The following is a 112,441-nucleotide window of genomic DNA, read 5'->3' as shown; positions in this document are numbered from 1 at the left end:
CAGACGCAACGCCGCATCGAACGGCTCGACGAAGTCGCCGAGCCGCGCAAGGAGTGGGATCTGCGGTTCGACATCGCGTCCGCGGGCCGATCCGGGACCGTCGTCGTCACCGCGACCGACGCCGTCGTCCATCGCGGGCGGTTCACGCTCGGTCCGGTCACGCTCCAGGTCGACTACGGCGACCGCGTGCTCGTCACCGGCCCGAACGGGGCAGGCAAGACGACCCTGCTGAATCTGCTGCTCGGCCGCGTCGCACCCGACTCGGGTTCGGTGTCGCTCGGGTCGGCGGTGGTGGTCGGCGAGATCGACCAGGCGCGACAGCATTTCGGCGACGATCGCACACTCGCCGAGGCGTTCGGCGCCGAGGTGTCCGACTGGCCCGACGCCGATGTGCGCACACTGCTCGCGAAGTTCGGGCTTCGCGGCGATCTCGCGCTCACCCCGTGCGCCGCGCTGTCGCCGGGTGAACGCACCCGAGCCGCGCTCGCGCTGCTGCAGGCACGCGGAGTCAACCTGCTGGTCCTCGACGAGCCGACGAACCATCTGGATCTCCCCGCGATCGAGCAGCTCGAGCAGGCCCTCGACCGTTTCGACGGAACGGTGCTACTGGTGACGCACGACCGCCGCATGCTCGACTCGACCCGCAGCACGGTGCGCTGGGCGGTCGACGACGGGCAGGTCGACGTCACGGCCGGCACGTGACCCCGTCACCCGGCGACCGCGCGGCCCGGTGACCGGCGCCACAATGGCTCTACAGTGGAGGCATGGCGAGGCGCGCGCCGGTCGAGCGCAAGTGGGCACTGCCCCCAGGGACCGATTCGTCGCTGCTCGCCGCCGCCACGGCGCACGCGCATCGCTCGTTCATCACGTCCACCGACGCGTCGCCCGACGTCCGGGGCATCGTCCGCGAGTCATGGGTGCGCAGCCGCCTCGGGGGCGTCGACCCCGATTCCACTGCGACCGCCGGGCTGCCGTCCGACGAGTTGGCGCGCTACCGCCGCACCCATCCCCTCGCGTCGGCGCTTCCGGTGGTCCGCACGCTGCTGGTCGACGACGTCGCGGACACCGGGATGCTCGTCGCGCTGTCGGACGCTCAGGGCCGGCTGCTGTGGGTCGACGGCGACCACCGCGCGCTCGACGATGCCGCCACGATGAACTTCGCCGAGGGCAGCGACTGGAGTGAGGCAGCCGTCGGCACGAACGCGCCCGGCACGTCACTCGCGCTCGACCGCGGCGTGCAGATCTTCGGTGCCGAGCACTTCAGCCGTTCGGTGCACGACTGGTCGTGCACCGCGGTGCCCGTGCACGATCCCGCCGACGGGCGACTGCTCGGCGCACTCGACATCACCGGTGGGTCGCGCGTCGCCGCACCGGAGTTCCTGTCGCTCGTGCGCGCCACGGTCGCCGCGGTCGAAGCGCACCTGCGCGTCGAACTGGTCACCGGCGCGCGGACGCAGCCGAACGCTCCGACACTGGCACTCGAGGTGCTCGGTGCGCGTCGCCCCGCGCTGGTGCGCGGCGGCGAGCGGATCACGTTGTCGCAGCGGCACGCCGAGATCGTCCTGCTGCTCACAAGGCACCCGTCCGGGCTGTCCGCCGACCAACTCGCCTACCTGCTCGACGACGCCGATCTCGACCCGGTGACGGTGCGCGCCGAGGTGTCACGACTGCGCCGACTGCTCGGTGCGGACCTGCTCGCGTCCCGGCCGTACCGGCTCACCGCGCCGGTACGTGTCGACGTCGACGACGTCTCGTCGTGCCTCGACCGCGGCGACGTGACCGGCGCACTCGCCGCGTACGCAGGCGCAGTGCTGCCCGCGTCGGACGCGCCCGGTGTCCGGGACATCCGCGCCGATGTCACCGACGACCTGCGCGTCGCAGTGCTGCGCTCGCGTGACGCCGCCGCGCTCGGGCACTGGACCGCGACCGTGGAGGGTGCCGACGACCTCGACGCGTGGCACGCATACGTGGCGGCGCTGGCACCGGGGTCACCGCGGCGGGTGCGCGCGCAGGCGCGGCTCGCGCGGCTCGACGAGCGGCTGAGCCGGTAGCCGACAGGGCAACGTTTGCTGCAGTAGCACCGCAGGGCAACGTTGTTGCAACGTTCGCCGTCGTAGGGTGCGACATCGACAGTAGTGTTCTGCATCACACTGGTCCACAATGTGGTTTATCCGTGAACCACCCGCACAGGTGAAGAACGAAGGAGTTCTCCGATGACCGTGTACGCGCGTCCCGGCACCACCGACGCCAAGATGTCCTTCCAGTCCCGATACGACAACTGGATCGGCGGCGAGTGGGTCCCGCCCGTCAAGGGCCAGTACTTCGAGAATCCGAGCCCGGTCACCGGCCAGACGTTCTGCGAGGTCGCGCGCTCGACCGCCGAGGACGTCGACAAGGCCCTCGACGCCGCGCACGCCGTCGCACCCGCGTGGGGCAAGACGAGCCCCGCCGAGCGCGCCGTCGTCCTCAACAAGATCGCCGACCGCATCGAGGAGAACCTCGAGTCCATCGCGCTCGCGGAGTCGTGGGACAACGGCAAGGCGATCCGCGAGCCGCTCAACGCCGACATTCCGCTGGCCGTCGACCACTTCCGGTACTTCGCCGGCGCGATCCGCGCGCAGGAGGGCTCGCTGTCGGAGATCGACGAGCACACCGTCGCGTACCACTTCCACGAACCGCTCGGCGTCGTCGGCCAGATCATCCCGTGGAACTTCCCGATCCTGATGGCGGTGTGGAAGCTCGCACCCGCACTCGCGGCGGGCAATGCCGTCGTGCTCAAGCCTGCCGAGCAGACGCCCGCGTCGATCATGTACCTGATCTCGATCATCGGTGATCTGCTGCCCGCGGGCGTCGTCAACATCGTCAACGGATTCGGCACCGAGGCGGGCAAGCCGCTCGCGTCGAGCGACCGCATCGCGAAGATCGCGTTCACGGGCGAGACGACGACGGGCCGGCTCATCATGCAGTACGCGTCGCAGAACCTGATCCCGGTGACGCTCGAGCTCGGCGGCAAGAGCCCCAACATCTTCTTCTCCGACGTCATGAGCGCCACCGACGACTTCCAGGACAAGGCGCTCGAAGGCTTCACGATGTTCGCGCTCAACCAGGGCGAGGTGTGCACGTGCCCGTCGCGCTCGCTCATTCAGCAGGACATCTACGACGAGTTCCTCGCGCTCGCCGCGATCCGCACCAAGGCGGTGCGGCAGGGCGACCCGCTGGACACCGACACGATGATCGGCGCGCAGGCCTCCAACGACCAGCTCGAGAAGATCCTGTCGTACCTCGAGATCGGCAAGGCGGAGGGCGCGCACGTTCTCACGGGTGGCGAACGTGCCGAACTCGGCGGCGACCTGAACGGCGGCTACTACGTGCAGCCGACGATCTTCACCGGCAACAACAAGATGCGGATCTTCCAGGAGGAGATCTTCGGCCCGGTCGTGTCGGTCACGTCGTTCAGCGACTACGACGACGCGATCTCGATCGCGAACGACACCCTCTACGGCCTGGGCGCAGGCGTGTGGTCGCGCGACGGCAGCACCGCCTACCGCGCGGGGCGCGACATCAAGGCCGGCCGCGTGTGGACGAACACCTACCACCAGTACCCGGCGCATGCGGCATTCGGCGGCTACAAGCAGTCGGGCATCGGACGCGAGAACCATCGGATGATGCTCGACCACTACCAGCAGACGAAGAACCTGCTCGTGTCCTACGCACCCAAGGCGCAGGGCTTCTTCTGAGCGCCGTGACGAAGAGTTCGGGAGACACACGATGACCGACGCGCCCACGCGCGTGATCGCGACCGCCGAGGCGATGGACCTGCTCCGTCGCCTCGGCGGCGTGCACGGCGCGCTCATGATGCACCAGTCCGGCGGCTGCTGCGACGGGTCGTCGCCGATGTGTTATCCCGCAGGCGAATTCCTCGTCGGCGACCGGGACGTCCTCCTCGGGGTCCTCGATCTCAGACTGGGTGTGGGTGAGCTTCCCACCGACGCCCCGGAGGGCGCCGACGGTGTGCCCGTGTGGATTTCGGGGTCACAGTTCGAGACGTGGAAGCACACCCAGCTGGTACTCGACGCCGTGCCCGGCCGCGGCGGTGGGTTCAGCCTGGAAACCCCGGAAGGCAAGCGCTTCCTGACCCGCGGACGCGTGTTCGACGCCGACGAACTCGCCGACCTCGAGTCCTCTCCCCCGCTACGCGGCACCGACTGGGAGGACGGCGCGCGACCGCCGGTCACCACCACCGCGCACGTGGTCGCCGAGGCAGCCGACGCGTGTCCGGTGCCCGGCACGTTGCGGTGACGCGACCGACTCACGTCGTCCAGATTCCCGACGTGCCGCGGCGGTGACTGTCGACGAGGTGGGTGTCGACCATTCCGATCGCTTCCATGAGCGCGAACATCGTGGTGGGGCCGACGAAGGCGAATCCTTTGCGACGCAGCGCTTTCGACAGCGCGACCGACTCGTCCGAGGTCGTGGGGACCTCGGCAAGCGTGCGGGGGGCCGGCGTCCGGTCGGGCTTGAACGACCACACGAAGTCGACCAGTCCACCGTCGTCGCGTAACGCGACGGTGGCGCGGGCGTTGGTGATCGCGGCACGAATCTTGCGTTCGTTGCGCACGATGCCCGCGTCGGCCATGAGACGCTCGACGTCGTCATCGGTGAACTCCGCGACCCGGTCGGGATCGAAATCGGCGAATGCCACCCGGAATGCGGGCCGCTTGCGCAGGATCGTGGCCCAGGACAGGCCGGCCTGGAACCCTTCGAGCACGATCCGCTCGTACAGGCCGGGTTCGTCGACGACGGGCATCCCCCACTCGGTGTCGTAGTACTCGCGCAGCAGGGGGTCGCTCGACGCCCACACGGGGCGCGCCAGCCCGTCGTCCCCCACGATCGCGTCGGACATCTGCCACCTCTTTCCGCTCGGGTCGCGCCCGATCCTGCCGTACCCCGCCGACACGGACCGCTACCGGCAACAGGTTCCACCGACCGGACCATCGCGTCGACCGGCGGCGTCTGGTGTCGTAGCGTGACGAATGAGAACATGTTCTAGATTTGTGGCGAGGCGCGGCGAAAGGGATCGGGTATGGAGTTCAATCTTGCGGACGTGTTCGAGACCGTCGCGCGGGCCGTACCCGACCGTGTGGCCCTCACCTACGAGGGCACCCATCACACCTACGCGGAACTCGACGGCGAGTCGAACCGCACCGCCCAACTGTTCGCCCGCGCGGGCGTCGCGCCGGGCGAACACGTCGCGCTGTTCCTCGAGAACTGTCCCGAACACGTCGCGTCGATCCTCGGCCTGATCAAGATCCGCGCGGTGCCGATCAACGTCAACTACCGTTACACCGCCGCGGAACTCGAGTACGTCTTCACCAACTCCGACTCGGTGGCGATCGTGGTGGAACGGGCGGAGCACCAGTGTGCGCTCGCCGAGATCCTCGACCGCCTCCCGCTGGTGCGCACGGTGTTCGTCGTCGGCGACACCGACCCGGCCCTGCGGGAGAGGGCCGCGGCGCGGTCGGTGGCACTGGTCGAGTTCGCGGACGCGCAGAGCCTGCCCGAGGACGCCGAGTTCGCGCCGCGGTCCGGCGACGACCGCTACATCCTCTACACCGGCGGCACCACCGGCTATCCGAAGGGCGTCGTGTGGCGGCACGACGACTTCTTCCGCAAGCCGCTCTCGGGCGGCAATCCCTACGGCGCCGAGAAGAGGCGCGATCTTTCCGAGGTCTCGGCAGCCGCTGCCGCATTCCCCGACCGGGCGTATCTGATTGCGGCGCCGCTCATGCACGGCGCCGCGCTGTATTCGCTGTTCACATTCTTCACGCTCGGTGCGCGGGTCGTGCTGATGCGCGGCTTCGATCCGCGCAAGATCGTCGACGCGATCGAGACCGAGCGGCTGGGCGTCATCCTGATCGTGGGCGACGGCATGGGGCTACCGCTCGTCGACGAAATGGAAAGACGCAAGAGCGAGATCGACTTCTCGTCGCTCGTGTCGATCACGTCGGGCGGCGCGGTGTGGTCGGTGGGCGTGCGCGACCGGATGCTCGCCGTCAAACCGGACCTGGTGCTGCGCGACAACTTCGGCGCGTCCGAATCGGGCAACGACGGCTCCTTCACGGTCGACGCCGCGGGCAATCTGCGGATGCCGCCTGCGCCGGGTCTCGTGCTGGTCGACGAATCGCTCACCGAGATCCCACCGGGTTCCGACCGCATCGGCTACATCGCACGCGTCGACGGCGTGCCACTCGGCTACTACAACGATCCCGAGAAATCGGCACGCACCTTCCCCACCCGCGCGGACGGCGTGCGACTGTCCGTCCTCGGCGACATGGGCACCGTCGACGCCGACGGTGCCATCGTGTTCCTCGGCCGCGGCTCGCAGTGCATCAACACCGGCGGCGAGAAGGTGTTCGTCGAGGAGGTCGAGGCCGCGTTGCACGCACACCCGGCGATCGCCGATGCGCTCGTCGTGGGGGTCGCCGACGAGCGGATGGGACAACGCGTCGCCGCCGTCGTCGCGCTGTACCCGGATGCGGAGCCGCTCACCCTGGACGACATCCAGAACCATTGCCGTGCAACGATCGCCGGCTACAAGGTGCCGCGGACCGTGGCGATCGTCGACGAGGTGCGGCGCACTCCCGCAGGCAAGGCCGACTACCGGTGGGCTGGCGAGGTGGCCGCCGTTCAGGCCGTCGGGGCTCGATGAGCCGGAGGCGTCACGCCGCGTGTTCGAGGTCGAGCAACGCGGCTTTCGCGTCGAGCCCACCGAGGTAGCCGCCCAGCGAACCGTCGGTGCGCAGCACGCGGTGGCACGGCACCACGACCGGCAGCGGATTGGTCGCGCACGCCGAACCGACCGCGCGCACCGCGTTCGGGCTGCCGGCCCGGACGGCCAGATCCGTGTAGGTGGCGGTGGTGCCGTAGGCGATGCCGGGCAGCAACTGCTGGACGCGCAACCGGAACCGGCTCGACAGCGCGAAGTCCAGCGGGACGTCGAAAGTGGTTCTGGTTCCGGCGAAGTACTCGTCGAGCTCGCGCGCGGCTGCGGCGAGCCGTGCCGGCGCCCGCAGGATGCGTGGACCGAGCTTTCCGGCGAGTTCGGTGAGAACCCGGTCGTGCCCTTCGACGTCGAAGGCGACGCGGACGAGCCCACGTTCGCTCGCGACGAGCAGCAACGGTCCGATGGGCGAGTCGATCCTGTCGTAGGCGAGGTCGAGCAGGCCCGCCGCGTCCGCGTCGGACTCGAGCCTGGCGTGCAGCGCCGCGAGCGTGGCGGAGTCGGGTGCGGTGGCGGCGAGCAGGTCACGACCGGTTCCGGTGTCGTTCATGGCGTCACTTCCTGATTCTTGCGGTTCTTGTCCTGTGCTCCGGCCAGGACGCCGTAGTGAACGCGAAGCGCGGCGAGCCCGTCGGCGGCCGCGCGTCGGGCCGCGGCCGCGTTACCCCCGATGGTGTCGGCGATGTCCTGGTACGGCAGCCCGCCGAAGTAGCGGTACGCGACGGCGAGACGTTGCCGCTCGGGCAGACGCGCGACCGCGTCCCACACGTCGCCGTCGGTTGTGGCCGACTCGCGGGCTTCGGGTTCCGTGGCGGTGCGCTCGACGTCGACCGGAACGGGACGTCGCGCTCCCGCCCGCGCAGCATCGACGGCCTTGTGTTTGGCGATCGTGACGAGCCACGCCTGCACGTTCGCGTCGTCGGGTAGATCCGGGTACGCGCGCAGCGCGGCCAGGAAGGTCTCCGACCACGCATCCTCGGCGTCGGCCTGCGAGCCGAGCACCGCCCGCGTCATGCGCAGAACGGTCGCCGAGTGCTCGGCGACGACGTGCTCGAACGGCGGTTTCATGTTCATCACACGGTAGACGTCTGGGGGCGCCGTCTTGTGAGATCCCGTGCGCGAAACAAGCGTGCGGAGACTCGTGAAGTGCTCACAAGGGGCTATGCGGACTCGTTGAGAGAGCGGATCACGCCGAGCAGACGCTGTGTCCCGTCCGGCCCGAACCGAACGCGCGCTGCCGCTCCCCTGCTTGTTCTGCCGCTGACACGATCGGATCAGCGGCACGCACAAGTCGGGAGCGGCAGCGTGAGACCGCTGGCTCTGTGCGCGAAACGAGCGTGCGGAGACTCGTGAAGTACTCACAGCAGTCGGCGGACCGAGCCGCTCACGCAGGCGCGGATTCCTCCGCGGGCGTCGGATGCGAGTCGCGACGGACCCTGCGCCGAGACCACTGCGCTGGGATGACGAGGAGCCTGGGCACGACGAGGTACATCGACGTCGGGACGACCACCACCGTGAGCAGCAGTGCGCGCAGCCAGATCGGCCAGCCACCGATCGGGCCGATCCGGCTCATCGCCGTCATACCGAGCGTGACGAGCGGGAAGATCGACAGCCACGAGAACACGACCCTGGTGTGCTGCGACGGCACATGAACGTGCCGGGGCGTCGCGCTGTCGCCGTTGGTCATCCACACTCCTTCGAATTCCAACCGTTCGGTTGCGAATCGCAGCGTAGGCGACGCTCACGTCGATCTGCAACTGGATGGTTGGAGATCGACGGTAGGCTGCGTGCGTGGCCTGGGACACCGAACGAACGAAGAAGCTGCTGCTCGACGCCGGGGCCGACGAGTTCAGTGCATTCGGGCTCGCCGGCGCACGCGTCGACCGCATCGCTGGGAAGGCCGGCGTCAACAAGGAGCGCATCTACCAGTACTTCGGCAAGAAGGAAGCCTTCTTCAGCGCGGTTCTCGAACACGAACTCGTCGCCACCCTGGCCGCGGTGGAACTGTCGGGCCACGGACCGGCCGCCGTCGCCGAGTACGCAGGCAGGCGCTTCGACTACCAGTGCGCCCACCCGGCGTTCGCCCGGTTGATGTTCTGGGAGGGCCTCGAACTGTCTTCGCCGGTGGCGGAACGGACGCGACGGATCCACGCACGCTCGATGGTGGAGGCAGCGCGCGCCGCGGTACCCGGGCTCTCCGAGGAGGACGCCGAAGAACTGCTGATCACCGTGATCGTGCTCGTCGACGGCTGGATCGCGATGCAGACCGTCGACCGGCTCTTCGCCACGGACCGGGCCGAACGTGAGTCGACACGAAGGGCATTCGTGGTTCGGACGGTGGAGGCCGCCACCCGGGCCGCCCTCGCGTGATCCGGCCATCGAGCGAGCTGCCGCGCCGTGCGTGAAACAAGCGTGCGGAGACTCGCGAAGTGCTCACGGGGGCGCATAGGCTTCGCCGTGACCGACCAGGGGGCGATGTGACAGTGGGCGAGACGACGGGAGGGCGACGCCGCGACCCGCGCGCCGTGCGGCCGATCTGGCGGGCCGCGCAGGTTTTCCGCCTCGCGACCGTGGTCTACGCGATCGGCTATCAGATCGTGTCGGTGGACTCCTACACGCGGCCGACGCTCAGCTGGGTCCTCGTCGCATCGATGACGGTGTGGTCGGGTGCCGCCGCGATCGCATTGTCCCGCGACACCGCGCGCGAACGAGCGTGGCCGGTCGCCACCGACTTCGTCGTCGTCGTCGCGATGATGGCCGCGACCAGGCTCGTCGCCGACGAGGCCTTCTACACGAGTCATCAAACTCTGCCGACGACGCTGTGGGCGACCAATGCGGTCGTGTCGGCCGCGATCCTGCGTGGCCCGCTGAGCGGCGTCGTCGCCGGATTGCTGATCTCGGTGGTCGGCGCGGCAGTACGCGGAAGATCGGATCTGGACCTCGGCAGCGACGCCACCGCGCCGATCCTGGTGTCGGTGGGCCTCGCGATCGGCCTCGCCGCGAACACCGCGCGCCGCTCGCACCGCCAACTCGAACGGGCCACCCGACTCGCCGCGGCGACCGCCGAACGCGAACGCCTCGGCCGTGAGGTGCATGACGGCGTGCTGCAGGTGCTGGCGTACGTGCGCCGCCGCGGCAACGAGATAGGGGGCCCCACGGCAGAACTCGCGAGACTCGCCGGCGAGCAGGAGGTGGCGCTGCGCGAGTTGATCTCCGAGCAGTCGGTGCCCGTCGACGACGAAGAAGACGCCGACCTGCGCACCATTCTGCGCGCGGAGACGGGAACGCGAGTGTCGCTGTCGGCGCCGGGCGTACCGGTGTCGATGCCACGCGACCGGGCGGGCGAGATCGCGGCGGTCGTCCGCACGGCACTCGCGAACACCGCGCTGCACGCCGGCCACGGCGCGAAAGCGTTCGTTCTGCTCGAGGATCTCGACGACACCGTCGTCGTGTCGATACGCGACGACGGCATCGGGATCGAACCGGGGCGGCTCGAGGAGGCCGAGGCCCAGGGACGGCTCGGCGTCTCCCGGTCGATCCGCGGACGCGTCGAAGCGCTCGGAGGCACCGCGACGCTGGACACCGCGCCGGGCGAAGGCGTCGAATGGGAAATCCGGGTCGGCAAGCACGAACAGGGAAAGGGATCGGCGTGACCGACGACGAGCAGTCGCTGACCGTCATGGTGGTCGACGACCACCCGATGTGGCGTGACGGGGTGGCGCGCGACCTGGAAGAAGCAGGGTTCACTGTCGTCGCGACTGCCGACGGTGTCGCCGCCGCGCAACGCAGGGCAGCCGCGACGCGCCCCGCGGTCGTCCTGATGGACATGCAGCTTCCCGACGGCAACGGTGCCGAGGCGACCGCCGCGGTGATCGCCGTGTCGCCCGCATCGACCGTGCTGGTCCTGTCGGCGTCGGAGGAACGCGAGGACGTACTCGAGGCGGTCAAAGCCGGGGCGACCGGGTATCTCGTGAAGAGCGCGTCCGTCGCCGAACTGCTCGACGCGGTGCGGGCGACCGCGGCCGGACAGGCCGTGTTCACGCCTGGGCTCGCCGGTCTGGTGCTCGGCGAGTACCGGCGGATCGCGGGCAGCGGCGCCGAACCTGCGAACGCGCCCCGCCTCACCGACCGCGAGACGGAGGTGCTGCGACTCGTGGCGAAAGGGTTGAGTGCCAAGCAGATCGCGACGCGTCTGTCGCTGAGCCACCGCACGGTCGAGAACCACGTCCAGGCGACGCTACGGAAGCTGCAGTTGGCCAACCGCGTCGAACTCACGCGGTATGCGATCGAGCAGGGGCTCGACTAGCCGCTGTGCGCGTTTTCGGCGTGCGGAGACTCGTGAAGTACTCACGAGGGACGAGGAAAACCCCCGAGCCGATTGCGTAGGACTACTCATGCCCGGCCATGCCGCGACGTCGAAGCTGAAGGCATGAACAATGACGGTGTTGGTCAAGTGGATCCGCAGGTCGTGGCTCGGCTGTCCGGCGAGTTCGTCGCGCTCGACCGGCACATGCGCGCCGTCGCCGACGATCTGGCGTGGCTTCGCACGCAGCTCGAGGCCACGGTGCCCCAGGCTCCGGCCGCGCCGAGTTCTCCTGCTCAACCGGTGTTCACGGCGCCGGCACCCCCGTATCCACAGCCACCCGCGTATCCCGCGCGACCGGCTCCGTACCCCGCCGGGTCACCGGCGCCGCGTCGTACACCGTGGTGGCAGCGCGACGGCGCGATCAGCCGGGCGCTCGCCGCAGCGGGCGCGGCGGTCACCCTGATCGGCGTCGTCATGCTGCTCGTCCTCGCTGCCCAGGCCGGCTTCTTCGGACCGGTGGCCCGGGTTGCGTCCGGTGCGGTCGTCGCGGCGGCTCTGGTCGGTGTCGGGCTTCGGGTGCATCGGCGTGACGGCGGCACCGTCGGCGGTGTCGCTCTCGTCGGTACGGGTCTGGCGGGCGCATTTCTCGACGTCGTCGCCGCGACGTCGTACTACCACTGGCTCCCGTCTGCACTCGGTCTCGTTCTCGCCGCAGCGGTGGCTGCCGCCGGCATGACCATCGCCGTGCGTTGGGACTCGCAGCCGATGGCGGCGCTCACCGTCGCCGCCGTCGCCGTGCTGTCGCCGGTGCTGACCGGCGGCCTCACCGCCACGCTGGCAGGGTTCCTACTGCTGCTCCAGGTCGCGGCATTCGCTCCGCAGCTGCGCAGGGAATGGCCGTACCTGCACGTGGCACGCACGCTGCCGGTCGTGCTCGCACTGTCGGCGATCCTCGGTAATGCCGCAGGTCACGACGTCGCCGTCCGCGACGCCGCGCTCGTCCTCGGCCTGGCCGTCGCGGTGGCCGTGGTGGGTGTCGGATCGGCAGTGTTCCTCGCACGCAGAGAGTCGGATCCGACCGTCGACACGGTGATGCTCGCGTTGTCGACGCTGCCGTTGCTGCTGTCCGGATTCGCTCTGCCGCGCTGGACCGACGTCACTGTGCAGTGTGCGCTGGCGGTCGGCGTCCTCGTCGTGGCTCGCGTCGTGCGTGATCATCCCGGGCACACCCGCGCGATGCTGTCGGCCGTCGCCGCGCTCGCAACCCTGCGAGCATGCGTGAGCGCGACACCGGGCGACCTGCTCGCGGTCGTCCTGCTCGCCGTGGCCGTCGCGCTCGTCGCCGCAGCAGGCCGGGCGCACTCGCGCATCGCGTACGCGTCCGGCGCAGGGTTCGGCCTGGTCGGCGCGCTACTGTTCGTCGACTCCGCCCCGCCGCGCGATCTCCTCTCGGCGCACACCGTGGCGGCCCCGGTCGCGGTGGTCGTGGCGGGCGTCGCGCTCGCAGGCCTCGCGGTGCTGCTGGTTCGGCGCGCCGCCACGCTGGGTGTGCTCGACGAGCGCACTGTCGACAGCGCGTGGATCGCAGGCGGACTCGTGGCCCTGTATGCGGTGACATCCTCGATCGTGACGGCAGGAGTCGCCCTTTTCGGCACGGGCGTCGGATTCACCGCGGGCCACTGCGTCGCGACGCTCGTGTGGGTGGTGCTCGCCACCGTGCTGTTGTGGTGGGCGGCGACGCATCCACGGGCGACGAGGCTCGCGCTCGGTGCCGGATTGAGCCTCGCCGCGGTCGCGCTGGTCAAACTGTTCCTGTTCGACCTCGCGACGCTGGACGGCATGTTCCGCGTCCTCGCGTTCCTCGGTGCGGGGCTGCTGTTGCTCGCGGCAGGGACGCGCTACGCCCGCCTGCTGGGGCGCTGATCGAACGGCGAGTCCCTGTGCGCGAAACCGGCGTACAGGGACTCGTCAAGTGCTCACAAGCTATTCGCCCTCGCCCATCGGGGGCAGGGCCTTCACGAACGGCGGGTCGTAGTCGACCTTGCCGACCTTCGCCGCGCCGCCCGGCGAACCGAGGTCGTCGAAGAAGTCGGCATTCGCCTTGGTGTACTCGACCCACTGGTCGGGCACGTCGTCCTCGTAGAAGATGGCTTCGACGGGGCACACGGGCTCGCACGCACCGCAGTCGACGCACTCGTCGGGATGGATGTAGAGCATCCGGCCACCCTCGTAGATGCAGTCGACCGGGCACTCTTCGATGCACGCCTTGTCCAGGACATCGACACACGGTTCTGCGATGGTGTACGTCACGGCTGTTCCGACCTTTCCTGCCAGGACTGCGACACTGCTACGCGGCCAAGTCTGCCACCATCCCGATCACCGATACGAGGAAGCCAACCCTCACTTGTGCTCGTCCAGCAGTCGCCGCAGGCGTAACGCGTTGATCGCGCCCAGGTGTTCGCGTACCAGGCGCCACTCGGTGTCCGGGTCGTTCGCGAGGCGTGCGGACATCGCATCGACGACCTGCTCGGCGGACAACCCGTCCGCGCGGATCAGGCATACGTGCCCGAACCGCTTCTCGTAGGCATCGTTGAGCTCGACGAGACGACGCGCCGTGTCGACCTGCGCATGCGCCGCGGCGGATTGCTCACGCTCCGACGACGACCCCGCGGCCGGGCGGCCGCCGATGCGCGGATGCGCCTCGACCGCCACACGGACTTCGCCGTCCGGTTGCGCTGCGAGGACGTCGGCGGCGGCGGCGAACAATGCCTGCTCGGACGCGAACGGCCGCCGCGCGACGAGAGCATCCGCCCACTCGGGCGAGCCGGACAACTCCACGAGGGCAGCGCGTAGCCCGGGGTCGGTGTTGAACGCGTCCAGACCGGAACGAGTGCTCATACGCGCCGATTGTGCCCTGTGCGCGTTCACGCGGTGAGCTCGTCGGCGTCGCCCGCGTCGGGCACGTACGGGCGCCGCCCGTGGTGCGCGTGTGCGCGACGCACGAGTGCACGATCGCCGGTCGCGAGCGCCTCGAGCAGGGCGTCGTGGCGTGCGAACGCGGCGTCCAGGTCGCCGACCGCTTCGGCTTCGCCGTGGATGTCGCCTGCCATGCTCACCTGCATCTGTCGCAGTAGCCGTTCGTAGGCGATCGTGAGCCTGCGGTGTCCGGTGCTCTGCACGAGCGCGAGATGGAAGCTGCGGTTGGCGTGCGCGAAGGCACTCGCGTCTGCCCGCTCGGCGGCGGCACGCATGCCCTCGCGTGCCGCGATCAGCGGTGCCAGCCGCGCGGAATCGAAGTCCGTGACGAGCAATTCGCACGCATAGGCTTCGAGCACGTGCCGGAACGAGAAGATCTCGTCGAGATCGTCCTCGGTGAGTTCGACGACACGATAGCCGCGCCGCGGAGTTTGCTCGACCAGTCCGTGACTCGCGAGTACGCGCAGCGCTTCCCGCAGCGGCGGACGACTGATGCCGAGCTCGTCGGCGAGCCGCGGTTCCGTGATGCGTTGCCCGGGGGCCAAAGTCCCGGCGACGATCATCTGTTCGATACTGGACACGGCGAGGCTCACCAGGCTCTCTTGCACGATCATGACGTCACCGTAACCGCCTTTGCGCGTGGTTAACCGGCCAGAAATACGAATTCACGTCTTTGTAGTTTGTCGTCTGTAGACAGTTCTCGACAGATTTCACCTCATGCCCCGCACGCCTCCCGGAGGACCCATGACCAGCGCCGAGAACGGGGTCGCCGCCCTGACCGCCCGCGTCCACCGCGACCTGGAACTGAGTGCCCCGCCGCCCCGTTGGTGGGTGCCGCACACCGAGGGCACCGACTACGAGGTCCTCGTCGTCGGCGGCGGGCACGCCGGCCTGGCGGCGGCTTTCGCCCTGACGCGCCAACGTATTCCGAGAGTCCTCGTAGTCGATCGCAATCCGCGCGGCACGGCGGGGCCGTGGCGCTCGTACGCGCGGATGCACACCTTGCGCAGCCCGAAGTGGATGCCCGGCATCGAACTCGACGTGCCGTCGCTGTCGGTGCGGGCGTGGTTCGAGGCCAGGTACGGCGCCGACGCGTGGGAGTCGATCACCTATGTCCCCCGCCTCGACTGGGCCGACTATCTCGACTGGTACCGCGAGGTGCTCGAACTGCCGGTGCGCTGCGACACCGACGTCGTCGCCGTGCACGAGCCCACCGAACCGGACGGCCCGTTCCGGATCGTCCTCGAGCACGGGGGCGAGCACGACACCGTCACCGCACGACGCGTCGTGTTCGCCCCCGGCCTCGACGGCGCGGGCGGCCCGTCGGTACCGCCGGCCGTCGCGTCGCTACCTCGTTCGCTGTGGGCGCACAGTGCGGACGACATCGATTTCGCTGCGCTCGAAGGAAAATCGGTCGGCGTCCTCGGTGCGGGCGCGAGCGGCTGGGACAACGCCGCGTGTGCTCTCGAGGCCGGCGCCGATCACGTGACGCTCTTTGCGCGACGCGACGAGATACCGACGCACAACCCGCTGCGCTGGATGGAGTTCGTCGGCTTCCAGCACCACTACGCCGACTGGAGCGACCACCAGAAGTTCGAGTTCTCCTGCTACAGCGGCGGTCTGCCGCAGCCGCCGACGCAGTACGGCGTGTGGCGGTGCCGCGACTTCGACAACTTCACGCTCGCACTGGGCTCCTCGCTCGAGTCGATCGCGGTGACCGGCGACGACAAGCCCCGGCTGACGGTCACCACGCCCGACGGTGAGCACGAGGTCGACTTCCTCGTCGCCGCCACGGGGTATGTCACCGACCTCCGGCTGCGCCCCGAACTCGCCGCATTCATCGACCACATCGCACTGTGGGAGGACCGGTACGCGCCGTCACGCGGCACCTCCATCGGACCGTGCCCGTATCTGGGCGGCGGATTCGAGTTCACCGCGAAAGACCCCGACGCGGCGCCGTGGATCTCCCGGCTGTTCCACCTCTCGGTGGGTGCACGCGCAAGCATGGGCGTTGCGGGCCACCAGCTCTCGGGCATCGGCGCCGGCCTCGCCCGGCTCGCATCGACGATCGCGCGGGACGCATTCCTCGAACACACCGACGAATTCGTCGCGCAGTTCCGCACTGTCGAATCGGTCGAAGTGCATGACCTGGGCCGCCACGACGGAGCCGGACCTCGGCCGTCGTCCGCACGGTACGCCGAGGCGGACGAACAGCAGACGCTCGTTCGCGCCCTCCGTTCCGAAGGAGCGCCGCAATGAGCACCTCCCCCACCGCCACGAACTCGGTCGATCACATGCTGCCGTGGCCGCGTATGGCCGCATTCGGTCTGCAGCACGTGCTCATCATGTATGCGGGCTGCGTGGCGGTACCACTCGCATTCGGCGCCGCCCTCGGCCTCGACCGGCAGACGATCGGCATGCTCGTCAACGCCGACCTCCTCGTCGCCGGCATCGTCACGGTCATCCAGAGCATCGGCGTCGGACGAATTCTCGGTGTGCGCCTGCCCGTGATCGCGGGTGCGACGTTCGTGCAGATGACGCCGCTGATCCTGATCGGTCAGGAGTACGGCATGCAGGCCGTGTACGGCTCGATGATCGCGGGCGGCGTGATCGGCCTCGTCATGGCGTGGCCGTTCGCCAAGGTGGTCAAGTACTTTCCGCCATTGGTCACCGGGTCGGTGCTCGTCGTCATCGGGATCTCGCTGATCGGCGTCGCAGGCGGATCGATCGTCGGACAGGACCCCGACGGGCCGAACTACGGAGACTTGACGAACCTCGCACTCGCGGGCCTCGTCATGGTCGTCGCGATCGGATTCCTGTGCGTCGCCCGAGGGTTCTGGGCGCAGGCCGCGATTCTCGTCGCACTCGTCGTCGGCTTCGTGGTCGCGATTCCGTTCGGGCTCCTCGACTTCGGAGCGGTCGGCGACGAGCAGTGGTTCGGGATCGTCACGCCGTTCCACTTCGGGGCCCCACAGTTCCCGATCGCGGGCGTCGTCTCGTGCGGCATCGTGATGATGGTGATCTTCGCGGAATCGCTGTCGAGCATGATGGCGCTCGCGGAGATCACCGGCAAGAAGGTCACGCGCGGCGACATCGCGCGCGGCCTTGCCGCGGACGGTCTCTCCGGTGTGCTCGGTGGCATCATGAACGGCTTCGCCGACACGGTGTTCAACCAGAACGTCGGGGCGGTGCGCACGACGCGCGTACACAGCCGCTATGTCACGGCACTGGCGGGCATCGTCCTCGTGGCGCTGAGCCTCGTGCCGAAGATGGGCGCGGCGGTGGCCGCACTGCCCGCGCCGATCATCGGCGGCGTCTCACTCGTGCTGTTCGCGACGATCGCCGTCGTCGGCGTGCAGGCTCTGCGCCGCGCGCACCTGCACGACGGCGTCAACGCGACGATCGTGGCAGTCGCCGTGGGCCTCGGCCTGCTGCCGAAGTTCATGCCAGGAATGTTCCACAACATGCCCGACTGGTCGCTCACGATCGTGTCCGACGGGGTGGTGCTCACCGCGGTCAGCGCCTTCGTGCTCAATCTGGTGTTCAACCACACCCGCTTCGCGACGCGCGCCGACCGGGCACCCGAGGTGCGTGCGGCGTACGAGGCGAACGCCGACAACCCGTACGAGGGCGTCGAGGCGAATCGAACCGCCGACGAAGAGGGAGCCGCGGCCGTCGCCGGGCGCTGACAGAGCCGGCGTCGTACGCCTCCCGCATTGAGCCGGCATGGTCGTCGGTAACCCCAGTCCAGCGGTTCGCAGCACGGTGCCCTGCGCCGCGGATTACGATCATGTGCGTTCTCCCTTCGGCAGTGTCGCCCGCGTGGAGCACGTTTCGCCGGAGGACCGACACGCCGGAGCACACCGCGGTGACTGAAGGTCCCGAAGGAGCAGCGCCATGGCAACAGGTAGCGGTCCTACTCGCGACGATCTGCCTGCGCCGGGCGCGAGGATCACCCCGAACGCCTCGGCCGATTTTCGGCGCGAGCTGGACAAGCGGCACTACGACGCCGTCGACGATTCGTGGGCGGGATCGGTACCGGCACAGTACGGGGTGGCGCCACGGATACGGATCGGCCGCAGCAAGTGGTTCAATCTTCTCTGGCTGCTCCCGATCGGATTCGTGTTACTGATCATCTCCGTCGCGGTGGCCAAGGGTCTGCGTGATGTTCCGGCGGTGACCCAATTCATGGAGGACCATCCGGGCACCATTACTCCGCAAGGTGCCGAGGACCACGCCGGATTCCCGGCCTGGCTGGGCTGGCAGCACTTCTTCAACATGCTGCTGATGATTCCGATCATCCGCTCCGGGGTCACGATCATCGCCGACCATCCCCGCTTCTACTGGACCCGGCACTCCACCCCCGGCAAGGACTGGTTCCGGGTGCAGAAGCCGGTGCCCAGTGACCCACTCTGGACGGCCAAACAGGATTCGATCACCCTGCCCGACGGCATCGGTCTGCCCGGCCGTCGCCATTCGATCGGCCTGGCGAGATGGTGGCATCTCGGGATCAACACGCTGTGGCTACTCAACGGAATCATCTTCTACATCCTGGTTTTCGCCACCGGCCACTGGCAGCGCCTGGTCCCCACCAGCTGGGACGTCTTTCCCAGCGCCGTCTCGGTACTGATCCAGTACCTTTCCCTGGATTGGCCGACCGACAACGCCTGGGTCGCCTACAACAGCCTGCAGATGCTGGCCTACTTCGTCACCGTCTTCATTGCAGCCCCGCTGTCCTTCCTCACCGGGCTTGGCATGTCTCCTGCTCTGTCGACCAAATTCAGGTGGATCAGCCGCATATTCGGTATTCAGTTCGCGCGTTCTCTGCATTTCCTGGTGCTGCTCTGGTTCCTCCTGTTCATCGTGATGCACGTGACGCTGGTCGTGACAACCGACGCACTCCACAACTTCGACATGATGTACACGAACACCGACGACGCCGACAGCTGGAACGGCTTCTGGATCTTTGCCGCGTCCGTGGTCGTGATGGTCCTCCTCTGGGTCGCCGCCACCCCCTTCACTTATCGGCATCCGCGCGTCGTCCAACGCGTCGGCTACGCCCTTGTCGGCCCCGTGCAGCGACTGTTCGAGCATCTCGATTCCCGACCCGGGGAGTACACCGAAAAAGACATCTCGCCCTACATGTGGCACAACGGCAAGTATCCGGAGACACCCGAGTACAAGGCCCTGTACGAGAGCAACTTCGCCGACTACCGGCTCCAGGTCTCCGGTCTGGTCGAGAACCCCGTGGAACTGGACCTCGAGCAGCTGCGCCGGCTGCCGTACCACGAGCAGATCACCCAGCACTTCTGCATCCAGGGCTGGTCCGGTGTCGCCAAATGGGGCGGTGTGTCCATGCAGACCATCGTCGATCTGGTCAGACCGACCTCTGCGGCGAAGTGGGTGATCTTCTACTCGTTCGCCGAAGGGCCGGACGGCGGCATCTACTACGACGCACAGCCCATCGAGCAGATGAGCTACCACCTGACCATGCTGGCGTACGACATGAACGACGAGACGCTGCCCTACGGACACGGCGCACCGTTGCGCCTGCGCAACGAAATTCAGCTCGGCTTCAAACTCGTCAAGTGGATCAAGGGCATCGAATTCGTCGACGACTTCAAGGACGTCGGCGGCGGCGAAGGCGGCTACAACAACGACCACGAGTTCTTCGGCTACCGGCAGTCCATCTAGAAAACCCTCCCCGAGTACCAGAAGCACCGTGGCGGGCGGTGCGTGGCAGCCATCGACCTACCGCCTGTCGATAAACCTTGACAGATCGTTGTGTTTTTACAACACTTTGTTGCATGAGTCCGGTCCGACGGGGGGTGTCACTCCCCATCTTCAACCGCATCGGCGTATTGCGCGCCGAGCGCGGGATGAGCCGGGCACAACTCGCCGAACGCGTCGAGATCAACCCGCAGACCGTGGGGGCACTCGAACGGGGCGACCATTACCCGAGCCTCGACCTCGCGTTCCGCATCTGCGCCGTCTTCGACCTCCCGGTCGAGGCCGTGTTCTCCCGCACCGAGTTCCCGCCGCTGTCGGCCGAGCTCTATCGCGACCGCACTCGCGAAGGAGGATCTCGCGATGAGTGACGACAACCTGATCACCCGCTACCAGCAGTTCCGCACCCGCCGGTTCCTGAAGAACCACGAACGCACCCGAAACATGCTGCCGTCGTGGCGGACCCGCGGGCGGCGCAGACTGCTCACCGGGGTGGTCGCTGTGTCCATCGCCCTGTTCGCGCTGTGCGGCGTACTCGTGGTCGCGGCCGACCGCATGTGGGCGTTGCCGCTGCTGCCGATCACCGCGGTGTTCTTCGCCGCGTGGACCGCACTGCAGATCGTGTCGAGCCGCCAAGGCGACGCGCCGCGCGACGCGCTCGACGAGTGGGAGATCGCGCGCCGCAACAGCGCCCGCTCGGTCGGCCTCACCGTCACCCAGGTCGTCGGCATGATTCCCACGGCAATCCTGATCTACGCATCGTCGACGGCCGACGTCGACCGCGACCTCGCATATGCGTGCGGGGTGTGGTTCGTGGCGGCGCTACTCGCGGGCGGATGCCTGCCCGCGATGCTGCTCGCGTGGAGCGAGCCCGACAGCGAACCGGAGGACTGACAGCCGACACCCCATCCGATCCCAGTTCGACCACCCGCTTTTCGAGCGCAAGGAATCTGCCCATGACACAGACTCTCACGATCGACCGAATATCCAAACGCTACGGCGACGTCGTCGCGCTCGACGACATGAGTTTCGACGTCCGCCCCGGCGAAGTGTTCGGCTTCGTCGGCTCGAACGGCGCGGGCAAGACCACGACGATGCGGATCGTGCTCGGCGTGCTCGCCGCCGACTCCGGCGAGGTGCGGCTCGGCGACCGTGCCGTCGATCTCGACGTGCGCCGCACGATCGGTTACATGCCCGAGGAGCGCGGCCTGTATCCGAAGATGAAAGTAGGCAAACAGCTTTCGTACCTCGCCCAGTTACACGGCCTGTCCGCGTCGGATGCCCGTACCGCGGTGGCACGGTGGACCGAACGGCTCGGCATCGCCGAACGCCTCGGCGACACCGTCGACTCGCTGTCGCTCGGCAACCAGCAACGCGTGCAGCTCGCGGCGGCACTCGTCCACGACCCTGCGGTGCTCGTACTCGACGAGCCGTTCTCCGGCCTCGATCCCGTCGCCGTCGACGTCATGAGCGACGTGCTGCTCGAGAAGGCCCGCACCGGGGTTCCGGTCATCTTCTCGAGCCACCAGCTCGAACTCGTGCAGCGACTGTGCGACCGCGTCGGGATCATCGCGAAGGGCCGCATGCGCGCGCTCGGCACCGTCGACGACCTGCGTTCGGGCGGCGACGCACGTCTCCGGGTCGTCGCACCCGACGCACAACCCGGCTGGGCGCAGCACCTGCACGGAGTCACGACACTCGCGCACGACGGCGACGTCACCGAACTCGCCCTCGGCGCGGGCGCGGACGACCAGGACGTGCTGCACGCCGCGCTGAAGACCGGCCCTGTCCACGAGTTTTCGGTGGCACGTCCGTCGCTCGCCGAGCTGTTCCGAGAGGTGGTGTCCGGATGAGCGCGCCGCTGAGCAACACTCGCGCGATCGGCCTCGTCGCACGCCGCGAATTCCAGACCCAGGTAGCCAAGAAGAGCTTCGTGATCAGCAATGTGCTGGTGCTGCTGGCGATAGTCGGCGGCATCGTCGCGACGTCGATCTTCTCCGGCGGCGACGACAACGAGGCGCAGCGCGTAGGAGTCGTCGGCGCCCCCGCACTCACCCAGGTACTCGCGGCGACCGGCGACGCGCTCGGGGTACCCGTCGAGGTGTCGGCACCTGCCGACGGCGCGGCCGCGCGAGGAGCCGTCGAATCGGGTGATGTCGATGCCGCGGTCCTCGTGGCCCCCGACGGCGACGTCACCGTCATGTCGCAGGATTCCCTCGGCTCCGATCTGTCGATGGTGGTCGACGCGGCCGTCCGACAGCAGGCCCAAAATCAGGCGCTGGCAGCGGAAGGCGTCGATCCGGCCACCGTGGCCGCCGCGATCGACTCGGTCTCGATCCGGTCCGACGTTCTCGATCCACCCGATCCCGAACAGGGGCAGCGCGTCGCATTGTCGATCGCCGTCGTGGTCGTGTTGTACATGCAGATCCTCGGATTCGGCATGTACGTCGCGATGGGTGTCGTCGAGGAGAAGTCGAGCCGCGTCGTCGAACTCCTGCTGTCGACGGTGCGTCCGCTGCAGTTGTTGTGGGGCAAGGTGATCGGCATCGGCCTTGTCGGCCTGATGCAGCTGGTGATGTACGGCATCGCGGGCGTCGGTGCTGCCCTCGCGACGGGCGTGCTCACCATCACCGGCACCGCGGTGAGCGTCTTCGCGTCCACGATCGGCTGGTTCGTGCTCGGCTTCGCGTTCTTCGCGGTGCTCTACGCCGCGGCAGGGTCGATGGTGTCGCGGCAGGAGGACGTCAACTCGACGGCGATGCCGCTCATGATCGTGATCCTCGCGATGTTCTTCAGCGCGTTCACCGCCGTGGACAACCCGGACGGCACCCTCAGCAACGTGCTCAGCTGGATTCCACCGTTCTCCGCGATCATGATGCCGCTGCGTATCGCGGCGGGCGTCGCGAGCCCCGCGCAGATCGTGGGCACCATCGTCCTGATGCTCGCGGTCACGATCGCGCTCAGTTGGGTGGCCGCGCGCATCTACCAACGCTCGATCCTGCGGATCGGCAAGGTCGTGTCGTGGCGCGAGGCTCTGGGCGCCGGTTCGCGGGCGTGACCGGTGCGTCGACCTTCGCGACGCGCCGGGGAAGGACAGCTAGGGTGACTCTCATGAGCGCACGCCGGAAGTGGGACGCATGAGCCCGCGCGGCTCGGCGAGCCGTCCGTCGGCCCGCGACGTGCTCGACCTGGTGCTCGACCAGGACTCGTTCACGTCGTGGGACGAGGCGCCGCTCGATCCGCGACCGAACGAGCAGTATCGGGACGATCTGCGTCGCGCGCGCGAGCGTTCGGGGGTGGACGAGTCGGTACTGACCGGAACGGGCACGGTGCGCGGACGGCGAGTCGCCGTCATCGCGTGCGAGTTCACCTTCCTCGCCGGGTCGATCGGCGTGGCCGCCGCCGAGCGCATCACCCGGGCCGTCGAACAGGCCACCGCGCAACGGCTTCCACTGCTCGCGTCCCCCGTGTCCGGGGGCACCCGCATGCAGGAGGGCACCCTCGCGTTCGTACAGATGGTGGAGATCTCGGCTGCGATCGCCGCCCACAAAGCGGAGCGGCTGCCCTATCTCGTGTATCTGCGCGGCCCCACCACGGGTGGCGTGTTCGCGTCGTGGGGCTCACTCGGGCACGTCACCGTAGCCGAACCCGGTGCGCTCGTGGGCTTTCTGGGCCCCCGAGTGTACGAGTCGCTCTACCACGAGAAGTTTCCCGAGGGTGTGCAAACGGCGGAGAACCTGTACCACCACGGCGTGATCGACGGCGTGGTCGCGCCCTCGCGCCTCCGGCTGCTGGTCGACCGCACACTGCGGGTACTCGTCGACCCGCCTCGGCAGCGGCCGGGCTCGGCAACGGCAGACGCGACGGTCACCCGCGACCTCCCCGACGCCCCCGCGTGGCAGTCGGTGCTGTTGTCGCGGCGGTCCGATCGGCCCGGCATCCGCCAGCTGCTCCGGCACGCCGCCACCGAGCAGGTGCCGCTCAGCGGGACCGGGCAGGTGGGCGCGCCGCGCACGGTGCTGTTGTCGCTCGCGCGCTTCGGCGGCATGCCGTGTGTACTCCTCGGCCAGGATCGCAGCGGGCAGTCTCCCGTGAACACGATGGGTCCCGGCGCTCTACGCGACGCGCGACGCGGCATGCGCCTCGCCGAAGACCTCAGCCTGCCCCTCGTGCTGGTGATCGACACGCTCGGCGCTTCGCTGTCCCGCGAGGCCGAGGAAGAGGGCCTGGCACCCGAGATCGCACGGTGCATCTCGGATCTGGTCACCCTCGACACCCCGACGGTGTCGATCCTGCTCGGTCAGGGAACGGGCGGCGGTGCGCTGGCCTTTCTGCCGGCCGACCGCGTGCTGTGCGCCCAGAACGGCTGGCTCGCACCGCTTCCCCCGGAGGGAGCGAGCGCGATCGTGCACCGGGACACCGCACACGCACCGCAGATGGCCGCCGCCCAGGGCATCCGGGCAGCGGACCTGCTGCGCGACGGAATCGTCGACGCCGTCGTGCCCGAACACCCCGACGCGGCAGACGAACCCGTCGATTTCAGCAAGCGTGTGGGCGGCGCGATCGCCTGGAGCCTGCGCGATCTCGCCGCCGTCACCCACCACGACCGCATCGCGGCACGCACCCGCCGCTACCGCACCCTCGGGGTCCGGTAGCGGCGTGGCACGGTACGACGCATACCTGTTCGACGTGCAGGGCACGCTTCTCGACTTCCACACACCGGTGACGGCGGCCTTGTCGGCACACCTGCCGGAGGCACCGACGGACCTGCCTGCGCGCATCGCGCGGCGGTGGCGCACCGAATACTTCACGCGGGTCGCGGCACTCGACCAGTCGGTGAACCGATGGACCCGCGTACAGGACGTCTACGCCGACGCCCTGCCTGCCGTCGCCGCAGAGTTCGGCGTCGAGATCGACGACACCCGGGCACGGGAACTCGCCGATGCTTGGCGGAGACTGCTCCCGTGGCCGGACACTGTGGAGGGCATCCGTACGCTCCGGCAGTCGGCACTCGTCGCGCCCCTGTCCAACACCGACATGGCGACCGTGATCGGCATGTCCAAACGGCTCGGGATCGACTGGGACGCGGTCCTGACCGCGGAGGCGTTCGGCGCATTCAAACCCGAGGCACGGGTGTACGAGCGCGCGCTGCGCTTCCTCGGCATCGACGACCCGTCCAGAGCAGTGATGGTGGCCTCGCACCCGTACGACCTGCGTGCCGCACGCGAGCACGGCATGCGCACCGTGTTCGTGTACCGGCCGCTCGAACACGGCGACGCGCGGTACGCCGAGGACGCGACGGAATTCGACCACCGCGTCGACGACGTCCGCGACATCCCGTGACGTGCCGACCGGCTACGCCGCCGCCCTGTTCCTGATGCGGAACAGTTCCCGACCGACCGCCGACAACACGCACTCGACGACGTCACCCGTGGTGCCGTGGTGCGCCGCCCACCCGCGCACGAGGTCGAGATAGGTGGCGTACTGCTCCGCCGTCCAGGCGCGCTCGACATTCCATTCGACCACCCCGGCGTGCGCGAGCGTCTGAACGACATTGCGGTCGAGGACGAGCGCGCCGCCTCCGGAAGCGGACGCGAAGTAGAGCATCTTGGTGAAGAACGGTGCGCCGAGATAGGGCACGTGCGCGGCTCCGCCCCGGCTGAGGGCCTCGTACGCCGCGACCGGACCGTCGGCCTCCAGCACGTCGAGAGCGACGCCCAACTTGCCCACGACGCCGTCCTGCACGAGCGGACGCATACGACGCGGGACGTCGCGCGCCGACGTGCCCGTACCCCACACTGCCGCCGCGACGTACAGCTGGACCGCGCCGAACTCGCTCGGCTCGCGCGTGACCCGGGCGCCGACGTCGAAGACGGTCGCGCGGTCGACGACGTGCCATCGGCCGTCGCGCGCCGCGTCGGTGAGCTCGGCCGGCCACATCCGCGGATCCGGCAATGCCGCGATCCACCGAGCACGGTCGAAACGGGCCGACTGCGCCAGCACGTCGTGCCGGTCGGGCAGGTCGACACCGAGCGATGCGAAGCGTGCGATGTCTGCGTCGACGACTTCCGTGTTCATGATCTCCCCCTCGTCCGGCGGTCCCCCTGACCGCCTCGGCGCGGACGCTAACGCGCGCCACCGACACGACCGCATCTCACGCGGCGCCGAGCTTCTCGAGCTGCGGAGTGATGCGTTCGAGCGAGTAGGCGATCGACGAGCTCGACGGCGTGTTGAACCCGACCACCGTCGGATAGTCGACGACGGCGAGGCCGCCCTGTTCGACGGACGGCAGCTGCGCGAAACCCGGTAACGCCAGGAGGTCGGCTTCGGTTCCGCCGTTCGGCAGCATCACGAGAAGGTCGGCGTCGAGTGCGTCGACGCGCTCGGGGCTGAGGGTCAGCCGTCCGCCGGTCGCGCCTGCTTCGGCGACGAGCGGCGCAGGCAGCGAGAGGCCGAGGCTCTCGAACACGGCAGACGCGCCGTCGTCGGGATCGGCGACCACGACGATCTGCTGCGCGTCGACGAGGAACTGCGCGAGCACCGCGGTCCTGCCGTGGAGACCGGGCAGCCGCGACGCCAGGGAGGACACGGCGTCGTTCGACTCCTGCACGATCTGCGCCGCACGGTCTTCGACGCCGAAAACCCTTCCGAGCACGGTCAACTGGTCCTGCCACGAATCGACTTGGGCGTCGCCCAGCGGGCCGATCGTCGGGGCGAGCGCGGCGAGTCGGTCGAACATCGACTGGTCCGCGATCTGCCATGCACCGAGAATCAGATCCGGCTCGAGCGCCGCGATCTGTTCGGCAGGCAGCGCGGCGCCCGCGCTGCGCATCGCGGCCCGGTCCAGCTCGACGGCGTCCGTACTCATTCCCTGCTCCCACGGATAGAGCCCGCGGTCGTCTCCGCTGTCGCCTGCCGAAAGATACGCGACGGGTTGGATTCCCAGCTCCAGCAGTGCGTCCACCCATTGACTGCTGGCGGCGACGACGCGTTGGGGAGTGCCCTCGATCGTCGTGGTGCCGAACTTGTGCGAGACGGTCGTCGCGCGGCCGACATCGGCGTCGGAGGCGCCGTCGCCGCCCGAGCCGCACCCGGCGACCAACAACACCACGATTCCGAGCACGACGACCAGAGCCGCACGTCCACCGCGCATGACATCCTCCCGGACTGAGTTAGGGGAGGCTCACCTTTGCACATTGTCGACGTGACCGGTAGAGCGTCGTCCGCTCGCCGAGCCGACCACGCCTTTCGCCGCGCGAATCTGCACGTCGCGCCCTCGCGTCACCCGAATGACCTATTGTGCCCTGAGCCACACCCGCAGGAAGAGGTCCGGTCATGAACGTCCCCGCCCCGTCGTACGCCGAGGTCTATGCGCGCAGCATCGACGACCCCGAGCAGTTCTGGCTCGACGCCGCGCGCGGCGTCGACTGGGACACCGCGCCCACCCGCGCACTCGACGCATCCGGTGCGCCGGCCTACCGGTGGTTCCCCGACGGCACGCTCAACACGTCGGTCAACGCGCTCGACCGGCATGTGCGCGCGGGCAACGGCGAGCGCACCGCGCTGATCTACGACTCGGCGATGACCGGCACCCAGCGCTCGTACACCTACCGGGAACTGCTCGACGAGGTCGCGCGCTTCGCGGGCGCGCTGCGTGAACTCGGTGTCGTGGCGGGCGATCGCGTCGTGGTCTACATGCCGATGATCCCCGAAGCGGTGATCGCGATGCTCGCGTGCGCGCGCATCGGTGCGGTGCACTCGGTGGTGTTCGGCGGTTTCGCCGCCAAGGAACTCGCCGCCCGCATCGACGACGCGGCGCCCGTCGCACTCGTCACGGCGAGCGGCGGGCTCGAACCGGGCCGCACCGTCGAGTACGTGCCGCTGGTCGAGCGCGCGCTCGCGATGGCGAAACGCCCGCCGCACACGGTCGTCGTCAAGCACCGCCGGGAGATCACGGCGTCGACGCCGCGGGATTCGATCGCCGCGTGGCTCGACTGGGATCAGCTGGTCACGGAAGCCGCACCGGCCGAACCTGTTTCGGTGGCGGCAACCGATCCGCTGTACATCCTGTACACGTCGGGCACCACCGGCAAGCCCAAGGGCGTGGTGCGCGACAACGGCGGCCATGCCGTCGCGGTCACGTGGTCGATGGCCAACATCTACGACATCTCGCCGGGCGACGTCTGGTGGACGGCGTCCGACGTCGGCTGGGTGGTCGGCCACTCGTACATCGTCTACGGCCCGCTGTTCGCAGGCGCCACGACGGTGTTGTACGAGGGCAAACCGGTCGGAACCCCCGACGCGGGTGCGTTCTGGCGGGTCATCGCCCAGTACGGCGTCAAGGCGCTTTTCACCGCACCCACCGCCATCCGCGCCATCCGCCGCGCCGATCCGGCCGCCGACGAGCTGCGCTCGCACGACATCTCGAGCCTTCAGACCCTGTTCAGCGCGGGCGAACGACTCGACCCGGACACCTACGCGTGGGCCTCCTCGGTACTGGACCGGCCGGTCGTCGACCACTGGTGGCAGACCGAGACCGGCTGGGCGATCTGCGCCAATCTCCGTGGGCTCGAACCGATGCCGCTCAAGTCCGGATCACCGTCCGTTCCCGTGCCGGGTTATCGTGTCGAGATCCTCGATGCCGCAGGCGCTCCCCTACCGGCGAACACCGAGGGCAATATCGTGCTGCGGCTGCCGTTGCCTCCCGGAACGCTCGTCGGACTGTGGAACGACCCGGACCGTTTCGTGCGCTCGTACCTGTCGACCTTCGACGGCTACTACCTGTCCGGCGACTCCGGTTACGTCGACGACGACGGCTACGTGTTCGTCCTCGGCCGCAGCGACGACGTCATCAACGTTGCCGGACACCGACTTTCGACAGGCAGCATGGAGGCCGTCGTCGCGTCGCATCCCGCGGTGGCCGAGTGCGCCGTCGTCGGTGTGCGCGACGAACTCAAGGGGCAGCGGCCGACGGGGTACGTCGTGCTCGAGCGCGGCGCCGACATCGACGACGACAGGCTGCGCGACGAACTCGTCGCGATGGTCCGCGATCAGATCGGTGCGGTCGCGACATTCCGCGACGTCACGGTCGTGCAGGCCCTGCCGAAGACACGCTCGGGCAAGATCCTGCGCAAGACGATGCGACAGATCGCCGACCACGAGGAATACACCGTACCGTCGACGATCGAGGACGCGAGCGTGCTCGACGTACTCGCCCGCGAGTTGCAGAAGTAGACCCGAACCGCGCGAACGCTCCCGGCACCGGTCGTACAGTCGACCGTATGGGACGCATCGTGTACAGCACCGCGGCCACGCTCAACGGCTTCCTCGCCGACGAGCGCGACTCGCTGGACTGGCTGTTCGCCGTGCCGGGCGGCGACGGGCCCGACCCTGCCGAGGTGCTCGCGCAGATGTCGGTGCTCGTCTCGGGCTCGACCACCTACGAGTGGGTGCTGGCCCACGAGCATTTCGTCGACGAACCAGCCCGCTGGCACGCGGCGTACGGGGCGCGGCCGATGTTCGTGTTCACCACGCGCGAGTTGCCCGTACCGGACGGCGCGGACGTGCGATTCGTGCGCGGCACCGCGTACCGCGCGCTCACCGCGATCCGGGACGCGGCGGGCGACGGCGACATCTGGATCGTCGGCGGCGGCGACCTGGCCGGCCAGTTCCTCGACATCGGCGCGCTCGACGAGATCGAGGTGATGGTCGCGCCCGCTGCGGTGCACGGTGGAGCACCTCTGCTGCCGCGGCGCGTGCCGCCGAGCCGGCTGGATCTGACCTCCGCACGCAAAGTAGGACAGTTCGCCGTGCTCAGGTACCGGGTGCGGAACTGATCTCGCGCTCGGTGACCTCGTACTCGGTGTCCGCGGCCTCGCGATCTGCATCGGTGTCGAACGCCGCGTCCACGAGGGCCGGGACGTCCGGTAGATCCAGCGGCGGGAGATCGAACAGGACGCGGTACACGATCGGCGCGATGACACGATCGATCACGCGGTCGACCGTCGGACCGCCCAGCGCGACGGGGGCGCGGTCGACGATCGCCTCGATCTGGCTCCGGCAGAATCCCGCGCACACGTTCCGGTGCGATCCACCGGGAGACTCGTTGTTGCTCACGACGATCGAGCGAAGCGCGTCGCGACCGGCCGGACTCGCCGTCTCCTCGAGGTACTCGCTCGCCCACTGCACGAGGTCGCCTCGCACACAGCCGGTGCGGGCAGGCGACGCGTCGGGGCGCAGTCGTTCGAGGAACACGTCGGCGAACACCTCGTTGAGGTCGCCCCAGCGGCGATAGATGGTCGACGGGGTGACTCCGGCGTCGGCGGCGATCATGGGCACCGTGATCTCGGCACGTGCGCGTTCGCGCAGCAACCGGCGCGTCGACTCGTGCACGGCCTGCTGAATACGGGCGCTCCGTCCACCCGGACGGGGACCAGGCACTGGACTCATGCCCAGAGTTTACCTGGAAGAACCTCGCTAAATGCAAAATGTTTGCGTTAACCGCGCCGCCGCGCGTAGCGTTCGCTAACGCAAAGATTTTGCAGTAAGTAATAGCGGCGCCCGCACGCGTCGCCGGCGGGAGGTACTCGATGTCGACGGCAACACCCACGATCTCCGAACCGCCCACCCGACGCCTCGCGCGTGGCCCGGCGTTCGCGTTCGTCGCGGTCGTCGTCGCGAGCCTGCTCGGCGCGTCGGCCGCGCCGACGCCGATCTACGAGGTGTACGAACGCGACTGGGGATTCTCGTCGCTCCAGTCCACCACGGTGTTCGGCATCTACGCGCTGAGCCTGCTCGCCGCACTGCTCACGGTCGGCTCGCTGTCCGACCACGTCGGCAGGCGCCCGGTGCTGTTCGTCGCGCTCGCGGTCGAGGCCGCGTCGATGGTGGTGTTCGCGGCCGCGGACGGCGTGGGGCTGCTACTCGTCGCCCGCGTCGTCCAGGGTTTCGCGACCGGTGCCGCGATCAGCGCGCTCGGATCACTGCTCATCGACCTCGAACGCCGACCCGGTCGCGGAGCAGTCGTCAACAGCATGGCGCCCGGAGCGGGTCTCGCCCTCGGAGCACTCGCGTCGAGCCTCGTCAGCGAACACCTCCCGCGCCCGACGACGACGGTCTACCTGTTGCTCCTCGTGCTGTTCGTCGCGGAAACCGCCGTGGTCGCGGCCCTTCCCGAGACCGTCACGCGGCGTCCGGGCGCGCTGGCCACGCTGCGCCCCTCGCTTGCCGTACCCGCGTCGTCGCGCACCCCGATGCTGCTCACGGCGCCGTGCCTCGTCGCGGTCTGGGCGCTGGGCGGGTTCTACCTCTCGCTGGGGCCCACCCTCGCGCACAACGCCCTCGACGTGCATTCCTCGCTCGTCGGCGCGATCATGGTCGCGCTCCTCACGGGCACCGGCGCCGTCACCGTGTTCGTGCTGCGCAACTCCCCCGCGCAGACAGTCCTCGCGGTCGGCTCGGGCGCACTCGTCGCAGGCGTCGCCGTCACGCTCGTCGGTGCCGAGGAATCGTCCGCTCTGCTCGTGCTCGCCGGCACCGTGGTGGCCGGCGCCGGCTTCGGCGCGGGCTTCCAGGGCACGATCCGCACGGTGATGCCCACGGCCGGACCGAGTGAACGCGCGGGCCTGCTCGCGAGCGTGTACGTCGTCGCCTACCTCGCGAACAGCGTCCCGGCGTTCGGCGCGGGTTATCTCGTGACCCGCATCGGAGTGACCGACACCACCCGCCTTTACGGCGGGCTCGTCATCGTGCTGGCCGCGGTCGCGCTGGCAGCGAGCGTGCTACGGCGACCCGTGGCCGCCGCCGCTCAGACCGACTGACGGTTCGCGGTGAACAGGTTGACGAACGGTTCGTCGACGTCGTCGCGTTCGAATGCGGTGAGCGCGGCACGCGTGAGATCGCGCTGCACGGCCCACTGCTTGCCCGGCTTCGTCTTGGCGGTGACGCGGATGGTGACCGACTGGGCCGTCACCGAGTTGACGCCGAGCAGTTCGGGGGCCTCGAGGACGTCGGGCGCGACCTTGTCGTTCTCGGCGGCGTCGAGGACCGCACGCAGCGCGACCTCGCACGCGTGGTGGACATTGGCCGAATGTGCGATCGGCAGGTCGACGACGGCGACCGCGTAGCCCTGACTCATGTTGCCCACCCGCAGGATCTCGCCGTTGCGGCAGTACCAGAGGGTGCCGTTGATGTCGCGAATGGTGGTGACCCGCAGGCCCACGGTCTCGACGGTGCCCACCGCCTCGCCGAGGTCGACGACGTCACCCACCCCGTACTGGTCCTCGAGCAGCATGAAGATGCCCGACAGGAAGTCCCGCACGAGGTTCTGCGCACCGAAACCGAGAGCGACACCGATGATGCCCGCCGACGCGATGAACGGTGCGACGTTGACGCCGAGCACGCTCAGGATCTGCAGCACGACCCACACGAGGATCACGATCGACACGGTCGACTTGAGCACCGACCCGATCGTGCGGGCGCGCTGCGCACGCCGCTCGCTCATCGCCGCGTCCTTCGCGCCGCGCGGCATCCGCTCGGTGAGCGGGCGCAGCATCGTCGGCTTCTGCGACGGGTCGCGGGGGCGCGTGGCGCGGTCGATCAGCTTGTGCAGTGCGAACCGCAGCACCACCGCGAGAGCGACGTAGATCGCGATCTGGATGGGCCTCTGCACCAGCCAGTCGCGCCAAGTGTCGGTCAACTCGAAAGCTATCAACTCGGAAGTCATCGGGGAAAGTCTACGTACGTTGCACGCACAGGACCGGTGACGACGGGCTCACTCGGGCAGAATCGAAGCGTGAACGACTCCGCGAGTGTCCTCGTCGTCGACGACGATCCCGATGTCCGCACGTCGCTCGAACGCGGCCTGCGGCTGTCCGGTTTTTCCGTCGTCACCGCAGGTGACGGGCGTGAAGCGTTGCGCGTCGTCGAGGAAATGCAGCCCGATGTCATGGTGCTCGACATGAACATGCCGGTGCTCGACGGCACCGGCGTGGTCACCGAACTGCGTGCGAAAGACAACAACATCCCGGTATGTGTGCTCTCCGCCAGAAATTCGGTCGACGACCGGATCGCGGGCCTCGAGGCCGGTGCCGACGACTATCTCGTCAAACCGTTCGTTCTCGCCGAGCTCGTTGCACGCGTGCGTGCGATGCTGCGCCGCCGCGCCGCCGAACCGGCGCGGGAGGGGGCGGGCGAACCGATCCGTATCGGCAACCTCGAGATCGACCTCGCCGGCCACCGCGTGTGGCAGTCCGGCACCGAGATCGCCCTCACCAAACGCGAGTTCGAACTGCTCGACGTGCTCGCCCGCAATGTCGGGATCGTGCTCAGCCGCGAACGGCTGCTCGAGCTCGTGTGGGGCTACGATTTCGCCGCAGACACGAACGTCGTCGACGTCTTCGTCGGCTACCTGCGCCGCAAGTTCGAGAACGACGGGTCGCCACGACTCGTACACACCGTGCGTGGTGTCGGATTCGTGTTGCGGGAGCCCGAGTGAGTGCTGCACCCGAGCAGCATCGACGTCACTCGTTCTCGCTGCGGACGCGCGTCGCAGCCGCGACGGGCCTGGGTGCGCTCATCATCGTCGCGGCACTCGGCGGGCTCGTGGCCGCCGCGATCGCGCGCAACAACCTGGCCCAGCTCGACCGGCGGCTCGAGGCCGCATCGACGATCGTCGTGCCCAATGCCGCGGTCGCAGGCCCCTTCCTCGGCGCACTCGGCGACGCAGGCGCGTTCGCGATCACGATCCGCGACCAAACCGGCGACGTGGAGTCGAGCACGCCGACCCAGCTGCCACCACTCGCCCTCGGTGCCCACACCGCGTACGTCGAGGACACCAAGTACCGCACGTTCACCGCGGCCTCGCCCACCACCCGCTACCGCATCTCGATCGCCGTCCCCTACGCCGAGGCCCAGGACATCACCACCGACCAGCAGAAACAGGTCGCCCTCGTGGGTGCCCTCGCGGTCGCCGCATCGCTCGGGCTCGGCTGGCTCTTCGGCGGACGGGCGGTGCGTCCCCTCGTCGTCCTGACGCGGCGCATCGCGAACCGCGAGCCACAGCTGCTGCCGTCGGCGTCGGGTGTACGCGAGGCGGACGAGCTCGCGGCCGCGGCCGAGTCGATGCTGCGCGACGTCGCGGACGCGCAGGAACGCACCAATGCGGCACTCGCCACGGCGCGGGATTTCGCTGCGGTGTCGGCGCACGAGCTGCGCACCCCCCTCACCGCGATGCGCACCGACCTCGAAGTGCTCACCAACCACCGGCTCGGCGACGACGACCGCGCCGAGATCCTCGCCGACCTCGCTCGCGCGCAGGGCCGCGTCGAGACCACGCTCGCCGACCTCGAACGGCTCGCGCGCGGCGAACTGTCCAGCGACAAGGATTTCGTCGACCTCGATCTACGTGACGTCGTCGACGTCGCGGCCGCCGACGCGCGCCGTCACCACCCCGATCTCACGATCACCGTCGACGCCGACAGCACCCGGCTGCGGGGGTTGCCCGCGGGCCTGCGGCTCGTGGTCGACAACGCCGTGACCAATGCCGCGCGGCACGGGCGCGCATCGCACGTCGCGATCGGGCTGCATCGCGTCGACGGCACGGTGCGCATCGTGGTCGACGACGACGGCTCGGGCGTGCCGGAGCGCGAACGCGAGCACGTGTTCGACCGGTTCGCGCGTGGCACCCACGCCGCGAAGACCGGCTCGGGCCTCGGCCTCGCCCTGGTCGCACAGCAGGCCGCGCTGCACGGAGGACGCGCCTGGTTCGACGAGAGCCCGCTCGGCGGTGCCCGTCTCGTCGTCGAGCTCCGCAGCTGAGAACCCCGCAACCGACTGGCCCCGGATACAGCTCTGGCCGCAATGTCACCTCGTGTGCGTCGAATGCACAGGGTGCGACATTGCGGCCAGGGCCGGGATCATCGCGGCCGGGGCGGCCGGGTGACCGGTGGGATCAGGGCTTCGCGTCGAGCAGGTCGATCACGAACACCAGCGTCTTGCCGGACAACTGGTGCCCCGCGCCTGCGGGACCGTACGCAAGTTCCGGCGGGATGGTGAGCTGGCGACGACCGCCGACTCGCATACCGGGGATGCCGTCCTGCCAGCCCTTGATGAGGCCGCGCAGCGGGAACTGGATGGACTCGCCGCGGCTCCACGACGAGTCGAACTCCTCGCCCGTCTCGTAGTCGACACCGACATAATGCACCTCGACGGTGCCACCGGGTACTGCCTCTGCGCCGTCCCCGACCACCAGATCCTTGACGACCAGATCGGTGGGGGGCGGACCCTCCTGGAACTCGATGACCGGCTTGCTCATGTTTCTCCTCAGCTTGCTGACCGGATGCGACTCGGCGACATGATGCGGGCGTTTCCGCGAGGGTACCCACTCGAGGCGGCCTGGCGCCGCAGCTCGGCGTCAGCGCTGTCCGGCATCCTTGTAGTCGCGCTCGGTGTACCCGGTGTAGATCTGCCGGGGACGGCCGATCTTGGTGGACGGATCCTCGTGCATCTCGCGCCAGTGCGCGATCCAGCCGGGCAGCCGGCCCATCGCGAACAGGACGGTGAACATGCGCGTCGGGAAGCCCATCGCGCGGTAGATCAGGCCCGTGTAGAAGTCCACATTCGGGTAGAGCTTGCGCTCGATGAAGTAGTCGTCGTTCAGCGCGACCTCTTCGAGACCCTTGGCGATGTCGAGCAGCTCGTCGTTGACGCCGAGCTTCTCGAGGATCTGGTCGGCGGTCTTCTTGACGATCGCCGCCCGCGGATCGTAGTTCTTGTAGACGCGGTGTCCGAAGCCCATGAGCTTGACACCGGCCTCCTTGTTCTTCACGCGCTTCATGAAGTCCGCGGTGTCTCCACCGGAGGCCTTGATCTCGTCCAGCATCTCGAGCACGGCCTGGTTGGCGCCGCCGTGCAGCGGGCCCCACAGTGCGTTGATGCCGCCCGAGATGGACGTGAAGAGGTTGGCGTCCGACGAACCGACCAGGCGCACCGTCGACGTCGAGCAGTTCTGCTCGTGGTCGGCGTGCAGGATCAGCAGCATGTCGAGAGCCTTGGCGATCTCCGGGTCGACCTCGTACGGCTCGGCCGGGAATCCGAAGGTCATCCGGAGGAAGTTCTCGACCAGCGACAGCGAGTTGTCGGGGTAGAGGAACGGCTGGCCCACCGACTTCTTGTACGCGTACGCCGCGATCGTGGGGAGCTTGGCGAGCAACCGGATCGTGGACAACTCGACCTGCTCGGGGTCCGACGGATCGAGCGAGTCCTGGTAGTAGGCCGACAACGCGTTGACGGCGCTCGACAGGACCGGCATCGGGTGCGCGTTACGCGGGAACCCGTCGAAGAAGCGCTTGAGGTCCTCATGCAGCATCGTGTGCCGACGAATCTTGTCGGTGAAGGCGTCGAGCTGAGTGGCGGTGGGCAACTCGCCGTAGATCAGCAGATAGCTGACCTCGATGAACGTCGACCGCTCGGCCAGCTGCTCGATCGGGTAACCGCGATAACGCAGGATTCCGTTCGCGCCGTCGATGTAGGTGATCGCCGATTTGGTGGAGGCGGTGTTGACGAAGCCCGGGTCCAGGGTGGTGTACCCGGTGCTCGCCAGGAGGTTGCCCAGCTCGATACCGTCGTTGCCCTCGGTTGCCCGGGCAATCGACATCGAGTGCTCACCACCGGGGTAGGTGAGCGTGGGCTTTGTGTCATTGTCGGGCACGAAGCATCCCTCTCAAAGCTCGAACCGATGAGTTACTGCGTTTCTTCGATCCCCTAGAAACTAGTCCCACCGCACCGGACGTGCCTACGGTGGGGTGTCTCAACGGACCACGCGGTAGCGCACGAAGGCAGGGAAGACGAGCGCCGCGATCGCCACGCCCACGACCACGAGAACTCCGCCGCCCGCCGCGGCCGCCGCCGTGCCGACCGAGGCGGCTGCCGCGCCGTGCGCGACGTCGCCCAGTCGCGGACCGCCGGCCACGACGACGGTGAACACGCCCTGCAGCCGGCCCCGCATGTCGTCGGTCGCGACCTGCTGCAACATGGTGCTGCGGAAGGCCGCCGACACCATGTCGACGGCACCGCCGAATGCCATGAACGCCACCGCGATCCACAAGAATGCGGCGCTGCGCCCCGGCTCGGCCAGGCCGACCGTGACACCGAATCCGATCATCGCCACTCCCCACAGCGCGATGCACACGACGACCGCGAGTCCCTGCCGTCGCACGCGAGGGAGCCAGCCCGAGAACACCCCGCCGAGGACGGCGCCCACGGACATCGACGCGAACAGCAGGCCGAGGGCGAAACCACCCGATACGGGGTCGCCGAACGACTCGTGCGCGATCTGCGGGAACAGCGCGCGGGCCATGCCGAAGACCATCGCGATGATGTCGACGACGAAGGACGCGAGCAGGATCTTCTGCGTCGACAGGTACGCGAAACCGTCGAACACCTGACGCAGCCCCGCCCGCCTCGCGTCGCCGGACGGCGGGATCGCGGGCAGTGTGAGTGCGGCCCACAACGTCACGAGCAGGGCGACCGCGTCGATCAGGTAGAGCGTCGACAATCCGATCATCGGGATCAGGACGCCCGCGAGGAGTGGTCCCGCGATCGCGCCGAACTGCGCGACGGTCATGTTGAGCGAGTTCGCCGCGGGCAACTGTTCAGCCGGGATCAGCCGCGGGATGATCGCGGCGCGCGTCGGCTGGTTGACTGCGAAACACGCCTGCTGCACCGCGAGGAGCACCAGGATCACCCACACGTTGTCGAGGCCCGCGGCCGCCTGCAACCAGAACAGGACCGCGGTGATCGACAGCCCGCTCGTGGTGATCGCGAGCAGCTTGCGACGGTCCATGACGTCGGCGAGCGCTCCGCCCCACAGCCCGAATGCGATGAGCGGCACGAGCGCGAACACGCCCGCCAGACCGACGTACGCCGAGCTGCGGGTGATCTCGTAGATCTGCTGCGGCACCGCGACGATGCTGAGCTGGCCACCGATGACGGTGACGATTCCTGCCGTCCACAGCCGCCGGTAGTCGCGATTGCGCAGCGGTGTCGTGTCGGCGAGCAGGCCCCTCACGGTTGCAGTCGCCGGGCCACCCAGCGACCGTCCACCAGCTCGGTGCGCACCCGGTTGTGCAGGCGGTCGGCGCGGCCCTGCCAGAACTCGACCGAGAACGGCCGGATCAGGATGCCGCCCCAGTGCGGCGGCACCGGGATCTCGCCCGTGCCGAAACGCGTCGCCGTGTCGGTGAGCTGTGCGTCGAGCGCGACGCGCGAGTCGATCGGCTGCGATTGATGCGACGCCCAGGCGCCGAGCTGTGACCCGCGTGGCCTGCTACGCCAGTACTCGGAGGTGACGTCGGCAGCGACGCGTTCCGCCCGTCCGCGCACCGTGACCTGGTGGGCCTGCTCGATCCACGCGAATGTCGCCGACGCGTACGGATTGTGCTCGAGCTGGCGCCCCTTGTCCGACTCGTAGTTGGTGAACAGCAGCACGCCGTCCTCGCTGAGGCCTTTGCACAACACGGTGCGGCTCGCCGGCCTGCCCTCGTCGTCGACCGTGGCCAGCACCATCGCATTGGGCTCGGCCAGACCGGCCTCGACGGCAGCGCCCATCCAGATCCGGACGAGGGGAAGCCACCCGTCGGCGACGTGCACGACGTCGAGATCGGGCTCTTCCGCGCGGCCCGCGCCCTGTTCCGAGTACGCGACGCGCATCGCCGCGAGCTCGGGACTTTCCCTGCCGGGAGGAACGTGGTCTGACGGCACGTCCCGAACGCTACTCTGAGGTAGGCGGGCAACGGTGGCCCGGTGGCAGCGTCTAGAGTCGCAGGTGACCGAACCTGTCGCCGGACCCGTCGGCTCGTCGCGGAACGCACCCGGTCAGTGGGCGTCGCGGGCCGGTGGGCTCTGCGCGACGGCATCGGCACACCACGCGTGCGTGCACATCCCGCACCACACGACGCGGGTGCGACAAGAGTGGAACACCGAACAGTGCGGAAGACACGACCGCACGGTCCAGACGCCGAGGACAGTGCCACTCCGACCGAGGGCACTCGATAGAGGAGCACGATCAATGACTGCGAGCACGTCGGTGCCGGAGGACTTCGTCAGCGGACTCGAAGGCGTCGTCGCCTTCACGAGCGACATCGCCGAACCCGACAAGGACGGCGGCGCCCTGCGCTACCGCGGTGTCGACATCGAAGATCTCGTCGGCCGCAAGGTCACCTTCGGCAACGTATGGGCACTGCTCGTCGACGGCCGCTTCGGCCCCGGCCTGCCGCCCGCCGAACCGTTCCCGCTGCCCGTGCACACCGGCGACGTCCGCGTCGACGTCCAGGCAGGTCTCGCGATGCTCGCCCCCATCTGGGGCTACGAGCCGCTGCTCGACATCGACGACGAGACCGCCCGCGAGAACCTCGCGCGCGCCTCGGTCATGGCGCTGTCGTATGTCGCACAGTCGGCGCGCGGCATCTACGTGCCTGCCGTGCCGCAGAAGCGGATCGACGAGGCCGCGACCGTCACCGAACGGTTCATGGTGCGCTGGAAGGGCGAGCCCGATCCCCGCCACGTCGAGGCGATCGACGCGTACTGGGTGTCGGCGGCCGAGCACGGCATGAACGCGTCGACGTTCACCGCGCGTGTCATCGCATCGACAGGCGCGGATGTCGCCGCGTCGCTGTCCGGCGCCATCGGCGCGATGTCCGGGCCCCTGCACGGCGGTGCCCCGGCCCGCGTCCTGCCGATGATCGAGGAGACCGAACGCACGGGCGACGCGCGTGGCGTCGTCAAGTCGATCCTCGACCGCAAAGAGAAGCTCATGGGCTTCGGCCACCGCGTCTACCGTGCCGAGGACCCGCGGGCCCGCGTGCTGCGCGCGACGGCCAAGCGTCTCGACGCGCCTCGCTTCGAGGCCGCGGCAGCGCTCGAGCAGGCCGCGCTCGCCGAGCTGCGTGAGCGTCGCCCGGACCGCGCGATCGAGACCAATGTCGAGTTCTGGGCGGCCGTGATGCTCGACTTCGCCGAGGTTCCCGCGCACATGATGCCCGCGATGTTCACGTGCGGTCGCACCGCAGGCTGGTGCGCGCACATCCTCGAACAGAAGCGGCTGGGCAAGCTCGTCCGGCCCGCCGCCGTGTACACCGGCCCCGCGCCGCGCAGCCCCGAGTCCGTCGAGGGCTGGGACCAGATCTCCCACAGCTGACCGCCAGTCAGCAGTGGGGCCGCAAGCCGATCCGATCGAGTCGAGAAGGACACCGAAGAGCCCGATGAGCAACCCGACCATCCCCGCAGATCTCAAGCCCGCCGACGGCCGGTTCGGTTGCGGTCCCTCGAAGGTCCGTCCCGAACAGCTGCAGTCGCTGGTCGAGGTCGGTGCCTCGGTGTTCGGCACCAGCCACCGCCAGAAGCCGGTCAAGGACGTCGTCGCCCGCGTGCGGTCGGGCCTGCGCGAGCTGTTCTCGCTGCCCGACGGCTACGAGGTCGTGCTCGGCAACGGCGGCACCACAGCATTCTGGGACGCGGCGGCATTCGGCCTGATCCGTGAGCGCTCGCAGCACTTCACGTACGGCGAGTTCTCGTCGAAGTTCGCCTCGGTCGCGAAGAACAACCCGTTCATCGGCGACCCGGTCGTCGTGTCGGCCGAACCGGGCGGCGCGCCCGAGATCGTCGCCGACGGCTCGGTCGACCTGATCGGCTGGGCGCACAACGAGACGTCGACGGGAGTCGCGGTTCCCGTGACGCGTCCGGCCGGCTCCGGCGACGCGCTCGTCGCGATCGACGCGACGTCGGGCGCGGGTGGCCTGCCCGTGAACGTCGCCGACTCCGATGTCTACTACTTCGCGCCGCAGAAGTCGTTCGCGGCCGACGGCGGTCTGTGGATCGCGTTGATGAGCCCGAAGGCGCTCGAGCGTGTCTCCGAGATCAAGGACTCGGGCCGCTGGACGCCCGACTTCCTGTCGCTGCCGATCGCGATCGACAACAGCGTCAAGGACCAGACCTACAACACGCCCGCGATCGCGACGCTGCTGCTGCTCGTCGACCAGATCGAGTGGATGAACGCCAACGGCGGCCTCGACTGGGCCGTCGCGCGTACCGCCGATTCGTCGGCACGTCTGTACGAGTGGGCCGAGAAGACGTCGTACACGACGCCTTTCGTCGCGGACCCGAAGCACCGCTCGCAGGTGGTCGGCACCATCGACTTCGACGACTCCGTCGACGCCGCGGCCGTTGCGAAGATCCTGCGGGCCAACGGCATCGTCGACACCGAGCCGTACCGCAAGCTGGGCCGCAACCAGTTGCGCATCGGCATGTTCCCGGCCATCGATCCCGACGACGTCACCCAGCTCACCAAGAGCATCGACTGGGTCGTCGGCCAACTCTGACACTCGTCTTCTCCACGCGACGGCGGGCCGCTCCCTTCCGGAGCGGCCCGCCGTCGCGTCTGCGGCCGTATCGTCGGGTATGTCCGGCCGCAACGCGAGGAGGCCCCCGATGTCCGACAACCACGGCGAGAACGGCACGCCAGATCAGAACGGCAGCGGCACCGACGGGAACGAGGCACACGGCTTCGAGGAGAGGCTGGAGGGACTCGCCGCCGAGATCCGCGAAGAGCTCACGATCCTCGAAGGCGGCGACGCTCCCGACCCCCTCGCGTCCGAAGACGGTGAGTCCGAGGCGGACGGCGACTGACCCGCAGTCCCTACCGGCGACCGCTTCGTCCGATTAGTCTGCCCTCATGAGGAAATGGGTGCCGTGGCTGATCAGCGCGATCGTGCTCGTAGCCGCGATCGCCGTCGCCGCGCCGTGGCTGTATGCGAAATTCGTGGCCGAGGACGACGCGCCCGCCGCGAGCGTGTCCACCGAGGGTGCGCGTCCGGCATCCGGTGCCGTCGACGGGGACTGGGTGGTCGCCGCAGGCTCCGATCCCAACACCACTGCGGCCGGGTACACGGTGCACGAGATCCTCAACGGCGAGTCCGTCACCGTCGTGGGCAGCACACACGACGTGTCCGGTACCGCGACGATCGAGAACGGCGCACTCACCGCCGCCGAGGTCACGGTGCAGGTGGCCACCATCGCCACCGACTCCGGCCGCCGCGATTCTCAGTTCCGTGGCAACGTCATGCAGACGGACACCTTCCCCACCGCGACCTTCACCCTCGACGGACCCGTCGACCTGTCCGGCGTGCCGGACGATGGTACGGTCGGCACGGTCACCGCGCCGGGCACGCTCGCGCTCAAGGACCGCACACAGCACGTCGACGCGCAGATCACGGTGTTGCGCTCGGGCGACGAGCTGATCGCGTCGGGCTCGGTTCCCACTGTGTGGACCGACTACGGTGTGCAGCCGCCGTCGCTCGGCTTCGTCACGGTCGACGGCAACGGCAGTATCGACTTCCTCGTCACCTTCGCGCGCGGCTGAGACTGCCCGCGCGTGTCCTCCCCCACCTCGGGTCACGGGTCCATTACAGTCGGCACGGACAGTCGCGAGCCGGCGCGATGAGGGAGGTCAGAGTGCGAGAGCTTCGAGTGATCGGTCTCGAGCCCGATGGGTCGCACGTCGTGTGCGCCGACGCAAGTACCGGCGAAAAATTCCGGCTACCCGCCGACGACAAGCTTCGCGCGGCCTCCCGCGGAGACATGGCCCGACTCGGACAGATCGAGATCGAAATGGACAGTCAACTCAGGCCGCGTGAGATCCAAGCCCGCATCCGCTGCGGCGCCTCCGTCGAGGAGGTCGCCGAGGAAGCAGGCATCCCCCTGTCGAAGGTCGAACGATTCGCGTACCCGGTACTGCTCGAACGTTCGCGCGCCGCCGAACTCGCCCAGGGCGGCCACCCGGTGCTCGACGACGGCCCCTCGGTGCAGACTCTCGTCGACATCGTCGGCCAGGCGTTCCGTGCACGTGGGCACGTGATCGAGGACGCCGAGTGGGATGCCTGGCGCGACAACGACAATCACTGGGTCGCCCAGCTGCAGTGGCAGGCAGGCCGGAGCACCAACTCGGCGCACTGGCGCTACCAGCCCGACGCACACGGCGGCACCATCGTCGCACTCGACGACACCGCGTTCGATCTGATCGACCCGGACTTCGGCCGCCCCCTGCGCGGTCTCGCGGCGGTGTCGAGCGATTCCGATCAGCTCGAGCTCACCTCGAGCGACGAGCGCGGCGACGAGGCCGACGCGGACGAGCCGATCGTCGCCGAGACGGTTCCGCACACGCCGAGCGACGAGCCGATCGTCACGGGCACGGTCGTCGCCGAGACGGACGGTCCGCAGATCATCGACCACGATGCGCAGCAGCCGCACGAGCCGGCCGCGGCCGAAGCCCCTCGCACCGCGCCGCGACAACCCACCAAGGACAAGCGCGGCAAGCCCGCGCTGCCGTCGTGGGACGATGTGCTCCTGGGCGTGCGCAGCAGCGGACGCTGACCCGGCCCGCGGCGGCCGGACGCACGAGCGGCGGGATCCGAGATGGCGAGGGCGGTGTCGACAGTGTGGTTCGTCCACACGGCCGATCGCGCGGGCGCCCTCGCGGCCGCACCCGAACCCGACGACGGCGTCGCGCGCGGCCTCGCGGCTGCCCTGCTCGGCACGCTCGACCTGCACGACTCCGGCACCGCCTCGCTGCCCGCGACGGCGGCGGGGCGAGCGGGATCGCTCTTCGTCGGGGCCTATCCGGGTCTCACCGTCGTCGCGGCGCCCGAGCTGACGGTGCCGAGTCCGGCGGCATTGCCGAGTCGGTGGCTCGACTGGGCGCCCGAGACCCTGCTGGTGTGTTCGCGGCCGGACGACGCGTGGGGTGGCTTCGCGCAGTGGCGTGGCGGGCGGCTGATCCGCTCGTTCGCGGCGTCGCCCACCTCGATCGAGGAGGATCAGGGCATCCCGCAACTGTGGGAGCGGCCGTTCTGGGCGGGTGAGCATCCGCAGCGATACCCGCTCGAGTTCCTGCCGCACCCGTCGGCGTTGCCGTTCCATCCGCAGCAGTTCGCCGAAGCCGCGAACCTCGCCTGGCTCGGCTTCCGCTACACCGGCAACCGCAGCGCCGACGCCGTCGACCCCGCATGGCTGAGCCTGCGCGGATTCCGACCTGCCGAGCAGCCCGCGCTGCCGCCTGCCCGGGTACCCATGCCGCCCCCTGCCCCCGTTCAGCCGGATCCCGCTGAGAAGTCGGGGCCCCCCGATCAGTCGGGTGATCCGAAAGACGTCGAACGACAACCGGTTTCGCACGACGATCCCGAGCCGTCCGGCTCCGGCAAACCACGACTGCTTTCACGCGTACGCGGCTATTTCGGCCTGCCTGCGTGAGCCGGAGGACCGACGGCGCTGCGACGTCAGCCCATTCCCGCGAGCGCGGCGATCCAGCCGGCGACCAGACCGACCGCGCCGCCCAGTGCGACCCATCGCCACACGAGCGTGCGCCGGATCTGCCACAGCATCGGTGCCGCGCCCGCTGCCACGGCGGCGTTGAGCAGGATCGACATCACGACGTTGACGCGCGCGAGGCCGGCGGCGAAGGCGACCGCCGCGGCGGCGACGAAGAACGCGGTGAGCAGCGTGACGAGCAGGCCCGTGAACCACGGGGTTTCGCCTGTGCGTACCGGAGCGCTCACTCGGCCGTCCGCACGCGCTCGTAGAACGCCATCGCCGCGGCGGTCGCGACGTTGAGCGAATCCGTGCCGGGAGCCATCGGAATGCGAGCGCGCACGTCGGTCGCACGCATCGCATGCTCCGTGAGGCCGGGCCCTTCCGCGCCGAGGAGGACCGCGACCTTGTCGCCGGTCATCGCGGCCGCGAGCGGCACGGCCGACGGATCGGGGGTGAGCGAGATCAGCTGGAAGCCGCGCTCACGCAGCGCGTCGAGGCCACGCGGCCAGTCGGGGACGTCGGCGAACGGGACGCGCAGCACATGGCCCATCGACACCCGCACCGAACGCCGATAGAGCGGGTCGGCGGCGCCCTTCCCGAACAACACCGCGTCGACGCCGAGCCCCGCCGCATTGCGGAACATCGCGCCGAGGTTCTCGTGGTCGTTGACGCCTTCGAGCACGGCGACCGTGCGTGCCCCGTCGAGCGCGTCGTCGAGGGTCAGCGCTGCGGGCCTGCGCGCGGCCACGAGCACGCCGCGGTTGAGATGGAAGCCGACGGCCTGAGCCATGACGTCGGCGCTGGTCCGGTAGAACGGCACGTCGACATCGTCGAGATCGCTGCCGAGTTCGGTGAGCCGCCGGTCGACGCCGAGCATCGCCATGGGCGCGAACCTCGACGCGAGCATCCGCTGCACGACGAACACCCCCTCCGCGATCACGAGCCCCTTGCCTTCGGGCAGGTCGGGACGGCGATCGGACGAGTTGAGATCGCGGAAGTCGTCGAGGCGGGGATCGGCCGGATCGGCGATGTCGATGACGTGAACCACGCGTACATGGTGCCGTACCCCGCGAACACCGCCTCACCTGCCCGGCGACAAAGACGTAATCCCCTGCCCTGACGGCAGAGTGCCTGCTCACCGGTAAGCGTCACGTGCCGGAGCGGCGCGCGTCGGCACCCGCCTCCATCGCCTGCTCCTCGGCATCGCACACGACGCGCACGTCCAGTGCGGGCAGCCTGCGTCCCTCGCCGGGCGCGCGGAGCGTGAACGTCATCCGTTCGCGCCGCATGAGATACGCGACGGCGACCGCGCCACTGACGAGCGACACGACACCCCCGACGACGAGCGGAGCACGCGGGTCGAGGACGTCCGCAAGCCACCCGAGAACCGGACTGCCGAGCGGGGTGCCGCCGAGGAAACACAGCATGTAGATCCCCATGACGCGTCCACGCATCTCCGACGGCACCGACATCTGGAGGATGTTCATCGCGGACGTCGTGAACGTGAGCGTGAGCGCACCGGTGGGGATCAGCAACAGCGCGACGAGCGGATAGGTGGGCATGACGCCGACGAGCGTCTCGAACGCACCGAAACCCACCGCGGCCGCGAGGAAGGTGCGCAGCCGCGGTGGGGTGCGCCGTCGCGCCGCGAACACCGCGCCCGCGAGGGTGCCGATCGCGAGCGTCGTCGACAACAGCCCGTACGCGTCGGCGCCACGGTCGAAGGTGTTGCGCGCGAGCACCGCGAGGCTCACCGGGAAGTTGAGCCCGAAGGTCGAGACCATGAACACGGCGGCCATCAGCACTCGCAGGTCGGCGCGGCCGAGCACGTAGCGGAACCCCTCCCGCACCTGGCCTTTCGCGCGTTCGGCACGGGGCCCGGGCATGAGCTCGCGCGCGTTCATGAGCAGCAGCCCGAGCAGCACTCCCGCGAATGTGCCCACATTGAGCAGGAACACCCAGCCGGTGCCGATCCACGTGATGAGCACGCCCGAGATCGCGGGCCCGACGATGCGGGCCGCGTTGAACGTCATCGAGTTCAGGGCGATCGCGTTCGACAGGTGCTCGGGACCGACCATCTCGATCGTGAACGACTGGCGAGCGGGGGCGTCGATCGCCGACGCACAGCCGAGCACGAACGCGATGAGGTACACGTGCCACAGGGCGACCACTCCCCCGACGTCGAGGACGCCGAGCACCAACGCGCACAACGCCATCGACACCTGTGTCGCGACGAGGATGCGGCGCTTGTCGAAGCGGTCGGCGAGCACACCGCCCCATACCGACAGCAGCAGGGTGGGCCCGAACTGCAGTGCCATCACGATGCCGACGGCCAGGGCGTTGCCGTCGGAGAGGGTCAGGACGAGCCAGTCCTGCGCGACCCGCTGCATCCACGTGCCGACGAGCGACACGATCTGGCCGGACGCCCACAGGCGGTAGTTGCGGGTGCGCAGTGCCACGAACATGCCACCGGGCTGCGCCTCGTTCGTGTCGGCGCGCAGCTCGGGATCTTCGGAAGGCACCGTCTCATAGTGCTCTTCGCGACCGCCCTGGCGGGACGGGACCCCAGGGTCAGTCGCGGTCGTTGACCATGGCGGTCATGATCGCGACCGCGTCGGCGAGCGTCTTGCGTTCCGCTTCGTCGAGTCGCTGGAGCCGCGCGGCCATCCACGCTTCGCGCGCGTGCGACTCGTCGGTGATGATCGCGCGGCCCTTGTCGGTGAGCGCGACGATGACCTGACGGCCGTCGGTGGCGTGAGGTTTGCGATCGACCAGCCCGGCGTCGACGAGCGCGCCGATGACTCGCGTCATGGACGGCGGCTGCACGCGTTCGAGCGCCGCGAGCGCCCCCGGGGTCATGTCGCCCTCGCGCGCGAGCGTCGCGAGCGCGGACAACTGTGTGAGGGTCACCGCTGCGGTGGCGCGCTGGCCCCGCAGGTGCCGCGTCAGCCGCACCACGGCGATCGACAACTCGGCGGCGAGCTCACGAGAATCCCCGGTCGCGCCCTGAGAGTCCCCGTTCACGCCCTGAGAGTTCATGGTCACAACCCTGAGAATACGGGATGGGCCGCGCCTGCACGCCGGGCGAACGGTCAGGTGAGGGCGTCGGTGATCGGGCCGACCGTGAAGTACGCGACGAACAGCAGCGCCACGATCCACAGCAGCGGATGCACCTTGCGGCCCTTGCCCGCCGCGGTCTGCAGCACGACCCACGAGATGAAGCCGACGCCGATGCCGTTGGCGATCGAGTACGTGAACGGCATGACCATGATCGTGGCGAAGGCCGGCAGCGCGATCTCGAACTTCGTGAAGTCGATGTCGCGCACCTGCCCGATCATGAGCGCACCGACGATGATCAGCGCGGGCGACGCGGCCTCGATCGGCACGATCGAGTACAGCGGCGTCAAGAACATCGCGGCGAGGAACAGGACACCGGTGACGACATTGGCGAGGCCGGTGCGCGCACCCTCGCCGATACCGGACGCCGACTCGACGAACACCGTGTTCGACGACGCCGACGCGCTACCACCGACGACCGCGCCCGCACCCTCGACGACCAGTGCCTTCCCGATCCCGGGCAGGGTGCCGTTCTTGTCGGTGAGCCCGGCTTCCTTGCCGAGACCGGTCATGGTGCCCATCGCGTCGAAGAAGTTCGCGAGGACGAGGGTGAAGACGAGCAGGCTCGCGGCGAGCACACCGATCCGCGTGAACGCGCCGACGATGCTGACCTCGCCGACCAGGCTCAGGTCGGGCATCCCGAGGATGTTCGACGGCGACTCGGGTGTCGACAGGCTCCAGCCCTTGGGGTTGGTCGCCGACGACCCGAGGTCCGCGACCGCCTCGACGATCGCCGCGAGGACGGTGGTGGCGACGATGCCGATCAACAGACCGCCCTTGACCTTGCGCGCGACGAGCACACCCATCAGCAGCAGGCCGAACACGAAGATCGCGGTGGGCCACGACGCGATCGAGCCGTCGATGCCGAGCCCGACGGGGACCGTGGTGCCCGCGGCGTCGGGAATGCGGCGCACGAAGCCCGAGTCGACGAAGCCGATGAACGCGATGAATGCGCCGATACCGGCAGCGATCGCGGCCTTGAGTTCGGGCGGGATCGCGTTGAACACGGCGGTGCGGAAGCCCGTGAGCGCGAGCACCACGATGATGATGCCGTCGATCACGATCAGGCCCATCGCTTCGGGCCACGTGACCTGCGGGGCGATCGTGACCGCGAGGAGGCTGTTGATGCCGAGGCCCGCGGCGATCGCGAACGGGTAGTTCGCGACGACACCGAACACGATGCTCATGAGGCCCGCGACGAGCGCGGTGACCGCGGCGACCTGGTTGACGGGCAGGATGTTGCCCATCACGTCGAGCTTCGCGACCGCGTCGTCGGGCGACGAGCTGCCGAGGATCAGCGGGTTGAGCACCACGATGTATGCCATCGCGAAGAACGTGACGAGCCCGCCGCGCACCTCGGCGCCGACGGTCGAGCCGCGTTCGCTGATCTTGAAATAGTTGTCGAGCAGCTTCGACCCAGCACTCATGCGATCTTCCTCATCTGGCAATGCCGACACCGTTCGGTGCGCAAAGGTAAAGAGTAGGGCACACCGACAGGGGTATCCTCCGTTCGGTGCACACGACGCCCAACGAACCCGCCGTCCTGACGCGCCTCTCGGACCCACGACCAGCACTTTTGCTCGGAACGGTCGCGTGGCTCGTCGCGTGTGTCGTGGTGCTCGTCACCGACGGCGCCGGCTCGACGCTCGCGGTGTGCGCGTGCGGCGCGGCAATCGGCGTGCTCGGTTACGCCCTGTTCTTCGTGCAGCGGCGTGCGGCGCGGCGCGGCGATCGCGGCGCTCAACAGGGTCTCGTGTAGGTCGCTACGGTGCGTCACCGCGGCCGGTGCCGGCGCGGCCACGCAACGCGCCACGCACTGCGGCGCGCGACGATCCACACCGCTCCCCACACGACGCCGAACAGCCACCCCGCGGCGACGTCGGTGGCCCAGTGCGCCGCGAGATACACGCGCGAGAGCCCGATCCCGAGCGTGAACACCACCAGCAGCGCGGCGAGCGTGGCTTCGAGCACCCGCGGCCCCACGCTCGTCACGACGACGAAACCGACGGTCACGGCGAAGATCGCGGTCATCATGGCGTGGCCGGACGGGAACGAGTAGCTGTCGACGTCGACGAGGCGTTCCGGTATCGGTGGACGTTCGCGCCGCCACAGGCGCTTGAGCGCGCTCATCAACACCAGCCCGGTGAACATCGCCCCGCCCACGAGCACGGCATCACCACGGCGCCGTACCAGGGCGAGCGCCACGACGAGCACCGCGCTCGCGCACCACATCGCCGCGGTGCCACCGCTGTGGGTGAACGCTTCCACCGCAGCGGCCGGGTCGTCCGTGCGGTCGCGCAGCACCCCGTCGAAGACCGAGACGTCGAGCGTCGGGTCGCCGGACACTCCGTCAGGAGACATACGGAACCGGCCAGTGCGCGGTGCAGTGCACGAGGCCGTCGTCGTCGACCCACCACGGCACGTCGACGTCTCCCGACAACTCGCCGGTGAGCCGCACGGTGAGGCGCTCGTGCACGTCGACGCGGCCGGGCGGGATCGGCAGCGCCGCGGCGGTGAACGCGGCGACCGCGCCGGGCAACGACCCGAGTGTCGTGGCCGTCCCCGCACCGAGGACCCGTGCGGTGACGACGTCGGACGCGAGCGGCAGGTCGAGGACCTCGGCCAGTTCGGGTGCTGTCGTGGGTGCACCGGGCGCGACACGCTCCAGCGGCACGACGTGCGCATAGCAGGCCCGGTCGAGCACCATCACGTCGTCGGGATCGGCGGCGCTGCCCGCCGCGGTGCGCACCCGCGCGGGCACCGCGAGATCGGCCGCGTCGAGGCGGCCTTCCGCGACTGCTTCCGCGACGCGCGTGTGCGTGCGCGCCACGACCTCGGGCGAAGGGGTGCGTGCGGCATCGGCGAGGCGTTCGAGCAGCAACGACGCGAGCGCAGGCGAATCGACCACGCGGGGGGCGAGTGCCGCGGCGAAGACGTCGGCATCCGGATGCGCAGCGGCATCGAGCAGGCCGTCGAAGGTGCTGTCGTCGGGGTGGCGGAGCACGCCGAGCGTCGCCCCGTCGAGAACCGCGTGCGTGCGTAGCCACCACGCGGTGTAGCCGTCGCGATCGGCGAGTAACGGCGCGGTCGCCGGATCGTGTGCGAGCAGCGCGAGCGCGTCCGCCCACCGGGCGGGGTCGACGAGTTCGAGATCGCGCGCCGCGACCAGGGACGACGGTTCGTCCGCGAGCTGCCCCCACCACGTGTCCTCGTCGTCGAGGCCGTGGTCGGGGCCGGTGGGATCGTCGGCGCGCACGGTCGTGAACGACCAGCCGACACCGAGCGCCGTGAGCGCGGCCGCGCCCGCGGTGGCGGCGAGGTCGGCGTCGACCGTCGTGAACGGGGCGTCGTCGGCGAGCACGGCTGCGAGCGGCGACTCGGGCAGCAGCAGTTCGTCGGCGGGCACGAGTTCGCCGTCGACGTCGGGCAGGGGCAGCTCCCCCAACCACGACGGCACGTCGGCGGGCGCGGCGTGTGCCGCGAGCGCGAGCACCGCGCCGGTGAGACCGTCTGCCGTGTCGTCGTCGAGTTCGCCTGCCGCACAGTCCTCGACGAGGTCGCGCAGCGCGGGTTCGGCGAGCAGGTCGGCCGCCGTGACCGGCTGCGCGCCGAGCCGGCTCAGCAGCGGGTGCACGGCGTCGGGGTGCACGGTGCGTGCCCAGGTGACACCGCGGACGTCGAGGTCGTCGGTGCCGGTGACGGTCGTGCGCGGCCCGGTGACGGTGCGCCCGTCGGCGAGCGGGACCGGGATCGCGGCGAGTTCCTCGGCGGCGACGGGGTCGGCCACGAAAGGGGTCAACGCGTCGTACAACGCGTGCCACCACCGGGGTTCGCGTTCGGCTCCCGCGAGCAGCTCCGCGATGCGGGCGAGGCCGAGCCGATGTGCATCGACCGCGGCCCATGCCGGTGCGTACCGAGTGCCCGACACGGCCGGGTCGACGAGGTCGTCGATCGTCTCGCGCAGCAGGTGCGCGAGTTCGTCGGTCAGCCCGGTCACGACGCGCGCCCGCGCACCGGCGACGACGCGGCCGTCGACGGTCGGTGCCCAAGGACCGTCGCGCAGTACCCGCACGACGGCCTCGCGCAGGACGCCGTCGACCTCGCCGCGCGCGAACGCGGGCACCGGCACCATCTTGGCGCGCTGCGACACCGGCAGCGCCGCAACGAAGTCCGCGTATCCGTCGGCGACGTGTTCGAGACGCGCGCCGGGCAGGACGCGGCGGCGGTCGGGTTGCATCGCGACGTCGGCAATCACGAGCGCGGGCAGAGACAACTGTTCGTCCGAGCGGGTGGGGGCGCGCAGCACGTCGCCCCACTGCCCGTCGCGCCACTGCCCGTCTGGATTGTCGACTTCGCCGACGGGTCGCACGACGCCGTCCTGCACGGGAACCAGCCAGCGCGCGTGCGCGGACTCGTGCTGCCACCACGTGCCCTCGCCGATCGTGATCTCGGTGAGTTCGCCGACGCGGCGGCTCGTGCGGGTCAGCGGGCCCGCGTCGCCCGGCAGCGCGATCGACTCGAGTGCGGGCAGTTCGAGCAGCACGTCGACCGCTTCGCGGGCGATCGCCGCGGCGAGTTCCTGTACGTCGACACGAGCGCCGAGGGTCACCCGGATCTCGGTGTCGAAGCCGTCCGCGGGTGCGGCGTCGATCGGCCACGCGAGCCGCAGCGCGGGCACCCCCACGTCGGGCGCGGTGAGCCCGGCGGTCTCGATCTCACGGCGGGTGCGTTCACGGGACAGCAGCACCGAGCCCGACGTCGAACGCACCTCGACGTGGTCGCCGAGCGCGAGCACTGACGTGAAGCCGACCCCGAACCGGCCGACACCGGCAGGGTCGGTGCCGGCATCCTTGTCCGATGCGCGCAAGGCGACCAGTGCCCGCAGGCCCGGTGCGTCGAGCGGGCGACCGGTGTTGGCGACCGAGAGCACACCGTCGTCGACGCGGACGCGTATCCGGCCGGCAACGCCCGCGCGCGCAGCGGCGTCGGCGGCGTTCTGCGCGAGTTCGGTGAACACGCGATCGCGGTAGCCGGCCTCGACGAGATCACCCTCGGCGTGCGCGTCCTCGCGCAGCCGCGTGGGCGAGGACGCCCACGCGCTCAGCACGCCGCTACGCAGCGCGCGGGTGTCGAACGGGTCGGCTGCGGTGGGCATCGGGGCGGGCAGTCAGTCCGCCTCGTCGGTGGTCGGCTCCGCCTGATCCGTCCGGTCTGCTCGATCCTTCGGCCCCGCCTGGTCCGGCGCAGCGTCTTCGGGCGCGGGGGACTCGACTTCTTCGGACGCGGGGGACCCGACCGTGACCACCTCGATCGCGGAGTCGTCGAATGCGTCGTAGCGAGGTGTGCCTGCGCCCACGGGCAGTTCGGTGTCCGAATGTGCGCCGCACCCGTACGCGGCGTGCACGACCTGCCCGTCGGCCGCGTACTCGTTGCCGCACACGCCGAACGCACCCCGCAGCGAGCCGGCGAGGGGCAGGTAGAAGCCGCACATGTCGCACGTCGACGGCGCGGCCTTCGCCATCTCGGAGTCGGGGCCGTGGTCGCCGTCGTGCCACCGCTCGGCCGCGTCGAGCCTGCCTTCGCGGCTCATCACCTGTCGACGGCCCAGCCCGACCTCGACCGCCGTCTCGTCGACCACCGGGTCGCCCGTGGCCATGAAGCCCGGCCCGAGGCGCGGGTCGTCGGGCACCGGGGCGAGCAGGGCGCCGGGGGGGAGATCGCCGGGCCGGATGCGCTGATTCCACGGCACCCATTCGGGCGCGACGAGTGCGTCGGGGCCCGGCAACAGTGCCAGTTCGCTGACCGTCGCGTGCGAGTCGTCGGGGGCCGCGGCGACCACGACGGCCCACTGCCACCCTCGGTAGCCGGGCAGCTCGGCCACGAACCGGTGCGTGGCCGCACAGTCGTCCTCGCGCTCGACGCCGAGGTACTGCCCGACGCCCCCTTCACGCAGGTCCGTCACCGCGGATCGCGCGAGGTCGACGGCGTCGGCGAGTACCGGACGCACACTCTGCCGTTCGGGGGACGATGCAACGCTCACTCCCCCAGTTTGCCGCACGTCGGCATGTCTTCGCGCGGGCGGGCCGATGTTGCGGTCCCGATGCGTCATCCTGGTGCGTATGCGTGTCGGTCGTGCGAGTGGTGTCGCGGCGCGTGCCGCTGTCCTGAGAACCACCGTGCTGGGTACCGCTGCCGTGGCCGTCCTGTCGGCCTGTTCGGCGGACCCCGAACCCGGGGCGGCGGCCTCGAGCACCGAGGCGGGGGTCGAGGTGGTCGACACACTCCCGCACGACGCCGCCGCGTTCACGCAGGGCCTCGAGATCCACGACGGCGTGCTCTACGAGGGCACCGGCCTGGTGGGCTCGTCCTGGCTGCGGGCCACCGAGCTGGAATCGGGCCGCGAGCTCGCGCGCGTCGACCTGCCCGCACCGCTGTTCGGGGAAGGCGTCACCGTCGACGGCGACACGGTCTGGCAGCTCACGTGGCGCAACGGCATCGCGATCGAGCGGGACGCCACGACCCTCGCGGAGCGACGCCGCGTCGACGTCGACGGGGAAGGTTGGGGTATCTGCACGCGCCCGGACGCCGCAGGCGACGACGCGCTCGTCACGAGCGACGGATCGGCCACGCTCACCTTCCGAGACCGCGGCACGTTCGCCGAGACCGGCACCGTGCGCGTGACACACGACGGCACCGACGTCACGCAGCTCAACGAACTCGAGTGCATGCCGGACGGCACCGTGTACGCGAACGTCTGGCAACAGGACACGATCGTGCAGATCGATCCGGACGACGGCAGCGTCGTGCGCGTGATCGACGCGAGCGCCCTGCGTGACCTGCTGCCCGACGACACGACATCCGGCGCCCGCACCGCGCCCGACGTCCTGAACGGCATCGCCGCGATCCCGGGCACCGATCACTTCCTCGTCACCGGCAAGAACTGGCCGCGCATGTTCGAGGTGCGCTTCACCCCGTGACGCGCCGCACACCCGGGCACGACCGGACCGCACGAGCGAAAAGAAGACGACTGCGACAGAATTGGATCCGTGACCGCACCGCGTGACCCCGCAGACCCCGACCGAAGCCGGGGTGATGCCGGACCGGGGCATCGTGGCGGTTCAGGGCAGCCTGGCGGTTCGGGGCAGCCTGGCGTTTCGGGGCGGTGTGGTTCGGAGCAGGGCGGCGCACATCCCGGCTACGACCGCTATCCACCGGCCGCGGACGGCACGAGCAGGCGGACGCGCAGCCCGAACAACACGGGCCACGAGCAGAACGGGGCCAGGCGCTCCGCACGTCGCGAGCCGCTCCCTCCGTTGCATCCGATCGAGACCCGCCGCATGTCGGCCGCCGACCACGCCGCCGCCGACGCCGCTTCGACCGAACCGGGAACCGAACGCACGGAGCGCGCTGGACGCGGCGGCCCGAAAGCCCCGCCGATGCCGCGCAAGCTCACGGTCACCCGCGTCGCCGCGATGCGCAGTCGCGAACTCACCAACAAGGGCATCGCGACCTTCCAGCGGGCCGCGAAGGCGAACGGAGCGGACAAGTCGGGCCTCACCGCGCTCACGTATGCCGTCATGGCGAACTTCGCCACCGACGCCGCACTCGCGGTCGCTCTCGCGAACACCCTCTTCTTCTCCGCCGCGACCGGTGAGGACAAGACCAAGGTCGCGCTGTACCTGATCATCACCATCGCGCCGTTCGCGGTCATCGCACCGCTCATCGGCCCGATGCTCGACCGATTACAGCGCGGCAGACGACTCGCACTCGCGGCGTCGTTCGCCGCGCGCACCGCGCTTCTCGTCGTGCTCGCGCTCGAGTTCGACACGTGGATCCTGTACCCCGCCGCGCTCGGCATGATGGTGCTCTCGAAGTCGTTCTCCGTGCTCAAGAGCGCCGTCACGCCACGCGTGCTGCCACCCGAGATCGATCTCGTGCGGGTCAACTCGCGGCTCACCGTGTTCGGCCTGATCGGCGGCACGATCGCCGCGGGCGCAGTCGCGGCCGCACTCGCGTACGTCTTCGGGTCCGCGGGCGCGCTGTGGTTCGCCGTCGTCGTCACCGCGGCAGGCGTGTACCTGAGCATGCGGATCCCGTCGTGGGTCGAGGTCACCGAGGGCGAGGTGCCCGCGACGCTCACGTATCACGGCGACGACGCCCGCACCGAGTTCATCGATCCGGGTGCGCCCGCGCCGGTCCCCGGGGACAAGCGCACACGCAGGCAACCGCTCGGCCGCGCGGTCATCGTCGGCCTGTGGGGCAACAGCACGATCCGCGTCCTCACCGGGTTCCTCACGCTGTACGTCGCCTTCGTCGCGAAAGCCAACAGCGATCACGAAGCGCTGTTGCAGGCCGCGACGCTCGGCCTCGTGGGCGCCGCCGCGGGCGTCGGCAACTTCCTCGGCAACGCCACCGGGGCGCGCCTCAAACTGGGCAGACCCGCGCTGATCGTCCTGCGCTGCACGATCGGCGTGTGGGTCGTCGCCGTGCTCACCGCGGTCACCGGCAACATGCTCGTGGCGGCGCTCGCGGCGCTCGTCGCCTCGGCGGGCAGCGCGCTCGCCAAGGTGTCGCTCGACGCGTCGCTGCAGGACGACCTGCCCGAGGAGTCGATCGCCTCCGGATTCGGCCGGTCCGAAACCGTGCTGCAGCTGAGTTGGGTGGTGGGCGGCGCACTCGGTGTGCTGCTGCCCACGACGCTGTGGGTCGGTTTCGCTGTGGTCTCGGTTGTCCTGACCCTGGGATTGGTCCAGACCGTACTGTCCTACCGTGGAAGCACGCTGCTCCCCGGCCTCGGCGGCAAACGTCCCGACCGGGCGCGGCAGGAAGTGACCGAACCGCTGCACCGCTTCGGCGGCGCGAGCCCGTCGGCGCCCCGCGCCGACCGATCGACAGGAAATGTGACCTAAGTGGACATTCAGCCGACCACCAAACGGAATCTCATCGCGATCGCAGCGGCGCTGGTGGTCGCGCTCGTGGTGTTCGTCTCCGTCCTGGTCGTCCTCATCCGCGGCTCGGATCCCCGGCCGGTGAGCGTCACCGCGTACTCGCACGGGTCGACCGTCGAGGTGACCCCGTACCTGTACTGCACTGTCAACCTCGAGGACTGCTCCGAGGAGGGCACGATCGCGCCGCTCGACGTGCCCGCGGGCATGCCGCTGCAGTTGTCGCTGCCGTCGGAGATCTCGAGCGCGCCGTGGCGGCTGCTCACCGTGTACCAGGGACCGAACGGCGAGCCCGTCGTGCAGGCACGGATCTACCTGTCGAACGACGCCAGCGCGGTCACCGTGCCGTCGACGCCGGAACTGCCGCTCGTGGGCGTCGAGATCCAGCTGCCGTCGGCTGTGGTCGACGAGCAGGGTCAGCCCAAGGCGCGCGCCGTGTGGGCGGTCGGTTCGGTGTAGCTGCCGGCGCGGTCAGGCGTCGAGTTCGCGGGCGACCGCGCGCACCACTTCCGAGATGCGGCGCGCGGTCTTGCGATCGGGGAAACGCCCCTTCTGCAGGTCGGGCTGCACCTTCGCCTCGAGCAGGGTGATCATGTCCTCGACCATTCCGTGCAATTCGTCGGGGGTGTGCTTGCGGACCGCGGCCTCGCGTTGGGCGCCGCGCCGCACCGACGGGGCGGGGTCGAGCACCTTGACGCTGAGTGCCTGCGGGCCACGACGGCCGGCGGCCATGCCGAATTCGACGCGCTGACCTGCCTTGAGGCCTTCGACACCGTCGGGCAGGGCGGAGGCACGCACATAGACGTCCTCGCCTTCCTCCTGCGAGAGGAAGCCGAAGCCCTTGTCGACGTCGTACCACTTCACCTTGCCGGTCGGCACCGCGTTCACCCGCTCATCTGACAGCCGCGGCCAGGTCGGTCGCGGCGGTGGACAAAATGCACTGAACGCGCCCCACGTTGACTGCAGGACGCGCCCGAGAAGTCACTCTACCGTGACCGCAGGGCCGCGGGCACCGGCGTTTGCGGGCTCGGCGCTACGGTGGAGGGGTGACAACCCCAAACCCCGGTCGGCCCCGGACGGCCCAGCCCAAGGGGCTTTTCTATACCGCGCTCGCGTTCTTCTTCGTCGGCGTCGCGGCAATCGTCGCGATGTTCGTCGTCTCCGCGGCCACCGACGGCCCACCCGGGCTCGCGTTGTATCTCGTTGCTCTCGCGTGCCCGGTCGGTTTCGTGCTCGCGATCGTCTACGCACTCCGATCCGGCCGGCGTAGTCGCTGAGCGACGCGCACGGTCGCGAGAAAGGCAGTCCCTCGATGCGTGTGCTCCTCAACATCATCTGGCTCGTGTTCGGCGGGCTCTGGCTCGCCCTCGGGTACTTCGTGGCAGGCGTCCTCTGCTGCATCCTGATCATCACGATCCCGTTCGGAATCGCGTCTTTCCGCATCGGCCTCTACGCGCTGTGGCCTTTCGGCAAGACCGTGGTCGACAAGCCGACCGCGGGTGCGTGGTCGCTGATCGGCAATGTGATCTGGCTGATCCTGGCCGGTGTGTGGCTCGCGATCGGGCACATCGTGAGCGCGATCGCGATGGCGATCACGATCATCGGAATCCCGCTCGCGATCGCGAATCTGAAGATGATTCCGGTGTCGCTCATGCCCCTCGGCAAGGAGATCGTCGACATCGACCGCGCACAGTGGACCTGACCCACCTGTGACCTTGCTCACAACACGGTGCGATAACGAACCGGTGTACACCAGGGTTCGACGCCTCGTCGCCCCGACTACCTGCAGATAGTCCACGCGCGCGACGTGCACGCGCGAGGCGCACCGCCGAATCGCTGCGTTATCGAATGGTGACACTCGCAGCATTTGTCGTTACCGTCTTCCTCGGTCGAGCAAACCTCGACCTGATCCGCCCCACCGCGCCAAACCTCGTCCCGTGGGTGTCGGATTCCCCACGAAGCATTCCGGGGACGAGGACGGGGGACCCACCAGTCCCCAGGAGACGACAGTCTCCAGGAGGACACCGGCCGCAGCCGCGGCCTTGGGGTGAAGCCCGGTTCTCTCCGCCAGGAGAGGCAGGGCCGAGCGACCTCTCAGCTCGAACCCGACAGCTGACCTCGCAGGCGCGTGTGGAGAGGATCTCGACCAGCATGACCGGACGTCATCGCAAGCCGACCAACACGGGCCGCAACGTCGCCAAGGTCGCCGTCACCGGCGCCATCATCGGCGCGGGCAGCGCCGCGTTCGCGGGCACCGCGAACGCCGCACCCGACTCCGACTGGGACCGCCTCGCGCAGTGCGAGTCGGGCGGCAACTGGGGCATCAACACCGGCAACGGCTTCCAGGGAGGCCTGCAGTTCTCCCCCAGCACCTGGAACGCCCACGGCGGCCAGGAGTACGCGGCCACCGCCAACCAGGCGAGCCGCGAACAGCAGATCGTCGTCGCCGAGCGCGTCCTGCAGTCGCAGGGCTGGGGCGCATGGCCGTCCTGCTCGTCGAGCCTGGGCCTGAGCAGCGCCCCCACCGAGCGCGAGACGCCTGCCGCGCCGAAGGCCGAGGCTTCCCCCGTCGCCGAGGCCCCCTCGACCGACGTGCCCACCAACGACCAGGGCACGGTCGACTACGCGAAGCTGCTCGACAACGCGATCAAGGTCGTCAAGGATCAGGGCATCGACATCGACCCGCAGATCCTCGACTTCGTCGACGCCAACAAGGCACTGCTCCCGCAGTAGTCCCCCAGCGCACACGAAAGCGGCCCGCACCTTCAAGGTGCGGGCCGCTTTCGTGTGTCACTAGTCGGCATGCGGGACCCGCGCGGCGGGCCCGGCCGGCTCAGCGGTTGATGACGGTGTGCGGGTGTGCGTACGGGAGCGTGTCGACCGGAAGCGGGAACTCGGTGTCCTCGCCGAAGGGCGACAGCGCGCCGGAGCGCGTCGAGGACAGTTCCGTCACGGCGTGGTCGCCGTCGTCGAGCTTCGGCCAGCCCGGATCCACATACGAGTTCTTCGCTTTGTTAGCCACGGAGTCATTTTGACAGGAGCGCACGCACTCGTACAGCCCAGCCCTGTGTCGGTGCCGTCGACTCTCTAGGCTGAGAAGCGATGACCGACACGGACAGCTCTTCGCGCGCCTCCGGTACCAGCCCGGACGGCCTGCCCGCCTGGCTGTCCCAGCGCAGCGACGCCGACCTGGTGACATTGCTCGCGCTGCGGCCGGACCTCGCGGTTCCGCCCCCCGCCACGATGGGCGTCCTCGCAGGCCGCGCCGAGCAGCGCGCGTCGGTCGCGCGCGCCGCCGACGAGTTGACCACCGCGCATTTCGCGCTCGTCGAGATGCTCGCGCTCGCCGGCGCCGAACGCGAACCGGTCGCCCGCACGACCCTCGACACCGAGGTCGCGCAGCGCGTGCCGAAGAAACAGCGGCCGCCGAAGCGGGACGTAGGGCGACTGCTCGACGATCTCCGTGCCCGCGCTCTCGTGTACGGACCGCAGACCGCATTGCGGACGGTCCCGGCACTCGTACAGACCGTTCCATGGCGTATCGGCGGCCGGAGCCATCGCGAGGACGCACTCGACGAGGCGGAGATCGCGGCGATCGTCCCGTCGCTGTCCGAGGCAGAACGCAAGGTCCTCGATACGCTCGCGCAGTCGGGCTCGCTGGGGCGGACCCGCGACGCGGCCCCCGGCACCGCACCCGATCGGCCGGTGCAGCGCCTGCTCGCACACCATCTGCTGTTCCAGGTCGACGACGAAACCGTCGAGTTGCCGCACGCGGTGCGGCAGGTCCTACGGGGCGAGCCGGTATTCGATCCGACATCACTCACCCCGCCGTCGCTGTCGACGACCCACCACGACCCGGCGGACGTCAACGCCGCGGCCGCCGGTGAAGCGCTCGAGTTCCTGCGGCACTGCACCGACGTCGTCAGCGCGCTCGGCGACGCGCCCGCGGTCGTGCTGCGCTCGGGTGGGCTCGGCGTGCGCGAGATCAAACGCCTCGCGAAGTCGACGCGACTCGACGACGACCGCGTGGGACTGATCCTCGAAGTGCTCGCGGCCGCGGGGCTCGTGGCCGCGGGCGTGCCGGATCCCGCTCCCTCCGATTCCGGCGACCCGTACTGGGCGCCGACCACCGCGGTCGACGCGTGGCTGTCGGCACCGGTGCCGCGGCAGTGGTTCACGCTCGCGCAGGCGTGGCTCGACCTGCCGCGCCAGCCGTGGTTCGTCGGCCGCAAGGACGCGCGCACCGACAAAGCCGTCGCGGCGCTCTCCGAAGAGGTGCGGGCACCGTCCGCACCGCGCGATCGACGCGCGGTCCTCGACGTCCTGGGCGAACTGGACAGTGGCACCGCCGCGCCCGCCGACGAGATCGCGCGGCTCGTGTCCTGGCGCAGGCCCCGCTGGGGCGCGCGGGTCGGCGCGACATCGGTCGGACACATGATCCGGGAGGCCGCGGCACTCGGGCTCGTCGCGCGCGGCGCGCTCGGCTCGCCCGGCCGCGCGCTGCTGCACGGTGGCGACGCCGAAGCCCAGATGCAGCAGGCGCTGCCCGAGCCGGTCGACCACGTCCTCGTGCAGGCCGACCTCACGATCGTCGCCCCCGGCCCGCTCACGGGCGAACTGCTGGAACAGATCACGCTCGTCGCGGACATCGAATCGGCAGGCGCGGCGTCGATGTACCGGGTGGGCGAAGCGAGCCTCCGCCGTGCACTCGACGCAGGCATGACCGCGACCGAACTGCACTCGCTGTTCGCGACGCGCTCGCGCACCCCCGTACCGCAGTCGCTGACGTACCTGATCGACGACGTCGCGCGGCGACACGGCCGGTTGCGCGTCGGTGTCGCGAGTGCGTTCGTGCGCAGCGAGGATCCCGCTCTGCTGAGCGAGGTGCTCGCGCACCCGGTGGCCGATGCTCTCGCGCTGCGGGCGCTCGCGCCGACCGTCGCCGTGTCACAGGCCCCGCTCCGGGAGGTGCTCGACGAACTACGCGGCGCGGGGTTCGCGCCCGCAGGCGAGGACTCGTCGGGCACGCTCGTCGACCTGCGTCCCAAGGGTGCGCGCGTGCTCGGTCGGCGCGGCCGCCAGTCCCCGCGCGGCCCGTCCGCGCCGACGAGCGAACAACTCGAGGCGATGGTGCGTTCGGTCCGCGCAGGCGATCTCGCTGCGAGCGTGGGCGGGCGCGGCGGCATCCGCACCGACGGCTCCCGCGCGGGCACGGCCGCGACCGTCGCGCTGCTCGGCAAGGCCGCGCGCGACGGCACCCAGGTCGCGATCGGCTACGTCGACGCGCAGGGCATCGCGTCGAACCGGATCGTGCAACCCGTACAGGTGGGCGGCGGGCAGCTCGAGGCTTTCGACCCCGGCGCGGGCGGCATCCGCCGGTTCACCCTGCACCGCGTGACGTCGGTCAGCCCGGTCGACTGAAGGCGTGGCGGCGCGCGCCGTGGCACGACACCGGCGTTTTCGGGAGAATGGACAGGTTGCTGCTCTCGTCCGACCGACACGCAGCAGAAGAGGAGGCTCTCCGTGACCGACGGACCGTTGATCGTGCAATCCGACAAGACCCTGCTGTTGGAGATCGATCACGAGCGCGCCGACGCCGCGCGTCAGGCCATCGCCCCGTTCGCCGAGCTCGAGCGGGCACCCGAACACGTCCACACCTACCGCATCACGCCGCTCGCCCTCTGGAACGCGCGCGCCGCGGGCCACGACGCCGAACAGGTCGTCGACGCGCTCGTGCAGTACTCGCGGTTCGCGGTGCCGCAGCCGCTGCTCGTCGACATCGTCGACACGATGGCGCGCTACGGCCGCCTCCAGCTCGTGAAGAATCCCGCACACGGTCTCGTACTGGTGAGCCTGGACCGTGCTGTACTCACCGAGGTCACGCGGCACAAGAAGATCGCCCCGATGCTCGGCGAGCGCGTCGACGAGGACACCGTCGTCGTGCACCCGAGCGAGCGCGGCAGGCTCAAGCAGGAACTGCTCAAGGTGGGCTGGCCCGCCGAGGACCTCGCCGGCTACGTCGACGGCGAAGCGCACCGCATCGACCTCGACTACGACGGCGTCACCGAGGGAGCCGACGGCGGCTGGCATCTGCGCGACTACCAGGAGATGGCGGCCGACTCGTTCTGGGCGGGCGGCTCCGGTGTCGTCGTCCTGCCGTGCGGCGCCGGCAAGACCATGGTGGGTGCCGCCGCGATGGCGAAGGCGAAGGCGACCACCCTCATCCTCGTCACCAACACGGTCGCGGGGCGGCAGTGGAAGCGTGAGCTGATCGCACGCACGTCGCTCACCGAGGACGAGATCGGCGAGTACTCGGGCGAGAAGAAGGAGATCCGCCCGGTCACCATCGCGACGTACCAGGTGGTCACCCGCAAGAGCAAGGGCGAGTACAAGCATCTCGAGCTCTTCGACTCGCGCGACTGGGGCCTGATCGTCTACGACGAGGTGCACCTGCTGCCCGCGCCGGTGTTCCGGATGACGGCCGATCTGCAGTCCCGGCGGCGGCTCGGGCTCACCGCGACGCTCGTGCGCGAGGACGGCCGCGAAGGCGACGTGTTCTCGCTCATCGGTCCCAAGCGCTACGACGCGCCGTGGAAGGACATCGAGGCGCAGGGCTGGATCGCGCCCGCCGACTGCGTCGAGGTCCGCGTGACCCTCACCGACGCCGAACGCATGGCGTACGCCACGGCCGAACCCGAGGAGCGATACCGGCTGTGCTCGACGGCGCACACCAAGACCGCGGTCGTGAAGTCGATCCTCGCGCGTCACGAGGGCGCACCGACGCTCGTGATCGGCGCGTACATCGACCAGCTCGACGAACTCGGCGAGGCGCTGGACGCGCCGGTCATCAAGGGCTCGACCAAGACGAAGGAACGCGAAGAGCTGTTCGACCGCTTCCGGGCGGGCGAGTTGCCGACGCTCGTCGTGAGCAAGGTCGCGAACTTCTCGATCGACCTGCCCGAGGCGTCGGTCGCGGTGCAGGTGTCGGGCACGTTCGGGTCGCGGCAGGAAGAGGCGCAGCGGCTCGGCCGGCTGCTGCGGCCCAAGCACGACGGCGGGCAGGCGCACTTCTACTCGGTGGTCGCGCGCGACACTCTCGACAGCGAGTACGCCGCCCACCGGCAGCGTTTCCTCGCCGAACAGGGCTACGCGTACCGCATCACCGATGCCGACGACATGCTGGGGCCGACCGTCGGCTGACGCCTCGGGTGCGGCGTCACGGTCGTGACCGTGGCGACGCACCCGGGCCGGATCGGATACTTTGGCAGCGTGCGCGAATTCGACTTCCCGGTAGACCGTCCCCACGCCAAGTCGGTCAATCAGACCTACGCCGACATGCGCAGACTGCAGGTCTCGGCGGCCGTTCTCGCGGTGCTGCTCGCGGCGGGCGCCGTCGCCTTGTGGCTCGCGGGACACATCTGGACGACGGTCGTCGCGGTCGTCCTCGCCGTCGCGGCGCTGAGCTGCCTGTGGGTCGTGGTGTGGGTGCCGCGCAAGGTCGGCAGCATCGAATCGCTGTACGCGAAGAGCCCCCTCGTCCCCGCGGTGGTCTCGGAGGTACACCCGCGGGCCGTCACGCTGCTCGCGCTGATCGACATCGCGAAACACGGCGGGGCCGAACACGACGGTCCGATCTACGCCCTCGTCACCCGCAACACCCCCATCCAGGGCCGCAAACCCGTCGTCGGCGAACGAGTTCCGTCCGTCGCGCTGCTCGACGACCGCACGCGCGGCGACAAGTCGCCCGTGTGGCAGATGGTGAGCCCCATGCCGATCTGGTGGGGCACACGCGACAAGGCGGTACTCGCCCGCGCGGAGGCTGCGATCGGCGAGCAGGAGTGGAACTACCTGTCGGAGCGCATCTCGCAGTCCGAGCAGGTGCGCACGAGTCCCGATCAGCGACTCGCGATCGAGCCCGAGGATCTGCCCGACTTCCTCCGCTGACCCCACCCCCGTGAGTACTTGACGAGTCCCCGCACGCCTGTTTCACGCACGGCGAGCTCTCTTGCCGCCCCACATACCCTGAGGTATGGTCTGCGTCACACTCGATGCGGCCCACCGGTACGGTGACGCTCGGGATCGTCCGGACTCGAGTTCGGTGGGGAGGCGAGCCGATGGCAGTGACGCCGCGAGATGCCGCACGGGCCCTCGGTGGCTTCTATTCGCTGTCACTCGACTCGCTCGCGGGCATACTGCCGTCCCGCTTCCAGGGACGCGAATTCCTCACGCAGTTCTGGTTCGTCGCCCGGGTCTCGCTCGTACCCACGATCATGATGTCGGTGCCGTTCACCGTCTTGGTGGTGTTCACGCTCAACTCGCTCCTGCTCGAGATCGGCGCGGGCGATCTCAGCGGCGCGGGGGCCGGGCTCGGTACCGTCACCCAGATCGGGCCGCTCGTCACGGTTCTCGTCGTCGCGGGCGCGGGTGCCACCGCGATCACCGCCGATCTCGGCTCGCGCACCATCCGCGAAGAGATCGCGGCACTCGAAGTACTCGGCATCGACCCCGCAACGCGCCTCGTGGCCCCACGCGTCCTCGCGTCGACGGCGGTCGCCGTCACGCTCAACGGCGCGGTGTGCGCGATCGGCCTGATCGGCGGTTTCTTCTTCTCCGTCGTCCTGCAGAATGTCGACCCGGGCGCCTACGCCGCGGGCGTCACGCTGCTCGTCGGCACCGGAGAACTCGTGTTGTCGGAGGCGAAGGCCGCGGTGTTCGGCCTGCTGGCGGGGCTCATCGCGTGCCACCGTGGGCTTTCGGTGTCGGGTGGGCCGAAGAGCGTCGGCGAAGCGGTCAACGAGACGGTCGTCTTCGCGTTCGTCGCGCTGTTCGTCGCGAACATGATCCTCACCGCCGTCGGCATCGCGGTGATCGGCCGGTGAGCATCTCGACCGGCCGCACGGCGCGCGCCACCACCCATGCTGCACAGGCACTCTCGCGCGCGATGGACACCCTGGGCCGGCAGGTGGTGTTCTTCGTCGGCGCGCTCGTCTCGACGGGCCGCGCCGCCCGCAGGCACCCGCGCGAGGTTCTGCGTCTGGTCGCCGAAACCGGCATGGGCACGGGGCTGCTCGCGATGATCGGGGGCAGCGTCGCGATCATGGGTTTCCTCACACTGTTCGCGGGCGCGACCGTGGCGGTGCAGGGATTCACGTCGCTCGGCAACATCGGGGTCGAGGCACTCACCGGCTTCCTGTCCGCGTATGTGAACGTCCGGGTGGTCGCGCCGGTCACCGCGGGTGTCGGCCTCGCCGCGACGATCGGGGCGGGCACCACCGCGCAACTGGGCGCGATGCGCATCAGCGAGGAGGTGGACGCACTCGAGGTGATGGCGATCCGTTCCGTCCCCTACCTGGTGGGGACGCGGATCCTCGCGGGCCTCGTCGCCGTGGTGCCGCTCTACACGCTGTCGGTACTCGCGGCGTTCCTGTCGAGCCGGATCGCGACCGTCGTGGTGCTCGGCCAGTCCCCCGGCGTCTACGACCATTACTTCACGACCTTCCTTCGTCCCGCGGACGTGCTGTGGTCGTTCGGACAGGCGATCGCGATGGCGGTGATCGTGATGACGGTGCACAGCTACTACGGCTACACGGCGACCGGCGGTCCCGCAGGCGTCGGCGTCGCGACGGGCCGCGCGGTGCGACTGTCGCTCATCGCGGTCGTGACGGTCACCCTGCTGATCTCACTGGCCCTCTACGGCAGCAGCCGCCAACTCCACCTGGCGGGGTGAGCCGTGGCGCGATGGGTCCCGAAAGCCGCCGCAGCCGGATTCGTGTGCGTCCTCGTCGCGGTACTCGTCCTCGTATACGTCAGCTTCCGCGGCGGCCTCGCGACCGGCACTGTCGTCGCGGTCGAGACCCACCGCGCGGGCCTCGTGCTCGAGCCCGGCTCGATGGTCAAGGCGCACGGCGTCCAGGTCGGCACGGTGACCGGCATCCGCGCCGGGCCCGACGGCGTTCTGATCGACCTGCGCCTCGATCCCGAAGAGGCGCAGCGTCTTCCGTCGAATGTCGGTGCACAGATTCGCGCCACCACGGTGTTCGGCGCGAAGTTCGTCACGCTCACCGACCCGCCGTCCCCTGACCCGACGCCTCTGCACGACGGTGCGGTGGTGTACGCCGACCGCGTCACCGTCGAGACACAGACTGTGTTCGAGTCACTGTCGAACGTGTTGCACGCGGTCGATCCGGCGAAGCTCGACGAGACGCTCGGTTCGCTCGCTTCCGGGCTGCGGGGCCGGGGCGACGCGCTCGGTTCGGCGCTCGGCGACGCGGACACCGCGCTCTCTCATCTGGAACCGAGACTCGATGCGGTGCATCGGGATCTCGTCGCGACCGAGGGCGCGGCGAGCGTGTACACCGGCGCCGCCGACGATCTCGCCGCCTCGCTCGGCAATCTCACGACGACCGGTGCGACACTCACCGCGCGCGCGGACGACCTCGACCGCGTCCTGCTCGCGGTCACCGGGATGAGTGAGACCGGTAGCGCCGTGGTGGAACCGAATGCCGACGCGATCGTCGACGTCCTCGACCTGTTGCGGCCCACCGCATCGCTGCTGCACGAGTATGCACCGGTGCTTCCGTGCTTCTTCCAGGGCGCCGATCGGGCGCGGCAACTCGCCGAACCCGCATCGGGTGGCAACGGCTCGACGATGATGCTGAACTCGACGCTGTTACTCGGTGTCGACCCGTACGAGTATCCGCGCAACTTGCCGGTCGTCGAGGCGACCGGCGGCCCGCGCTGCGGCGCGCTGCCCACCGTGACCGAGGGCGAGATGCCTGCACCGTATCTGGTGGCGGACACGGGCGCCAATCCGTTCGAGCGCGGCAACACCGCACCGGTTCTCGTTCCCGGATCACTGGTCGAGCTGCTCACCGGGGCGCCGCGATGACCGCCCGCGCGTCGCTCGCGCGCACCTCGGTCGCCGCCGGCATCTATGCCGTCGTGATGGTCGTGGTGCTCGCCGCGCTGTTCGTCGTGTTCGGTCAGGTCCGGTTCGGCTCGACCACCACCTATCACGCGCTCTTCGACGACGTGTCCGGCTTGGAGAGCGGCGATTTCGTGCGTGTGTCGGGTATCGAGGTGGGCCGCGTGTCGGACGTGGATTTTGCCGACGGCAATCGGATCGACGTCACGATCGATCTCGAAGCCGGATATGCGCCGACGCGCGCGTCCGTCGCGACGGTGCGCTATCTCAACCTCGTCGGCGACCGCTATCTCGAGCTCTCCGACCGCGCGGGCGACACGACACCGATGGACGAGGACGACACGATCGGGCTCGACCGCACCGCCCCGGCACTCGACCTCGACGTCCTCGTCGGCAGTTTCCGGCCGCTGTTCCGCGCCCTCGAACCGAGCCAGGTCAATCAGCTGTCGGCCGACCTCGTGGCCGTGCTGCAGGGTCAGGGCGGCACGGTCGAGTCGGTGCTACAGCATGCCGCCGCCCTCACGTCCACGATCGCCGACCGCGACGCGCTGGTCGGGCAGGTCGTCTCGAATCTCGAGTCGGTGCTGTCGAACCTGGCGGCACACCGCGATTCGCTCGACCTCGCGCTCGCGCGGGCGAGTGAGCTCGCGTCCGGGCTCGCGCAGGACCGCGCGATGCTCGGCGACGCGATCACGCACATCGACGAGGCGAGCGCCTCCATGGGCACGCTGCTGGCCGAGGCGCGTGCACCGCTCGCGGGAACGATCGACGAGTCCGGACACCTGGCAGCGCAGTTGAATTCGCGTAGCGACACCATCGAGTCGCTCGCGACCCGGCTGCCCGACGCGTACGCCAGGCTCACTCGCCTCGGCGCGTACGGCGGGTTCTTCAACTACTACCTGTGCGGACTGATGATCAAGTTCGACGACCCGGCAGGCAACACAGTGACGACGCCGCTGTTCGGGCAGACGACGGGAAGGTGCGCACCCGCATGACGCATTTCCGCGAACGCAATCAGACCCGGGTCGGCATCGTCGGGACGGTCGCGATCATCGTGGTCGTCGCGGCCGCGCTCAACGTGCAGTCCCTCCCGCTCGTGGGCGACGACGGCACGGGCTACACGGCACGGTTCGTCGACGCCGGGGGCCTGCGCACCGGCGACGCCGTGCAGGTGTCGGGCAAGGACGCAGGGCGGGTCACCGGTATCGACATCGACGGGGACGCCGTCGCAGTCACCTTCACGGTCGACGATGCCGTCACGCTGGGCAGCGACACGACCGCCGAGATCGCGACCGCGACAGCCCTCGGTGCGCGCAACCTGCGGCTGCACCCCGCGGGCGGAGGGCAGCTCGACGCAGACTCGGTGCTCGACGTCGACCACACGACGGCGCCGTATCAACTCACCGACGCGCTGGGCGATCTGACCGACACGGCGGCGGAGATCGACACCGAGCAGTTGCGCGACTCGATGCGTGTGCTGTCGGATGCCCTGCGCGACACACCCGACGACGTCGCGGCGGCACTCGACGGCGTCATGCGTGTGTCGGACACGGTGGCGTCGCGTGACGAGACGCTGCGTGCGCTGCTCACCCACGCCGAACAGGCCACCTCGGTGCTCGCGCAGCGCAGCGACGCGATCGACTCGCTCGTCACCGACGCGGATCTCGTCCTCGGCGAGCTCACGCGCCGCAGCAGCTCGCTCGACGCGTTGTTCGCCGATCTGCAGGCACTCGCAGCGCAGTTGCGGGGCCTCGTCGCCGACAACGAGGCACGGATCGGACCGGTCCTCGAGTCGGTCGACTCGGTGCTCGACGTGCTCGCGCGCAACCGCGACGACATCGCGCTCGCCATCGAGCGGCTGGGGCCCTACGCGACCGAGCTCGGCGAGGCTGTCGCGTCGGGTCCGTTCTTCAACTCGTACATTCAGAATCTCTTGCCCGCACAGGTGATCGAGCCGGCCCTCACGGCGGCTCTCGAGCGCGCCGGTATCGCGGGAGCCCCGCGGTGACCCGCGTGGGCCGCCATGCGACGTGGCTCGTTCCGGTCGTGGTGCTCGCGATCGTGGCCGCGGTGTCGTTCGCGCTCGCGCCGTGGCGGTCGAAGGCCGAGTACACCGCGGAGTTCCGCACGACGCGAGGACTGTACGTGGGCGACGACGTCCGGATCATGGGAGTCGCGGTCGGCAGCATCACGCAGATCGAGCCGCGAGGCGACCGGGTGGCCGTCACCTTCGAGGTGGATGCCGATCGGCCGATTCCGGCCGACGCGAACGCCGTGTCGATGGCCCCGACGCTCGTGTCCGCCCGGTTCGTGCAGCTCACCCCCGCCTACACGGGCGGTCCCACTCTCGCCGCCGGCGCGACGATTCCGGTCGAGCGCACCGCGGTCCCCGTCGAATGGGACGAGATCACCGAACAACTCGGGCGGCTCACCACGGATCTCGGCCCCGGCGCGGGCGACCCGCAGGGGCCGCTCGGCGAGGTACTCGGCGTCGCGGCGGCCAACGCCGAAGGCAACGGGCCCGCACTGCGCGATTCGCTCGAAAGCCTGTCCGGCGCATTACGTTCGCTGTCGGACGGCCGCTCGGACCTGTTCGGCACCCTCGCGAACCTTCGGGTGTTCGTCGATGCGCTGTCGCTCAGCGGCGAACAGATCGTGTCGTTCAACGAGCGGATGGCCACCGTCACCGGCATCCTCGACGCCAACCGCGACGACATGGGCGCGGCGCTCGCGGAACTGGGCGGCGCGCTCGTCGACGTCGAACGATTCGTGCGCGACAATCGCGCAGGCGTCGACAGCGCACTCGACCGCACCGAGGAGGTCACGGGTTCTCTTGCCGCGAAACGCGACTCGATCGCGCAGGTGTTCCACGTCGCCCCTACCGCGCTGTCCAACCTGCAGAGCATCTATCAGCCCGCGCACAACACCGTCGTGTCTGCGGTCGCACTGACCAATTTCGCGAACCCGGCCCAGTTCGTGTGTTCGGCGCTCGCGGCGGCCGAGCAGGTGGACGCGCACACCGCGTCGGACCTGTGTGTGCAGTATCTCGGACCGATCCTGCCGCTGCTGCAGATGGAGTATCCACCCGTGCAGATCAACCCGACCCGTGGCGTCGGCGCTCTCCCCGACCAGCTCGCATACTCGGAGCCCGGTCTCGCACCGGGCACCGTCGCGCCACGCGACCTCGCGGGCCTGCTCGTACCGGAGGGGCCGTGATCGCCCGCGCCGCCCGGGCGGCCGGCGCGCTGGCGTGCGCGGTCCTCGTCGCGGCGTGCGGCCAATGGCACGGAGTCAACTCGCTCGACCTGCCGGGCACCCGCGGTCACGGCGACGGCGCATTCGACGTGACGCTCGAGATGCCGGACGTCACCACGCTGCAGCGCAATTCCCGGGTGCGTGTCGGCGACGTCACGGTCGGCCGGGTGTCGGGGTTGCGGCTCGCCGACGGGCACGCCGAGGTCACCGTGACGCTCGACCCGGACGTCGAGCTGCCCGCGAACGCTGTGGCCCGCATCGGCCAGACGAGCCTGCTGGGTTCGGCGCACGTCGAGCTTTCGGCGCCCACCGACACACCGCCGCGGGGCCGCCTGCGCGAGGGTGACGTCGTCCCACTCGAGCGGGCGGGCGCATTTCCCACCACCGAACAGACCCTGTCGTCGCTGTCGCTCGTACTCGGCGGCGGCGGACTGGCGCAAGTGCAGGACATCACCCGCGAACTCGACGCCGCGATGTCGGGACGTCAGGACTCGGTACGCGACCTGATCGTACGCCTCGACACGGTGCTCGCCGGCCTCGACGACCAGAAGAAGCAGATCGTGCACGCGATGGAGTCGGTCGACGCGCTCGCCGCCGAGGTGGCCGAACACAACGAACAGATCGGCGCCGCGAGCGATCAACTCGCGCCCACGCTCGACGTGTTGGCGCGCGAGCGCACCGATCTCACCGACGCGGCCGACGCGCTCGGACGGTTCGGGCGGATCGCCACCGACGTGGTGTCCGCGGGAGGCGACGCGATGGTCGCCGACCTACAGGACCTCGAGCCCGTGCTCGCGTCGCTCACCGCGTCCGGCGACTCGCTCACCGAGTCGATGCGCTATCTCGCGACATTTCCGTTCCCGATCGACACCTACCGCAACGCCGTGCGCGGGGACTACGCGAACGGCACCGTGATCCTCGACCTGACCCTGCCGACGCTCGACAACGCGTTGTTCCTCGGCACGTCGCTCGAGGGGCTGCTGTCGGGTGGCGGCGACCGTCCCGCACCGGATCTCGCGTCCCTGCTCGTCCCGGCTGTGGGAGCATCGCGGTGAGCCCCGCGTCGTCGACCGGGCGCCGGCTGGCCGTCTTCTTCGCGATCGGCGCCCTCGCCGTCGCCGTGCTCGCCGTGTGGTTCGTCCGCGTGCCGGAACTGCTCGGACTGGGTCGCTACGAGATTCGCCTCGAACTCCCCGATGCGAGTGGCCTGTACGAATCGGCGAATGTCACCTACCGCGGGCACGAGATCGGTCGCGTCACCGACGTGACCATGACACCGGAGGGTGCGGCCGCCGTGCTGTCGCTCGACGCGGGCGTCCGAGTACCTGCCGATTCGCCCGCCGCGGTGCGCAGCATGTCGGCGGTCGGCGAACAGTACGTCGAGTTCGTACCCGACACCGACACCGGGCCGTATCTCGCCGGCGGCGACGTCGTGCCCGCCACGCGGGTGAGTGTGCCGCGGCCGGTCGCGTCCGCGCTCGACCAACTCGACGCGACGCTCCGGTCGGTCGGTCCCGAACGGGTGTCGCTACTGCTCGACGAATCGCATGCCGCGCTGGCGGGGACGGATTCGGCACTGCGCACGGTGATCGACTCGGCGACGGCACTGGGCTCCGATGCGGCGGCGCGCGTCGGCGACACCGACGCCCTGATCGACCGAGCCGGACCGCTGCTCGAAACCCAGGTGGCCGCGTCGTCGTCGATCGCGCAGTGGGCGTCGTCGCTGGCAGGCACCACCGGACGGCTCCGCGACTCGGACGCCGACCTCCGCACCCTGCTCGGGGTCGCGGCGCCCGCCGCTGCGCAGGTGCGGGCGCTGTTCGAGGACCGGGAGCCGACTCTCGGCCTGCTGCTCGCGAACCTGGTGTCGGTCGAACAGGTGACGGCCGTCTACCGGTCGTCGATCGAGCAGATGCTCGTGCTGTTCCCGTCGATCATGGCGTCCACCCAGTCGGCCGGGCTGCCGAACGTCGACAATCCCGCTCAGAACACCTATTTCGTCAACTCCTACAACGACCCGCCGCCGTGCATCGAGGGTTTCCTGCCGCCCGAGCAGCGCCGCTCCCCCACCGAGCTCGACGTGCCGTCGACTCCACCCGATCTCTACTGCCGCGAGCCCGCCGACTCCCCCGTCGCCGTGCGCGGCGCACGCAACATGCCGTGCATCGAGTATCCCGGCAGGCGAGCCCCGACCGTCGAGCTGTGCCGCGACGACGCCTATGCCGCGACCAGGCTCGAGGAACTGGCGGTGCCGCCCGCCGGGTGAGGCCCGACGGGCGGCACAGACCGCTGGTCGACGAGTCAGTAACCGAGGTGGACCGTCTTCTCCTCCGTGAAGGCTTCGAGTCCGCTCACACCGAGTTCGCGACCGATACCGCTCGCCTCTCGGCCGCCCCACGGCAGCGCCGGATCGGGCACGCCCCATCCGTTGACCCACACCGTGCCGACCCGCAGTTGCGGGATCACGCTGTGCACGGTGGCCAGATCGCGGCTGTAGATCATCGCGTTGAGGCCGTATCGCGTGGCGTTCGCGAGCCGCACGGCTTCCTCGGTGGTGCGGAACGGAATGACCGTCGCGACGGGCCCGAAGATCTCGTCGCGCGCGATCGTCAGATCGTTGTTTCCGCGGAACACGGTGGGCTGCACGAAATATCCGCGCTCGCCCACGCGCTGACCGCCGGTCACGAGTTCGGCACCTTCGCCGCGGCCCTTGTCGACGTAGCCGAGGATGCGGTCGAGCTGCCGGCCGTTGACGATGGTGCCCTGCGTGGTGGCGTCGTCGAACGGGTCGCCGATCACGGCCGACTGCGCGATGTCGACGAGCCCGTCGACCACACGATCGACGATCGACTCGTGAACCAGGACGCGGGTGCCCGCGGCACACACCTGCCCCTGATGGTAGAAGTTGCCCATCGCGATCCACGGCAAGGCGGCGTCCAGGTCCGCGTCCGGGAACACGAGTTGCGGAGCCTTACCGCCGAGTTCGAGGGTCACCTTGCGGAACTTCTCGCCCGCGAGCGACGCGATCGTCCTGCCGACGCGCGGGCTGCCGGTGAACGTGATCTTGTCGAGGCCGGGGTGCGCCGCGAGCGCGGCGCCCGCGCTGTCGCCCAGGCCGGGGACGACGTTGAACACGCCGTCCGGCACACCCGCCTCCGCCAGCAGATCGGCGAGGCGGAGAGTCGACAGTGCGGCGTCCTCGGCCGGTTTGACGACCACGGTGCAGCCGGCCGCGAGCGCGGGCGCGACCTTCCATGCCGCCACGACCGCGGGGTTGTTCCACGGTGTGATCGCACCGACGACGCCGAGCGGCTGCCGCAGGGTGAAACCGAACCTGTGCTGGTCGCCGACGTCGCCGAGCGCCATCGCCTGGCCGGAGATCTTGTCGGCCCAGCCCGCGAAGTGCCGGAACGACGCGGCGGCTGCGGGGATGTCGCCCGCGACGGTGTCGCGGTAGAGCTTGCCCATCTCGACGGTCTCGAGCGCGGCGATGCTCGCGGCGTGCTCTTCGAGCAGATCGGCTGCGCGCGAGAGAATCCGGCCGCGCTCGGCGCCGGCGACACGCGACCACGACCCGCCCTCGAACGCCTCGCGGGCGACTGCGACCGCCGCGTCGACGTCTGCGGCGGAGCCCGCCGCGATGTCGGCGACCGGCTCTTCGGTGGCCGGGTTGACGGAGGTGTAGGCCTCGCCCGAGCGCGCGTCGACGCTGCGGCCACCGATACGCAGGCGAGTGTCGGGAAGGTCGACGGGAACAAGGGTGTCGGTCATGACAGCGCCACCATTTCGTGAAGGGTCGAGCCGGTACGGTCGTACGTCTCGCCGTCCACGTGGGCGGTGAGCGCGAAATCGGAGCGGAAGCGGAAGTAGCCCGGCCGGCCGACGATCCGGTGCACGAGCGGCGCCACCAGACGGCTCGATGCGAGCGGAAGATCCTCGAGGAGGTTGTGCGCGTGCACCACCTCCAGCACGGTGAGGGTCAGCTCGAGCGATCCCGGCACGGTCATGCGCAGCCAGGACGGGTAGGTCCGGTCCGCGACCGGGTCGAAGACCGGCGGCCCCTCGCTCATCTCGACCTCGCCGTTGCTGAGCACGATGCGGTCGCCGTGCGCGAGCATGATCGGCTGCGACCAGTGCGACCCGTACCGGCGCTGTGTGTGCACCATCGCGTACACGAGGGAGAAGTCGTCGGTGTAGAGCCGGCCCCAATACCATTTGTCGATGAGGCGTTTCATGTCGCCGACGCCCCAGTTGTGGTCGTGATAGCCGCGGCCGGTGACCTCGGTGGTGACGCCGTCGACGGTCACCGTGCCCGCGACCGCAGCCCGTGGTGCACCGACCACCCACGCGAAGAACTCGCGATCGTTGTAGCTTGTGCGGCCCTGGCCGGGCATCCACGGTGGAAGCCGCGCGGTGAAGGTGAGGTCGAACGCGAGATCCCCTTCGGCGACGGACACTCGGTACACCGGAAGGTCGCCCGGTCGTTCGGCGCCGTCGACCAATCGCGCGGTGTTGCCGCCGATCCGGACGTCGCACCGCTGCGAGGACACCGTGAGGTCGGTGTCGCGGTATCCGGCGATCACCTCGCGTCGCTCGCCGTCGGGGGTGTACACGTGGATCTCGACACCGGGCTTGCGGTGTACGAGCTCTCGTGTCTGGAGCATCGCCACGACGATCCGTCCGTCGTCGAGGTGTGCGTCGAAGTACCAGTGCTCGAAGGCGTGTTTGTCGTTCGACGGGTGTGCACCGTTGTCGGCCGGGGAGACGACGGTGATCTCGCCGTCGCGCCTGCCGGGACCGTTCCACGCTTCCACTATCTGCAACGCCGGCATGTTGTCCGCCTCTCGTGTGGTCAGCGACGGAGTGCGCCGCTGGCGTCGAATTGTGCTTCGCGGCCCTGCATCTGGGCCCTGTACCAGTTCTCGCGATGCGCAACCATGATCTTCTCGTGCACGCGCGCGACGCCGGGAACGAACCGGCGCGCGAGTTCCACCGCCGTGACGAGGGGGAAGCGCACGATCGGGATCACCATCCACGGCAGGACCGTGGGCATCGAGTACTTGCGTCGGGTGCCGGGTGCCATGAACATCGCGGAGTACACCGAGTTGATGCGGTAGTTGTAGGCCTCGCGCAACCGCGTGAGTCCGCGGTGTCCGTCGCGCGGCGCGAACGCCTTCGGGTACGACTCGATGAGCTCCTTGCCGTACTCGCCCGAGTCGTGCGAGCGCGACACGACCGTGGTCATGAGCGCGCGCACGCTGTCGCCGATGGTCTCGGGGTACCACGACATACGCACGCCCAGTAGATATCCCATGTACTTCTGGAAGTGGATCAGCGCGCGGATCTCCCGGGGCGTCGTGTGGTACCCGAGCGTCCACAGCCCGATGCCGGGCGTGACACTGCCTGCGATGAGGGTGAGCAGCATGTACGTCTGGCTGATCGGCAGCCCCCACTTGGCGCTGTCCCACTCGGCGTGGCCGGCGACGCGGGCCCGCACCGACACGTGCATCACGCGGACCTTGAGTGCGGTCGCCCGACCACGCGAGCCCGGCGTCAGCAGGGCACCCGGCTCGGACACGTCCATCCAGAACCGGCACGTTTCGAGGAACCGGCGCAGCGCGTTGTCGCCCGCGTAGCCGCCGGCGAGCGACAACGGCGTCGCGACAGCCGATTCCGTGTAGATTTCGAGTGTCTCCGCACCGGCGAAGCTGAACAGCATCGTGCCCCAGCGTCGCCAGACGGCCGCGCCTTCCTCGACGAGTTCGGGTCGCACCCAGTCCGGCACGGTGTCGAATTCGGCGAACAGCGCCCGCATCGCCTCGGGGGCGTCGGGCACGGCGTCGATACCGCCCGTGAGTGCCAGTTCGAGCATCTCGCGGCCGCGTTCGGCGCCCGGTCCACCGTGATACACCTCGTCGACGAAGCGCTCCGCCGTCGGATCGCCGCTGTACAGGTCGTTGCACAAGGCGCGGGCCTGTTCGTCGCTGGGGAGGAGATCGAATCCCGTGAGCGCGCGAACCGCACGGCGCAACCGCCGCACGCGCGGCGACCTACTCGCCTGCCAGTACGGAAAGGCGCTCGGGCACCGCTCGACCGGGCCGGTGGAGTCGAGTCGGTCGGTCGTGTCGCTGCTTGTCATGTCACCGTCCGATACTTCAGCATCATGTCGTGGTCCTCGTGATCGAGAATGTGGCAGTGCCACACGAATCCCTGTAGTTCGCCGGGACTCTCGTCGGCGCCGTGTTCGTGGTGCGGGTCGTGCCCGTCGTGGCCATCGGCGTCAGGGCCACGGAACGTCGCGTCCGGGTCGAACCCGAGCTCGTCGGCCGTCGGGAAGTACGCGACGATGCGCGTAACCGAGTTCGGATCGCAGATGACGGTGTCCTTGAAGCCCGTCTCCCACGCTTCGGGCCCGTGCGGCACATCGACGACGTACGGGTCGGGGTCGGGTGTCCACTTGATGCCCAGCGGCGGCTGCGGCTGGCGCGCACACATCGCCAGCGTGTCGATCGCATGCCGTTCGACCACGCGGAAGTGCACCAGGTGCAGGTGAATCGGGTGCGGGTCGGGCGTCGCGTTGACGATGTTCCACTGTTCGACCGTGCCCTGCCGGGGCATCTCGATGTCATCGCTCGCGAACGTGAGGTTGTTGAGCGACATGATCGACGGGGGCAGCCGCACGTCACTCGGTTGACTCAGCGACACAGTGCGCACGTGGTCGGCTCGCGGAACCGGCCCGACAGCGGGCGGCAGACCGGGCCCGCTGCGCAGCGCGTGCGGCACGCCGCCGGTGTGCCCCCGGCCGCTGTCGACGTCGAAGCGCAGAAACACCGGCATGTGCACGGCGCCGATCTGCGCGGCCTGCGGCGCGGCAGGCTCACTGTTGCGCAGCTCGACGCTTTCCCCCGGTGCGAGTTCGCCGAAATCGACCAGCACGTCGACGCGTTCGCCCGGCGAGAGCCGCACCCGGGTGGTGGGCGCGGGTGCGTCGAGCAGACCGCCCTCCATGCCGACGACCCAGAACCGCATGTGGTTCGAGAAGTGCAGGTCCCACACGCTGAACGATGCCGCGTTGAGGATGCGCAACCGGTAGAGGCCACGCGCGACACGCGTGTACGGCCAGATCTTGCCGTTGACGACGCCGACGTCGCCCACCGCGCCGCCCTCCCACCGGCCTTGCGGCACGATGGGCGTGGAACGGATGCTCTGCGAGCCGTCGGAGTTCACGATCTTCTCCTGCAACACCAGTTCGAGTTCGAACTCGCCGCTCGGCAGGCCGAGCGGATTGGCCGCCTCGCCGGTGTCGAACTCGTCGCGGAGCACGTACACGCCGGCCAGGCCTGCGTGGGCGTTCAGGCGCGTCATCGCCATCGCGTGGTCGTGGTACCACAGCATCGTGGCGTCCTGCCGGTTCGGGAACCGGTAGGTCATACCCTGGCCCGGCCGCGAGATCTGTTGCGGGTGACCGTCGAATTCGGGTGGCGTGACGCCACCGTGCAGGTGCATCGACGTGGGCACGTCGGTGCGGTCACGCTCGGAGAGCCCGTGCAGCGACGTGTCGACGTCGGCCGCGAACGGGTGGGCGGTGATGCGGTTGCGGTACTCGACGGTGGTGGGGACACCACGTTGCGCGGTGACGACCGGCCCCAGATAGGAGCAACCGCCGTACGCGAGTGCCGCGCCGGGGGCGAGATCGCGGTGGAACCGGTGCGTGGTGCTGGTTGCGTCGAGGGTGTGCGCGGTGCCGTCGAGCCGCGGCAGGCGGGGAAGCTCGTCGACGAACGGTTCGAGAGGCGGCGAGTGGAACAGCAGTGGCCGCGAGACGTCGGGACCGTCGGCGAAGGCGCGGCCTCCGAGTAGCAGACCTGCCCCCGAACCCGCGGCCAGACCCGCGAGAAGTGTTCTGCGACTGAACTTTCGCATGGACCGAAACTCCCCCTGCCGGCAGGCCGGAGCACCGTGGGTGCGTGACGCACGCCACAATACCATACGGTATGGTGTGGTCAACCGCTGTGCGCACTTCACGAGTCCCCGCACGCCTGTTTCACTCACGGGGGTGGACGCACAGCCGACGCGAGGAGACAATGCCGTGGTGCAGCGACCGGCGAACGACAGATCGGCCAACGGCAGATCGCCCAGCGGCAGATCGGCCGGCAGCAAGCAGGCCGGCGACAAGGGCCGCCAGCGCCTCACTTTCGACGACTGGACCGAGGCAGGCCTGACCCTCCTCGTGACCGAAGGGGTCGGCGCCGTCAAGATCTCGCGGCTGTGCGACGACCTCGGTGTCACGAAAGGCAGTTTCTACTGGCACTTCTCGGACATCGACGACCTCATGAAGGCCATCGCGACGCGCTACACGTCGCAGGACAACGACGCCGCACGCGGCCTCACCAGCCTCGAGGATCTGCCGGCTCGCGAACGGCTCGCCCGCATGGCGACGATGCTCGTCGACGACCGCGCCTGGTCGGCCGAGGCCGCCGTGCGCGACTGGGCCCGCACAGATCCCACGGTCGCCGACTCGATCCGTGCGCTCGACCAGCGCATCATGGCGGTCGTCGAGAAGGCCTTCGGCGAACTCGGCTTCGACGACGAGCAGGCCCGGCTACGCGCGGGCGCGCTCGTCTACGCGGGCATCGGATTCGTGTACGGGCGCGACAGTCTCCCGAGCCCGACGGTCGCCGAGATCCAGCAGGTCATCGAGATCCTGTCGCGGCGCTGACATCGGCCTGCGCGCGTCTCACCGCACGACGGGCATGACCTTGCTCTCGAACAGTTCGATGCCCGACGTGTCGTACGCAGCCTCGGGGAAGTAGAAGATGCCGTACCCCAAGCCCTGCTCCTTCAGCGCCAGCAGGTTCTCGGCGATCTGCTCGGGAGTCCCGACGCCCGGCAGCCCGCGATAGGCGGCGAGTTGGGCCTGCGCGGCCTCCTCGCCGACATACGGCACCTGTCGCGCCACGAGATCCTGCAACCGCTGCTCGACCTCGCGCTCGGTGGTGCCGATCGCGACGTTGTAGTTCGCCGAACGCACGATGCGGTCGAAGTCCGTCCCGACCTGTGCGCAGTGCTCGCGCAGCACCTCCGACTTGTGCGCGAACGCCTCGGGCGTGCCGTCGAAGTTCGTGTAGTTCGCGTACTTCGCCGCGATCTTCAACGTCACCTTCTCGCCGCCGCCGGCGATCCACAGCGGGATGCCGCCGTCCTGCAACGGCAGCGGCCGCACGATCGCGCCGTCCACCTGGTAGTACTCGCCGTCCAACGTCGCCGAGCCGGTGGTCCACGCCTGCTTCATGATCTGCACGCCCTCGTCGAGCCTGCCGAGGCGCACCTTCGCCGACGGGAAGCCGTACCCGTACGCCCGCCACTCGTGCTCGTACCAGCCGCCGCCGATGCCCATCTCGACACGCCCGCCCGACACCAGATCGACCGTCGAAGCGACCTTCGCGAGATAGGCCGGGTTGCGGTAGCTCATCGCTGTGCACATCTGCCCGAGGCGCACGCTGTCGGTGACCGCCGCGAACGCGGACATCAGCGTCCACGCCTCATGCGTGGCCTCCTCGGTGGGCGCGGGCACGGTGTGGAAGTGGTCGTACACCCACAGCGAATCCCACCGATGGGTGTCGGCATGCAGCGCGAGCTGCTTCATGGTGCGCCACTGGTCCTCGGGGGCGACACCGACCAGATCGAGTCGCCAGCCTTGCGGGATGAACAGTCCGAATCGCATGTACACGAACCTACCCCGCGCGGTGCGCGGTGCCCTGCGCGAAGCGGTTCCCGACGTCGTCGAGTCCGTAGTGACCGCGCAGCGTCGAGGCGGTGTACTCGCGCCGGAACAGCCCGCGATCCTGCAGGATCGGCACGACGCGGTCGACGAAGTCGTCGAGCCCGCCCGGCAGATAGGGCGGCATGATGTTGAAACCGTCGGCCGCTCCTTCGGCGAACCACGTGGTCAGCTCGTCGGCCACCTGCTCGGGCGTGCCCGCGAACGTCCGGTGGCCGCGTCCGCCGCCGAGCTTGCCGATCAACTGGCGCACCGTGAGCGACTCGGACGACGCGAGATCCTTCACGAGTGCGTAGCGGCTCTTGTTGCCCTCGATCGCGTCGAGCGGCGGCAAAGGCGGCAGCGGGGCGTCGAGCGCGTGCGCCGTGAGGTCGACGCCGAGCATCGTGGACAACTGCCGCAGTGAGTACTCCGGTGAGATCAGGTCGGTGAACGACTGCTCGAGTTCCTTCGCCTCCGCCTCGGTGTCCGCGATGAACGGCACGATGCCCGGAAGCACCTTCAGTTCGTGCTCGGCGCGACCGTAGCGGCCGAGCCTGCCCTTGAGATCACGGTAGAACGCCCGTCCCTGATCCAGGGTGCGCTGTGCAGTGAAGACGGCCTCGGCGTAGCGCGCCGCGAACTCCTTGCCGTCTTCGGACGACCCGGCCTGCACCAACAGCGGCCGACCCTGCGGCGAGCGCGGCGAGTTGAGCGGACCGCGCACCCGGAAGTGCTCGGACTCGTGCTCGAGCGTGTGCACGCGGTTGGGGTCGGCGTAGACACCGGACTCCACGTCGAGTGTCAGTGCGCCTTCCTCCCACGAATCCCACAACGCGAGGGCCACTTCGAGGAACTCCTGCGCTCGGGCGTAGCGGTCGCGGTGCAGCGGACGGTCGGCGAGACCGAAGTTGGCGGCCTCGTCGGCACCCGCCGATGTCACGATGTTCCAGCCGGCACGGCCACCGCTGATGTGGTCGAGCGAGGTGAACTTGCGGGCGAGCGAGTACGGGTCGCTGTAGGTGGTCGACGCGGTGGCGATCAGGCCCACGTGCTCGGTGGCGGCGGCGATCGCCGACAGCAGAGTCACCGGCTCGAACACCGCCTGTGCGTTGTGCTTGATGCGCGGACCCACCGCGAGCCCGTCGGCGAAGAAGACGGAGTCGAGACGGCCCCGCTCGGCGATGCGGCCGAGTTCCTGGAAGTGCGCCGCGGAATGGACGCGTGCGGCGTCGGTGCGCGGATGGCGCCACGCTGCCTCATGGTGTCCGACCCCCATGAGAAAGGCGTTGAGGTGAAGTTGCTTCGGTGTGTCGACCATGGTGTGTGTCACCCCTGTTCTGTGCTGCGCCAGCGCGACAGACGTCGTTCGACCGCGACGAGCACGAAGTTGAGCGCGGTGCCCAGGACGGCGATCGTGACGATGCCGGCGTACATGTTCGGTATCTGGAAGTTCAGTTGCGATGCGGTGATGAGGTAGCCGAGGCCGGCCTTGGCGCCGGTCATCTCGGCGGCGATCAGCACGAGGATCGACGCGGCCGCGGCCATCCGAACGCCGGTGAAGATCGTCGGCGCCGCCGCAGGCAGTACGACCTTCTGGAACAGTCGCAGCGGCGAGAGCCCCAGCGACGCCGCGGACTTGATCAGCAGCGGGTCGACGGTACGCACCCCGGAGATCGTGTTGAGCAGGATGGGGAATGTGCACGCGTAGATCACGAGCGCGATCTTGGACTGCTCGCCGATGCCCAGGATCAGTACGAACACCGGCAGCAATGCGAGCGCCGCGGTGTTGCGGAACAGCTCGAGGATCGGGTTCAGGAAGTCCGACACCGGGCGGTACCACGCGAGCGCGATGCCCAGCGGGATCGCGACCACGACGGCGATCGCGAACCCGACGAGCGCGCGCGTGAGGCTCGCCGATGCGTTCGACCACAGCTGGCCGTTGCCGGCGAGCGTGACGAGCGCGTCGACGACTGTCGAAAAGGGTGGCAGGAAGACCTCGTCGACGAGACCGGCACGCGGCGCGATCTCCCACAGTCCGAGCAGTGCGAGGATCGGCAGTACCGGTTTCGCGATGCGCCACAACCTCGCCCGGGTGCGGGCCGAAGTGCGCGGCGGCGCCGGTGCGTGCTCGGCAGGTGACGACGTGCGCGTTGCGGGACGTTCGGTGGTGAGCACACTAGCCATGGGAGAGCACCTCTTTCGCTGGAAGGCCGACGGTCGGATCGCCGTCGCGACGCTCGGCTTGCTCGGAGCGTTCGACTTCACCGTGCAGCAGGGTCCAGATGCGGTGCCGGTGTTCGCGGAACTGTTCACTCGACCGCACGTCGTCGTGCCCACGGTCGATGTCGACGTCGACGAAGGTCTTGATCCGACCGGGCCGCGCGCTGAGCACGGCGACTCGTTCTCCGAGATAGACCGCCTCGTCGATGCTGTGGGTGATGAACACGATCGTTTTGCCGGTCGCCTTCCGGATCCGTAGCAACTCGTCCTGCAACGATTCGCGGGTCTGCGCATCGAGAGCGGCGAACGGCTCGTCCATGAGCAGCACTTCCGGGTCGTATGCGAGGCTGCGCGCGATCGCGACGCGCTGCTTCATGCCGCCGGACAGCTCGTGCGGGTAGTGGTCGCCGAAACCGTGCAGGCCGACCAGTTCGAGGTACTCGTCGGCGATTACCCGGCGCTCGCCGCGCGGAACGCCCTTCGCCTCGAGACCGAACTCGATGTTGCGCCGCGCACTGCGCCACGGCAGCAGAGCGTACTGCTGGAAGACGATGCCACGGTCGAGCCCCGGGCCGTCGACGGGTGCGCCGTCGAGCAGGATCCGCCCCGACGTCGGTGTGCTGAGCCCGCCGAGGAGGTCGAGCAGTGTCGACTTGCCGCACCCGCTGGGGCCGACGAGCACGAGGAACTCGCCCTCGCGCACCGACAGGTCGATTCCGTCGACCGCGGTGAACGGTGCCCCTTCGCGGCTCGCGAACTGTTTCGTGACGGACTGGATTTCGAGTTTGGGACGATCGAGTGCGAGTGTCATCGGTTCTCCTCCCCCGGCTCGCCGTCGGGGCCTGCGTCGGGCGCGTACGTCCCGTTCGCGTACGGGTTGAATTCGTTGGTGTAGAGGTCTTGCGGCGTCAGCGCGCCCGCCTCGAGCTCGCCGTTGCGCACCAACCAGTCGATCCAGAGGCTGAACTCCTCGTCGCTGATCGCACCCCCGGGTTGCGCGACGCTGCTGCTCTTCCAGTAGCCGACGAGGTCGATGTTCTCGTTGCGGCCACGTTCGGTGATGATCGTGCGATAGCGGTCGATCACGACGTCGCGCGGCTGCGTCTGCGCCCAACGAATCGCTCGCGCCGTGCCCTGCACGAAGTCGGCCACCGCGTCGCGATTGCGTTCGATGAAGTCGTCCCGGAACACGATGTCCCCGTAGGTGAACGCCCCGAACAGTGATTCGTCGGTGAACAGCGGACGGAGCCCGCCGCGCTCGAGCGCGCTGTCACGGAAGACCGATCCGAGGGTGCCCACGTCGATCTGTCCCTGACGCAGCGCCTGTTCGGTGTTGACGGGCGGCACGACGATCAGCTCGACCTGCGCGATCTCGTCCGGCGTGAGCCCCTCTCGCGCAAGCCATTCGCGGACGACGAACTCGTGGTGCGCGCCGAGCGTGTTCATCCCGACCTTCTTGCCGATCAGGTCGCGCGCCGATCTGATCGGGCTGCCGTCGAGCACGTAGTAGCCGTTGAACGTCTCGGCGTCGGATCCGTAGTAGCCGACGACCGACGTGATGGGGGCGCCGCCCGCCGCGAGCTTGGTGATCGCGCCGTTGAACGCACCACCGAACTCGGTTTCGCCGGTCGCGGCGTTCTGGATGCTCTGCGGTCCGCTCGTCTGGTCGCCGATCCACTCGAGCGACACCTTGTCGAAATAGCCGAGGTCCGCGGCGAGCTCCGGGTACACGACCTGGCTCGAAGTACCCTCGTAGCGAAGGACGGTGCGCCCGTCGGCGGTCTTCTCGGCCTGACCGGCACCCGAACACGCCGCGGTCAGGCCGGTGACGGAGAGCAGCGCGGTGGCTGCTGCCAGGGTTCGGACGAGACGCGTTCGGATCATCGGTCTGCTTTCGGTGCGGAGGCCGGCAACTACAGCGGCCGGACAGTGCGACCGCACGACGGGATTGCCGTGCGACCGCGCTGACGCTACGGCCGGCGCAGCACACTCGAAACAGTTCGAGACAGCACGATTTTTATCGCGAGACGGGGGACCTCACCGCTGGTATCCACCACGCATGTCGTCGACGATGCGCGGGTGGTCGAGTGTCGACGGCTCCAACTCGAGCGGCGGCCGGTCACGCGGGAACGCACCTGCGGTAGCGAGCGTCGTCTCGTCGAGGAAGCGCAGTTCGGGTGCGCCGCGGGGAATCTCGAGAGCCGGCGGCTGGTCGCTCGCGTCGGCGAGCACGAACCCCCAGTCACCGAAGCTGGGCACGTACACGTGGTAGGGGGTGACGGCGAGCCCCACCGATCGCACCGACGACACGGTGCGCCAGAACGCATTCGGTGTCGAGTACGGGCTGCCTGCCTGCACGACCATCTGCCCGTTCGGGGCCAGCACCGACGACGCGAGCCCGTAGAACTCGGTGGAGTACAGCCGGCCCAGCGCCGGGGTGTCGGGATCGGGCAGGTCGACCACGACGGCGTCGAATCCGGGCCCCGCTTGTCCACGCAGCCATTGGAACGCGTCGTCGATCACGACGTGCACGCGCGGATCCTCCAGTGCACCACCATTGAGCGGAGCCAGCGTGGTGTTCGCAAGGCCGATCACGGCGGGATCGAGCTCGACCTGCACGATCTCGCGCACATCGGTGCGCAGCAGCTCACGGGCCGCGAGACCGTCGCCGCCACCGAGCACGAGCACACGCTGAGGATCCCGTGACAGCACCGGGTACACAAGGGATTCGGTGTAGCGATGTTCGTCGACGCTCGAGAACTGGAGGTCGCCGTCGAGGAACAGCCGGGTGTCGTCGCCTCGGCGGGTCACCACGATCTCCTGGTACTGCGAACGCTGAGCCGCCACGATCGGGTCCGTGTACAGCCGTTGTCGCGAGGTGGTCTCGATCTCGGACGAACGGACGAGCAACGCGAGGATCAGGCACGCGGCGACGGTGAGCGCGAGCAGTGCGACGACCCGGATCTTGACGCCGAGGGTGCCGCGCAACAGGATCAGCGCGACGACCGCCGCGGCAGCCAGGTTGACGATGCCGGTGACGGCAGCCCCGCGGATCATGCCGGTGAGCGGCAACAGCACGAACGGCCACAGCAGACCGCCGACGAGGGCACCCGCATAGTCGGCCGCGTTGAGATTCGCGAGGATCTTGCCCGACGACGCCGCGTCGTCTCGCCTGCCCGTCTGCAGCAGTGTCATCAGCAGTGGCACCTCGGCGCCGACGAGCAGACCGATCAGCGCCGTACCCGCGACGAGCAGCGCCGTCGCGGAACCGAGGAAGGTGAACGACACGTACAGCGCGGCGGCGCTGAAGCCGCCGATCAGCCCGAGCAGGATCTCGACGACGACGAAAGTGACCGCCGCGTGCGTGAGGAACGGTTTCGCGACGAGCGCGCCCACACCGAGCGCCGCGACGTAGCCCGCGACGATCATCGACGTCTGCGTGATGCCGCCGCCGACGAGGCTCGCCGACAGCGTGAGCAGCGCGAGCTCGTAGATCAGGCCGCACGCCGCGCACGCCGCGACGGCCGCGAGCAGCACGGCGCGTGCGCGCGACGAGAGCGGGCCCGCCATGGCGGCGGCCCGTTCGGGCAGAGCGACCGTCAAGACAGCGCTGCGGCGTTGACGAGGCCGATCGCCACGAGCGTGGTGCCGACGGCCCACGCGGCGCCGCACATCTTCGTCTCGCCTACGAGCTCGACGAGCCGACCGGGCAGGACCAGATTCATCCCGGCGAGCGCGATGGCCTGCAGGATGACCCCGACCAGGCCGTAGACCGCGGAATCCACGAGGCCCTGTGCGAACCCGTCGGAACTGGTCCAGATCGCGGTGACGACGACGATCGCGAGCGCGAGATGGTTGGCGCCCAGGATGATCGCGGCATTGGGGTTCTTGTCGACGTACACCTGGTGGCGCAGATTGCCCGGCGTCAGGACGTCGAGTACCAGGAAGCCGCCGCTGAGGACGAGGAGCCCGACGACGAAGTACGCGAGCGTGCCGAGGACTCCCCCGGCGACCTCGCCGATGTCGACTCGCCCGAGTTCGGTTGCCGCGGCCAGCACGGTCGTGTTCACGTGTTCTCCTGAATGTCGTATCGGTGGGGCCCTGATTTCGTATCGGGTGTGTCGGCTCTCCCGGGCTACTTCGCGCTTCCGCTGCCGCCGCTGCCCGCGGAGCCGCCCGCAGGTGACCCGGGCGTGAAGCCCGGGCCGAGGTAGGCGAAACCGCCACTGCGGTAATTGCCGTCGATGTCCTCGACGCGGATCGTGCTGCCGCCGCCCGCGGCAGCACTGACGGTCACGATGTCGTCGTCGTAGCGCAGGTATTCGTTGCCGCCGTCGGCCTTGCGTGCGGCGGGCGCCTTCTTACCGACGATGGAGGCCACGGTGGTGCCGATCGGGTCGCGCGACGAGTAGGTGGCGGTGTCGCCGGAGGTGTTCGTGAGGGTGTAGGTGTCGTCGATGTAGCCGCGCACCTGACTGCCGCACGCGGTGGCGAGGAGCGCGACGAGCGCCAGTGCGCTCACCGCGCACACCCGCTTCACGGTGCCCACCTGCTGTGCGTCGTCACGATGTCCCCTCCTGTCGGTTGCGGATACAGGTGCCACGTCTGCCAGCGGAGTTCGCCGTCCGCTGCGATCGTGGCGGTGAGCGCGGTGAGCGCGTCGTCGCCGGGGAAGGCGCCGCACACCCAGGCGTCGTCCGTGGCCCTCGCCCGGAGTTCGGCTGCGGTCTCGGCGAATGCGTCCGGTTCGACCGACCGGATCTGCGACGTGAAGCGGTAGGCACCGGCGGCCTTCGTGCGCGGAAGCGGTTCGCCGCCCCGCGCGAGCGCGTCGCACGACACCTCTTCGACGAGCACAGGCGCACCCGATCCGCCGCCCTCGCCGTGCACACGGACGACGTGCGAAGCTCCGAGCACACCGAGCACCACGGCGCGGCCCGCTCGATCGGCCACTGTCGTCTCGACGAGCGGTGTGGCCGTGGAGTTTCCGAGAACGAGGCCGAGCGCACTCGCCGCGACGTCGCGCGGCTCGATCTCGAGCCGGCGCAGAGTCACTGCGGCGGGCCCGAATGGATCACCGACAGCTCGCCCCGTAGGACCGTGCGGCCGGTCGACACCTCCCACGACTGCGTGCGGGCCCACCGCTCGAACGCGAGCAGTCCGGTCTTGTCGCTCGTCTCGTAGTCCGCGTAGTCGACCGTGCCGGACGGCGCGGTGCCCGTGGTGCCTTCGGCGGTGAACTGCGCGGTGCCGCGTTCGATCCGGCGGTACACGCGGTCGTCGAGCACGACGTCTCCCTCCGGCTCGAGCCCGGTGCCCTCGCGACGCATCCACAGCGTCATGTCGAGATCACCCTCGTCGTTCTCGACCGTGAGCCACCGCTTGCCGGTCGAGCCGTCGAGCAGGTGCTCGTGCCACACGTAGCCGTCTTCGTTCAGCGTGATGGTGCCGCGCACGACGTGATCGATGCCCGCGTACGTGATGATGTCGCCGACGCCGATCTTGTACGGGTCGTAGGCCTCGGGATAGTCGGCGAGCGGGTCCCGGCGCGGTGCGGGCGCCGGGTTCGACCCGCGGCTGCGGGCGAGCACGAATACGACGACGCCGATCACCACGACCAGCACGATCACGATTGTCAGAACGGTCATCCGTGTCCCCTCGCCTCCGCGTCACACGCCCGCGCCGGGCGCGTCGGATGGGCCGCACGTCCCCACCCCGGACGCCGACAGTACTGGTAACGCGCTGCCCAGCGGAAACCACCCGGTCGTCCACCGCAGGCGCACCGACGGCCCTGCACCGCCGGAGGCCGACTACCCTGCACTTATGTCCGAATCGCCGTCCTCCCGCACGGTCACGCGGCTGCGGCCGTTCACGTCCACGATCTTCGCCGAGATGACGGCGCTCGCGACGCGGACGGGCGCGATCAACCTGGGGCAGGGCTTCCCCGACACGGACGGTCCCGCGTCTCTGCTCGACGCCGCATGCCACGCGATCCACGACGGCCGGAACCAGTACGCACCCGGGCCGGGTGTCCCGGAACTGCGCGAGGCGATCGCTGCCGATCGGGCACTGCGGTACGGCATCGAGTCGGATCCCGACGACGAGGTCCTCGTGACGGTCGGTGCCACCGAGGCGATCGCCGCCGCGATCGTCGGCCTCGTCGAGCCCGGCAGCGAAGTCGTGCTGATCGAGCCGTACTACGACTCGTACGCGGCGGCTGTCGCGATGGCAGGCGCGACGCGGCGCACGGCCACGATGGTCACCGACGGCGACGGCTTCGCGCTCGACGTCGATTCGCTCCGTGCGGCGGTCACCGACCGGACTGCGATGCTCGTAGTGAACACGCCGCACAATCCGACCGGCGCGGTCTACACCGACGACGAGTTGCGCGCGATCGCCGAGATCGCCGTCGAACACGACCTGATCGTGCTCAGCGACGAGGTGTACGAACACCTCACCTTCGACCGCCCCCACGTTCCGCTCGCCCAGTTGCCCGGCATGCGCGAGCGCACCGTCACGGTCTCGAGCGCGGGCAAGACGTTCAGCGTCACCGGCTGGAAGATCGGGTGGGCCTGCGGGCCCGCAGAGCTCGTGGCGGGAGTGCGCGCGGCCAAGCAGTTCATGTCGTTCACGGCGGGCTCGGCGTTGCAGCCGGCCGTCGCGCACGCGTTGCGACACGAGATGCCGTGGGTCGCGGCGCTGCGCGACGACCTCGCCCGCAAGCGCGACATCCTGCACGGCGCGCTCTCCGACGCGGGACTGCGCGTCATGTCCGGCGGCGGCACGTACTTCCTCTGCGCCGACATCGGTCCGCTCGGGGAAGACGACGGCGACGCCTTCTGCCGGTCGCTGCCCGAACGTGTCGGCGTCGCCGCGGTGCCGCTCGCCGCGTTCACCGACCACCCGGGTCGATGGAACCACATGGTGCGCTTCGCATTCTGCAAGCGTGACGACGTCCTCGCCGATGCGGCGCGGCGACTGAAGGCGCTGCGGGGAGCCTGACCGTGACCGAGCGCATCATCCCGGCCGACTTCGTGCGTCGCGCGCTTGCGTTGTCACGCCGCCGCGGGGTCGATCTCGACGACGCGGCCCACGCGGCAGGCATCACGGACGCACAGCTGGCCGACCCGCTGACCCGGCTCACCCCGGCCCAGGTGACCGCGTTCACGCAGAACGTGTGGGCCGTCACCGACGACGAACTGTTCGGCCTCGCCTCGGCACCGGTGCGGCGCGGCACCTTCCGCGTGGTGTGCCTGACCCTCATCCACTCCCCCGACCTGCGTTCGGCACTCGTCCGCATGTCCGACGTGATGCGCGCGCTACCCGCGCTTCCGATGTTGCAGGTGGAGCCGAAGGAACGCACCACGCGCATCACCATCGTGATGGATCCGGTCGACGAGTCCGAGGACGCGCTCGAGGCAACCCGCGTCATCACCGACTTCCTGCTGATCCTGCTGCACCGTTTCGCCGCGTGGCTGATCGGTCGTCGTGTCCAGCTGCACGCGGTGGAACTTCCTTTTCCGCAGCCTGTTCCGCAGTTGGCGAGCAACTACGACCACATCTTCGGCGCCCCGGTCACATTCGGCTGCAAGTATCCGGCACTCGAATTCGACAGCGTGATCCTGCGGGCACCCATCATCCAGACCGAGGACACTCTCGAGGAGTATCTGCGACGCTCGCCGACACAACTGCTCTCCGAGCGCGACTACGACAGCACCGCTGCGGCACAGGTACGACGCGTGCTCGAGCACGGAGTCAAGGGCCGTACGTCCACCGCGGAGGAGATCGCGGAGACGCTGTCGATCAGCGTGCCGCACCTGCGGCGGCTCCTGCGTCAGGACGGCACGTCGCTCAACCAGATCCGCGAGGAGGTGTTGCGCGACACCGCGACTGCCGCACTGGGGCGCGGCGAGAGCGTCGAGGTGCTGTCGCGACGGCTCGGCTTCTCCGAACCGAGCGCCTTCCGCCGCGCGTTCAAGCGCTGGACCGGCACGACACCCAGTTCGTATCGCTGACACACTCGCTCAGGCGGCCCCGGGCCTCGTGCGGTCCGACGCCAGGAACACCGCCGCCGTGCCGAGTGCAGTGGCGGTGAGCCGGCGCTGCAGCCGCTGCCATGCCGGTCGCGCCCGTAATGCTCGCGCGACCGTTCCGGCGGCGAACACGATCGAGGCATTGCCCACGAGTGCGACGCCGATCTGGACCGAGCCGAGCGCAAGGCTCTGCGCCCACACCGCGCCCGCCGTGTCGACGAACTGTGGGATCACCGCCAGGTACATCAACGCGATCTTCGGGTTGAGCAGGTTGGTGACGAGGCCCGATGCGAACAGCCGCGTGCGCGAATGCTCTTCCACCGCCCCGTCGTTCACCGGGTCGACGGTGCCGCGCACAGTCTTCCATGCCAGCCACGCCAGATAGCACACGCCGGCGACGCGCAGCAGGTCGTAGGCGACGGGGACGGCTGCGAACAGCGCGCTCGATCCCGCCGTCGCCGCCACGAGGTAGCACGCGAACCCTGCCGCGACGCCACCGAGCGAGACGAGGCCCGCACGGGTTCCCTGAGAGACCGTGCGGGACAACAGGTACAGCATGTTCGGACCCGGCGTGAGCACCATGCCGAGCGAGAGGAGCGCCATCGCGAGCGCCGCGGAAGAGTCGATCATGCTGCCACCGTGCCGGGGCGCCCCCCCGAGGTGTCGCGGTCCAGTCGCGCGCGGCTGGCCCGGGTGAACTGTCCAGTCGCGCGCGGCTGGCCCGGGGGAACTGTCCAGTCGCGCGCGGCTGGCCCGGGTGAACTGTCCAGTCGCGCGCGGCTGGACCGTCGGCCGTGCCTGCACATCGGTGGACCACCCCACCGCGACGCGCCCGTGCGATACGGTCGCGCCAGGACCTCCCGCTGCCATCGCCTCCGGGCGCCGCACGGCCGATTCGCACGCCTGCACGCGGCGCGACACGGGCCGATTTCGACTTCGCCGGATCGGTTGCATTCGGGGACGACCAGTGGGAACGTCGGAGGATGTAACCGTTGTCGAGTCCGAAAGGGTGAAGCACGAGATATGCGCACGGCAGTCGCCGACAAGTACCCCACGCGGGATCGTGAAGAATGCAGCATCGCCGTCCGAAAGGATCCGGTGGTCTGGGGTGACGCCCGGCAGGGCCCTCTCCGCAAGGACGAGGTGCTCGAGTACGAGCGTCGCGGATTCCACACGACGGAGTCCATTGTTCCGGCTCAGGACGTGTTCCGGCTGGTCGACGAGATGACTCGATTGGCGAGTGCCGAAGAACTCCGGCACGACGAGCGCGTGGTGCGCGAAAACGGTAACGGCGCAGTTCGTTCCGTGTTCGACGTGCACCGGCTCAGCCCGGTGGTCGACGAGATCGTCCGGCGGCCCGAGATTCTCGGCATGGCCCGCCAGATCCTCGGGTCGGACGTGTACATCCACCAGTCGCGACTCAACTACAAGCCGGGCTTCAGCGGCGGCCAGTTCTACTGGCACTCGGATTTCGAGACGTGGCACGCCGAGGACGGCATGCCGGCGCCGCGTGCGGCCAGCATTTCCATCGCGCTGACCGAGAACTACGGCTACAACGGCGGTCTCATGATCATGCCGGGCTCGCACAAGGAGTGGGTCTCGTGCGCGGGCAGGACGCCCGAGGACTACTACAAGCAGTCGCTGACCACGCTCGTGCCGCCCACCGGCTCCCCCGACCGGGACACGCTCACGCGTATGGCCAACAAGTACGGGATCGACATCATGACGGGCCCGGCCGGTTCCGCCACGCTGTTCGATTCGAACGCGATTCACGGCTCGAACGGCAACATCACGCCGTTCTCGCGCTCCAACCTGTTCATCGTGTTCAACAGCGTCGAGAACACTCTCGACGAACCGTTCTCGGCGCCGTCGCCGCGGCCGGACTACCTCGGCAGCCACGACTTCACGCCGTTGCGCTGAGTCTGCACCTCTCGAGTACGCAGCGGTTCCGCTGCGTGGGCTCGACGCATCACGGAAGCGCCCGCGATCTCGTCGCGGGCGCTTCCGTGTGCCGTCACCAGGCAGCTTCACCAGGCAAGTTTCGACCTTTGACGAACACATGTTCGAACAATCGGGTAGTCTACCGGCATGACCGCACCGGCACGACACCACGCCGCCCTCCAGCCGTCGTTGTTCGACGACGCGAGTCAGGGTGTCCGATTCGGGCCGGTCGCACACGCGCGTCGCACGGTTCTCTCGCGCGGCGCGTGGGTCGACGTCCTGCCCGGCTGGCTGACCGGCTCGGACATCCTGTTCGACACCCTCGTGGACGTGGTGCCGTGGCGCACCGAACGCAGACGCATGTACGACCGCGTGGTCGACGTGCCGCGCCTCGTCCGGTTCTACGGCGAACACGCGCCACTGCCCGACCCGCTGCTCGACGACGCGCGGGACGCGCTCAGCTCCCACTACCGCACCGAACTCGGCGAGGACTTCGTCACAGCGGGCCTGTGCTTCTACCGCGACGGGGCCGACAGCGTCGCCTGGCACGGCGACGACACCGGCCGCAGCCGCACCGAGGACACGATGGTCGCGATCCTGTCGCTCGGCAGCGCGCGGCCGCTGCTGTTGCGGCCACGCGGCGGCGGCGAGACGTCGCGGTTCGCGCTCGGGCACGGCGACCTCATCGTCATGGGCGGCTCATGTCAGCGCACGTGGGAGCACTGCATTCCGAAGAGCACGAAGCCGTGCGGCCCGCGCATCAGCGTGCAGTTCCGCACCCACGGCGTGCGCTGACCGCGGCCGTCAGCGCGCGCGCCGTGCGCGGACCGCCTCGGCCAGCCGGTCGAGCTGCGCCTCGGTGGTCGCCCAGTCGAGGCACGCGTCGGTGATCGACTGCCCGTAGGTCAGCGTGTCCGTCTCGCCGAGGGTCAGCTCCTGGCGCCCCGCTTCGAGGAAGCTCTCGAGCATCAACCCGACCACTCCGCGTTCGCCGTTCTCGAGCCGGACGGCGATGTCGGTGACGACGTCGACCTGCTTGTTGTGGTCCTTGCGGCTGTTGCCGTGGCTCGCGTCCACCACCACTCGCTCGGGAAGTCCGGCCTTGCCGAGCCTGGCCAGCGTGTCGGCGACGGTCTGCGCGTCGTAGTTCGGGCCGTCGGTGCCGCCGCGCAGGATCACGTGGCAGTCGGGATTGCCCGCGGTGCGGATGAGCGCGGCCTTGCCGTCGAGATCGGTGCCCGGGAAGACGTGGCTCGCGGCTGCGGCGCGCGAGCCGTCCACCGCGACCTGCACGTCACCCTCGGTCGAGTTCTTGATGCCCACCGGCATCGACAGCGCGCTGCACAGCTGGCGGTGCACCTGGCTCGCGGCGGTGCGCGCGCCGATCGCGCCGTATGTCACGAGGTCCGCGATGTACTGCGGGATCGTGGGATCGAGGAACTCGCATGCGGTGGGCAAGCCGAGACCCGAGATGTCGAGCAGCAGTTTGCGTCCGAGGCGCAGACCGTTGTTGATGTCGAACGTGCCGTCGAGGTGCGGATCGTTGAGCAGGCCCTTCCATCCGAGGGCGGTGCGCGGCTTCTCGAAGTACACGCGCATCACGACGAGAAGGTCGTCACGAAGATCGTCGGCCTTCGCGGCGAGGCGACGCGCGTAGTCGACGGCGGCGACGGGGTCGTGCACCGAACACGGGCCGACGACGACCATGAGACGGTCGTCGACTCCGTCGAGGATGTCGACCGTCGCCGCGCGCCCTGCGCGGACCGTCGCCGAGGCGACGTCGTCCGGCTCGTACTCGGCGCGCACGACGGAAGGCGGTGTGAGCGGGCTGATCGAGACAGTGCGCTGCTCGTCGAGACGCTGGCTCGCCCGCGACACATCGATGCTGCTGGTCATGATTCGGGTTCCTTTTCCAGGCCGACCCGAAAGGAGAATTTCGCAATCCCAGCGAGCCGGTCTCTTTCCGGCTCGGGGTGGATTGTCAGCGCGTGGTTACGCCGACCGACCCACCCGGGGCCGGCCTGCTAAACCAGAAATAGGTCGCTGACACGTCCGCCACTGTACACGAGCGGCGCCGCGAGTCGACCGGCCCCGGAACCGCCTCCGACGTGTAGCGTCGTGGGACCTACGACGACCGGCGCCGCGCACCGGCGCTCTCGTCGTGTGGCGTCGTCGATCGATTGCCGCTTCGTTCGAGTCGCCCGTGGTCCGTCTGTGGGGAATCATCATCGCGCCAACCAGTGCAGCACGCCGATACACGAGCAACTACTCCGACCTACTCGCCGAAGTACGCGCCGCCGGGCTGCTCGAGCGGGCATACACCTTCTACTGGATCCGCATCGTCGGCACGATCGGCGCGTTCTTCGCCGTGTGGGTGGCGTCGGCATTGCTCGGCGACTCGTGGCTGCAACTCGGCCTCGCCGTCGTACTCGCGGTCGTGAGTGCGCAGTTCGGTTTCCTGGGCCATGATGCGGCACACCGACAGATCTTCGAGTCGGCGCGCTGGAACCTGTGGTCCGCCCGCATCCTCGCGGGCGGATTCGCCGGGTTGTCGTACACGTGGTGGCAGGGCAAACACAGCAAGCACCATCGCGCGCCGAACCAGTCGGGATACGACCCGGACATCGAAGGCGGTCCGATCGCATGGGAGGGCGGCGACGCACGCGCACGGTCCGGCCTGTACCGGCTCTTCACTCGTCTACAGGGCTGGTTGTTCTTCCCCCTGCTCACGCTCGAAGGCGCAGCACTGCACGTCGCGAGCCTGCAGACGCTCACCACGGGAAAGGGACTCGCGCACCGTTACACCGAGTTCGCGCTCGTCACAGCACGATTGACGATCGGATTCGTACTGCCGTTCGTACTGATGCCCCCGCTCCTCGCGGTGGCCTTCGTCGTCGTCCACCTCGCCGTGTTCGGCGTGCTGCTCGGTGGCGCGTTCGCGCCGAACCACAAAGGGATGCCGGTAGTGGAAAAGGGCGAGCTCGGCGACTATCTCAGCAGGCAGGTGGTGGTGTCCCGGAACATCGACGGCGGGCCCGTCACCGACTTCATGATGGGCGGCCTCAACTATCAGGTCGAACACCATCTGTTCCCGAGCATGCCCCGCGCCCATCTCGCACGCGCACAGCCGTTCGTCCGCGCGCACTGCGCGCGACACGGCGTTCCGTACACACAGACTTCACTGATAACGTCCTACGGGATCGTGGTCCGCTACCTGAACCACGTCGGAATCGGTCATCGCGACCCATTCGTCTGTCCGCTCCGTACCGCGTACCGAGCGTGACCCACCCTTGTCGAGTAAGGACTGTCATGGAACAGAACCCCGAGTTCAGCTCGTCTCAGGTCGACGAACCCGTGTCCTCGGACGCGGAACACGACGACTCGGTGCGCACGCCTCCCGTCTACACCGGGTTGTTCTCCGACAACACCTGACGACAGTGCCCTGAAAACGGCGGTGCCCCGGATCGCGAACGATCCGGGGCACCGCTTTCGGCTGTTACGCGACCTCGAGGTCGAGCTCGTCACCGTCGACGTCGACGGTGATCCGACCGCCCTCGACGATCAGGTCGTCGAGCAGCATGTCCGCGATACGGTCGTCGACCACCCGCTGGATGGACCGGCGCAGCGGACGCGCACCGAACTCCGGCTGGTGACCGTGCTCGGCGATCCAGTCCACCGCAGCATCACTGAACGTGATGTCGATGCCCTTGTCGCCGAGCCGCTTACGGCTGTCCTCGAGCATGAGGTCGGTGATGCGGTGCAGCTGGTCGGTGTCGAGCTTGCGGAACATCACGATCTCGTCGATGCGGTTGAGGAACTCGGGCCGCATCGATTCGCGCAGCCGCGCCATCACTCGATCGCGCAGCGGCCGCTCGTTCGCAGCTTCGTCGCCGGTCGCGAAACCGATCGCGCCACCCTTGCTCGAGATGATGTCCGAGCCGAGGTTGCTGGTCATGATCAACACGGTGTTCTTGAAGTCGACCGTGCGTCCCTGACCGTCGGTGAGCCGACCGTCGTCGAGAACCTGCAGGAGCGTGTTGAACACGTCCGGGTGCGCCTTCTCGATCTCGTCGAGCAGGATCACCGAGTACGGATTGCGCCGCACCTGTTCGGTGAGCTGACCGGCCTCGTCGTAGCCGACATAACCCGGAGGGGCACCGACGAGCCGCGACACCGTGTGCCGTTCGCCGAACTCACTCATGTCGAAGCGCACCATCTTGTTCTCGTCGCCGAACAGCGCCGCGGCCAGAGCCTTCGCGAGCTCGGTCTTGCCGACGCCGGTCGGGCCGAGGAACAGGAAGCTGCCGATCGGGCGGTCCGGATCGCTCATGCCGACCCGCGACCGGCGCACTGCACGTGCGATCGCACGCACCGCGTCGTCCTGACCGATCACGCGACGATGCAGCTCTTCCTCGAGCGTGCGCAGCCGCGCCTTCTCCTCCTGGGTCATCTGGCTCGCGGGCACCCCCGTGGCACGGGAGACGATCTCGGCGATCATCTCGGTCGTGACCTCGGGAGTCTCCTCCGACGACGTGTCGGGCTTGCCGTCGAGGCGGCTCTGCAGCTTGGAGATGCGGTCACGCAGCTCCGACGCCTTCTCGTACGCCTCGTCCGCGACGGCCTGCTCCTTGTCCTTCTCGAGCTGCTCGAGCTGGGACTTCAGCGCGTCCGCATCCACCTTCGGCGAGCGCAGCGACAGCCGGGCACCCGCCTGGTCGATCAGGTCGATCGCCTTGTCCGGCAGGAACCGGTCGCCGATGTAGCGCGCCGACAGGTCGACGGCCGCGACGAGCGCGTCGTCGGTGTAGCGCACACCGTGGTGCTCCTCGTAGCGGCCGCGCAGCCCGGTGAGGATCGCGATCGCGTCCTCGGTCGACGGTTCGTCGACCATGACGGGCTGGAACCGGCGTTCGAGGGCCGAGTCCTTCTCGATGTACTTGCGGTACTCGTCGAGGGTCGTGGCACCCACGATGTGCAGGTCGCCGCGAGCCAGCTTGGGCTTGAGGATGTTTCCGGCATCCATCGCACCGTCCGCACCCGCGCCTGCACCAGCGATCGTGTGCATCTCGTCGATGAAGACGATCAGTTCGCCCTTGTGCGCGGTGATCTCGTCGACGAGCTTGGTGAGCCTTTCCTCGAAGTCGCCGCGATAGCGCGTACCCGACACCATCGCCGACATCTCGAGCTGCACGAGGCGCTTGCCGACGAGGCGTTCGGGAACGTCTTCGTCGACGATGCGTTGTGCGAGGCCTTCGACGACGGCGGTCTTGCCGACGCCCGCCTCACCGATGAGCACCGGGTTGTTCTTGGTGCGACGCGACAGGATCTCGACCGTCTGCTCGATCTCGAGCGCACGGCCGATCACGGGGTCGATCTCGCCGTTACGTGCGCGTTCGGTGAGGTCGACGCCGTACTTGTCGAGCGTCGGGGTTTCGCTGGTCGACGCGGGCTCGGCGGTTCCGCCCTGCACCGCCGTCTGCAGCGTCTCCGGGGTCAGGCCCTGCTCGGCGAGCAGGCGTCCCACCGGGTTCTCCTGCTCGGCGGCGAGAGCCACGAACAGATGCTCGGGGTCGATGTAGGTCGCGCCGAGCGCGCGAGCGAGCTGATGCGCCTCGAGCAGCGCGGACTTGAGTCCGGAGCTGAGAGCGGGCGCGGCGGCGAAACCGGTCGCCTGACCGCTGCTGCGCGGCAGACGCGATTCGGTCGCATCGGCGACCGCGGCCGGGTCGGCCCCAGCGCGCTGCATCAGGTTCCGTACCGGTTCCTGCTCCGCCATGACGTGGAGAACGTGCAGCGCATCGAGGTCCGAGTCGCCGCGGCCTGCGGCGAACCGCGCGGCAGCGGCCATGAGGTCCTGCGTTCCGCGGCTCATGAGCCGGCTGATGTCGATACGGCCGGGGCCCTCGGGCCCGAAGAATGCTGGCATTCCGAAGCCTCCTAGAAGTTGAGTAGGTCTGACTCAACTAACGTGCTCGGGGTTCGATCAATTCCCGAATGAATCCGGGGACCACGATTTCCCTCAACACCGCAGGTAGGCTGAGTATTCACGCGCCGTGAGGCTCGTCACGCCGAGCGACGGAACGGCCCCCACGGCGCCCACCGCGCGAGCAGGGCCCGCACCGGGCCGGTCAGGAAAAGCAGCAGTAGCGGGTAATAGGACAGCGGCGGGATCGCGACGCTCAGGACGAGCGCGACGGCCATCAGGAACGTGAGCGCCGCCGTGCTGCCGACGTCCGGGCCCGGTCGCCCCGCCGTGAGTTGCGAGTTCCGCGACGCCGCCCACGCGACGACGGTGAGCGCGGCCGCACTGGCCGTCATCGTCCCGATGTAGAGGGCCCGAGTCGCGGCCTCGTCGGAGTTCGTCGCGATCAGCGCCGACGGGAACGGCAGGAAGACGATCGTCGCGACCCACGCGAACAGCGCCCGATTGGTCAGCGGATCGTCGGCCACCACGTCGCGCACGACATGATGCTGCCCCCACCAGAACCGGAAGATGACGACGAAGCTGAGCGCGAACGCCCCCATCTCGCCGAGATGGTCGCCGAGCAACTCACGGGTCGACCCGTCGTGGTTCGACGCGAGATCGACCAACGGCAGCACGAGCAACGTGATCGCGATCGCCACGATCGCGTCGAGAAAGGTGAGATAGCGGTCGAAGGACCGGTCCCGCTCGACGGCATCCGCCATGACTGCCGATCATCGCACCACTCGACGGCGGGTATCGCGAGGATTCGGAAATCGGTCGAGCGGGTTGACGCGCAGCGGCACGATCATGCCCGCCCGCCACAGCACCGCCGCCGACGAGCGTGGCCGCACCGACCGCTCGTGACGCATACGCTCGGCGAATTCCGCCGCGAAACCCCGCCGCGGATACCGCGCGAGCGTCGCCTCGACGACGCCGGCGGGAACGTCGCCGAAGCGCGTACCCGCGACGTCGAGATGAGCCGCGTCATGCAGCAGTGCCGCCTCGTCGCTCGCGGTCGGCGTGCGCGGATCCATGTGCCGCGAGATGGCCTCGCCGACGACACCGATGCGCGCACCCTCGTCGAGCCCGCGGAGGAACTGCCCGGCGTGCGCCGCGCCGAGCGCCGCGAAACAGCCGACGCGCGGGTGGGCCTCGGCGCCGAGCGCCACATCGTGGAGCAGGCATGCGACGTACAGACTCTCCGCATCCGGACACCGCGAGTCGATGTCGGCGAAGGCGGCCGCCCACTGCCAGCACCGGAGACTGTGCGCGAGGATCGCGGGCGCAAGGACGCCCCTCGCCTCCTCGAGCGCCGCGCGCGCCAGCCGCGAGCGTGGCGCAGGCGTGAGCGGTGTGTCCGACGACGGCCTCCCGCCGCCACGACGTATCAGGCCTGGCAGACCCACGATCTGGAGAGCCGCGGCGGAGCCGGCGACGGACAGCCGTTGGGCCCTGGACAGTTCGCCGACCTTCACCGCACGAGTTCCGTTCGCGCTCGCGCGAGCAGTCGCTCGGCCGACGACTCGTCGACCAGCCCCCGCGTCCGCAGCGCCAGAATTCCGTTGACGGCGGCCCAACCCAGATAGACGCCCTCGGTGGCACCGCGATCCGCAGGATCGGCCATGTCGGCGGCCACCGATCGCAGCACCCGGTTGATGCGCTCGCGCGCGTCGCGCAGGGCGTCCGTGGGATCCGACCCGTCGACGTCCGCGAGCCCGAGGAGGCGGAACGCGAGCGGATTGTCGTGGTGGAACCGAACGTACGCGTCGAAGGCGGCGGCCGCACGATCCGCGCCCGACTTCCCTTCCACTGCACCGCGCATGCCGTCGGCGTGGTCGTCGGCGGTGCGGCACGCGAGCGCCGCGTACACGTCGGCCTTGCCTCCGGGAAAGTTCGAATACACCGAGCTGAGGGCGACGTCGGCGCGCTGGGCGAGCACCTCGACCGAGGTGGCACGGTATCCGTCACGTGCGAACAGGTCGGCGGCCGCGTCGAGCACTGCGGCGCGGGTCCGACGACGTCGCCGGTCTTTCGGAATGTCGAGACTCATGCTCTAATCATAATCACATTCCGTTTTCGTAGTCTCACTACGAAAACGGACCAGACTGTCCGAAGATCCGGAGGACCCGTGCCCGACACACTCGACGAACCACTGGATGCGACTCCCGCGTCCGGCTCGGACGCCATGCGCGCCTTCCTGCCCCACTCGCCGTTCGTCGACCGACTCGGCATCACGCTCAGCGAGATCGGCGACGACCACGCCGTACTGCGCATGCCCTACTCGCCCGAGCACACCACCGTCGGCACGATGGTCCACGGCGGTGCACTCGCGGCATGCATCGACATCGGAATCATGACCGCCGCCTGGGCGGGGCCTCGGGTGCCGGCCACGCTGCGCGGCGTCACGGTGTCGCTGTCGGTCGAATTCCTCGACCCGGCGTTCGAGGAGGACGTCGTCGTCCGTGCGCAGCGTGTGCGGCAAGGCCGGCGCCTGAGCGTGTGTTCCGTCGACCTCGAGGGTGCCACCAGCGGCAAGCTCCTCGCGAAGGCTCTCGGGACGTATCAGGTGGGCTGAGAGAGTCTCTCGCGCAAGGTCTCGTCGTCGTAGTCGCGGCGGAAGCGTCCGCGACGCTGCAGTTCCGGGACGACGTGCTCGACGAAGACCTCGAGATCGTCGGGAAGACTCGGCGGCATCAGGTTGAATCCGTCCGCGGCGCCGGAGTCGACCCACGCGATCATCTCGTCGGCGATCGACTCCGGCGTTCCGATCATCGTCGCGTGCCCACCACCCGCCGCCAGCGTGCCCAGCAACGACCGCACCGTGGGCTTCTCGCGTTCGACGATCCGCAGGACGGTCTCGTACCGGCCCTGCGGCACCGCAACCTCACGTGCGGGCGGCAACGGCGGCACCGGCGCGTCGAGCTCCCAGCCCGAACAATCCTGCCCGGTGAACATCGACAGCTGCGCGAGCGACTGCGAGGTCGGCAGCAGCGCGTCGAGTTCCGCTTTGCGACGCCGTGCCTCGGCCTCCGTCGACCCGACGTAGGTGACCAGGCCCGGCATGACCGTGAGCGCGTCCGGATCACGGCCGAGCGCACCGGCACGCCGCCGCACGTCCGCGCGGTAGGCGCGACCGGCGTCCTTGTCGTAGGCGACGGCGTAGATGCCCTCCGCGTACTGCGCGGCGAGGTCACGGCCCGGTTCCGAGGCGCCTGCCTGGAACAACACCGGCCGGCCCTGCGGCGATCTCGGCACGGTGAGCGGTCCGTCGACGCGGAAGTGTGCTCCCTCGTGGTCGATGCGCCGCACCCGCGCAGGATTCGCGTACGCCCCACCGCGGTCGAGGACCAACGCGTCCTCGTCCCACGAATCCCACAGCGCCAGTGCGACCTCTGCGAACTCGGCGGCGCGCGCATAGCGCTCGGCGTGCGCCGGCATGGCGGCCATGCCGTGGTTGCGCGCTTCGTCGTCGAACATCGACGTCACGAGGTTCCAGCCGACGCGTCCGCCGCTGATGTGGTCGAGCGAGGCGAGCATGCGCGCCGCGTGGAAGGGGGTGTGGAAGGTGCTCGACACGGTCGTGACGAGCCCGACGTGTTCGGTGGCCCGAGCCATCGCGGCGAGCGCCGTCATCGGTTCGAGGAACCACCACGACCCCGTCTCGACGTCACGCACGCTGTGCCCGTCGGCGAAGAACACCGCGTCGAGCAGCCCACGCTCGGCCGTGCGCGCGAGCTGTTCGTAGTACGCGATGTCGCCCAGCCGCTCGACGGACGAGTCCGGACGGCGCCACGCGGCACCGTGGTGCCCGCAGCCGAAGAGGAAGACGTTCAGATGCACCTGTCGACCGGTCACGCTCAGTCCTTGACGAGGCCGCCGTCGACGACCAGGTTCTGGCCCGTGACGGCACGGGCCCACGGCGACGCGAAGAACAGGATCGCGTCGGCGAACTCGTCGGGCGTCGTGACGCGGCGCAGCGGCGTGGACTCCGCGATCATGTCGAACACGGCGTCCGGGGTGGCCGCGGACGCGTCGGTGGTGCGCAACAGGCCACCGGACACCATGTTGACGGTGATGCCGTCGGGTCCGAGATCGGACGCGAACGTGCGTGTGAGCGACAGCAACGCCGCCTTCGCCGCCGTGTAGTCGTGGTACGGAACGACGGGGTACTGGAACAGATTGGTGCCGACGTTGACGATGCGACCGAACCCGATCGAGCGCATCCCGGGCAACGCCGCCTGCATGCAGTTGACCGCCCCGGCAACGCTCCCCCGCAGCTGTCTGTCGAACGCCTCCCACGCGATCTCGTCGGCTTTCGCGCGCGCATCGCCGTCGAACGAGAAGTCGACGAGCGCGTTGTTCACGACGGTCGTCACCGGACGCTCGAAATGCGCTTCGGCGTCGGCGAACAACTGCCGCACGGCCTCCGTGTCGGTGACATCCGCCTGCACCGCGAGTGCGCGATCCTCGCCCAGCGACGCCGCGAGTTCTTCGGCCGCGTCGCGGCTCTCGCGATAGTCGACCACGACGCGCGCGCCCTGCGCCGCGAATGCCCGCACGATCGCGGCGCCGAGGCCGCGTCCACCGCCGGTGACCACCACTGTCTGTTCGTCGAGACGCACTGCCCGTGTTCCTTTCTGCCGCACCTCGGTCGGGCCGAAGCGCTGTCGGCCGACGAGGGGTGTGGCAGTGGCGCGAATCCGTGCGTGCCGCGACATTCCCTTCGCCGGCATTACCCGGTTCAGGTTCGACGGGTGTTTCTCAGCCGCCGCAAGGCAGCACCCCGTGTCACTGCGGGTCAGTGTAGTCGGGCAGACACCGGCAGTGCCTCGATGCCGGCGAAGTGGGCTCGGGGCCGCAGCCGCACCCGCGCTTGCCATCCGCGCGCGAAATCGTCGACGATTCCGCGCGCGTGTGCACATTCGAGGTGCGGCTGCCGAGGAGGACTGCTCTCCTCGCGCTTACGGGTACGTGACGCCGGTGAGTTTTTCGGACAGCTCCCACAATCCGGCCGCGACGGCGGCGTCGTGCGACTTTCGGTTCGACGCGACGACCTTGGGGTAGCCGCGCATCTCGAACGGCCCACCGGGCCCGATGTAGGCGCCGCCGAACACGTCCGGCGCCGTCGCCGCGTACAACTCGGGCAGGGCACCCATGTCGGCGGACTGCGCGACCACCTTGTTGGCGAGCGGCATGAGCCGGTCCATGAAGCCTTCGGTGCGGCCCTGCAAGTTGGTCGCCGCGTAGCCGGGATGCGCCGCGAGCGCCTTGACGGCGGACCCCTTCGCTGCGAGGCGGCGCTGCAACTCGTACGTGAAGAGCAGGTTCGCGAGCTTGCTCTGCCCGTAGGCGAGCCACGAGCTGTAGCGGCGGCGCTCGAAGTTCAGGTCGTCGAGATGGATGGTTCCGAGCTGGTGCATCGCACTCGACATCGTGACGACACGATCGGAGATCCGGTCGATCAACCGCCCGGTGAGGGCCAAATGCCCGAGATGGTTGGTGCCGATCTGCATCTCGAAACCGTCTGCGGTGCGGCGCTGCGGAACCGCCATGACACCCGCATTGTTCACGAGCACGTCGACCGACTCGACCGTGTCGGCGAACGACTCGACCGACGCGAGGTCGGCGAGGTCGAGCCGACGCACGTCGGCGTTCGCGCCGATCTCGGCGGCGACCCGCTCGCCCTTCGCGGTGTCGCGCACCGCCAGGATCACGTGCGCGCCCTTGGCGCCGAGCGCGCGCGCCGCGACCGCGCCGAGCCCGCTGTTGGCACCGGTGACGACGAAGGTACGGCCGGTCTGGTCGGGGATGTCCGCTGCGGTCCAGTTGCTCATGGAGTCAGCGTACGTATCCCCGACCCCGTCCGTCAGGCCCCGATCGCGCCCTTCAACATCGGCAGCAGACCCCACAGCTGGTCCTGCCAGTAGCCCCAGCTGTGCGTGCCCTGCGCCGGGAAGTCGAAGTGCGCGGGGATACCGAGCGTGGCCAACCGGATCTCGAACGCCCGGTTCTGCGCGAGCGCGAGCGCTTCGAGGCCCATTCCGTTGGCGGTGTTGTAGTAGTCGATCGGTGCGACCGGGTGATCGTGCGCGCCCGGCAGGCCGCTACCCGCCGAGATCCACATAGGCAGACCCGCGAGTTGCGGTGCGACGACGAACGGGTCGTTACGACGCCACGCGGGATCCCACGGCGGGCCCCACATGCTGTCCGCGTTGTAGCGGCCGGCGTCGAGCATCGCGACACGGATCGCCTCCGGCATACCGGGTGCCGACAGGTTCAGGTAACCCGACAGCGAACCGGCGAACTTGAACTGGTCGCGGTGGTAGCCCGCAAGGACGAGGGCCGCGTTGCCGCCCATCGAGATGCCGACGACGCCGTTGCTGTGGCGATCGATGCCGTACGCCGCCGCGAGATGGTTGGGCAGGTTCTGCGTCAGGAAGGATTCCCACTTGTACGTGTAGGGCTGCGCGTTGAAATTGCTGGGCGCGTACCAGTCGGTGTAGAAGCTCGACTCGCCGCCGACCGGCATCACGACGTTGACTCCCTGGTCGGAGAGCCACGCGGCGTTCGTCTCGTGCTCCCACCCGCTCACGTCGTTGGTGGCGCGTAGGCCGTCGAGGAGATAGACGGCCTTGTTGCTGCCGTTGTTCGCCAGCCAGATGCGGACCTTGATCTGCCCGACACCGCCGGGCGCGGCCACCCAGTCCTCGCGGAACCGGTCGTAGGGGTGCGCCGACGCCGGTGCCGTGCCTGCCAGCACCATGGCGGCGGGCGCCACGATGACGGCGATCAGCAGATGGACCAGCAGACGAAAGCGAGTTCGTCCCGGCTTCTTCGCGGGTGCGCGCATGGGGCAAGCCTCCTGGATGAACAGTGGGCGTCGCCGCCCGGACAGCTCATCACGGTATACATCACGTGTCACTTGTCCTTCGCGCCTCGCGCGCAATCGTTACTCGACCGAAGGGCCGCCGCCCGCCCGATACGGCCCCCGTCGCGTCGTTGCGCGGCGGGGACCAGCAGAAACGGAGTCGAGTGGGGTCGCGCACGCAGAAGCCGATCCGACGCGGCCGACACGACACGCCCGACCCTCCTCGGATACCGTCGACGTCGTGCACACCGCTCCGCCTCCGCCGCGCGACGGGGTCGGTCCGTCGTGTGTGCGCCTGCCCCACTCGGGCCCGTGGGCCACGGTGCTCGACTACCTCACCGAACGATTTCCGGCGCACCGCGACTCGCTGCACACGCAGGTGGCCGCGGGAGACGTCGTCGACGCGCACGGACAGGCCGTCGACCACACCACGCCTTTCGCGGGCCACGGCCGCGTCTACGTCTACCGGCCGCTGCCGGTCGAGGTGCCGGTGCCCTTCGAACTCACAGTGCTGCACCGCGACGAGCATCTCCTCGTCGTAGACAAACCACACTTCCTCGCGACGATGCCGCGCGGCGCCCACGTCGTCGAGACCGCGCTGACGCGACTGCGCCGCCGCTTCGATCTCCCCGAACTGTCGCCCGCGCATCGGCTCGACCGGCTCACCGCTGGCGTCCTCGTCTTCACGGTGCACCGCGACGCGCGACGCCCCTACCAGACGTTGTTCGCCGAGCAGGCCGTCGAGAAGGAGTACGAAGCGCTCGCGCCGTTCCGCGACGACCTCGCGCTGCCCACGACGGTCCGCAGCCGCATCGTCAAGACGCGAGGAGTGCTGCAGGCACGCGAAGTGGCAGGCACACCGAACGCCGAGACGCACGTCGACGTCCTCGCCCGATTCGGCGACCACGCGCGCTACCGCCTTCGGCCGCGCACCGGCAGGACTCATCAACTGCGCGTGCACATGAACTCGCTCGGGCTGCCGCTCGTCGGCGATCCGTTGTATCCGGAGATCCGCGAGGTCGCACCGGACGACTTCTGCGACCCGCTGCGGCTGCTCGCACGGCGTGTGCGGTTCACCGATCCCCTCACGGGCCTGTCACGCGAGTTCGTGAGCAACTCCGCGCTCGAACCTGTCCAGGCCCCCGAACCCGTTCACCCGAACTCGTTCACTCGGGCAGGATGACCGTATGAGTTGCCGGGCGTCCGACCGCGTGCAGTCAGCACCACAGCGATTCGACGCCCACGCGGAGACCGTACTGCCCACCCTCTCCGACGTGCCGGGCACGCACGGGGCACCGCTCGTCGAACCGGTGTCCCTGTCCGAGATCTACTACGACACCGACGACCTGCGCCTCCTGCTGCACGGGTTCACGCTCCGCCGCGTCGAGAGCGACGACGACACCGGGTGGTATCTCACCGTGCCTGCCGACACCGCCGACGCACTGCCCACCGAGATCCGCTGGGACGACGCCGAGGCCGACGACGCGGGCACCCTCCCCGGCGAACTCGCCCACTATGTGCAGGGCGTGACGCACGGCGCCGCACTCACCCCCGCGGCACTGCTCACGATCGACCGCACCCGCACGCGCCTGCGCGGTCCCGACGGTGCCGTCGTCGCCGAGATCGCGTCGGACGTCGTCGTCGCGGTCGGCCCCCGCGGCACCGACGACGGGCTGGTGTGGCGCGAGATCGAGGTCCGGGAGGGCACTGTCGGCCCGCACCCCGCGCGCACCGTCGCCCGCCGGTTCGACGACGCAGGCCTGCAACGCTCGTCGTCGCCGTCCCCACTCGCGCACGCACTCTCCGGCGGTCTCGCGCCCGCACCCGATCGCACGGCGGGTCCGAGGACCGCGCGAGTGCTGTTGAGCGACTACCTGTCCCGCCAACTCGACGCGCTCACCCGGGCCGACGTCGCGGTGCGAGCCGACCCCACGGCGTCGGTGCACGACCTGCGCGTCGCGGCGCGCCGCTTCCGCAGCGCGTTGCAGGCGTACGCGCCGCGACTCGCGCTCGACACGGCGTGGCACGATCACGACGGAGCGTGGCGCAGCCTCGTCGACGAATTGCGCTGGTTCGGGCACACCCTCGGCGACGCGCGCGACGTCGAGGTGCAGCAGTCCCGCGTGCACGACCACGCGGCCGACGTCCCGGACGTCCCCGACCGGGAACAGGTCGCCGCCGCGGCCGATCGCCACTTCGCGGCCCTCCGCGACGACGCGTGGGCCGCCGTCACCGACGCGCTCACGTCGCAGCGCTATCTCACCCTGCGCGCCGACCTCGAAGGTTTCACCACCGCCCTCGCCGCCGAACCGGGCGACCGGAAGCAGCGCGGCGCACTGCGCGCGTCGCTGTGCGGGCTGGAACGCACCCTCGACACGCGCGTCCGCAAGGCGCGTCGTGCGCGCGGACGTGCCGACCGCGACGCCGCGGTCCACCGCGTCCGCAAGACCGCGAAGCGGCTGCGCTACGCGATCGAGGTGGTCGAACCGCTCGACCCGCGGCACGCCCGGCGGGCGTCGAAGAGGCTCCGGGCGTTGCAGGATGCGCTCGGCGAGTACCAGGATTCGGTCGTCGCAGCGGGTCACGTGCACGCTGCCGCCGATTCCGCCGACGACTTCCGCGACGCGTTCGGGCTCGGCATGCTGTTCGTGGACGAACTCGCGCGACAGGATCGACTCGCGCACGATCTCGCCCGGCGGTGGCGTCGCGCGCGCACCGCCACCCGCGCGGTCTCGCCCTGACGCAGCCCGCGACCACCCCTGCAGGAGAGGACGAGCGATGAGTACGACCCCCGGAAACAACACCGTCGTCGTCGGTGTCGACGGTTCGGACACCGCATTGGGCGCCGCCCGGTGGGCAGCCGCACTCGCGACGCGGTGGCGCGCGGACGTCCTGCTCTGTTACGCACTTCCGCAGGACGGGCCCCTCTACAGTCCGGCCGCGGTCATCGCCGAATCACAGTTCCTCGCGCAGGTCGCCGAGGACGGACGCGCACTGCTCGACAGCGCGCGCGAAACCCTCGCGAACGAGTTTCCGGACGTGTCCTTCGACTCGCGTTCGGTGCCCGGCCCCGCGTCCACCGGGTTGCTCGAAGCCGCCGAGCACGCCCGCATGATCGTGCTGGGACGCACCGGTGCAGGCGCGATCCGGTCCCGGTTGATCGGCTCGACCGCGCTGCACGTCGTCAACAAGGCCACGTGCCCGGTCACCGTGTGGACCGGCCCGGGCACCGGCACCACTCCGGGCACCGGCCAGGTCGTCGTCGGCGTCGACGGCGGGAAGGTGAGCGACCGCGCGGTGCACTTCGGCTTCGAGTTCGCGTCGTACTTCGACGCCGAGGTGACCGCGGTGCACGCGTGGGGCGATTCGTCGGGTCTCGGGCCGGGCGGCACCGGGATGTTCGTCGACTGGAATGTCGTCGCCGAAGAGGAGGCCGCACTGCTGTCCGAAGCCCTCTCGGGCGTCACTGCCGACTTCCCCGACGTGCCGGTCACGCGGATCAGTGAGCAGGGCCGCGCGTCCGACGTCGTGCTGGCACACGCAGGCGACGCCCAGCTCATCGTGCTCGGCACGCGGGGGCGCGGGGCGCTCGCGAGCGCGCTGCTGGGGTCCACGAGCCAGAATGTGCTGCACCACGCGACGTGTCCGGTGGCGATCGATCGGTGGACCTGAGCGCAGCCGTCAGGATCCCCAGAGCTGACCGATCGCGTACGTCACCGCCATCGCCAGCACACCACCGGTCACGACGCGCAGCACCGCCCGACCCGGCCGTGCGCCGCCCAGCAGCGCACTGATCGTCCCGGTCGCCGCGAGCGCGACGACGACCGCCACGACCGCGATCGGAATGCGCAGGTGCACCGGTGGCACGAGGATCGCGACGAGCGGAATCAAGGCGCCGACCGTGAACGACACGGCCGACGATCCCGCCGCGAGCCACGGGTTGGTGAGCTCGTCCGGGTCGATGCCGAGTTCCGCCTCGACGTGCGCCGCGAAGGCGTCGTGTTCGGTGAGTTCCTCGGCCACGCGGGTGGCCGTATCGGTGGTGAGCCCCTTCGACTCGTACAGGCCGATGAGCTCCTGCAGTTCGGCGTCCGGCTCGTCGCGCAGTTCGACGCGCTCCTTGTCGAGCAGTGCTCGTTCGGTGTCGCGCTGCGTACTGACCGACACGTACTCGCCCACCGCCATCGACACCGCGCCCGCCGCGAGCCCCGCGAAGCCCGCCGTGAACACGACGGCCGCGCTCGACCCCGCCGCCGCCACACCGACGACGAGACCCGCGGTGGACACGATGCCGTCGTTCGCGCCGAGAACGCCTGCGCGAAGCCAGTTGAGGCGCTGCGCGAGGCTACCGAGATGGGGTTCGGGCAGCGGATGCTCGCTCATCTGCACAGACTAGATCCGGACACCGGCGATACCGCAGGCATCGCGATATTCCCCGCCGGATGCGCGATATCGCCTGTCGACGGCGGTGCTGCTGGTTCAATGAGCCCTGATGAGCACGGACAACTCGCAGCGCCCGCCCCGCTCACCCATGAGGCGCAGCCTGCGCTGGATCGCGGGGGGCGTGCTGATCGTCGTGCTCGTCGTCGAGATCGTGCTGATCTGGCCCGAGTTCTCGCAGAGCGTGCGCAGCCTCGGTGACATCCGATGGGGTTGGCTCGTCGCGGCCGTCGCGGCGTCCTTCGTGTCGATGGCCAGCTTCGCGAGCGTGCAGCGCACGCTGCTGCGCGTCGCCGACGTCGTGGTGCGGCAGCGGCAGTCTCTCGCGGTCGCGCTGGCCGCGAACTCGATGAGCGTCACACTCCCCGGCGGCCCGCTCGTCGCCACCACCTTCACCTACCGCGCGACCCGCAAATGGGGCGCGACGCCGGTCGTCGCGAGCTGGCAACTCGTGATGGCGGGCGCGCTGCAGGCGATCGGGCTCGCCGTCATCGGTGTCGGCGGTGCACTGCTCGTCGGGGCGAGCAGCAACCCGTTCTCACTGCTGTTCAGTGCCGCCGGGTTGTTCGTGTTCGCGGTCGTCGCGCAGTACGCCGCGTCGCGGCCCGGCGCGCTCGAAGGCGTCGGCGTGACGGCGCTGCGCATGGTCAACCGCGTGCGCAAGAAGGACCCCGAGCACGGCGTCGCCCGCTGGTCCCGCATCGTCGACCAAATCGGTGCGGTGCGCATGACGCGCGGCGACAGCGCACGCTCGCTCGGCTGGTCCCTGCTCAATTGGCTCAGCGACGCGGCGTGCCTCGCGTTCGCGTGCTATGCGATCGGCGGCTTCCCCAGCATCGCCGGGCTCGCGGTCGCGTATGCGGCGGGCAATGCCGCCAAGTCGGCGATCCCGCTACTGCCCGCGGGCCTGGGCGTGATGGACGCAGTGCTCGTGCCCGCACTCACCGCGGCGGGCCTGACCGGCGCGCAGGCGGTGTCCGCGGTGGTCGTCTACCGGCTCGTCAGCTTCCTGCTCGTCGCGGCAGTGGGCTGGATCGTCTTCGCGTTCCGGTTCCGCGGCAAGGTGCACGACGACACCGACGACGTCGACCTCGAGAACCTGTGGCGAGAGTGAGCGCTCAGCCGCCGCGCTGCTCGTCGAGCTTCGCGAATACGAGGCGCACGGTCGTGGCGAGATGCTCGTCCATCGCCTCGACCGTCATACGGCCCGCGACCCACGACACGAGCGACGACATCCAGACGTCACCCACGACGCGCAGCGCGTTGACCAGACCCGGGTCCGGATCGCTCGTCCCGACCGCGCGTGTGAACATCTCCGCCATCAGCACGTTGACGGCATCGAGTTCGGCAGCCGCGGACGCGTCGGCGAACATGTAGGCGCGCATGAGCGCTTCGTAGCGCGCGTGGTCCTTTTCGAGCAGCCGGTTGTTGCGGTCGAGCACGTACATGAGCCGTTCGGCAGGGGTGTCCCCCGGCGCGACCCCCGATTCGAGCCGTTTCCGCAGACCCTCGAATGCGAGCAGCATTCCGACGACGAGCAGATGATTCTTCGACGGGAAGTAGCGGTACACGGTGCCGAGCGCGACGTCCGCCCGCTCGGCGACCTCCCGCATCTGCACGGCGTCGTAGCCGCCTTCGGACGCGAGTTCCATCGCCGCGGCGACTATGCGGCGGTACCGTTCGCGCTGCGACGGCCGCGCGTCGCGTGCCGGCAGCAGCCCCTCGCGGATGAGCGCCACGAGCGGATTCCGCGTTCCCGTCGCGAGGTCGGGTGTGTGCTGCTCGGGAGTACTGCTCATGACCGCGACTATATCGGGGCGGAGCATGCGGCTGCGCTGGTCACGGTGCAGCGGGCGCGGACCCGGCCCCGGGAACGCACTCGGCGCCCGAGTCGATGACTCGGGCGCCGATATACGAGAACTGGTGGCCAGGGCCGGGATCGAACCGGCGACCTTCCGCTTTTCAGGCGGACGCTCGTACCAACTGAGCTACCTGGCCGGACGGCACCCGAACCGAATGCCTCGCGCATGGTGTCCGATACGGACACACTTGCGACCCTGACGGGACTCGAACCCGCGACCTCCGCCGTGACAGGGCGGCGCGCTAACCAACTGCGCCACAGGGCCTTGCTGTGTACTGCGATCTTGCTGTGTAGAACGATACTGCATCGCGGTGCGCCGACCGAAATCGACTGCCGCGCGCTCGCGGCCGGAGCCACTCGCATGCCTCTCTGACGAGAAACGTACCCCCTACGGGATTCGAACCCGCGCTACCGCCTTGAAAGGGCGGCGTCCTAGGCCGCTAGACGAAGGGGGCCCGCCGGATTTCTCCGAACCAGTACCTCAACGGCATTCCGTTGGGAGCTCCGATAGCTTAGGACACCTCGGTCACGATTCCCAAATCGGCAGGTCAGATCAGCTTTCCGGGGCCGCGGACAGGTCCGGCCAGCCGGTGCGCCGATGACGCTCGAGCCACTGCTCGCTCGCGATTCCCGCGAGCACGACGTCGAGCGATTCGGCGAACCGCGCCGGGAGGTCGGCATCGGATCCTGTCATGTCGACCAGGAACCGCTGCCCCGCGAGCGCTCCGGCGAGGACACGGGTGAACACGTGCGGATCGGCACCCTCCCGTACGAGCCCCTCGTCCACTGCGCGCATGACGAGTTCGTAGGCTGCACGACCCCATACCTGCGCACCACCCGACCGAACGTCGTCGTAGAACTCGGGCTCGACGATCAGCCGGAACTCGGCCCGCACGACAGCGTCGGACTCGAACAGTCGCGCAAGATCGACGAGCAGACCGTGCAGCAGCTCGAACGGG

Annotated in this window: 111 protein-coding genes, 3 tRNA genes and 2 riboswitches (2 of these 116 running past the window's edge); of the genes, 59 read left to right on the top strand and 55 right to left on the bottom strand. The window is 69.4% G+C overall.

Annotated features, from left to right (window positions below):
• From HCA44_RS06780 to HCA44_RS06765, 4 genes are all read left to right on the top strand, one after another.
• Window positions 1-702: the 3' end of an ABC-F family ATP-binding cassette domain-containing protein gene (locus HCA44_RS06780; RefSeq protein ID WP_169647745.1), read on the top strand. The gene continues 966 nt to the left of window position 1, outside the view; 702 of the gene's 1,668 nt are visible here — the last part of the coding sequence; its start codon lies beyond the left edge, outside the window; it ends in the stop codon at window positions 700-702.
• Window positions 703-764: 62 nt separating this feature from the next.
• A complete protein-coding gene (locus tag HCA44_RS06775; protein ID WP_169647744.1) occupies window positions 765-2,051 on the top strand; it encodes a GAF domain-containing protein in 1,287 nt (428 codons plus the stop codon).
• 162 nt (window positions 2,052-2,213) lie between these two features.
• Window positions 2,214-3,737 (top strand): aldehyde dehydrogenase, encoded by a 1,524-nt coding sequence (gene adh / locus HCA44_RS06770; RefSeq protein ID WP_169647743.1) that lies wholly within the window; start codon window positions 2,214-2,216, stop codon window positions 3,735-3,737.
• A gap of 31 nt (window positions 3,738-3,768) precedes the next feature.
• A complete protein-coding gene (locus tag HCA44_RS06765) occupies window positions 3,769-4,299 on the top strand; it encodes a DUF779 domain-containing protein (protein ID WP_240945319.1) in 531 nt (176 codons plus the stop codon).
• 10 nt (window positions 4,300-4,309) lie between these two features.
• On the opposite strand, the gene HCA44_RS06760 is transcribed toward HCA44_RS06765, so the two are convergent.
• Entirely contained in the window at window positions 4,310-4,903 is a 594-nt protein-coding gene (locus HCA44_RS06760; protein ID WP_169647742.1) for a DNA-3-methyladenine glycosylase I, read from the bottom strand.
• Window positions 4,904-5,083: 180 nt separating this feature from the next.
• Here HCA44_RS06760 and HCA44_RS06755 point away from each other — a divergent pair, with 180 nt between their 5' ends.
• Complete coding sequence (locus HCA44_RS06755) at window positions 5,084-6,709, top strand: AMP-binding protein (RefSeq protein WP_169647741.1); 1,626 nt, start codon at window positions 5,084-5,086, stop codon at window positions 6,707-6,709.
• A gap of 10 nt (window positions 6,710-6,719) precedes the next feature.
• Here the strand turns inward: HCA44_RS06755 and HCA44_RS06750 are convergent, their stop codons facing one another.
• The 3 genes from HCA44_RS06750 to HCA44_RS06740 form a co-directional block, all read right to left on the bottom strand.
• On the bottom strand, window positions 6,720-7,331 hold the full coding sequence (locus HCA44_RS06750; protein WP_169647740.1) for a methylated-DNA--[protein]-cysteine S-methyltransferase: 612 nt from the start codon (window positions 7,329-7,331) through the stop codon (window positions 6,720-6,722).
• Window positions 7,328-7,855 (bottom strand): RNA polymerase sigma factor, encoded by a 528-nt coding sequence (locus HCA44_RS06745; RefSeq protein WP_169647739.1) that lies wholly within the window; start codon window positions 7,853-7,855, stop codon window positions 7,328-7,330. The genes HCA44_RS06750 and HCA44_RS06745 overlap by 4 nt, the downstream gene beginning before the upstream one ends.
• Window positions 7,856-8,165: 310 nt before the next feature.
• The gene (locus tag HCA44_RS06740) at window positions 8,166-8,468 is read right to left on the bottom strand and encodes a hypothetical protein (protein ID WP_169647738.1); all 303 of its coding nucleotides are present in this window, start codon (window positions 8,466-8,468) and stop codon (window positions 8,166-8,168) included.
• Window positions 8,469-8,572: 104 nt separating this feature from the next.
• Between HCA44_RS06740 and HCA44_RS06735 the strand changes: the two genes are divergently transcribed.
• From HCA44_RS06735 to HCA44_RS06720, 4 genes are all read left to right on the top strand, one after another.
• Window positions 8,573-9,151, top strand: coding sequence for a TetR family transcriptional regulator (locus tag HCA44_RS06735; protein WP_169647737.1), 579 nt, complete (start codon window positions 8,573-8,575; stop codon window positions 9,149-9,151).
• A gap of 107 nt (window positions 9,152-9,258) precedes the next feature.
• Entirely contained in the window at window positions 9,259-10,434 is a 1,176-nt protein-coding gene (locus HCA44_RS06730) for a DUF5931 domain-containing protein (protein WP_346764610.1), read from the top strand.
• Window positions 10,425-11,087, top strand: coding sequence for a response regulator transcription factor (locus HCA44_RS06725; protein ID WP_346764617.1), 663 nt, complete (start codon window positions 10,425-10,427; stop codon window positions 11,085-11,087). The genes HCA44_RS06730 and HCA44_RS06725 overlap by 10 nt, the downstream gene beginning before the upstream one ends.
• A 147-nt stretch (window positions 11,088-11,234) precedes the next feature.
• Window positions 11,235-13,010 carry a DUF2339 domain-containing protein gene (locus HCA44_RS06720; RefSeq protein WP_346764609.1) on the top strand — a complete coding sequence of 592 codons (1,776 nt, stop codon included), beginning with the start codon at window positions 11,235-11,237 and terminating at the stop codon, window positions 13,008-13,010.
• A 60-nt stretch (window positions 13,011-13,070) separates the two neighbouring features.
• Here the strand turns inward: HCA44_RS06720 and fdxA are convergent, their stop codons facing one another.
• The 3 genes from fdxA to HCA44_RS06705 form a co-directional block, all read right to left on the bottom strand.
• A complete protein-coding gene (gene fdxA, locus HCA44_RS06715; RefSeq protein WP_169647734.1) occupies window positions 13,071-13,397 on the bottom strand; it encodes a ferredoxin in 327 nt (108 codons plus the stop codon).
• Window positions 13,398-13,487: 90 nt separating this feature from the next.
• The gene (gene uraD, locus HCA44_RS06710) at window positions 13,488-13,985 is read right to left on the bottom strand and encodes a 2-oxo-4-hydroxy-4-carboxy-5-ureidoimidazoline decarboxylase (RefSeq protein ID WP_169647733.1); all 498 of its coding nucleotides are present in this window, start codon (window positions 13,983-13,985) and stop codon (window positions 13,488-13,490) included.
• A gap of 26 nt (window positions 13,986-14,011) precedes the next feature.
• Window positions 14,012-14,677, bottom strand: coding sequence for a GntR family transcriptional regulator (locus HCA44_RS06705; protein WP_169647732.1), 666 nt, complete (start codon window positions 14,675-14,677; stop codon window positions 14,012-14,014).
• Between the two features lie 130 nt (window positions 14,678-14,807).
• Between HCA44_RS06705 and HCA44_RS06700 the strand changes: the two genes are divergently transcribed.
• From HCA44_RS06700 to HCA44_RS06660, 9 genes are all read left to right on the top strand, one after another.
• A complete protein-coding gene (locus tag HCA44_RS06700) occupies window positions 14,808-16,322 on the top strand; it encodes an NAD(P)/FAD-dependent oxidoreductase (protein WP_169647731.1) in 1,515 nt (504 codons plus the stop codon).
• Window positions 16,319-17,752 carry a nucleobase:cation symporter-2 family protein gene (locus HCA44_RS06695; RefSeq protein ID WP_169647730.1) on the top strand — a complete coding sequence of 478 codons (1,434 nt, stop codon included), beginning with the start codon at window positions 16,319-16,321 and terminating at the stop codon, window positions 17,750-17,752. Before HCA44_RS06700 ends, HCA44_RS06695 begins: the two co-directional genes overlap by 4 nt.
• 208 nt (window positions 17,753-17,960) lie before the next feature.
• Window positions 17,961-19,757, top strand: a complete 1,797-nt coding sequence (locus tag HCA44_RS06690) for a molybdopterin-dependent oxidoreductase (RefSeq protein ID WP_169647729.1) — start codon at window positions 17,961-17,963, stop codon at window positions 19,755-19,757.
• Window positions 19,758-19,870: 113 nt separating this feature from the next.
• Window positions 19,871-20,161, top strand: a complete 291-nt coding sequence (locus tag HCA44_RS06685) for a helix-turn-helix transcriptional regulator (protein WP_169647728.1) — start codon at window positions 19,871-19,873, stop codon at window positions 20,159-20,161.
• On the top strand, window positions 20,154-20,684 hold the full coding sequence (locus HCA44_RS06680; protein WP_169647727.1) for a hypothetical protein: 531 nt from the start codon (window positions 20,154-20,156) through the stop codon (window positions 20,682-20,684). The genes HCA44_RS06685 and HCA44_RS06680 overlap by 8 nt, the downstream gene beginning before the upstream one ends.
• 62 nt (window positions 20,685-20,746) lie before the next feature.
• Window positions 20,747-21,643, top strand: a complete 897-nt coding sequence (locus HCA44_RS06675; protein ID WP_169647726.1) for an ATP-binding cassette domain-containing protein — start codon at window positions 20,747-20,749, stop codon at window positions 21,641-21,643.
• On the top strand, window positions 21,640-22,848 hold the full coding sequence (locus tag HCA44_RS06670; protein ID WP_169647725.1) for an ABC transporter permease: 1,209 nt from the start codon (window positions 21,640-21,642) through the stop codon (window positions 22,846-22,848). The genes HCA44_RS06675 and HCA44_RS06670 overlap by 4 nt, the downstream gene beginning before the upstream one ends.
• A gap of 79 nt (window positions 22,849-22,927) precedes the next feature.
• Window positions 22,928-24,445, top strand: coding sequence for a carboxyl transferase domain-containing protein (locus HCA44_RS06665; protein ID WP_169647724.1), 1,518 nt, complete (start codon window positions 22,928-22,930; stop codon window positions 24,443-24,445).
• Between the two features lie 4 nt (window positions 24,446-24,449).
• Window positions 24,450-25,133: a haloacid dehalogenase type II gene (locus HCA44_RS06660; RefSeq protein WP_169647723.1), complete on the top strand. Its 684-nt coding sequence runs from the start codon at window positions 24,450-24,452 to the stop codon at window positions 25,131-25,133.
• Window positions 25,134-25,145: 12 nt separating this feature from the next.
• Here the strand turns inward: HCA44_RS06660 and HCA44_RS06655 are convergent, their stop codons facing one another.
• Both HCA44_RS06655 and HCA44_RS06650 read right to left on the bottom strand, forming a co-directional pair.
• On the bottom strand, window positions 25,146-25,868 hold the full coding sequence (locus tag HCA44_RS06655) for a hypothetical protein (protein ID WP_169647722.1): 723 nt from the start codon (window positions 25,866-25,868) through the stop codon (window positions 25,146-25,148).
• A gap of 76 nt (window positions 25,869-25,944) precedes the next feature.
• On the bottom strand, window positions 25,945-26,943 hold the full coding sequence (locus tag HCA44_RS06650) for an ABC transporter substrate-binding protein (protein WP_169647721.1): 999 nt from the start codon (window positions 26,941-26,943) through the stop codon (window positions 25,945-25,947).
• Window positions 26,944-27,125: 182 nt separating this feature from the next.
• On the opposite strand from HCA44_RS06650, the gene HCA44_RS06645 reads away from it, so the two are divergent.
• Window positions 27,126-29,024 carry a propionyl-CoA synthetase gene (locus tag HCA44_RS06645; RefSeq protein WP_169647720.1) on the top strand — a complete coding sequence of 633 codons (1,899 nt, stop codon included), beginning with the start codon at window positions 27,126-27,128 and terminating at the stop codon, window positions 29,022-29,024.
• Between the two features lie 47 nt (window positions 29,025-29,071).
• Window positions 29,072-29,626 carry a dihydrofolate reductase family protein gene (locus HCA44_RS06640; protein ID WP_169647719.1) on the top strand — a complete coding sequence of 185 codons (555 nt, stop codon included), beginning with the start codon at window positions 29,072-29,074 and terminating at the stop codon, window positions 29,624-29,626.
• On the opposite strand, the gene HCA44_RS06635 is transcribed toward HCA44_RS06640, so the two are convergent.
• The gene (locus HCA44_RS06635) at window positions 29,604-30,239 is read right to left on the bottom strand and encodes a TetR-like C-terminal domain-containing protein (RefSeq protein ID WP_169647718.1); all 636 of its coding nucleotides are present in this window, start codon (window positions 30,237-30,239) and stop codon (window positions 29,604-29,606) included. The two genes, HCA44_RS06640 and HCA44_RS06635, sit on opposite strands and share 23 nt — an antisense overlap.
• A gap of 140 nt (window positions 30,240-30,379) precedes the next feature.
• On the opposite strand from HCA44_RS06635, the gene HCA44_RS06630 reads away from it, so the two are divergent.
• Complete coding sequence (locus HCA44_RS06630) at window positions 30,380-31,609, top strand: MFS transporter (protein WP_169647717.1); 1,230 nt, start codon at window positions 30,380-30,382, stop codon at window positions 31,607-31,609.
• Here HCA44_RS06630 and HCA44_RS06625 read toward each other — a convergent pair.
• On the bottom strand, window positions 31,597-32,514 hold the full coding sequence (locus HCA44_RS06625; protein ID WP_169647716.1) for a mechanosensitive ion channel family protein: 918 nt from the start codon (window positions 32,512-32,514) through the stop codon (window positions 31,597-31,599). The genes HCA44_RS06630 and HCA44_RS06625 overlap by 13 nt on opposite strands.
• A 69-nt stretch (window positions 32,515-32,583) precedes the next feature.
• Here HCA44_RS06625 and HCA44_RS06620 point away from each other — a divergent pair, with 69 nt between their 5' ends.
• Together HCA44_RS06620 and HCA44_RS06615 are read left to right on the top strand one after the other, a co-directional pair.
• The gene (locus HCA44_RS06620) at window positions 32,584-33,285 is read left to right on the top strand and encodes a response regulator transcription factor (protein ID WP_169647715.1); all 702 of its coding nucleotides are present in this window, start codon (window positions 32,584-32,586) and stop codon (window positions 33,283-33,285) included.
• A complete protein-coding gene (locus HCA44_RS06615) occupies window positions 33,282-34,607 on the top strand; it encodes a HAMP domain-containing sensor histidine kinase (RefSeq protein WP_169647714.1) in 1,326 nt (441 codons plus the stop codon). The genes HCA44_RS06620 and HCA44_RS06615 overlap by 4 nt, the downstream gene beginning before the upstream one ends.
• 133 nt (window positions 34,608-34,740) lie before the next feature.
• Here HCA44_RS06615 and HCA44_RS06610 read toward each other — a convergent pair whose 3' ends face one another.
• The 4 genes from HCA44_RS06610 to pdxH all read right to left on the bottom strand — a co-directional run bounded on the left by HCA44_RS06610 (window position 34,741) and on the right by pdxH (window position 38,498).
• Window positions 34,741-35,103, bottom strand: coding sequence for an FKBP-type peptidyl-prolyl cis-trans isomerase (locus HCA44_RS06610; RefSeq protein ID WP_169647713.1), 363 nt, complete (start codon window positions 35,101-35,103; stop codon window positions 34,741-34,743).
• A gap of 99 nt (window positions 35,104-35,202) precedes the next feature.
• The gene (locus HCA44_RS06605; RefSeq protein WP_169647712.1) at window positions 35,203-36,498 is read right to left on the bottom strand and encodes a citrate synthase; all 1,296 of its coding nucleotides are present in this window, start codon (window positions 36,496-36,498) and stop codon (window positions 35,203-35,205) included.
• 99 nt (window positions 36,499-36,597) lie between these two features.
• Window positions 36,598-37,857 carry an MFS transporter gene (locus HCA44_RS06600; RefSeq protein ID WP_169647711.1) on the bottom strand — a complete coding sequence of 420 codons (1,260 nt, stop codon included), beginning with the start codon at window positions 37,855-37,857 and terminating at the stop codon, window positions 36,598-36,600.
• Window positions 37,854-38,498 carry a pyridoxamine 5'-phosphate oxidase gene (gene pdxH, locus HCA44_RS06595; RefSeq protein ID WP_169647805.1) on the bottom strand — a complete coding sequence of 215 codons (645 nt, stop codon included), beginning with the start codon at window positions 38,496-38,498 and terminating at the stop codon, window positions 37,854-37,856. Before pdxH ends, HCA44_RS06600 begins: the two co-directional genes overlap by 4 nt.
• Window positions 38,499-38,856: 358 nt before the next feature.
• Between pdxH and HCA44_RS06590 the strand changes: the two genes are divergently transcribed.
• The 6 genes from HCA44_RS06590 (at window position 38,857) to HCA44_RS06565 (ending at window position 44,090) form a co-directional block, all read left to right on the top strand.
• Window positions 38,857-39,984 carry a citrate synthase 2 gene (locus tag HCA44_RS06590; protein ID WP_169647710.1) on the top strand — a complete coding sequence of 376 codons (1,128 nt, stop codon included), beginning with the start codon at window positions 38,857-38,859 and terminating at the stop codon, window positions 39,982-39,984.
• Between the two features lie 64 nt (window positions 39,985-40,048).
• Complete coding sequence (gene serC / locus HCA44_RS06585) at window positions 40,049-41,164, top strand: phosphoserine transaminase (RefSeq protein ID WP_169647709.1); 1,116 nt, start codon at window positions 40,049-40,051, stop codon at window positions 41,162-41,164.
• Between the two features lie 109 nt (window positions 41,165-41,273).
• On the top strand, window positions 41,274-41,471 hold the full coding sequence (locus HCA44_RS06580) for a hypothetical protein (protein ID WP_169647708.1): 198 nt from the start codon (window positions 41,274-41,276) through the stop codon (window positions 41,469-41,471).
• Between the two features lie 46 nt (window positions 41,472-41,517).
• Entirely contained in the window at window positions 41,518-42,204 is a 687-nt protein-coding gene (locus HCA44_RS06575) for a YceI family protein (protein ID WP_169647707.1), read from the top strand.
• Between the two features lie 92 nt (window positions 42,205-42,296).
• Entirely contained in the window at window positions 42,297-43,214 is a 918-nt protein-coding gene (gene sepH / locus HCA44_RS06570; RefSeq protein ID WP_346764608.1) for a septation protein SepH, read from the top strand.
• 42 nt (window positions 43,215-43,256) lie between these two features.
• Window positions 43,257-44,090, top strand: a complete 834-nt coding sequence (locus tag HCA44_RS06565) for a hypothetical protein (protein ID WP_169647705.1) — start codon at window positions 43,257-43,259, stop codon at window positions 44,088-44,090.
• A 26-nt stretch (window positions 44,091-44,116) separates the two neighbouring features.
• On the opposite strand, the gene HCA44_RS06560 is transcribed toward HCA44_RS06565, so the two are convergent.
• From HCA44_RS06560 to HCA44_RS06540, 5 genes are all read right to left on the bottom strand, one after another.
• On the bottom strand, window positions 44,117-44,395 hold the full coding sequence (locus tag HCA44_RS06560; protein WP_169647704.1) for a DUF2537 domain-containing protein: 279 nt from the start codon (window positions 44,393-44,395) through the stop codon (window positions 44,117-44,119).
• The gene (locus tag HCA44_RS06555) at window positions 44,392-45,198 is read right to left on the bottom strand and encodes an RNA methyltransferase (RefSeq protein ID WP_169647703.1); all 807 of its coding nucleotides are present in this window, start codon (window positions 45,196-45,198) and stop codon (window positions 44,392-44,394) included. The genes HCA44_RS06560 and HCA44_RS06555 overlap by 4 nt, the downstream gene beginning before the upstream one ends.
• Before the next feature lie 100 nt (window positions 45,199-45,298).
• Window positions 45,299-46,615 (bottom strand): MFS transporter, encoded by a 1,317-nt coding sequence (locus tag HCA44_RS06550; RefSeq protein WP_169647804.1) that lies wholly within the window; start codon window positions 46,613-46,615, stop codon window positions 45,299-45,301.
• A gap of 106 nt (window positions 46,616-46,721) precedes the next feature.
• On the bottom strand, window positions 46,722-47,189 hold the full coding sequence (locus HCA44_RS06545; RefSeq protein WP_169647803.1) for a MarR family transcriptional regulator: 468 nt from the start codon (window positions 47,187-47,189) through the stop codon (window positions 46,722-46,724).
• Between the two features lie 53 nt (window positions 47,190-47,242).
• Window positions 47,243-48,694, bottom strand: coding sequence for an NCS2 family permease (locus HCA44_RS06540; RefSeq protein WP_169647702.1), 1,452 nt, complete (start codon window positions 48,692-48,694; stop codon window positions 47,243-47,245).
• Window positions 48,695-48,780: 86 nt separating this feature from the next.
• Between HCA44_RS06540 and HCA44_RS06535 the strand changes: the two genes are divergently transcribed.
• Window positions 48,781-49,026 carry a DUF2530 domain-containing protein gene (locus HCA44_RS06535; protein WP_169647701.1) on the top strand — a complete coding sequence of 82 codons (246 nt, stop codon included), beginning with the start codon at window positions 48,781-48,783 and terminating at the stop codon, window positions 49,024-49,026.
• A 14-nt stretch (window positions 49,027-49,040) separates the two neighbouring features.
• Here the strand turns inward: HCA44_RS06535 and HCA44_RS06530 are convergent, their stop codons facing one another.
• The 3 genes from HCA44_RS06530 to HCA44_RS06520 are packed head-to-tail and all read right to left on the bottom strand — an operon-like array spanning window position 49,041 to window position 53,376.
• On the bottom strand, window positions 49,041-49,613 hold the full coding sequence (locus HCA44_RS06530; RefSeq protein ID WP_346764607.1) for a phosphatase PAP2 family protein: 573 nt from the start codon (window positions 49,611-49,613) through the stop codon (window positions 49,041-49,043).
• 4 nt (window positions 49,614-49,617) lie between these two features.
• Complete coding sequence (locus HCA44_RS06525) at window positions 49,618-52,422, bottom strand: ATP-binding protein (RefSeq protein ID WP_169647699.1); 2,805 nt, start codon at window positions 52,420-52,422, stop codon at window positions 49,618-49,620.
• Between the two features lie 12 nt (window positions 52,423-52,434).
• Window positions 52,435-53,376: a DUF3027 domain-containing protein gene (locus HCA44_RS06520; RefSeq protein ID WP_169647698.1), complete on the bottom strand. Its 942-nt coding sequence runs from the start codon at window positions 53,374-53,376 to the stop codon at window positions 52,435-52,437.
• 10 nt (window positions 53,377-53,386) lie between these two features.
• On the opposite strand from HCA44_RS06520, the gene HCA44_RS06515 reads away from it, so the two are divergent.
• The 3 genes from HCA44_RS06515 to HCA44_RS06505 all read left to right on the top strand — a co-directional run bounded on the left by HCA44_RS06515 (window position 53,387) and on the right by HCA44_RS06505 (window position 56,671).
• A complete protein-coding gene (locus HCA44_RS06515) occupies window positions 53,387-54,244 on the top strand; it encodes a glutaminyl-peptide cyclotransferase (protein ID WP_169647697.1) in 858 nt (285 codons plus the stop codon).
• A gap of 69 nt (window positions 54,245-54,313) precedes the next feature.
• Window positions 54,314-56,176, top strand: a complete 1,863-nt coding sequence (locus tag HCA44_RS06510; RefSeq protein ID WP_346764606.1) for an MFS transporter — start codon at window positions 54,314-54,316, stop codon at window positions 56,174-56,176.
• Window positions 56,177-56,671, top strand: coding sequence for a DUF2771 domain-containing protein (locus HCA44_RS06505; RefSeq protein ID WP_346764605.1), 495 nt, complete (start codon window positions 56,177-56,179; stop codon window positions 56,669-56,671).
• Between the two features lie 12 nt (window positions 56,672-56,683).
• Here the strand turns inward: HCA44_RS06505 and HCA44_RS06500 are convergent, their stop codons facing one another.
• Complete coding sequence (locus HCA44_RS06500) at window positions 56,684-57,091, bottom strand: cold-shock protein (protein ID WP_169647801.1); 408 nt, start codon at window positions 57,089-57,091, stop codon at window positions 56,684-56,686.
• Window positions 57,092-57,258: 167 nt separating this feature from the next.
• Here HCA44_RS06500 and HCA44_RS06495 point away from each other — a divergent pair, with 167 nt between their 5' ends.
• The 3 genes from HCA44_RS06495 to HCA44_RS06485 all read left to right on the top strand — a co-directional run bounded on the left by HCA44_RS06495 (window position 57,259) and on the right by HCA44_RS06485 (window position 58,945).
• Window positions 57,259-57,489 carry a hypothetical protein gene (locus HCA44_RS06495; protein WP_169647695.1) on the top strand — a complete coding sequence of 77 codons (231 nt, stop codon included), beginning with the start codon at window positions 57,259-57,261 and terminating at the stop codon, window positions 57,487-57,489.
• A 35-nt stretch (window positions 57,490-57,524) separates the two neighbouring features.
• Window positions 57,525-57,914: a YccF domain-containing protein gene (locus HCA44_RS06490; protein ID WP_169647694.1), complete on the top strand. Its 390-nt coding sequence runs from the start codon at window positions 57,525-57,527 to the stop codon at window positions 57,912-57,914.
• Between the two features lie 242 nt (window positions 57,915-58,156).
• Window positions 58,157-58,355: riboswitch (cyclic di-AMP (ydaO/yuaA leader) on the top strand.
• Window positions 58,356-58,363: 8 nt separating this feature from the next.
• Window positions 58,364-58,945, top strand: coding sequence for a transglycosylase family protein (locus tag HCA44_RS06485; protein WP_169647693.1), 582 nt, complete (start codon window positions 58,364-58,366; stop codon window positions 58,943-58,945).
• Window positions 58,946-59,045: 100 nt separating this feature from the next.
• Here HCA44_RS06485 and HCA44_RS06480 read toward each other — a convergent pair whose 3' ends face one another.
• Window positions 59,046-59,234: a hypothetical protein gene (locus HCA44_RS06480; RefSeq protein ID WP_169647692.1), complete on the bottom strand. Its 189-nt coding sequence runs from the start codon at window positions 59,232-59,234 to the stop codon at window positions 59,046-59,048.
• 80 nt (window positions 59,235-59,314) lie between these two features.
• Here HCA44_RS06480 and HCA44_RS06475 point away from each other — a divergent pair, with 80 nt between their 5' ends.
• The 11 genes from HCA44_RS06475 to HCA44_RS06425 all read left to right on the top strand — a co-directional run bounded on the left by HCA44_RS06475 (window position 59,315) and on the right by HCA44_RS06425 (window position 72,657).
• Window positions 59,315-61,633, top strand: coding sequence for a helicase-associated domain-containing protein (locus tag HCA44_RS06475; RefSeq protein WP_169647691.1), 2,319 nt, complete (start codon window positions 59,315-59,317; stop codon window positions 61,631-61,633).
• Between the two features lie 102 nt (window positions 61,634-61,735).
• Window positions 61,736-63,412 (top strand): DNA repair helicase XPB, encoded by a 1,677-nt coding sequence (locus HCA44_RS06470; RefSeq protein WP_169647690.1) that lies wholly within the window; start codon window positions 61,736-61,738, stop codon window positions 63,410-63,412.
• Between the two features lie 69 nt (window positions 63,413-63,481).
• Entirely contained in the window at window positions 63,482-64,156 is a 675-nt protein-coding gene (locus HCA44_RS06465) for a DUF3239 domain-containing protein (RefSeq protein WP_169647689.1), read from the top strand.
• Between the two features lie 170 nt (window positions 64,157-64,326).
• The gene (locus HCA44_RS06460; protein ID WP_169647688.1) at window positions 64,327-65,091 is read left to right on the top strand and encodes an ABC transporter permease; all 765 of its coding nucleotides are present in this window, start codon (window positions 64,327-64,329) and stop codon (window positions 65,089-65,091) included.
• A gap of 62 nt (window positions 65,092-65,153) precedes the next feature.
• Entirely contained in the window at window positions 65,154-65,939 is a 786-nt protein-coding gene (locus HCA44_RS06455; protein WP_169647800.1) for an ABC transporter permease, read from the top strand.
• Window positions 65,940-65,942: 3 nt separating this feature from the next.
• Entirely contained in the window at window positions 65,943-67,100 is a 1,158-nt protein-coding gene (locus tag HCA44_RS06450; protein WP_169647687.1) for an MCE family protein, read from the top strand.
• Window positions 67,097-68,131 (top strand): MlaD family protein, encoded by a 1,035-nt coding sequence (locus tag HCA44_RS06445; protein ID WP_169647686.1) that lies wholly within the window; start codon window positions 67,097-67,099, stop codon window positions 68,129-68,131. The genes HCA44_RS06450 and HCA44_RS06445 overlap by 4 nt, the downstream gene beginning before the upstream one ends.
• Window positions 68,128-69,144 (top strand): MCE family protein, encoded by a 1,017-nt coding sequence (locus tag HCA44_RS06440; RefSeq protein ID WP_206037763.1) that lies wholly within the window; start codon window positions 68,128-68,130, stop codon window positions 69,142-69,144. The genes HCA44_RS06445 and HCA44_RS06440 overlap by 4 nt, the downstream gene beginning before the upstream one ends.
• Complete coding sequence (locus HCA44_RS06435) at window positions 69,141-70,352, top strand: MCE family protein (RefSeq protein WP_169647684.1); 1,212 nt, start codon at window positions 69,141-69,143, stop codon at window positions 70,350-70,352. Before HCA44_RS06440 ends, HCA44_RS06435 begins: the two co-directional genes overlap by 4 nt.
• Window positions 70,349-71,446 carry an MCE family protein gene (locus HCA44_RS06430; protein WP_346764604.1) on the top strand — a complete coding sequence of 366 codons (1,098 nt, stop codon included), beginning with the start codon at window positions 70,349-70,351 and terminating at the stop codon, window positions 71,444-71,446. Before HCA44_RS06435 ends, HCA44_RS06430 begins: the two co-directional genes overlap by 4 nt.
• The gene (locus HCA44_RS06425) at window positions 71,443-72,657 is read left to right on the top strand and encodes an MlaD family protein (protein WP_169647683.1); all 1,215 of its coding nucleotides are present in this window, start codon (window positions 71,443-71,445) and stop codon (window positions 72,655-72,657) included. The genes HCA44_RS06430 and HCA44_RS06425 overlap by 4 nt, the downstream gene beginning before the upstream one ends.
• A 35-nt stretch (window positions 72,658-72,692) precedes the next feature.
• Here the strand turns inward: HCA44_RS06425 and HCA44_RS06420 are convergent, their stop codons facing one another.
• From HCA44_RS06420 to HCA44_RS06405, 4 genes are read right to left on the bottom strand one after another with little or no spacing between them, the layout of a single operon-like run.
• Window positions 72,693-74,162, bottom strand: a complete 1,470-nt coding sequence (locus tag HCA44_RS06420) for an aldehyde dehydrogenase family protein (protein WP_169647682.1) — start codon at window positions 74,160-74,162, stop codon at window positions 72,693-72,695.
• Window positions 74,159-75,223 carry a lipocalin-like domain-containing protein gene (locus tag HCA44_RS06415; protein ID WP_169647681.1) on the bottom strand — a complete coding sequence of 355 codons (1,065 nt, stop codon included), beginning with the start codon at window positions 75,221-75,223 and terminating at the stop codon, window positions 74,159-74,161. The genes HCA44_RS06420 and HCA44_RS06415 overlap by 4 nt, the downstream gene beginning before the upstream one ends.
• Window positions 75,224-75,243: 20 nt before the next feature.
• Window positions 75,244-76,530: an oxygenase MpaB family protein gene (locus tag HCA44_RS06410; protein WP_169647680.1), complete on the bottom strand. Its 1,287-nt coding sequence runs from the start codon at window positions 76,528-76,530 to the stop codon at window positions 75,244-75,246.
• Window positions 76,527-78,314, bottom strand: coding sequence for a multicopper oxidase domain-containing protein (locus tag HCA44_RS06405; RefSeq protein WP_169647679.1), 1,788 nt, complete (start codon window positions 78,312-78,314; stop codon window positions 76,527-76,529). Before HCA44_RS06405 ends, HCA44_RS06410 begins: the two co-directional genes overlap by 4 nt.
• A gap of 166 nt (window positions 78,315-78,480) precedes the next feature.
• Here HCA44_RS06405 and HCA44_RS20940 point away from each other — a divergent pair, with 166 nt between their 5' ends.
• Window positions 78,481-79,110, top strand: a complete 630-nt coding sequence (locus tag HCA44_RS20940) for a TetR/AcrR family transcriptional regulator (protein WP_346764603.1) — start codon at window positions 78,481-78,483, stop codon at window positions 79,108-79,110.
• Between the two features lie 18 nt (window positions 79,111-79,128).
• Here HCA44_RS20940 and HCA44_RS06395 read toward each other — a convergent pair whose 3' ends face one another.
• From HCA44_RS06395 to HCA44_RS06350, 10 genes are all read right to left on the bottom strand, one after another.
• Window positions 79,129-80,115 carry an LLM class F420-dependent oxidoreductase gene (locus HCA44_RS06395; protein ID WP_169647677.1) on the bottom strand — a complete coding sequence of 329 codons (987 nt, stop codon included), beginning with the start codon at window positions 80,113-80,115 and terminating at the stop codon, window positions 79,129-79,131.
• A 10-nt stretch (window positions 80,116-80,125) separates the two neighbouring features.
• Window positions 80,126-81,472, bottom strand: a complete 1,347-nt coding sequence (locus HCA44_RS06390; protein WP_169647676.1) for an LLM class flavin-dependent oxidoreductase — start codon at window positions 81,470-81,472, stop codon at window positions 80,126-80,128.
• An 8-nt stretch (window positions 81,473-81,480) separates the two neighbouring features.
• Window positions 81,481-82,338, bottom strand: coding sequence for an ABC transporter permease (locus HCA44_RS06385; protein ID WP_169647675.1), 858 nt, complete (start codon window positions 82,336-82,338; stop codon window positions 81,481-81,483).
• On the bottom strand, window positions 82,331-83,185 hold the full coding sequence (locus HCA44_RS06380) for an ABC transporter ATP-binding protein (RefSeq protein ID WP_169647674.1): 855 nt from the start codon (window positions 83,183-83,185) through the stop codon (window positions 82,331-82,333). Before HCA44_RS06380 ends, HCA44_RS06385 begins: the two co-directional genes overlap by 8 nt.
• Window positions 83,182-84,258: an ABC transporter substrate-binding protein gene (locus HCA44_RS06375; protein ID WP_169647673.1), complete on the bottom strand. Its 1,077-nt coding sequence runs from the start codon at window positions 84,256-84,258 to the stop codon at window positions 83,182-83,184. The genes HCA44_RS06380 and HCA44_RS06375 overlap by 4 nt, the downstream gene beginning before the upstream one ends.
• Before the next feature lie 153 nt (window positions 84,259-84,411).
• The gene (locus HCA44_RS06370) at window positions 84,412-85,944 is read right to left on the bottom strand and encodes a polyamine aminopropyltransferase (RefSeq protein WP_169647798.1); all 1,533 of its coding nucleotides are present in this window, start codon (window positions 85,942-85,944) and stop codon (window positions 84,412-84,414) included.
• Window positions 85,945-85,973: 29 nt separating this feature from the next.
• Window positions 85,974-86,444, bottom strand: a complete 471-nt coding sequence (locus tag HCA44_RS06365) for a DUF350 domain-containing protein (protein ID WP_169647672.1) — start codon at window positions 86,442-86,444, stop codon at window positions 85,974-85,976.
• 65 nt (window positions 86,445-86,509) lie between these two features.
• A complete protein-coding gene (locus HCA44_RS06360) occupies window positions 86,510-86,896 on the bottom strand; it encodes a DUF4247 domain-containing protein (protein WP_346764602.1) in 387 nt (128 codons plus the stop codon).
• A 14-nt stretch (window positions 86,897-86,910) separates the two neighbouring features.
• A complete protein-coding gene (locus HCA44_RS06355) occupies window positions 86,911-87,429 on the bottom strand; it encodes a DUF2617 family protein (protein WP_169647670.1) in 519 nt (172 codons plus the stop codon).
• The gene (locus HCA44_RS06350; RefSeq protein WP_169647669.1) at window positions 87,426-88,022 is read right to left on the bottom strand and encodes a DUF4178 domain-containing protein; all 597 of its coding nucleotides are present in this window, start codon (window positions 88,020-88,022) and stop codon (window positions 87,426-87,428) included. Before HCA44_RS06350 ends, HCA44_RS06355 begins: the two co-directional genes overlap by 4 nt.
• Before the next feature lie 175 nt (window positions 88,023-88,197).
• Here HCA44_RS06350 and HCA44_RS06345 point away from each other — a divergent pair, with 175 nt between their 5' ends.
• Entirely contained in the window at window positions 88,198-89,376 is a 1,179-nt protein-coding gene (locus HCA44_RS06345) for a pyridoxal phosphate-dependent aminotransferase (RefSeq protein ID WP_169647668.1), read from the top strand.
• A 2-nt stretch (window positions 89,377-89,378) separates the two neighbouring features.
• Window positions 89,379-90,389 (top strand): AraC family transcriptional regulator, encoded by a 1,011-nt coding sequence (locus HCA44_RS06340; protein ID WP_169647667.1) that lies wholly within the window; start codon window positions 89,379-89,381, stop codon window positions 90,387-90,389.
• A 9-nt stretch (window positions 90,390-90,398) separates the two neighbouring features.
• Here the strand turns inward: HCA44_RS06340 and HCA44_RS06335 are convergent, their stop codons facing one another.
• Window positions 90,399-91,037 (bottom strand): LysE family translocator, encoded by a 639-nt coding sequence (locus HCA44_RS06335; protein ID WP_169647666.1) that lies wholly within the window; start codon window positions 91,035-91,037, stop codon window positions 90,399-90,401.
• 393 nt (window positions 91,038-91,430) lie between these two features.
• Here HCA44_RS06335 and thpD point away from each other — a divergent pair, with 393 nt between their 5' ends.
• On the top strand, window positions 91,431-92,327 hold the full coding sequence (gene thpD, locus HCA44_RS06330; protein ID WP_169647665.1) for an ectoine hydroxylase: 897 nt from the start codon (window positions 91,431-91,433) through the stop codon (window positions 92,325-92,327).
• Between the two features lie 168 nt (window positions 92,328-92,495).
• Complete coding sequence (locus tag HCA44_RS06325; protein WP_169647664.1) at window positions 92,496-93,143, top strand: alpha-ketoglutarate-dependent dioxygenase AlkB; 648 nt, start codon at window positions 92,496-92,498, stop codon at window positions 93,141-93,143.
• 9 nt (window positions 93,144-93,152) lie between these two features.
• Here the strand turns inward: HCA44_RS06325 and HCA44_RS06320 are convergent, their stop codons facing one another.
• Window positions 93,153-94,244 carry a 3-deoxy-7-phosphoheptulonate synthase gene (locus HCA44_RS06320; protein WP_169647663.1) on the bottom strand — a complete coding sequence of 364 codons (1,092 nt, stop codon included), beginning with the start codon at window positions 94,242-94,244 and terminating at the stop codon, window positions 93,153-93,155.
• 307 nt (window positions 94,245-94,551) lie between these two features.
• Between HCA44_RS06320 and HCA44_RS06315 the strand changes: the two genes are divergently transcribed.
• A complete protein-coding gene (locus HCA44_RS06315; RefSeq protein WP_346764601.1) occupies window positions 94,552-95,631 on the top strand; it encodes an acyl-CoA desaturase in 1,080 nt (359 codons plus the stop codon).
• Between the two features lie 26 nt (window positions 95,632-95,657).
• Complete coding sequence (locus HCA44_RS21160; RefSeq protein ID WP_277350761.1) at window positions 95,658-95,780, top strand: hypothetical protein; 123 nt, start codon at window positions 95,658-95,660, stop codon at window positions 95,778-95,780.
• Between the two features lie 64 nt (window positions 95,781-95,844).
• Here HCA44_RS21160 and HCA44_RS06310 read toward each other — a convergent pair whose 3' ends face one another.
• The 4 genes from HCA44_RS06310 to HCA44_RS06295 all read right to left on the bottom strand — a co-directional run bounded on the left by HCA44_RS06310 (window position 95,845) and on the right by HCA44_RS06295 (window position 100,363).
• Window positions 95,845-98,274, bottom strand: a complete 2,430-nt coding sequence (locus tag HCA44_RS06310; RefSeq protein ID WP_169647662.1) for an ATP-dependent Clp protease ATP-binding subunit — start codon at window positions 98,272-98,274, stop codon at window positions 95,845-95,847.
• Between the two features lie 137 nt (window positions 98,275-98,411).
• Window positions 98,412-99,035 (bottom strand): TMEM175 family protein, encoded by a 624-nt coding sequence (locus tag HCA44_RS06305; protein ID WP_169647661.1) that lies wholly within the window; start codon window positions 99,033-99,035, stop codon window positions 98,412-98,414.
• Window positions 99,036-99,044: 9 nt separating this feature from the next.
• The gene (locus HCA44_RS06300; RefSeq protein ID WP_169647660.1) at window positions 99,045-99,788 is read right to left on the bottom strand and encodes a phosphohydrolase; all 744 of its coding nucleotides are present in this window, start codon (window positions 99,786-99,788) and stop codon (window positions 99,045-99,047) included.
• Entirely contained in the window at window positions 99,785-100,363 is a 579-nt protein-coding gene (locus tag HCA44_RS06295; RefSeq protein WP_169647659.1) for a TetR/AcrR family transcriptional regulator, read from the bottom strand. The genes HCA44_RS06300 and HCA44_RS06295 overlap by 4 nt, the downstream gene beginning before the upstream one ends.
• A 78-nt stretch (window positions 100,364-100,441) precedes the next feature.
• Between HCA44_RS06295 and HCA44_RS06290 the strand changes: the two genes are divergently transcribed.
• Window positions 100,442-100,888 (top strand): PaaI family thioesterase, encoded by a 447-nt coding sequence (locus HCA44_RS06290; RefSeq protein WP_346764600.1) that lies wholly within the window; start codon window positions 100,442-100,444, stop codon window positions 100,886-100,888.
• Here the strand turns inward: HCA44_RS06290 and HCA44_RS06285 are convergent.
• The 4 genes from HCA44_RS06285 to HCA44_RS06270 form a co-directional block, all read right to left on the bottom strand.
• Window positions 100,876-102,168 (bottom strand): LLM class flavin-dependent oxidoreductase, encoded by a 1,293-nt coding sequence (locus HCA44_RS06285; RefSeq protein WP_169647658.1) that lies wholly within the window; start codon window positions 102,166-102,168, stop codon window positions 100,876-100,878. The two genes, HCA44_RS06290 and HCA44_RS06285, sit on opposite strands and share 13 nt — an antisense overlap.
• A 2-nt stretch (window positions 102,169-102,170) precedes the next feature.
• On the bottom strand, window positions 102,171-102,935 hold the full coding sequence (locus HCA44_RS06280) for a 3-oxoacyl-ACP reductase (protein ID WP_346764599.1): 765 nt from the start codon (window positions 102,933-102,935) through the stop codon (window positions 102,171-102,173).
• Between the two features lie 78 nt (window positions 102,936-103,013).
• Window positions 103,014-103,109, bottom strand: a riboswitch (TPP riboswitch).
• 165 nt (window positions 103,110-103,274) lie between these two features.
• A complete protein-coding gene (locus HCA44_RS06275; protein WP_169647656.1) occupies window positions 103,275-104,147 on the bottom strand; it encodes an oxidoreductase in 873 nt (290 codons plus the stop codon).
• Window positions 104,148-104,179: 32 nt separating this feature from the next.
• Window positions 104,180-105,163 (bottom strand): alpha/beta hydrolase family protein, encoded by a 984-nt coding sequence (locus tag HCA44_RS06270; protein WP_169647655.1) that lies wholly within the window; start codon window positions 105,161-105,163, stop codon window positions 104,180-104,182.
• A gap of 259 nt (window positions 105,164-105,422) precedes the next feature.
• Between HCA44_RS06270 and HCA44_RS06265 the strand changes: the two genes are divergently transcribed.
• The 3 genes from HCA44_RS06265 (at window position 105,423) to HCA44_RS06255 (ending at window position 108,853) form a co-directional block, all read left to right on the top strand.
• Window positions 105,423-106,364 (top strand): pseudouridine synthase, encoded by a 942-nt coding sequence (locus HCA44_RS06265; RefSeq protein WP_169647654.1) that lies wholly within the window; start codon window positions 105,423-105,425, stop codon window positions 106,362-106,364.
• Between the two features lie 91 nt (window positions 106,365-106,455).
• Window positions 106,456-107,922 (top strand): CYTH and CHAD domain-containing protein, encoded by a 1,467-nt coding sequence (locus HCA44_RS06260; protein WP_169647653.1) that lies wholly within the window; start codon window positions 106,456-106,458, stop codon window positions 107,920-107,922.
• Window positions 107,923-107,959: 37 nt separating this feature from the next.
• Entirely contained in the window at window positions 107,960-108,853 is an 894-nt protein-coding gene (locus tag HCA44_RS06255) for a universal stress protein (RefSeq protein ID WP_169647652.1), read from the top strand.
• Between the two features lie 9 nt (window positions 108,854-108,862).
• Here HCA44_RS06255 and HCA44_RS06250 read toward each other — a convergent pair whose 3' ends face one another.
• Entirely contained in the window at window positions 108,863-109,564 is a 702-nt protein-coding gene (locus HCA44_RS06250) for a VIT family protein (RefSeq protein WP_169647651.1), read from the bottom strand.
• A gap of 109 nt (window positions 109,565-109,673) precedes the next feature.
• Between HCA44_RS06250 and HCA44_RS06245 the strand changes: the two genes are divergently transcribed.
• Window positions 109,674-110,735 carry a YbhN family protein gene (locus tag HCA44_RS06245; RefSeq protein WP_169647650.1) on the top strand — a complete coding sequence of 354 codons (1,062 nt, stop codon included), beginning with the start codon at window positions 109,674-109,676 and terminating at the stop codon, window positions 110,733-110,735.
• A gap of 4 nt (window positions 110,736-110,739) precedes the next feature.
• Here HCA44_RS06245 and HCA44_RS06240 read toward each other — a convergent pair whose 3' ends face one another.
• From HCA44_RS06240 to HCA44_RS06220, 5 genes are all read right to left on the bottom strand, one after another.
• A complete protein-coding gene (locus HCA44_RS06240; RefSeq protein WP_169647649.1) occupies window positions 110,740-111,420 on the bottom strand; it encodes a TetR family transcriptional regulator in 681 nt (226 codons plus the stop codon).
• Window positions 111,421-111,542: 122 nt separating this feature from the next.
• A tRNA-Phe gene (locus HCA44_RS06235) sits at window positions 111,543-111,619 on the bottom strand.
• Window positions 111,620-111,673: 54 nt separating this feature from the next.
• A tRNA-Asp gene (locus HCA44_RS06230) sits at window positions 111,674-111,747 on the bottom strand.
• Between the two features lie 117 nt (window positions 111,748-111,864).
• A tRNA-Glu gene (locus HCA44_RS06225) sits at window positions 111,865-111,937 on the bottom strand.
• Between the two features lie 98 nt (window positions 111,938-112,035).
• Window positions 112,036-112,441 carry the 3' portion of a TetR/AcrR family transcriptional regulator gene (locus HCA44_RS06220; RefSeq protein ID WP_169647648.1) on the bottom strand. Its footprint extends 290 nt past the window's final position, so the window shows 406 of its 696 coding nt (coding positions 291-696); its start codon lies beyond the right edge, outside the window — the gene reads right to left on this strand; its stop codon occupies window positions 112,036-112,038.

The sequence above is a fragment of the Rhodococcus sp. HNM0569 genome (assembly GCF_012726205.1).
Lineage (GTDB): Bacteria > Actinomycetota > Actinomycetes > Mycobacteriales > Mycobacteriaceae > Rhodococcus_F.
Note: the sequence above shows the minus strand (reverse complement) of the source record. Positions and strands in the feature narration are given on the sequence as shown.

What these genes read in the sequence shown, in the direction of transcription:
- HCA44_RS06775 (WP_169647744.1), top strand. Translation starts at nt 765, where the DNA reads ATGGCGAGGCGCGCGCCGGTCGAGCGCAAGTGGGCACTGCCCCCAGGG.
- adh (WP_169647743.1), top strand. Translation starts at nt 2,214, where the DNA reads ATGACCGTGTACGCGCGTCCCGGCACCACCGACGCCAAGATGTCCTTC.
- HCA44_RS06765 (WP_240945319.1), top strand. Translation starts at nt 3,769, where the DNA reads ATGACCGACGCGCCCACGCGCGTGATCGCGACCGCCGAGGCGATGGAC.
- HCA44_RS06760 (WP_169647742.1), bottom strand. Translation starts at nt 4,903, where the DNA reads ATGTCCGACGCGATCGTGGGGGACGACGGGCTGGCGCGCCCCGTGTGG.
- HCA44_RS06755 (WP_169647741.1), top strand. Translation starts at nt 5,084, where the DNA reads ATGGAGTTCAATCTTGCGGACGTGTTCGAGACCGTCGCGCGGGCCGTA.
- HCA44_RS06750 (WP_169647740.1), bottom strand. Translation starts at nt 7,331, where the DNA reads ATGAACGACACCGGAACCGGTCGTGACCTGCTCGCCGCCACCGCACCC.
- HCA44_RS06745 (WP_169647739.1), bottom strand. Translation starts at nt 7,855, where the DNA reads ATGAACATGAAACCGCCGTTCGAGCACGTCGTCGCCGAGCACTCGGCG.
- HCA44_RS06740 (WP_169647738.1), bottom strand. Translation starts at nt 8,468, where the DNA reads ATGACCAACGGCGACAGCGCGACGCCCCGGCACGTTCATGTGCCGTCG.
- uraD (WP_169647733.1), bottom strand. Translation starts at nt 13,985, where the DNA reads ATGAGCACTCGTTCCGGTCTGGACGCGTTCAACACCGACCCCGGGCTA.
- HCA44_RS06705 (WP_169647732.1), bottom strand. Translation starts at nt 14,677, where the DNA reads ATGATCGTGCAAGAGAGCCTGGTGAGCCTCGCCGTGTCCAGTATCGAA.
- HCA44_RS06700 (WP_169647731.1), top strand. Translation starts at nt 14,808, where the DNA reads ATGACCAGCGCCGAGAACGGGGTCGCCGCCCTGACCGCCCGCGTCCAC.
- HCA44_RS06695 (WP_169647730.1), top strand. Translation starts at nt 16,319, where the DNA reads ATGAGCACCTCCCCCACCGCCACGAACTCGGTCGATCACATGCTGCCG.
- HCA44_RS06690 (WP_169647729.1), top strand. Translation starts at nt 17,961, where the DNA reads ATGGCAACAGGTAGCGGTCCTACTCGCGACGATCTGCCTGCGCCGGGC.
- HCA44_RS06685 (WP_169647728.1), top strand. Translation starts at nt 19,871, where the DNA reads ATGAGTCCGGTCCGACGGGGGGTGTCACTCCCCATCTTCAACCGCATC.
- HCA44_RS06680 (WP_169647727.1), top strand. Translation starts at nt 20,154, where the DNA reads ATGAGTGACGACAACCTGATCACCCGCTACCAGCAGTTCCGCACCCGC.
- HCA44_RS06675 (WP_169647726.1), top strand. Translation starts at nt 20,747, where the DNA reads ATGACACAGACTCTCACGATCGACCGAATATCCAAACGCTACGGCGAC.
- HCA44_RS06670 (WP_169647725.1), top strand. Translation starts at nt 21,640, where the DNA reads ATGAGCGCGCCGCTGAGCAACACTCGCGCGATCGGCCTCGTCGCACGC.
- HCA44_RS06665 (WP_169647724.1), top strand. Translation starts at nt 22,928, where the DNA reads ATGAGCCCGCGCGGCTCGGCGAGCCGTCCGTCGGCCCGCGACGTGCTC.
- HCA44_RS06655 (WP_169647722.1), bottom strand. Translation starts at nt 25,868, where the DNA reads ATGAACACGGAAGTCGTCGACGCAGACATCGCACGCTTCGCATCGCTC.
- HCA44_RS06650 (WP_169647721.1), bottom strand. Translation starts at nt 26,943, where the DNA reads ATGCGCGGTGGACGTGCGGCTCTGGTCGTCGTGCTCGGAATCGTGGTG.
- HCA44_RS06645 (WP_169647720.1), top strand. Translation starts at nt 27,126, where the DNA reads ATGAACGTCCCCGCCCCGTCGTACGCCGAGGTCTATGCGCGCAGCATC.
- HCA44_RS06640 (WP_169647719.1), top strand. Translation starts at nt 29,072, where the DNA reads ATGGGACGCATCGTGTACAGCACCGCGGCCACGCTCAACGGCTTCCTC.
- HCA44_RS06635 (WP_169647718.1), bottom strand. Translation starts at nt 30,239, where the DNA reads ATGAGTCCAGTGCCTGGTCCCCGTCCGGGTGGACGGAGCGCCCGTATT.
- HCA44_RS06630 (WP_169647717.1), top strand. Translation starts at nt 30,380, where the DNA reads ATGTCGACGGCAACACCCACGATCTCCGAACCGCCCACCCGACGCCTC.
- HCA44_RS06625 (WP_169647716.1), bottom strand. Translation starts at nt 32,514, where the DNA reads ATGACTTCCGAGTTGATAGCTTTCGAGTTGACCGACACTTGGCGCGAC.
- HCA44_RS06610 (WP_169647713.1), bottom strand. Translation starts at nt 35,103, where the DNA reads ATGAGCAAGCCGGTCATCGAGTTCCAGGAGGGTCCGCCCCCCACCGAT.
- pdxH (WP_169647805.1), bottom strand. Translation starts at nt 38,498, where the DNA reads ATGCGCGTCGCGTACTCGGAACAGGGCGCGGGCCGCGCGGAAGAGCCC.
- HCA44_RS06590 (WP_169647710.1), top strand. Translation starts at nt 38,857, where the DNA reads ATGACTGCGAGCACGTCGGTGCCGGAGGACTTCGTCAGCGGACTCGAA.
- serC (WP_169647709.1), top strand. Translation starts at nt 40,049, where the DNA reads ATGAGCAACCCGACCATCCCCGCAGATCTCAAGCCCGCCGACGGCCGG.
- HCA44_RS06580 (WP_169647708.1), top strand. Translation starts at nt 41,274, where the DNA reads ATGTCCGACAACCACGGCGAGAACGGCACGCCAGATCAGAACGGCAGC.
- HCA44_RS06575 (WP_169647707.1), top strand. Translation starts at nt 41,518, where the DNA reads ATGAGGAAATGGGTGCCGTGGCTGATCAGCGCGATCGTGCTCGTAGCC.
- HCA44_RS06565 (WP_169647705.1), top strand. Translation starts at nt 43,257, where the DNA reads ATGGCGAGGGCGGTGTCGACAGTGTGGTTCGTCCACACGGCCGATCGC.
- HCA44_RS06550 (WP_169647804.1), bottom strand. Translation starts at nt 46,615, where the DNA reads ATGTTCGTGGCACTGCGCACCCGCAACTACCGCCTGTGGGCGTCCGGC.
- HCA44_RS06545 (WP_169647803.1), bottom strand. Translation starts at nt 47,189, where the DNA reads ATGAACTCTCAGGGCGTGAACGGGGACTCTCAGGGCGCGACCGGGGAT.
- HCA44_RS06540 (WP_169647702.1), bottom strand. Translation starts at nt 48,694, where the DNA reads ATGAGTGCTGGGTCGAAGCTGCTCGACAACTATTTCAAGATCAGCGAA.
- HCA44_RS06525 (WP_169647699.1), bottom strand. Translation starts at nt 52,422, where the DNA reads ATGCCCACCGCAGCCGACCCGTTCGACACCCGCGCGCTGCGTAGCGGC.
- HCA44_RS06520 (WP_169647698.1), bottom strand. Translation starts at nt 53,376, where the DNA reads ATGACGCATCGGGACCGCAACATCGGCCCGCCCGCGCGAAGACATGCC.
- HCA44_RS06515 (WP_169647697.1), top strand. Translation starts at nt 53,387, where the DNA reads ATGCGTGTCGGTCGTGCGAGTGGTGTCGCGGCGCGTGCCGCTGTCCTG.
- HCA44_RS06490 (WP_169647694.1), top strand. Translation starts at nt 57,525, where the DNA reads ATGCGTGTGCTCCTCAACATCATCTGGCTCGTGTTCGGCGGGCTCTGG.
- HCA44_RS06485 (WP_169647693.1), top strand. Translation starts at nt 58,364, where the DNA reads ATGACCGGACGTCATCGCAAGCCGACCAACACGGGCCGCAACGTCGCC.
- HCA44_RS06475 (WP_169647691.1), top strand. Translation starts at nt 59,315, where the DNA reads ATGACCGACACGGACAGCTCTTCGCGCGCCTCCGGTACCAGCCCGGAC.
- HCA44_RS06460 (WP_169647688.1), top strand. Translation starts at nt 64,327, where the DNA reads ATGGCAGTGACGCCGCGAGATGCCGCACGGGCCCTCGGTGGCTTCTAT.
- HCA44_RS06455 (WP_169647800.1), top strand. Translation starts at nt 65,154, where the DNA reads ATGGACACCCTGGGCCGGCAGGTGGTGTTCTTCGTCGGCGCGCTCGTC.
- HCA44_RS06445 (WP_169647686.1), top strand. Translation starts at nt 67,097, where the DNA reads ATGACCGCCCGCGCGTCGCTCGCGCGCACCTCGGTCGCCGCCGGCATC.
- HCA44_RS06440 (WP_206037763.1), top strand. Translation starts at nt 68,128, where the DNA reads ATGACGCATTTCCGCGAACGCAATCAGACCCGGGTCGGCATCGTCGGG.
- HCA44_RS06420 (WP_169647682.1), bottom strand. Translation starts at nt 74,162, where the DNA reads ATGACCGACACCCTTGTTCCCGTCGACCTTCCCGACACTCGCCTGCGT.
- HCA44_RS06415 (WP_169647681.1), bottom strand. Translation starts at nt 75,223, where the DNA reads ATGCCGGCGTTGCAGATAGTGGAAGCGTGGAACGGTCCCGGCAGGCGC.
- HCA44_RS06410 (WP_169647680.1), bottom strand. Translation starts at nt 76,530, where the DNA reads ATGACAAGCAGCGACACGACCGACCGACTCGACTCCACCGGCCCGGTC.
- HCA44_RS06405 (WP_169647679.1), bottom strand. Translation starts at nt 78,314, where the DNA reads ATGCGAAAGTTCAGTCGCAGAACACTTCTCGCGGGTCTGGCCGCGGGT.
- HCA44_RS06395 (WP_169647677.1), bottom strand. Translation starts at nt 80,115, where the DNA reads ATGCGATTCGGACTGTTCATCCCGCAAGGCTGGCGACTCGATCTGGTC.
- HCA44_RS06390 (WP_169647676.1), bottom strand. Translation starts at nt 81,472, where the DNA reads ATGGTCGACACACCGAAGCAACTTCACCTCAACGCCTTTCTCATGGGG.
- HCA44_RS06385 (WP_169647675.1), bottom strand. Translation starts at nt 82,338, where the DNA reads ATGGCTAGTGTGCTCACCACCGAACGTCCCGCAACGCGCACGTCGTCA.
- HCA44_RS06380 (WP_169647674.1), bottom strand. Translation starts at nt 83,185, where the DNA reads ATGACACTCGCACTCGATCGTCCCAAACTCGAAATCCAGTCCGTCACG.
- HCA44_RS06375 (WP_169647673.1), bottom strand. Translation starts at nt 84,258, where the DNA reads ATGATCCGAACGCGTCTCGTCCGAACCCTGGCAGCAGCCACCGCGCTG.
- HCA44_RS06370 (WP_169647798.1), bottom strand. Translation starts at nt 85,944, where the DNA reads ATGGCGGGCCCGCTCTCGTCGCGCGCACGCGCCGTGCTGCTCGCGGCC.
- HCA44_RS06350 (WP_169647669.1), bottom strand. Translation starts at nt 88,022, where the DNA reads ATGACCGTTCTGACAATCGTGATCGTGCTGGTCGTGGTGATCGGCGTC.
- HCA44_RS06345 (WP_169647668.1), top strand. Translation starts at nt 88,198, where the DNA reads ATGTCCGAATCGCCGTCCTCCCGCACGGTCACGCGGCTGCGGCCGTTC.
- HCA44_RS06335 (WP_169647666.1), bottom strand. Translation starts at nt 91,037, where the DNA reads ATGATCGACTCTTCCGCGGCGCTCGCGATGGCGCTCCTCTCGCTCGGC.
- thpD (WP_169647665.1), top strand. Translation starts at nt 91,431, where the DNA reads ATGCGCACGGCAGTCGCCGACAAGTACCCCACGCGGGATCGTGAAGAA.
- HCA44_RS06325 (WP_169647664.1), top strand. Translation starts at nt 92,496, where the DNA reads ATGACCGCACCGGCACGACACCACGCCGCCCTCCAGCCGTCGTTGTTC.
- HCA44_RS06320 (WP_169647663.1), bottom strand. Translation starts at nt 94,244, where the DNA reads ATGACCAGCAGCATCGATGTGTCGCGGGCGAGCCAGCGTCTCGACGAG.
- HCA44_RS21160 (WP_277350761.1), top strand. Translation starts at nt 95,658, where the DNA reads ATGGAACAGAACCCCGAGTTCAGCTCGTCTCAGGTCGACGAACCCGTG.
- HCA44_RS06310 (WP_169647662.1), bottom strand. Translation starts at nt 98,274, where the DNA reads ATGCCAGCATTCTTCGGGCCCGAGGGCCCCGGCCGTATCGACATCAGC.
- HCA44_RS06305 (WP_169647661.1), bottom strand. Translation starts at nt 99,035, where the DNA reads ATGGCGGATGCCGTCGAGCGGGACCGGTCCTTCGACCGCTATCTCACC.
- HCA44_RS06295 (WP_169647659.1), bottom strand. Translation starts at nt 100,363, where the DNA reads ATGAGTCTCGACATTCCGAAAGACCGGCGACGTCGTCGGACCCGCGCC.
- HCA44_RS06275 (WP_169647656.1), bottom strand. Translation starts at nt 104,147, where the DNA reads ATGAGCAACTGGACCGCAGCGGACATCCCCGACCAGACCGGCCGTACC.
- HCA44_RS06270 (WP_169647655.1), bottom strand. Translation starts at nt 105,163, where the DNA reads ATGCGCGCACCCGCGAAGAAGCCGGGACGAACTCGCTTTCGTCTGCTG.
- HCA44_RS06255 (WP_169647652.1), top strand. Translation starts at nt 107,960, where the DNA reads ATGAGTACGACCCCCGGAAACAACACCGTCGTCGTCGGTGTCGACGGT.
- HCA44_RS06250 (WP_169647651.1), bottom strand. Translation starts at nt 109,564, where the DNA reads ATGAGCGAGCATCCGCTGCCCGAACCCCATCTCGGTAGCCTCGCGCAG.
- HCA44_RS06245 (WP_169647650.1), top strand. Translation starts at nt 109,674, where the DNA reads ATGAGCACGGACAACTCGCAGCGCCCGCCCCGCTCACCCATGAGGCGC.
- HCA44_RS06240 (WP_169647649.1), bottom strand. Translation starts at nt 111,420, where the DNA reads ATGAGCAGTACTCCCGAGCAGCACACACCCGACCTCGCGACGGGAACG.